We start from the raw sequence: 115,343 nt of genomic DNA, 5'->3' as shown, positions 1-115,343 counted from the left end.
GTGCACACCAACGAGGAGGGTATCCGGCAGGGCATCGGCCCGTTCAGCCACGGCTCCTCCGTGCATACCAACGTGATGAAGACCGAGGCGCTGAAGCAGGCGCTCGACAAATACGGCTTCGACGCGGCCTTCGGCGGCGCCCGCCGCGACGAGGAGAAGAGCCGCGCCAAGGAGCGCGTCTTCTCCTTCCGCAGCAAGGCTCATGCCTGGGACCCCAAGAACCAGCGCCCGGAACTGTGGAACCTCTATAACGGGCGCATCGCCAAGGGCGAGTCGATCCGCGCCTTCCCGCTGTCCAACTGGACCGAGCTCGACATCTGGCAGTACATCCTGCTGGAGAACATCCCGATCGTGCCGCTCTACTATGCCAAGCGGCGGCCGGTGGTGCGCCGCGACGGCATGCTGATCATGGTCGACGACGAGCGCATGCCGATCGGTCCGGGCGACCGGGTCGAGGAGCTGCTGGTGCGCTTCCGCACGCTCGGCTGCTACCCGCTGACCGGGGCCATCGAGTCCGACGCCGATACCCTGCCGGCGATCATCCGCGAGATGCTGATCGCCCGCACCTCCGAACGCTCCGGCCGCCTGATCGACCACGACGACAGCGCCTCGATGGAAAAGAAGAAGCGCGAGGGGTATTTCTGACCATGCTCAACCCGGATCCGACCACCTCCGACGAGGCCGTGCGCGAGTACATCCTGTCCCAGGTCAACAAGGACCAGCTCCGCTTCCTCACCTGCGGCAGCGTCGATGACGGCAAGTCCACCCTGATCGGGCGGCTGCTCTACGACACCAAGCTGATCTTCGAGGACCAGCTCGCCGCGCTGGAGCGCGACTCCACCCGCCACGGCACGGTCGGCGACGACATCGACCTGGCGCTGCTGGTCGACGGGCTGGAGGCCGAGCGCGAGCAGGGCATTACCATCGACGTCGCCTATCGCTTCTTCGCCACCGACCGGCGCAAGTTCATCGTCGCCGACACGCCCGGCCACGAGCAATACACCCGCAACATGGCGACCGGCGCCTCGACCGCCGATCTCGCCGTGCTGCTGGTCGATGCCCGCAACGGCTTGATGACCCAGACGCGGCGGCACGCCTTCATCGCCTCGCTGCTCGGCATCCACCACGTGGTGCTGGCGATCAACAAGATCGACCTCGTCGGCTATTCGCAGGAGCGGTTCCGCGAGATCGAGGCCGAGTTCCGCGCCTTCGCGCAAGGCTTCGACTTCGAGACGCTGGTGGCGATCCCCCTGTCGGCCCGCTATGGCGACAATGTCACCGCCCCGGGCGACAACATGCCCTGGTATCAGGGGCCGACGCTGCTGGAGCATCTGGAGACGGTCGAGGTCGGCCGCGACGACGCTGCCCGTCCGTTCCGCTTCCCCGTCCAGTGGGTGAACCGCCCGAACCTCGACTTCCGCGGCTTTTCCGGCACCATTGCCGGCGGCCGTGTCAGCGTCGGCGACGAGGTGGTGGTGGCCGCCTCGGGCCGCACCTCGACGGTGAAGACCATCCTGTCGCAGGTGGGCGAGGCGCAAAGCGCAGCCTCCGGCGAGGCGGTGACGCTGGTGCTCGCCGATGAGATCGACGCCTCGCGCGGCGATGTGATCGCTTCCGCCGCCGCCCGTCCGGACGTTGCCGACCAGTTCGCCGCGCATCTGATCTGGATGTCGGAGGACGCGCTGCTGCCGGGCCGCTCCTATCTGCTGAAGATCGGCACGCGGACGGTCACCGCCTCGGTGACCGAGATCAAGCACAAGATCAACGTCAACACCTTCGAGCGGGTCGCGGCCAAGACGCTGGAGCTGAACGAGATCGCCTTCGCCAATCTGGCGCTGACGGTGCCGGTCGCCTTCGACCCCTACGAAGCGAGCCGCACCACCGGCTCGTTCATCCTGATCGACCGGCTGACCAATGCGACGGTCGGTGCCGGCATGGTCTGGTTCGCCCTGCGCCGGGCGACCAACATCCACTGGCAGGCGCTGGAAGTGGACCAGGCGGCGCGCGCGCAGAGCCTCGGCCAGATCCCGGCGGCGCTGTGGTTCACGGGTCTGTCCGGATCCGGCAAGTCGACGGTCGCCTCGCTTCTGGAAAAGAAGCTGCATGTGCGCGGCCGCCACACCTACACGCTGGACGGCGACAATGTGCGCCACGGGCTCAACCGCGACCTCGGCTTCACCGATGCCGACCGGGTGGAGAACATCCGGCGCGTCGGCGAGGTGGCGCGGCTGTTCGTCGATGCCGGCCTCTTGACGCTGGTCTCGTTCATCTCGCCGTTCCGCAGCGAGCGCGCCATGGCGCGCGAACTGTTCCCGGACGGGCGCTTCATCGAGGTCTTCATCGACACGCCCATCGAGGAGTGCCGCCGGCGCGACCCGAAGGGCCTCTATCGCAAGGCGGATGCGGGCGAGCTGCGCAACTTCACGGGCGTCGACAGCCCCTACGAGGCGCCGGAAAACCCGGAACTCCACATCCGCACCCTCGGCCGCGATCCGGAGGAGATCGTCGACGAGATCATCGCCTATCTGGAGGCGAATGACCTGATCTGAACACCGGCCCCGGCTCCCTGATTGCAGGGAGCCGGGACCGATGGCAGCGGGAAAGGCAACCTTGTGACGCGCGTCATAATGTTGCTGCGACGGCTGGCCATGATGCGCTGCAACAATCGGAAGCGACGGGACTCAGGGCATGGCCGAAGAAACTGTTCTGGTGACGGGTGGGGGCGGCTATATCGGCTCCCATTGCTGCAAGGCTCTGCGCCGCGCCGGCTATCAACCGGTGGCCTTCGACAATTTCGCCACCGGCTGGCGCGAGGCCGTGCGCTTCGGGCCGGTGGAGGAGGGGGATCTCGCCGACCGGGCGCGGCTCGACGAGGTCTTCGCCCGCTGGCAGCCGGTCGCCGTCATGCATTTCGCCGCCCTGTCGCAGGTCGGCGAGTCGATCCAGCATCCCGAGCGCTACTGGCGCGGCAATGTCGGCGCCACGCTGACCCTGGTGGAGGCGGCGATTGCCGCCGGCTGCCTCGACTTCGTCTTCTCTTCGACCTGCGCCACCTATGGCGAGCAGGACGGGGTGGTGCTGGACGAGGACACGGTGCAGGCGCCGATCAACGCCTATGGCGCCTCCAAGCGGGCGATCGAGGACATGCTGCGCGACTTCTCCGTCTCGGCCGGCCTGCGCCACACGATCTTCCGCTATTTCAACGTGGCCGGCGCCGATCCGGACGGCGAGATCGGCGAGTGCCACGTGCCGGAAACCCACCTCATCCCGCTGGTGCTCGACGCGATCAGCGGCCGGCGCGACGCCATCACCATCTTCGGCACCGACTACCAGACGCCGGACGGCACCTGCATCCGCGACTATGTGCATGTCTGCGATCTTGTCGATGCGCATCTTTCGGGGCTCAATTGGCTGCGCGAGGGGAAGCCCAACCGCGTCTTCTGCCTGGGGACCGGGCGCGGGTTCTCCGTGCGTGAGGTGATCGAGGCGGCCGCCCGCGTCACCGGCCAGGCGGTGCCGGTGAAGGAAGGCCCGCGCCGCGCCGGGGACGCGACGCAACTGGTCTGCGGCTCCACCCGCGCGCGCACGGAACTGGGCTGGGATCCGCAGCGCTCCGCCCTCGACGAGATGATTGCGGATGCCTGGCGTTGGCACCAGCGCGGCGCCTATTCGAAGTGATTGATCGGCAGAACTTTCAGATCGGGACAGAGATGTTGAACACTGGGACGAACAGGCCTGCGAAGAAGAAGCTGCTGGCAAACCTCGCCTTCTGGCGCGGGCCGCGCCCGGACTTCCATGTCGACAAGGCCGGTCCCGTGCTCGTGGCCGGCTGGGCCTGGTGGCCGCATCGGCCGGGCGAGCGGATCACCATCGAAATCCTCAACGGCACGCAGGTGCTGGCAACGGTGGAAGCCAGCCAGTTCCGCGACGACCTCATGAAGGCCGGCAAGGGCGACGGCGCCCACGGCTTCACGGTCACCCTGCCGGAGCCGGGCGCGACCGGGCGGCTCGGCCTGCGCTGCAAGGGCGCGCGCCGCCCGTTCTGGCAGGCGCCGCGCGTTGCCACCGGCAAGGTCGAATTCCACATCGACAGCAAGACGCCGGGCCGCATCACCGGTTGGGCCTGGCTGCCCAAGCGCCCCGGCGAGCGGGCGCATATCGAGGCGGTGGCCGACGGACGGGTGGTCGCCAGCACCACGGCAAATGCCTATCGCGAGGACCTGAAGCTCGCCGGCAAGGGCGATGGCGCCCATGCCTTCGCCCTGGTGCTGCCGGAGGAGGTGGCGAAGACGCCGCCGGCGCGGCTCAGCCTGCGCCTCGCCGGGGCCCGCGTGCCTTTCCACATCTTCCCGCAGGCAGCGGCCGCCGCCGCGCTCGACTTCCACGTCGATGCGGTCGATGACGAGGGGGTCGTCGGCTGGATCTGGGCGCCCTCGACGCCGGAAAAGCGGCTGCCGCTGGAACTGGTCGAGGACGGCGTCGTGCTGGCCGAAACCGTCGCCGACATCTACCGCCAGGACCTTGCCGATGCCGGCAAGGCGGGCGGCTCCTGCAGTTTCCGTTTCGCCATACCGGCCGTGCTGCGCGACGGGCGCCCGCACGCCATCGAACTGCGCTGCAAGGGGCGGCCCAAGCCGTTCCACGTGGTCGAGAGCCGCAGCTTCGCCAAGATCCGCTGCGACCTGACGCTGCTGACGCCGCTTGCCGTCGACGGTGCGGCCTGGCTGCCGCAGAATTCCGGCGCGGCGGTGGAGATCGAGATTTCGCTGGACGGCAAGATCGTCCACCAGGGTACGACGGACGCGCTGCACGCCTTCTCCTGGCGCGCGCAGCCGGGCGATATCGCCGCGCTGGCGAAGACGGCGGGCAAGGACGGCCTGGTCCAGGTGCGGGTCGCCGTTCTCGCCAACGGCCAGCAGGTGAGTTCGGCGCGCGTGCCGCTCACGGTCGCGGCGGACGGTGCGCTGGCGCTGGTGGTGCAGGAGATCTCCGACCGCAGGATCGCGGGGCAGGGGCTGTTGCTGACGGCAACGAGCGGCGCTTGCGGCCTGTGGGTCGGCGGGCGGCAGGTGGCGGATCTGCCCGCCGCGCCCGATTTCGCCTTCGACATCGCCGTGCCGGCGCTGCACCTGGAGGACGGCACCCATGCCGTTCGCATCGATGTGGCCGGCGCGGATGGCGCGGCACCGGTCAAGGCATTTGCCAGGGAGCTTGCGTTCCAGCGCTTCGATCTTGCCCTCGACATCGCCGACGACCGCATCGCCGGCGTGGTCACCGACCGCTGGCAGGCCAACCGCGAGACGGCGGTCGAGATCCTGATCGACGACAAGCCGGTGGCGATCGAGATCGCTCGCGGCCTGCCGGACGACGAGGCCGGCATCGGCCGCCTCTCCGTCGGGATTTCGGCGCGCTGGCGCGACGGGCTGCCGCACCGGGTCGAGGCGCGCATCGTCGGCGACGCGCGTCGCTGGCCCGAGCGGCCGATCCTGTTCCAGGCGGGCGAGCCGAAGACCAACGCGCTGGCGCGGGTCGAGCAGGTCGATGGCGCCGTCTGCGGCTGGGTGCTGCTGCCCTGGGACGGCGAGGCCGTCGCCGACGTGTCGCTGATCGTCGACGGCAAGGTGGTGGAAACGCGCGCGGCCGGCGATCCGCATCCGCAGCTTGCCGCCGAGAGCTTCCTCACCGACGCGCATGGCTTCCGCTTCGAGCGCCGTCTGGCGCCCGGCTCCGCCATCCAGGTGCGTGCGTCCTACCAGGGCCGGGTGCTGCTGGAGCAGGCGCTCGCGCTGACGGGCGGCGCCTTCCGGCTGGAAGATGCCGGCCACAGCCGCACCGGCGCCTGCTTCGTGCTGCCCGACCCTCTCGCCAATGCGCAGTCGCGCGAGGAGGCGCGCGCCGTGCTGCTGGCAGCCGTCGCCGCCGCTCGCGCCGGGATTGCCCCGCTCACCATCGTGTCCTGCGGCCACCGCGCCTCGCTGCGCGGGACGAGCGGCGATCTAGAGCCGCTGGTGGTGGATCTGGTCGGCCGGGAGAATGCCGGCCTGCTGGCCTCGGCCGCCTTCGTGCCGCTGCCGCCGGCGGTGCTGCCCTCGACGGCTGGCGGCGCGCAGGAGCGGGCCTATGCGCTGGACCTGTGGGCGCGGGCCAATGCCTTCTCGCTGATCGCCGGCACCAGCCGGTCTGGCATCCTCGCCTATTGCGCCACCTCGCGCCGTCAGGGCCTGCTGCCGGCGACGACGCAGGTGGTGGTGCTGGCCGACACCTTCGCGGTGCAGGATCTGCTCGACCGCGACCAGTTGCTGGACCGGCCCGACCTGCTGATGGAAGAGGCGCTGGAAAAGGCCGCGCTCGCCGCCTGCACCCGCGTCCTTGCTCCCTCGGCCGAGGTGCTGGAGACCTGCGCCGCCCTGGAGCCGTCGATCGCCGAGCGCGCGCGCGTCGTCCCAGTGGAGATCGGCTCCGCGGCAGGCGTCAGCGGCGCCCCGCGGGAGACGGGCGAGCGCTGCTGGCTGGTCTTCGCCGCGCCCTTGCGCACGCGCACCGGGCTCGTGCAGATGTGCGACGCGCTGGACCGCCTGATGCGGCGGCCCGGCATCGACCCGGAAAGGCTCGGCATCGTCTTTGCCGGCACCGAGGACTGGCTGCGCGGCCGGCGCGCCGGCGCCTATCTGCGCGACCGCGCCCGCAAGTGGCGCTTCGACCTGCGCGTCCATCTCGACCTGACGCTCGACAGTTTCGCCGGCCTTCTCGGCGCCTATGCCGAAAACGGCCTCTCGATACGCCTTCCGGCGGTCGAGGGCACCGTCTGGGAGGCGATGGCGGTCTCCGCCGGGCTCGCCGCCGCCGACCTGTCGTCCGTGCGCGCCGGCAATGCCACCGACCTTGCCGACGCGCTGGAAGCCGCACTCGACGGCAGCCGGCCCGTGCTGGCGGCCGGCACCGTCGGCGGTGACATGGGCGCCGCGCTGGCGGCGGAGATCGGAGCTGCCGCAGCACATCAGACGCCCGCCGTGCGCTCAACGTCGCGGCCGCGCGTCAGCGTCTGCATCAGCCATTTCAACCGCACCAGCCTGTTGCGGCAGACGCTCGCCTCGGTGCTGGCCTGCGGCTATCCGGAGCTGGAGATCGTCGTCGTCGACGATGGCAGCGCGGTGCCGGGCATCGCCGACGAACTGGCGGAGATCGAGGCCGAGCTTGCCGCCGTCAACGGCAGGATCGTGCGCCAGCCGAACAGCTATCTGGGCGCGGCCCGCAACACGGCGGTGCGCAATTCGACCGGCGAGCTGATCGTCTTCATGGACGACGACAATCTCGCCCATCCGGGCATGATCGACGCCTTTGTCGACGCGCATCTGGCGACCGGCGCGGACATCGTCACCTCGCGCTTTGCCATGTTCGACGGCACCGACGCCATCGAGCCGGGGCACGACATCCCGCGCGAGATCGGCGTGCCGCTGGTCCCCGACCTTGCCGTCGGCGTGCTGTCCAACTGCTTCGGCGATGCCAACATGCTGATCACCCGGTCCGCCTTCGAGACGATCGGCGGGTTCACCGAGGACTTCGGCCGCGGCCACGAGGACTGGGAACTGTTCGCAAGGGCCAGCACGCTCGGCCTGCGGCACGAGCTGCTGAACCGGGCGCACTTCTGGTACCGGGTCGCGGCGCAGAGCATGCTGCGCGGCCGCGAGAGCGCCCAGGTCGACTTCCAGCGCAACATCCGCGCCTATTCGCACGATCTGCCGCACGGCATCCACCGCATGCTGATGCTGGCGCAGGGCCTGACCCAGCGCTGGGACAAGCCGGCGGTCGCGCCGCACCTGCCGGCCCGCAAGGGGCTCGCCGTTGCCGGACGGGTGGCCTATGGCCGCGTCGCCGTGATCATGCGCACCAAGGACCGGCCGCTCCTGCTGCGGCGCGCGCTCGACAGCGTGCTGGCGCAGACCTATACCGACTGGGCGCTGGTGGTGGTCAACGACGGCGGCGATCCCGAGCCGGTGCGCAAGCTGGTGGAGGCACGCCGCGCCGCCTTCCAGGGACGGGTGCTGGTGATCAACAACCCGGTCTCGACCGGCATGGAGAACGCGTCCAACGCCGGCGTCACCAATTCGGCGAGCGAGTTCCTCGTCGTGCATGACGACGACGACGCCTGGGACCCGACCTTCCTGGAACGCTGCATCGCCCATCTCGACACGTCGTCGCCGGATGTCGGCGGCGTCGTCACCCATGCGACCGTGGTGATCGAGGATATCGAGGGCGAGAACGTCATCGAGCGCAAGCGCTTTCTGTTCAAGGACATGGAGGCGCTGGAACTGACGCGGCTGTCGGTGGAGAACCAGTTCCCGCCAATCTCCTTCCTGTTCCGCCGGGTGGTGATGGAGACGGTCGGCCTGTTCGACGGCGAGTTGCCGGTGCTCGGCGACTGGGACTTCCACCTGCGCGCCGCCGAACGGTTCCGCATCGACGTGCTGCGCGAGCCTCTCGCCTTCTACCACCACCGCTCCGCCGGCACGACCAGCCAGTACGGCAACACGGTCGTGGCGCAGAAGGACGTGCACCGGATCCAGCGGGCGCTCTACATCAACCGGCACATGCGCGAGGGACTGGCGAGTGGCCGGGGCGGCGCGGACAGCCAGATGCTCTACATGGGCGAATTGCACCGGGAGGTGACGGACGAGCTCCGGCAGATGCGCCAGCACATGCACTGGCTGGAGAAGCTGCTGATCGACCGGGGCGACCACATGAAGCATATCGAGAAGCTGATCACCCGCAAGCGCTGATCCGGCACCCGCGAAGGCAACGCCCATGACCCTGAACTATCTCGATCTGGACGCGGGGAGCCTGCCCGTCGCCGCAACATCCGGCGACGCGGGCGACGCTCTGCAGCAGGTCCTGCGCCGGCTCGCGCCTTTCGACGTGATTTCCTTCGATGTCTTCGAGACCCTGCTGCGGCGCGAGGGGGTGTTCCGGCCGATCGACCTGTTCCTGACCATCGGCGAGCGGGCGGGGCCGCTGCTCGGCCTTTCGGCCGCGGACTTCGCGCGCCTGCGGATGCGCAGCGAGCGCGAGGCCCGCTGCGCGCTGGAACAGCGTCGGGGCCGGGAGGTGACGCTCGCGGAGATGTACGCGCGCATGGACGCGCTGCTGCCGACGCTCGGGCGGCCGCGCGTGGCGCAGGCGGCGCTGGAGGCGGCGCAGCGGATCGAGCAGGAGGTCGAACTGGAGCACCTGCGCCCCGTCCCGGGCGTCGAGCCGATCTACCATTGGGCGGTCAAGGCGGGAAAGCGCGTCGTCCTCGTCTCGGATTTCTACTCCGCCGCCGAATTCATCAACGCGGCGCTTTCGCGCAACGGCTATGAGGGGCACGAGCGGCTGTTCGTCTCCTGCGATATCGACCACACCAAGCATCACGGCGATCTCTACGCCCATGTCTGCAAGGAGATGGGCGTGGCGCCGCGGCAGATCGCCCATGTCGGCGACAATCCGTGGTCGGACGGCTCGCGGGCGCTGCAGGCGGGCATCGCGCATTTGCGGGTCGCCAATCCGGCAGGCCGGCTTGTCGGACGCTGGCGGATCGACTGGCGCAATCCGAGCCCGCAGCCCTCGAGCGCGGTGTTCGCCAGCGTTGCGGACGACCTCTTCGGCTCCGGCATTGCGCCGCGCGAGCCGGAGCACATGCCGGTGCTGGAGCGGGTCGGCCGCGAATGCCTCGGCCCGCTGCTGTTCGGCATGGCCGGCTGGCTGCACCGGGAGGCGCAGGCGAACGAGACGCCGGCGCTGCATTTCTGCTCGCGCGACGGGCTGGTGATGAAACAGGCCTTCGACCTGTTCCGCCGGCGCTTCGGCGGGCAGACGCAGAGCCGCTACCTGATGGTGTCGCGCCAGGCGATCTACCGCGCCCGCGCGGTGAGCGAGCCGGCCGCCGCCGCCGCGCTGTTCGCCCAGAACTGGGCCCGCCTGACCCCGGCCGACGCGCTGGCGCGCTGGGGGCTCGACCCGCACGCCTTCTCGGCTGAGATCCGGGCTGCGGGCTTCTCGTCGCCGCAGGACGTGGTGGCGATCGGCGACAAGGCCGGGGCAGGGCGGTTCGCCAAGCTGTTCGAGGCGTGCCGCGAAGCGCTGCAGGCCGCCAACGAGGCGCATGCGGATCTCTTCGCCGACTATCTGGCGCAGGAAGGCGTGACGGGCGCCGAGGCGGCGACGCTGGTCGATATCGGCTGGCACGGCTCGCTGCAGAAGGGGCTTGGCGAGGTGCTGCGCGCACGCGGCTGGCATGGCCGGCTGTCGGGACGCTATCTCGGTCTTTTCCTGGACAGGGCGACGCTCGCCGGGTTCGACGCGGCCGGTTATCTCTTTTCGCTCGACGGGACCTTGCGGGCGCAGGCCCTGCGCAAGAGCCCGAGCCTCGTCGAACTGCTGCACACTGCGGGGCACGGCTCGACGGCCGGCTATCGCCGCACGGCGGATGGCATCACCGCGGTGTGCGAAGAGCGCCCCGACGAGGAGCGCCAGCATGCGGAAGCCATCGGCCCGATCCAGCGGGCCGCGCTCGCCTTTGTCGAGGAGATGCTCGCCAATCCCCGCCTCGGCCCGCAGCCGCTCGATCCGGCCGATGCCTTCCGCGGCCTCGACCGGCTGCTCAGCCGGCCGTCCCGCGACGAGATCGAGGTGATCGGCCGGCTGCGGATCGCGGCGAATTATGGCGCCACCGCGACCAGCACTGCCTTGACGGATCGCTCCCCGGAAGGCTATCGACTGTGGAATGTGGGGTGAGTTGAGCTTTTTGCCGCAAGAAGAACCAGGGAAAGAGAATGGCTGTCGTTCTGAATAACCATAATATCGTTTATTTCCCGGTTCCCAAGACAGCGTGTACCTCCCTGAAGATGCTCATGTTCGAGTTGAACAATGGGCGCAAGTTCGAGATGTATGAAGAGGACGGCGTTCTCAAGCATATCCATAACGCTGCTTACGGAACGCCTTCGTTCATCGATGTGGACAGAGCCCCCTTTGCCGGCATGACACGTCTTGCGGTCATTCGCGATCCGATCGCCCGGCTGCTCTCGGCCTACAGCAATCGCGTGGCGTTCCATCGGGAGCTTTCGGAAGATCATATCGATGCCGATCTGGCATCGCGCCTGGGCGTCCATCCCAATCCGTCACCTGATCATTTCTTCAACAATATCGGCAAGTTCCGTATTCTTTCCGGCTCCATCAAGCATCACACGGATCCGGTATCCGCGTTTCTTGGTCCGGACCTTGCCTATTACCACCGCGTGTTTCGTATCGAGGACATCGGAGGCTTGGTCGAGCTTTTGTCCAATGCGGTCGGTCACCCCCTAGAGCTCGGCCGCGAGCAGGTGGGAGGCGACAAGATCAAGTTTGAGGATCTTGGCCATCGCGCGCAAAGAAATCTTGTTGAGTATTGTTACGGAGATTACGCGTTGATGAGAGGCTACTATTATATGCAGGCACGGTTATAAATAATAGTTGCCTTGAATTGTTTCAAAGGGGCCTCTCTCCACGAGAATGGTTCTGGTGGTTTCCATGGTTACGATACCAGATTCAGATCTTGCTGTGAGAGCGGCTGCAAATCACGGAATCGAACGGTTAGGAGTTTCTGAACGCGATATCGCTATATCCATAAGGATGGAAAGCGAAGTGGGTGACCTGGAGCTTGTTGCTTGAAACCGTCTCGCAAACTGCTTTGTGCACGCCATATGGAATCGCTTCGAGAGCGCTCCAGACAACAAAATCATTGCACAGGATGTATCCGCCTTTCTTGACCTTTCTCAAGGAGGCGGCCAGGTCCTTCTTGACCATCTCGTATCCGTGCCCGGCATCGATATAGGCAAAGTCGAAATATTCGTCCTCGAACTCTTCCAGGAGATCCCAGGAAGAGCCTTCGCGAGTGACGACCGTGCCGGCCTCCAATTCCTGCTCGACATGCTCCTTGCGGAACGGGGTGTAGTCGATATCAAGCAGGTAGAGTTTTCGCGGCTTCGCCAGATCCATCAAGGTTCTGGCAAAGCGACCGGTCTGCGTTCCAACCTCGACGCCGATCCCCCCCTTGGGAAGATCCGCAATGATGTCTTCTCTGCGCGGAAGCACCTTGCAGCCTGCGAGAAGCTCCCGGGGGATTGCCGGTGACGCACCGCTGATCAGGAACTCGGGAGGGGAGCCGGTCTCACGACGATAGGTTCGAAGACTGTCCTGAAAAGTCTTGAGTGCAGCGTAGACGTTCGTGCGGAGCTGTTCTTCACTCACAGGCAGGTCCTTTCCAGGCGTATTCAGGCGTTGAAGCATCGATGGCAGGGGGGCTCGCCAGCGTGCAAACTGCTGTCGACACGTGTAGAGGATCGAGGCTCAACTGTCACCATTTCGGGCGAATTATCCTCGACATAGGCAGCGGCTGTTATCCTGACGCAGGTGCAGGACAAAGGAGCCGCTGGATGGCCGACGCTTCCCTCAATCTGTCTCTTCCTCTGCTGCAGGCTTCGCAGGCGCAGAAGCACATTACGCAGAACGAGGCGCTGCTGATCCTCGACGGCCTCGTCCAACTGGCGGTGCTGTCGAGGTCGCAGGACACGCCGCCAACCGATCCCGGCGACGGCGCGCGATACGTGATCGCCGGTGCCGGCCAGGGAGACTGGGCGGGCCAGGGCGGCAAGCTGGCCCGGCGGCACGCAGGCGCCTGGGCGTTCCACACGCCCCGCGCCGGCTGGCTCGCCTGGGTGGTGGACGAGGAGCGCCTGCTCCTGCATGACGGGGAGGGGTGGGGCGATCTTCCCGCCGCATTCGGCATGCTCGGTGTCAATGCCACGGCGGACGCGACCAACCGGCTGGCGGTGCGCGGTCCGGCAAGCCTGTTCGACGGGGGATCAGGCGATCATTCCCTCAAGGTGAGCAAGGCGGCGACGGGCAACGCCGCCGGCGTGATGTTCCAGTCCGGCTATTCGGGACGGGCGGAACTGGGGCTTCTCGGCTCGGACGATCTGCAGTTGAAAGTGTCCGCCGATGGCGCGGAATGGGTTCAGTCCGTCACGGTCGATCGCGCCAATGGTCATGTCGGCATCGGCAAAGCGCCGGGCCCCGTGCGGCTGGAGGTGTCCGGAAGTGTTCGTCTGACGTCTTCCTTCGCCCCGTTCCTCCAATTGATCAATAGCGGGACCAGCGGAACCCAGGCGTGGATCGGCATCCCGGACTGGAACCGCTCGGCCTTCTATATCTACGGGGCGCAGTCGGACATCATGTCGATGTACGACACGCCGACGCGCTCGCACCGGCTTTTCGCCGGCGGCAGCGAGCGGATCCGGATCGCCAGCGGCGGCGAGGTCGGCGTTGGAATCGCGAATCCGACAGCGCGGCTGCACGTGGCGGGGCCGGTGCGCACGGCGAGCTATCTCAAGGCCGCGCTGCCGTCCGCCGCGAGTGTCGGGGCCGGCACGCTCACCTATGTCTCGGATGCGGCCGGAGGGGCGCAATTCGCCTATTCCGACGGGTCGCAATGGCTGAAGCTGCGCGACGGCAATCCGGTTTGAGATGTGGAAACTGCCCATTGCCCGCTCGGGAACTGGTAGTCGCTTGCCCGCTGGTCTAGGTATGGTTGCCGACAACCCGACGAGCAGGAGCCTCACAATGACCATGCAAGGTCAGCCCCCCGACTTGGGTGCGCTCGCGGACAGATACGGTTCGGACAAGGGCTATCGCAACCGCGACGCGCACGGCTATACCGCCGTATATGACCTGCTGCTTGCCCATCGCAGGGCCGAGCCGCTCAATTTCCTTGAGATCGGACTGCTGGTCGGTGGGCCGGAGGCGACGGGCGGCAGTGCCCGTCGCGAGACCGTCGATGCACCGTCGGTCAGGATGTGGTTGGACTATCTGCCGAATGCACAGGTCTTCGGCTTCGACATCTCCGATTTCTCGGCCGTTTCGCTTGAGCGTTTCACGTTCGTGCAGGGGGATATGGGAGACCCTGTGGACCTTGCGCGACTGCGGGGTGCGTGTCCGGAGGGCTTCGATGTCGTGGTGGACGACGGATCGCATGCCTCGTGGCATCAGCAGACGGCGTTCATCGAGCTGTTTCCGGCGCTCGTTCCAGGCGGCACCTACGTGATCGAGGATCTCCACTGGCAGCCGGAGCAGATCGAAAACCTGCGGCAGGTACCCAAAACGGCAGAGCTTTTCTCCCGCTATCTTTTGGATGGCAGGTTCGCGGAAACAGGAGACATTCCCGAAGAGCGCTATCTGGAGGCGGCCTCGCAGATTGCCGGCGTGACGTTCGTCAACGAGGCGGGCCTGTCCACCGGCCCCGCCAAGATGGTGATCATCCGCAAGAAGGCCGCAGAGGAACTGCTGCCTTCGCGCAGCTATCATCGCTCAAGAGTTCTCCAGCGTCTTGGCAACGCGGAAGAGGCAATGCGATGGGCACACATTGCCGAGGCGGAAGACCCGTCGCATTTCGATGCGGCGCATGAACATGCAAGGGCCAGGTTTTCAGTGGAAGGATCAAGTCCAGCGGTTGTGGATCTGGCGCGCGGGCTCGTCGCGCGGTTTCCCGACCGGGATCGAGGAATGGTACTCGCGGCCTGGATCTTCTCCCGTCGTCCGGAGCACCTTGCGGAAGCTGTCGCCCTTCAGCGCAGGGCGGTCGAACGTGCCCCCGGCGTTGCGGGCTACCGGGTGACGCTGGCGCATCTGCTGCGGCGCTCGGGAGAGCACGATATGGCCCGCTCGGTTCTGGAAGAGACCGTGCAGTTGTTTGCCGACAATGACCTTGCGCGCCAACGGCTTGCGGAACTCTCGCAAGGGAGCACCTCGTGATCCTTCGTCCGACCCTGTTTCGCAAGGCGGCGCTGGCGACCGCCTTCGACCATTTCACGGGGCGGCCGAAGACCGCCTATCCGACGCGCTATCACTATGTGGAGATCTGCGCAGCCGAACTGGCGGCGGCCGGGCTGCGGCTCGGGCGCATCGGCCAGCACGGCTTGACGCTGACCGACGGGGAGGGCCGGAGCCTTGCCGTGGTCGTGCGCTATGTGACGGCGCGCGACCTGCGGCTGCTGGCGGCGTTTCGCGCCAAGGGCGGGCGGATCGCCTATCTCCTCGACGACGATCTGTGGGCGATGGCCAGCGACACGCGCCTCGATCCCCGCTATCGGGGGCGGATGGCGCGGTTCCTCGCGACCCTCTTCCCCAGGCTGCGCGATCTCGTCGACGTGGCGGTCGCGCCCAACCGCCGGCTGCTCGAGCGGCTGGCGCCGGTACCGGGCGCCTTCCTGCATCCGGCCGACCTTGCGCCGACCGGCGATCTCTCGCATTTCGACAGGGAGGACGGCGAGACCCGCGTCCTGTTCCTCGGCACGGCGACCCATGCGGAGGACTTCGCGGCCGTGGCGCCGGGCCTTGCCGAAGCGCTTGGCGCCGAGCCGGGCCTGCGCCTCGAGACCTTCCTGGGAGGCAAGGGCGAGGCGCTTCTGCCGGCCTCGCGGCAGGTCGCGCATAGGGCACCGATGGTGCTGGAGGACTTCCAGGCCTGGCTGACCGAGGCGCGCCATCACGTGGCGCTCGCCCCTTACGCGATCAATCCGGTCAATGACGGTCGCTCGATCATCAAGCTGCACCAGCATGCGGTGGCGGGCGCCGCCGGCATCTATACGCCGACGGCGGTGTTCGGCCCGGTGATCGAGGAGGGTCGCAACGGCCTCTTTGCCGCGCATGAGCCTGCGGCGTTCCGCGATGCGGTGCTGACGCTCGTCCGCGACAGGGCGAAGGCGCGGGCGATCGCGGAAGGCGGCATCGCGCTGAGCCGCCGGCTCGGCGACCGGACGGCGGTCGCCGGGTTCTGGGCGCGCCTTGTCGCCGGAGAGACCGGCGACGCGTGAGCCTTACGAGACGAGCCGCCGGTAGATCGCCGGCAGGGCGCCGGGCAACCGCTCCGGATCGGCGATGATCGCGTAGGAGCCCTTGCCGAACAGGTAGGGAAAATAGTCGCGCGCCGCCTCGTCGACGGTGACGCCGAAGACGGTCAATCCCTCCCGCCGCGCCTCGCGGATCGCCTCGCGCGTGTCCTCGATCCCGTAGCGCCCCTCGTAATAGTCGATGTCGTTCGGCTTGCCGTCGGTCAGCAGCAGCAGCAGGCGGTGGCGCTGCGGCCGCTCGACGAGCTGCCGGGCGACATGGCGGATCGCCGCGCCCATGCGGGTGTACTGGCCGGGCCGCAAGGCCGCGATGCGGCGCTCGACGGTGGACCCGAGCGGTTCGTCGAAGGTCTTCACCGTGTCGACCCGCACGCTCTGCCGCCGGCGCGAGGTGAATGTGTAGACCGCGTGCTCGTCGCCGCAGGCGGTCAGCCCGTGGGTGAGGGCGAGCAGCGCCGCCTTTTCGACATCGAGGACGCGGTGGCCGCCGATCCACGCGTCGGTCGACAGCGAGACGTCCATCAGCACGGCGACGGAGAGATCCCGCTCCACGGCACGGCCGCAGGTGAAGACGTTCTCGGAGCCCGCGCTGCCGGCCCGCCGGTCGGCCTCCGCCCGCACCAGGGCGGAAAGGTCGAGCTCGTCGCCGTCCGGCTGGCCGTGCAGCACGAGGCGCCGCGGCCGCAGGGCCTCGAACTGGCGGCGGACGGCGCGGATCCGCCGCCGCAAGCCGTCGTCGGGGAGCCAGACCTCGCCGGTCTCGGGCGCGCGCGCGGCGATGACGCGGCAGTGGTCCGGCCGGTGGGCTCGCCGCTTCCAGTCCCATTCCGGATAGGTGAGCCCTTCGGCAAGGCTTCCGTCCTCGGCCTCGGACGGAGCAAGGTCGAGATCCATCTTGAGGCGGACGCCGGCCTTCTGCCGATTGCTGCCGATGGTCAGTTCGGTGATGTCGTCGGCCGCTTGCCGGGCGCCGTCCTCGTCGTCGTCGTCGACCCGGCGGTTGACGTTGACCATCTCTGCCAGCGAGAAGATCGTCTCGAAGCGGTGGAAGTAGAGCGGATCGCCGCGGTCGCTCATGTCGGTGTCGCGCCGCTCGGCCTGGCGGCGGCGGGCATCGACGGCAATTGAGGTGCCGGAGGGCTCGTCGGCATCGTCGGGGCGGGGCGTGCCGGTCTCCTCGCGGATCTCGCCGAACAGCGGCACCGGCAGATAGGTGCGGTAGCCGCGCGGGGCCTTGACGCCGGCAAGATCCGCATCCGGGTTCTCGATGAGAGCGAGGAGATCTTCTCCGGCATCGCCGCGCTGTCCGGCGAGCAGGGCCCGGATCGCCTGTTCGACGCGCATCTCGGCCGCAGGGAGAGCACGCTGCGGGCGAACCGCAAGGGCCGCCGCGCGCAACCGGTGGAACAGCGGGCGCAGGCCGGGCCACGCCTGCAGGGTGGCGCGGGTGGTGGCGATGGACTGACGCAGCCGCAGCAGGTCGTCGACCAGCGGATCGCCGCTTCGTGCCGCCCCCGCTCCGGCATGGGCGAACCAGCAGACCAGCCACTCGTACAGCGCGACATTGTCGGAGCGGTCGGGAAAGCTGTCGATGACGGCCGGTAGCCGCAGCGTCGAGCTGTCGAGGATCGCAACATCCATCCGCTCGGCGCCGAGCCCGACGCGCCGCAGCAGCGACAGCCGATGAGGGGAAACCGCAGGCGCGCTCTCGACAAGGCGCAGCGCGCCGTTGCCGCCCATCGCCCGGAACAGCACGCCGAGCCGGCCGCGCAGGCCGGCAAGCGTCACCGCCGCATCCGGATGATGGGGCAGGGTGGTGAGGCCGCCGACCAGCCTGTGCCAGTGCGACCCGACGAATTCCTCCGGCTCGAACAGCGACATGATGCTACCCCAGCGCCAGGTCTGCGACGCGGGCGAGCGCCGCCTGCACGTCCGGGTCGTCGCTCAGCGGCTGCAGCAGCGCCGCCTCGATCGCCAGCGCCGGCTTCATCCCGGCATGGATCAGGGTCGCCGCATAGACCAGAAGCCGGGTCGAGGCGCCCTCGTCGAGATCCTGTCCCTTGAGGTCGCGCAGCGCGTTGGCGATGCGCACCAGCGGCACGCAGCGCTCCGCCGCAAGCCCGCTTTCGCTGGCGACGATGGCCGCTTCCGTCTGCGGGTCCGGATAGCCGAATTCCATCGCCACAAAGCGCTGGCGCGTGGAGGGCTTCAGCGATTTCAGCACGTTCTGGTAGCCGGGATTGTAGGAGACGACGAGCATGAATTCGGGCGGCGCGACGATCGTCTCGCCGGTGCGCTCTAGGGTCAGCGTGCGCCGGTCGTCGGTGACCGGATGCAGCACGACGGTCACGTCCTTGCGGGCCTCAACCACCTCGTCGAGATAGAGGATTGCGCCCTCGCGCATCGCCCTCGTCAACGGCCCGTCGGCCCACACCGTCTCGCCGCCCTTCAGCAGATGGCGCCCGGTCAGGTCGGCGGCGGTGAGGTCGTCATGGCAGGCGACGGTGTAGAGCGGGCGGCCGAGGCGCGCCGCCATATGGGCGACGAAGCGGGTCTTGCCGCAGCCGGTCGGCCCCTTCAGCAGCACCGGCAGCCGGTTGCGCCAGGCCTGTTCGAACAGCAGGCACTCGTCGCCGGTGGCCGCATAGAAGGGCAGGTCGGGGGCCGGGCTGCGGACGGCGGCGGGATGGGTCGCGGGGGTCATCGAAGGTCACTCCTTGAAACGCCCGGCGAGGGCGCATCTGCAAAAGGGCGGAGAAGGGGAAGGGCCGGGCGCCGAGGGTGCGGCGCCCGGCCTTGTTGTCACTCGGCAGCCTGCAGTGCGGCAGCGCGGTCCTGGCGAGCGACCCTGCGCCGTTCGCGGACGGGGCCGAACACCGCCCACAGGAACATCAGCGCGGCGATGACGACGAGGACGCCGGAGCCGAGACGCACCCAGTAGAACGGAGCGATCTCGTCCTGCACCTCCATGTAGGACATGCCCATCACGCGCTGCAGATGGATCTGCACGGCCCCGGCAAAGGTCAGGGCGAAGGTCATCACCGTCATGGCGCCGCTCATCAGCCAGAAGGAGACGATGTTCAGCGTCTGGTGATAGGGCGCCTTGCCGCGCAGATAGGGCATGGCATAGGAGATCAGCGCCAGGTTCAGCATCACATAGGCGCCGTAGAAGGCGAGATGCCCGTGGGCGGCGGTGAGCTGCGTGCCATGCGTGTAGTAGTTCACGAAAGACAGGGTGTGGAGGAAGCCCCACACGCCGGCCCCGAAGAAGGCGCCGACCGTGCAGCCGAGCGACCACAGCACCGCGGCCCGGTTCGGATGATCCTTGCGGCCGCGGAACACCATGGTGAAGGCGAAGACCACCATCGCGAAGAACGGCGCGACCTCGAGGGCGGAGAAGATCGATCCGACCCACTGCCAGTAGCCGGGCGCGCCGATCCAGTAATAGTGGTGGCCGGTGCCGAGCAGGCCCGAGAACAGGGCAAGGCCGACGATCGAGTAGAGCCACTTCTCGATGACTTCCCGGTCGACGCCGGTCAGCTTGATCAGCAGGAAGGCAAGGACCGCGGCCATCACCAGTTCCCACACGCCCTCCACCCACAGATGGACGATGTACCACCAGTAGACCTTGTCGAGCGACAGGTTGTCCGGCGCGTAGAAGGCGAAGAGCCAGAACACGGCGATGCCCCACAGGCCGAGCAGAAGCACGCTGGTGACGGCGGTGCGCCGGCCCTTCAGCACGGTCATCGACACGTTGTAGAGGAAGATCAGCGCCACCACGACGATGGCGATCTTGATCCACAGCGGCTGCTCCAGGAACTCGCGCCCGCCATGGATGCCTTGCGTGTAGCCGATGACGGCGGCGAGCGCGCCGACCATCAGCAGCACGAGCTGCAGATAGGCGAGGAACGGGCTCTCGATCTCGCGCTCCGCCTCTTCCGGGATCAGGTAGTAGGCGCAGCCGAAGAAGCCCATCAGCAGCCAGACGATGAGCGCGTTGGTGTGGATCATGCGGATGATGTTGAACGGCATCAGTTCCGCGAGGGTATTCGGCAGGACGTAGACCGTACCGGCAAGGCCGCCGGCAAGGATCTGCACGCCGAACAGGACCATGGCACAGACGAAGTACCAGTAGGCCACTCTTTGGGAAGCGTATTTCATCGGGGTGTGCTCCTCAGCCCGCGTCGTTGGGCGGCCAGCCCTGCGTATCGATCCGGCTCGTCCACTCGAGGAAGTCGACGAGGTCGTTCAGTTCTTGTTCGGTCAGGTGAAACTGGGGCATCTGGCGGCGGCCCTCGATGCCGGTCGGCTGCGCCTCCATCCAGGCGATCAGGCCCTCCCTTGCGCCTCCCGCATCGTCGCGGCCGCCGTAGCGGACCCAGACATTGCCGACCTCGGGCGCGAAATAGGCGCCTTCCCCGAGGATCGAGTGACAGTTGATGCAGGAGTGCTTCTCCCAGACGTGCTTGCCGCGGATCACTGACGCGGTCATCGAGGCTTCGTCCGTGGAGGTGGTGACGATGTACCAATGACTGTGCGCGGTCAGGGCGACGAAGACGACGAAGAAGAAGATCGAACCACCGTAGAAGATGTTCCTGGCGGCCGACTTGGTGAAACGCTCGACCGGCGGTCGATGCGGCTCGCTTGGTCCGGACATGTATGCTCTCCAGTTTGCTGACGGATGCCGACAGTGGAGAAGAGCTAGGACCAAGCCCGCCGGCGGACGTTGCTCCAGCGCAAACTCTGCAGAAGCCACCGCGGCGCGAGTTTGCGGCGGCTCAAACTTCGCGCCGCGGGCGGCTGATAGGGTCGCGCCAACAGGAGGCGCGAGCATGCATGACGACGTTGCGGGCGAGACGCCCGACGAGGGATGGGGGCCGCTCGACGGACTGCCCGGCAATCCGATGATGTGGATCCTGATCCTCGGGGAACTCGCCGTCTTCGGCGCCCTGCTGGTCGGGTTCTCGGTGGCGCGGATGCTGAACCCGGTGGAGTTCGCCGCGGGACAGGCCGTGCTGGACGTGCGGCTCGGCGGGCTCAACACCTTGGTGCTGATCGCCAGCGGCTGGTGCGCGGCACTGGCCGTGCAGCGGCGCAGGAGCAACGGCTCGGGCCGCCCGCAACTCGTCGCGGCAATGGCGCTCGGGGCGGCGTTTCTCGTGGTGAAGGGGATCGAATACGCCGCCAAGCTCAAGGCCGGCCACGGCCCGGACAGCGGCACCTTCTTCGAACTCTACTATCTCGTCACCGGCTTCCATGCGCTGCATGTGGTCGCCGGTATCGTGCTGCTGGCCGTGGTCGCCTGGCGCAACAGCCTGGAGAACCTGGAGACCGGCACCGCCTTCTGGCACATGGTCGACCTGGTGTGGATCCTGGTCTTCCCCGTCGTCTACCTGATCGGGTGATCCTGATGGCCCGCCTGCATCTTGCCGCCGTTGCCCTGGCGCTGCTCGCCGTCGTCTCGCTCGAGGTTTCGGGCGGACCAGCGCCCCTACTCGTCTGGGCGATCCTCACCCTGACCATCGCCAAGGCGTGGATCGTGCTGACCGAGTTTCTCGGCCTGCGCGAGGCGCCGGCCGGTTGGCGCTACGGCCTCATCGCTCTCGTTGCCGCGCTGGGCGGCACCATCGGTGCCGTGTTCACGACGGCCCATCTCATCGGCTGATCGCCCTTTCCCGCACCCGTCCTTGACGGCATTCTCCTCAAGCAAGGTCCCATGACAGGCAGGTCACACCAAATGGCACGCATCGGCATTCTCACCGTTTCGGACCGCGCCAGCGCCGGCATCTATGAAGATCGCAGCGGGCCGGCGGCGCTCGACTGGCTGCGGCAGCACCTTGTCGGCGACTGGGAGTTCGTCACCCGCATCGTTCCCGACGGCGCCGACAGCGTCGCCGGTGCGATGCGTCACCTGTGCGATGTGGAGGGCTGCGACCTGCTGCTGGTCACCGGCGGCACCGGACCGGCGCCGCGCGACGAGACGCCCGAGGCTCTGGCGCAGGTCGCGACGCGCTTTCTGCCCGGCTTCGGCGAGGCGATGCGGCGGGCGAACCTTGCCGAGGTGCCGACGGCGATCCTGTCGCGCCAGGAGGCGGCGGTGCGGGGGGCAAGCCTCATCATCACCCTGCCGGGCAAGCCGGCGAGCATCGCTACGTCGCTCAATGCGGTCTTCGCCGCCGTGCCCTATTGCCTCGATCTGATCGGTGCGGCGCGCATCGACACCGATCCGGCCCGCCTCAAGGCGTTCCGGCCGGCTGCGTCCTGACCTCGCCCCTCGCGCCCGACCAGGCGACGCCGGTCGGCCCGTCGAGAAAGCCGTCGCAAAAGGCGCCGCCCGGCGCATGCGGCAGCGCCTTGGCGCAGAACTCCTCCGCATCGATCCGGCCCGACGTCAGATCCGCGAACAGGTCGATGACCTCGAAGAAGCCGGTGGTCTGCGGCGACAGGCGCAGACTGGCGACGCCTGCCTGGCGCAGGGACGGCAGGTGGTGGGCCATGTTGGCGCATTGGCCGGACAGGGTCTGCAAGCCGTTGATCGCCAGGAACTGCTGATCGTCGAGCGTGTCGACGGCCAGCCCGTCCGGGTCCTCGGCGCAGACGAACTGGCACTGGTCCTTGGCCCGGTCGTGATAGCGGGCATGGTAGCAGCGTCCGGAGATGGCGAGCGGCAGGCGCCCCCAGCCCCAGACCTCGACGGGCATGTCGGTGGCGGCGCAGATCCGCTGCACCGAGGCGGCCGAGAGTTCCGGCGGCAGGCAGACGCCGACCGCGCCGCGCCGCTGGAGCACCGCCAGCGTGCCCTCATTGTAAACATTCACCAAGGGGCCGACCGAGAAGCGGGCGCCCTCCGGCAGATAGGCCAGCATGGTGAGGTCGTTGACCTCGACTTCCAGCTCCATCGCGGCGAGTTCGGCCGCCATGCGCCGCTCCCGCTTCAGCGGCGTGATGAGGGCGAGGCTGGTCAACGCCACGTCCTTGCCGCCGGCGAGCAACTGCGCCACCGCGTCCGGCAGCCGCGTCTGGTAGAAGGGCAGCCGCTTCGAGCAGACAAGCTCGCCGAGGACCACGCGGGAGATGCCGGGCGTTTCCGCGAGACGCTCGTAGAACGCGCTCCACAGGCCCGCGTCCCAGAAGCCCTGGATCGGGCCGACGGTCAGTTGCATGCCTTCATCTCCAGATCTTGTTGTAGGCCCCGGCCGTCGCCGCCTGTCCCTCGGTCAGCCGGGCCAGCGCTCCGACGGGCACCTCGCGGCCCTCGGCGAGCGCCTCGACCGCCTGGCGGAAGTTGCGCACCACCTGCGCGACATAGGCGCGCGAGCGCTGGCGGCCCTCGATCTTCAAGGCGGTGACGCCGGCGCGGGACAGGGCGGGCAGGAGCTGCGAGGCGTCCAGGCTCGCCGGATCCTCGAACACATAGCCGGTGCGCGCGCCGACCTTGAAGCAGCCCTTGCACAGGGTGGGATAGGGAGCGGGCGCCTGCGCCGGGGTGCGGTGGATGGTGTAGCCGCCAAGGCGCGCGGCCAGATCCCCGCCCTCCTCCACATAGGACACGTGGCTTGCCGGCGAGCAGACGCCGTTCATGTTCGGCGACTTGCCGGAGATGTAGGAGGACAGCGAGCACCGCCCCTCCGCCATGACGCAGAGCCCGCCGAACACGAAGACCTCGGTCTCCACGTCGATGTCGCGATTGATGGTGGCGATCTCCTCGACGCTGAGCACCCGCGGCAGCACCACGCGCTTCACGTCGAAGGCGCTGGCATAGAAGTTGATGACATCCGGATTGGCGGCCGCCGCCTGCACCGAGAGATGCCGGCGCAGCGAAGGATGGCGCTCGGCCGCATGGGCGATCAGCCCGAGATCGGCGAGGATCGCCGCATCGGCGCCGAGCGTTGCCGCATCGCTCACCGCCCGGTGCCACAGCTCCATCTCGCCGGCGCGCGGGAAGGTGTTGATGGCGATCAGCACCTTGGCGCCGCGCGCATGGGCATAGGCGATGCCCTCGGCCATTTCGCGGCGCGAGAAATTGAGGCCGGGAAAGTTGCGGGCATTGGTGTCGTCGGCGAAGCCGCAATAGATGGCGTGGGCGCCGGCATCGACAGCCGCGCGCAGCGAGGCCGGTGTCCCGGCCGGGCAGACGAGCTCCATCATCGCACCGCTCCCGACCGCGTCAGCGGCACGCCGGTGGTCCGCTCGACTCCCTCGATCAGCCGCCGGGCCAGCCCGGACAGCGGGCCGGCGAACGTCGCCAGTTCCTGGCCGAGATCGAGTTCCGCGTCGTCGATGGCGTTGCGCAGCGCCAGCACGGCCGAGGTGTCGCCCTCCACCGTGAGATCGCGCGAGAAGAACAGGGCGTCGCCGTCCCAGACCCCGTGAACGAGGCCGATCAGCACCGCAAGCGAGCCGGAGATCCGGGCATCGCCGGCCGGCGGGTCGCGGTGCAGGCTGACCGCGGGCAGATCGCGCGTCAGGTCGAGCAGGAAGGAGACGGGCACATCGCTGGCGGTGAGCACGAACCGCGACCGGCGATAGGACCCGAGGCGCTCGAGAACCCCCGGATTGCGGGCGAGGATCTTGCGGGCGAGCCGCGTCAGCAGCATGTCGCCGGGAGGATAGGGGGCCAGCCGGACGCCGAGCGCAAGCAGCGCAGGCATGCGCGGGATCGCGCGATGTTCCGGCAAAGGGGCGAGGGCTTCGGGCATGTGGCGCTCCCGGCAGGCGTGGCGGACTGCCCGCACCATAGAAGCGCGACCTGGCGCCGTTGTTGATCCGTATCAACTTCGCGGTCGATCGGCTTTGCTATGGCTCACCGGTTGCAACAGGAGCCGCCATGCGCCGTCTGCCAGCCTTTCCGGACCTTCGCAGCTTCCTTCGCTGGTGCGACGCGGCCGGCGAGTTGCACACCCTCGGCCATCCGGTGTCGCTCGTCGAGGAGGTCACCGCGATCCATCGCAAGGTGCTGCTGGCGGGTGGCCCGGTCCTGCGATTCGACCGGCCGGTCTCGGCGGACGGCTCGGTGTCCGCCATCCCGCTCGTCGCCAATCTCTTCGGCACCCGGCGCCGCGTCGCGGCCGGCCTTGGCATCGAGCCGGCCGATATCGCCGAGCTTGGAGAGTTTCTCGCGGCTCTGCGTGCGCCGGTGCCCCCGCAAGGCATCAGTGATGCGCTGTCGCGCTGGCCGCAGATGGCGGCAGCGCTGCGCGCCCGTGTCAGGGTGGTGGGCGAGGGCGTCTCGCAGGAAGAGCGGATGAGCGAGCCCGACCTTTCGCGCCTGCCGGTGCAGACCTGCTGGCCGGGAGATGCAGGTCCGTTGATGACATGGCCGGTGGTGCTGACCCGCGACGCGGGGTCGCAGGCGAGTGACAGCGGGCGCTACAATGCCGGCATCTACCGGACGCAGGTGCTGGCAAAGGACCGCCTGATCCTGCGCTGGCTGCCGCACCGGGGCGGCGCTGCCCATCATCGAAGCTGGCAGCGCCAGGGCGAGCCGATGCCCGTCGCCATCGCCCTTGGCGCCGATCCGGCAACGCTGCTGGCGGCCGCCCTGCCGCTGCCGGAAACCGTGTCGGAGATTGCCTTTTCCGGCGTCCTGCGCGGGGCGCGCACCTCGCTCGCGCCGGCCGTCTCCGTGCCGATGCTGGTTCCCTCGAGCGCCGAGATCGTGGTGGAGGGTTGGGTGCATCCGGGCGAGACGGCGCCGGAGGGCCCGTTCGGCGATCACACCGGCTATTACAACTCGGTCGAGCCCTTCCCGGTGATGCGGGTGAGCGCGATCACCCATCGCCGCGATCCGCTCTACCTCTCCACCTGGACCGGCCGGCCGCCGGACGAGCCCTCGATCATCGGCGAGGTGTTCAACGATCTCGCGCTTCCCGTCATCCGCCAGCAGATCCCGGAAGTGGTGGACCTGTGGCTGCCGCCCGCCGCCTGCTCCTATCGGATCGCGGTGATCGCGATCGACAAGCGCTATCCCGGTCAGGCGCGCCGGGTGATGCTCGCCCTGTGGGGCCTGCTGCCGCAGTTCAGCTATACCAAGATGATCGTGGTGGTCGACGCCGACATCGACCCGCGCAACTGGGACGACATCGCCTGGGCGCTGGCGACCCGCTACGACCCGGCGCGCGACACGATGCAACTCGACCGCACGCCGATGGACTATCTCGACTTCGCCTCGCCGCTGGAAGGGCTTGCCGGCAAGATCGGCCTCGACGCGACGGTGAAGATCGGGTCCGAGACGGCCCGCGCCTTCGGCGAGGTGATGCGCCTGTCGCCGGAGGCGGAGAGCGCGGCCGAGCGCATCCTGAAGGCGGAGGGGCTGGCATGACCCGCGTGGTCCTCGGCGTCTCCGGCGCGTCCGGGGCAATGCTGGCGCTCGCCTGCGCCCGCGATCTCGCCCGGCGGGGCGCGTCGATCGATCTCGTGGTCAGCGCCGGGGGAGAGCGGACGTTTGCGTTGGAGGACGGTCTTGCCGCGCGGGCGGAGCTGTCCGCCCTGGCCGCGCGCGAGCATGCCATTGGCGATGTCGGGGCGCAGATCGCCTCCGGCTCCTGTCCGGTTGCCGGCATGGTCGTCGCGCCGTGTTCGATGCGCTCGCTCAGCGCCATCGCCCATGGTCTCGACGACAACCTGCTGACGCGCGCCGCCTCCGTCCAGCTCAAGGAGCGCCGGCCCTTGGTGCTGCTGGCGCGGGAGGCACCGCTGTCGCTCGTGCACCTGCGCAACATGGTGCTGGCGACCGAGGCCGGCGCCATCATCCTGCCGCCGGTGCCGGCCTTCTATCTGCAGCCCGACTCGCTGGCCGACGCGGTGGCCGAGATCGCCGCGCGGGCCGTCGACCTGCTGCGGCTGGGACCGGCTGAGGCGCGGCCCTGGCAACCGGCCGGTCCGGACATGTGAGCTGCGGGCGGCGTCTCGGCTGTTTCGCAGCCTTGGGGTTTCGGGTTAACCTCCTGTCAGTCCGGGATTTGGCAAAAGAGGGGAACCTCCTCCGCACGGTGCGGCAGACCCTGGCGACGAAAGACCTCGCGTGATCATTCCCTGCATCCTGTCCGGTGGCTCCGGTTCTCGGCTCTGGCCGCTGTCGCGCTCCGCCCGTCCCAAGCAGTTCCTTCCGATCTTCGATGGCGAGAGCCTGTTCCAGAAGACGCTGAAGCGCTTCGCCGGCCCTGCCTTCGCCGCCCCCATCGTCATCGCCAATTCCGAGCACCGCTTCCTTGTCGGCGAGCAGATGGCCGAGGCCCGCGCCCCCGCCGATGAGGCTGCCATCGTGCTGGAGCCGGTCGGCCGCAATACGGCGGCCCCCGCCGCCATCGCCGCGCTGTTGGCGCAGGCGCGCGACCCGGACGCGCTGGTGCTACTGGCGCCCTCCGACCATCTGCTGCGCGATACGGACGCCTTCGCCGCCGCCGTCGAGCGCGCGCTTCCGGCCGCAAGGGCCGGGCGCATCGTCACCTTCGGCATCAAGCCGTCCGAGCCCAACACCGGCTATGGCTATATCCGCCTGGCGGAGGCGGGCGAGGGGCCGTGTGCCGTCGAGGCCTTTGTCGAGAAGCCGGATCTGGAGCGCGCCCGAGCGTTTCTGGAAGCCGGCACCTATGTGTGGAATGCCGGCATCTTCCTGTTCTCCGCCCGCGCCATGCTGGAGGAGTTTGCGCGCCACGCGCCCGAGGTCCTTGACCGGGTGCGCGAGGCGCTGGGCGCGGCGACCCGCGACCTCGACTTCCTGCGCCTCGATGCGGGGCTGTTCTCCAAGGTGCCGAACATCTCCATCGACTATGCGATCATGGAGAAGTCGGAGCGGATTTCCTGTGTGCCGATGGAACCGGGCTGGAGCGATCTGGGTTCCTGGTCTGCGGTATGGGAAGCTTTCGAGAAATCCGATGACGGCAACAGCGTTCTGGGCGAGGCGCGTTTCGTGAAGGCACGGGACAATCTCGTCGTCAGCGACGGCGCGCTGGTCTCGGTGATCGGTCTCGACCACGTCATGGTGGTTGCGACCAAGGACGCCGTCCTCGTCGCCGACAAGGCCCATGCCCAGGACGTCAAGACCGTGGTCGAAGGGTTGCAGGCGGAAGGGCGCCGCGAGACGCGCGAGCATCGCCGCCTGTACCGGCCCTGGGGCTGGCGTGAGGAGATCGCCGTCGGCGGCCGCTTCCAGGTGCAGGAAATCGAGATCAAGCCGGGCGAGAGCATGTCCCGGCAAAGCCATGTCAACCGGGCCGAGCACTGGGTGGTGGTCTCCGGCACGCTCGCGGTCGAGATCGACGGCGAGACACGGTTGATGACCGAGAACCAGTCGGCTTACGTTCCGGTCGGCGCCCGCCATCGCCTCGCCAATCCGGGCCGGGTGCCGGCGCGTGTCATAGAAATCCAGTCGGGCGCCTATATAGGCGACGACGACATTATCCGTTACGACGAGGCGGGAGCGCCCCTTTCGCCGGAGTAGGTCCGGGTTCGCCGTCCAGTCCCGCCTATGCCGCCCCGCATCAGATCCTGAGGAAGACACATGTTGCCAGTGCCCGTCGCCGAACTGAAGCCGAACACCTATGCCTACGAGTCCCGGCCTATGGTGAAGGCCACCGGTTTCCGCGAATACGATGCCCGCTGGCTTTTCGAGAAGGAAATCAACCTCATGGGGATGCAGGCCCTCGGCATGGGCATTGCGACCCTAATGCACGAGCGCGGCGTGCGCCCCGACATCGTCGTCGGCCATGATTTCCGCGGCTATTCCGCCTCGATCAAGATGGCGCTGGTCACCGGCCTGATGGCCGGCGGCGTGCGCGTCCACGACATCGGCCTTGCCCTGTCGCCGATGGCCTATTTCGCGCAGTTCGCCCTCGACGTGCCGGCGGTCGCCATGGTCACCGCCTCGCACAACGACAATGGCTGGACCGGCGTCAAGATGGGCATCGAGCGCCCGATGACCTTCGGCCCGGACGAGATGGGGCGACTGAAGGAGATCGTCCTGACCGCGAGTTTCCGCGAAGGCTCCGGCAGCTACCGCTTCGTCGAGAACTTCCCCGAGCAGTATATCGCAGACCTGACCCACCGGCCGCGCCTCTCCCGTCCCATCAAGGTCGTCGCCGCCTGCGGCAACGGCACGGCCGGCGCCTTCGCGCCGCGTGTCCTTGAGGCGCTGGGCGCCGACGTCATCCCGCTCGACTGCGAACTCGACCACACCTTCCCGCGCTACAACCCCAATCCGGAGGACATGAAGATGCTTCATGCGCTCCGCGACAAGGTGCTGGAGAGCGGCGCCGAGGTGGGGCTCGGCTTCGACGGCGACGGCGACCGCTGCGGCGTCGTCGACAACGAGGGCGAGGAGATCTTTGCCGACAAGGTCGGCGTGATGCTCGCGCGCGATCTGTCGGCGCTGCATCCCGGCTGCCGCTTCGTCGTCGACGTCAAGTCGACGGGCCTCTTCGCCACCGATCCGGTGCTGCAGCAGAACGGCGCGGTGACCGATTACTGGAAGACCGGCCATTCCTATATCAAGCGCCGCGTCAACCAGTTGGACGCGCTGGTCGGCTTCGAGAAGTCCGGCCATTATTTCTTCAACGCGCCGATCGGCCGTGGCTACGACGACGGTCTCGTCTCGGCCATCGCCATCCTCGACATGCTGGATCGCAACCCGGACCGGTCGATGGCGGATCTGCGCCGCGCGCTGCCGCGCACCTGGGGCTCGCCGACCATGTCGCCGCACTGCGCCGACGAGATCAAATACGAGGTCGTCGAGCGGGTGGTGGCGCGCTTCACGGCGATGAAGGAGCGCGGCGAGACGATTGCCGGCCACGGCATTGCCGATCTCGTCACCGTCAACGGCATTCGCGTCGTCGCCGAGGACGGCACCTGGGGCCTTGTGCGCGCCTCGTCCAACAAGCCGGAACTCGTCGTCGTGGTGGAAAGCCCGGTCTCCGAGGAGCGGCTGCACGCCATGTTCAAGGCGGTCGACGCGGTGTTGCGGGAGAATCCGGAAGTCGGCGACTACAACCAGACGCTCTGACGCGGCGTCGGCGGTCTTTTGGAAGGAGGAGGCGGTGGTGCGCGCGACACGGTCCGAGGATCCTGCCTCCGAACTGATGGTGGTTCGCGAGCGGCTGAAGAACTGGCTCGTGCGCGACGCCCTGCCGCTCTGGGCGAGAGCCGGCTACGACGAGGCGAGTGGGCGCTTCGCCGAAAGCCTGACGCTGGAGACGGCGCAGCCCTCGTCTGCACCGGCGCGTCCGCGCGTCCCGCCCCGGCAGATCTATTCCTTTATCGAGGGGGCGCGGCTCGGCTGGCCGGGGCCGGCGGCGGATATCGCGCGCCGGGGGCTCGCCGCGTTCCACGAGGATTTCCTCCAGGCCGATGGCAGCCTGCGGCCGAGGACAGCGGACGGGTCGCGCCCCTTCGACCTTTATGACCAGGCCTTTGCCCTGTTCGCCTATGCCAGCATCGCCGGGGCCGTTGCCGGCCTGCGCGAGCAGGTCGTCGCGGATGCCCGGCGGCTGCGCGATCTGCTGGTCGAGACGCTCGGCCACCCGGACGGAGGGTTCGAGGAAGACGTTCCCCGCCGCCTGCCGCTGCGGGCCAACCCGAACATGCACCTGTTCGAGGCGGCGCTCGCCTGGGCGCATCTGTCGGGCAGCCCGCGCTGGGGCGAGATGGCCCGCTCTATCGCCGACCTTGCCCTGCACCGCTTCATCGATCCCGACCTCGGCGTGCTGCGCGAGTATTTCGACGGCGACTGGTCGCCGGCTGCGGGCGAGGCCGGACACAAGGTCGATCCGGGGCACCTCTTCGAATGGTGCTGGCTGCTGACCACATGGGGCCGCCGCGCCGGCCGGGAGGATGCGCTCGCGGCTGCCGCGCGGCTGTATGCCGCCGGGACCAGGCACGGCATCTGTCCCGATCGCGGCGTCGTCATGCTGGAGATCGGCGACGACCTCACCCCGCGCGAGCCGGTCGCGCGGCTGTGGTCGCAGACGGAATGGCTGAAGGCGTCGCTGGTGATGATGGAAGAGGCGCGCGAGGCCGGCGACGCTGCGCGTGAGCGCGAGGCCGCTGCCGCCGCCGTCGCCGCCGCTGCTGCCGTCGAGCGCTATCTCGATGTCCAGCCGCGCGGTCTCTGGCGCGACCGCCTTGCCGCGGACGGGCGTTTCATCGAGGAACCGGCACCGGCGAGTTCCCTCTACCATCTCGTCTGCGCCATCGCCGAGCTCAACCGGGTCTGCGGCTGAGCGGCCGTCGGCGCGATATCACGGAAGTTTCACGAAGCTGGTGGAGAGTGCCGCAAGGAGAAGCCGGAGCAGGGTGCTTGCGGGAGTAAGCGATGCAGGTGGCGGGTTGGACATCGACCTCGGCAGACTTGCCGGTTTCCGGATCTTGCTGTTCTGTCGGACAATAGGAGCGCGGCCGCCCTCGAGCGGCCGGGGCCAACGAAGAAGCAGGTGTTCCGGTGTGCGGACCAGGTGTTGAGGAAATCGTCGTTGCGTGTGCCGCCGATGAGGATGTCTGGCGCCGGCAGGCGTGTGACGGCCTGGCGGAACGGTTGCGGGAGATGACGGGGGCCGGGGTCCGGGTCTCGGACCAGGCGGCCGGCGCTGGGGGGCTGCGTGTGGCCGTGGAATGGGTGCGATCCGCCGACACGTTCGTGATGGCGCGGCTGTCCTGGCGGAAGGATGGGGAGGCGGTCGCCACCACCGGGCCGGTGATCGAATTCTCCGTCAATGACAGGCAGGTCCGGCTCTCCGACGCGGGGCCTTTCGGGCGGGTGTTGGCGGACAGCTTCCTTAAAGATTGATATTGAGCGAGTATCCGATTCGTATGGATTTGGAGCCCCGGTAAGGGCCGAGAGGGTGAAAGAACATGTGCGATCTCTGTGCGATGACCTATCGGGATCCTGAAGTTCCCGTTGTTGCCGGCTATAGCTGCGACGAGACATTCTCTCCCGGCGCCGACTTCGCGGTGATCACGGAAGGGGCCGACGCCGTCGCCAACACCTCCACCTCCTACACGATCAATGTCGGCGACAGTTTCAACGGAACCATTGCCTTCAACGGCGACCTCGACTGGGTGCGTGTCGCGCTGGAGGCGGGGCAGACCTACAACATCGCTCTCAATGCGGCGAGCGGCAGCTCTCTCGATGCCTATCTGCGCGTCCACAATTCGGCCGGTACCCAGGTCGCCTTCAATGACGATGGCGGCGTGGGAACGAACTCCGCACTCTCCTTCACCGCGTCGGCGAGCGGGTACTACTATCTGAGCGCCGGCGCGTGGAACAATTCTTCGACGGGCGCCTATACGATGTCGATCGCGGCGGCTCCGCCGATGCCGGTCTTCACCAACGACCAGATCGCCGCGCAACTGACGGATGGCTACTGGAACTCGACGGGACGCTCGCAGCGGTCCTTCGACGTGTCGGCCGGCGGCACGCTGACCGTCAACATCACCGGGCTTACGACCGAAGGGCAGTTTCTTGCGACCCAGGCCCTGGCCGCCTGGACCAACGTGACCGGCATCAACTTCAGCTTCATCACCGGTTCGGCGCACATCACCTTCGACGACAACGACAGCGGCGCCTACAATACTTCGACAACCAGCGGCAGTCGCATTCTCTCGTCCTTCGTGAACGTCTCGACAGCATGGCTGGCGAACTCCGGCACGACGATCGACAGCTATTCCTTCCAGACCTACATCCACGAGATCGGTCATGCGCTGGGGCTCGGTCATGCCGGCAACTACAACAGCAATGCCACCTACGGCATCGACAATCACTACAGGAACGATTCCTGGCAGGCGACGGTCATGTCGTATTTCGACCAGCTTGAGAATACGTATATCGACGCAAGCCGGGCCTATATCATCACGCCGATGATTGCGGACATCATCGCGATCCAGAATCTCTACGGAACGCCAGCCAATATCCGCACCGGCAATACGACTTATGGCAATGCGTCCACCGCCGGTGGCTACATCGATAACTTCGTCAGTTTCGGTAACAACGTCGCCATGACCATCTATGACAATGGCGGCATCGACACGATCAACTTCAGCGGAGAGAGCGCCAACCAGCTCATCGATCTTCGCCCCGAGCATTATTCGAATGTCGCCGGCCTGATCGGCAATCTCTCCATCGCTCGCGGCACCATCATCGAGAACGCGGTCGGCGGATCCGGCAATGACACGCTGATCGGCAACAGCGCCAACAATGTTCTGAATGGCGGTGCGGGCGCGGACACGATGATCGGCGGCGCGGGCAACGATACGTATTACGTGGACAATGTCGGCGACACGATCACTGAACTCGCGGGCGAGGGCGTCGACACGGTGATCAGCTCGATCTCGTTCGAGCTTTGGCGTCACAGCCAGCATCTTGAGAACCTGACGCTGACGGGGACAGCGAACCTGTTTGCGACCGGCAACATGCAGGCGAACGTCATCCGGGGCAATTCCGGCAACAACTGGATCGACGGGGCGCAGGGCGCCGACACGATGATCGGCGGGGCGGGCAATGACACCTATATCGTCGACAATGTCGGCGACACGATCATTGAACTCGCGGGCGAGGGCATCGACACGGTGATCAGCTCGATCTCGTTCGAGCTTTGGCGTCATAGCCAGCATCTGGAGAACCTGACGCTGACGGGGACAGCGAACCTGTCGGGCATCGGCAACATTCAGAACAATGTGATCCGGGGCAACTCCGGCAACAACTGGATCGACGGAGCGCAGGGCGCCGACACGATGATCGGCGGTGCGGGCAATGACACCTATGTGGTGGACAATGTCGGCGACACGATCATTGAGCTTGCGGGCGAGGGCATCGACACGGTGATCAGCTCGATCTCGTTCGAGCTTTGGCGCCACAGCCACCACCTTGAGAACCTGACGCTGACGGGGACAGCGAACCTGTCGGGCATCGGCAACATTCAGAACAATGTGATCCGGGGCAATTCCGGCAACAACTGGATCGATGGGGCACAGGGCGCCGACACGATGATCGGCGGTGCGGGCAATGACACCTATGTGGTGGACAATGTCGGCGACACGATCATTGAGCTTGCGGGCGAGGGCATCGACACGGTGATCAGCTCGGTCTCGTTCGAGCTTTGGCGCCACAGCCACCACCTCGAGAACCTGACGCTGACGGGGACAGCGAACCTGTCGGGCATCGGCAACATGCAGGCGAACGTGATCCGTGGCAATTCCGGCAATAACTGGCTTGACGGTGCCCAGGGCAACGACATTCTGACCGGCGGTGCCGGTGCCGACACCTTCGTCTTCCTGTCGGCCGGGGATATCGACACGATCACCGATTTCGAGGCGGGGATTGACACGATCCGGATCGGCCTCGGGGTGACGAATTTTTCGCAAGTGACGGTGACGGATGTGGGGGCGGACACGCACCTGACCTTCGGTTCCAACACGATCATCCTGCAGAATTTCGATCACGCGCTCGTCTCGGCCAGCGACTTCAGCTTCGTGTGACCGAGGGGTAGGGCGAGCGCCCGGCGGAGGAGAACTCTCGTCGCCGGGGCTTGCCGCGCTGCGGCGCCTGTGCCACACGAAACGGCATGCGGACCCTCCTCCGCATGCCGTTTCTCTTTCATCGAACCGACCGAGATCCGATCATGGCCGCGGACACCGCCCCTTCCGACGCCCTTGCCAGCCTGTGCGCCCGCCTTGCCGACCGCTCCGCCGTCATCGGCGTCATCGGCCTCGGCTATGTCGGCCTGCCGCTCGCCTTGCGCTTTTCGCAGATCGGCCACCCCATCGTCGGCTTCGACGTCGATCCGGCCAAGATCGCAAGGCTCAACGCGGATCGCGGCTTTCCCCGCTATGTCGGCAACCGGCGCGAGGAGGTGCGGTTCGCCGGCCCCTTCGAGGCGACGACGGACTTCGCGCGCGCGGCCGAGTGCGACGCGCTGATCATCTGCGTGCCGACGCCGCTCGGCCGCTTCCACGATCCGGACATCGGCTATATCCTCGATGCCGCCCGCGCCATCCGCCCGCATCTGCGGCCCGGCCAGGTCGTCGCGCTGGAATCGACCACTTACCCCGGCACCACCGAGGACGACATGCTGCCGGCCATGGCGCGCGAGGATCTGGTGGTGGGCAAGGACGTCTTCGTCGTCTACTCGCCTGAGCGCGAGGACCCCGGCAATGCCCGCTATGGCATCCGCGAAATCCCCAAGGTGGTGAGCGGCGTCACCCCCGCCTGCCTGGCCGCGGCCGAGGCGCTCTATGGCTCGGCCGTCGACCAGTTGGTGCCGGTCTCCTCGACCCGCGTTGCCGAGATGACCAAGCTGCTGGAGAACATCCACCGGGCGGTCAATATCGGCCTCGTCAACGAGATGAAGACGCTCGCCGACCGCATGGGCATCGACATCTTCGAGGTCATCCGCGCCGCCGCCACCAAGCCCTTCGGCTTCACCGCCTTCTATCCCGGCCCCGGCGTCGGCGGCCACTGCATCCCGGTCGATCCGTTCTATCTGACCTGGAAGGCGCGCGAATACGGCCTGCACACCCGCTTCATCGAGCTTGCCGGCGAGATCAACCGCTACATGCCGGACTTCATCGTCGAGAAGCTGATGGACGCGCTGAACGGCCACCGCAAGGCGCTCAACGGCGCCAGGGTGCTGGTGCTCGGCGCCGCCTTCAAGAAGAACATCGACGACATCCGCGAGTCGCCGAGCCTGATGGTGATGGAGCGGATCGTCGCGCGGGGAGGGGAGCTCACCTATGCCGACCCCTTCGTGCCGCAGCTCTCGCTGGAAAGCGGCCATGCCTTCGCGTCCGTCGAGGTGGATGCCGAGACCATCGCGCGCCAGGATGCCGTCGTCATCGCCACCGATCACGACGCCTTCGACTACGCGATGATCCTCGACAGGGCGAAGCTGGTGGTCGACACGCGCGGCCGCTATCCGGCAAGCGAGCCGAAAGTGACGCGCGCCTGAGGCACTGCCAGACGCCGGCATGCCCGCCATGCCGGCCGTGACGATTGTATTTTCCCCGCCGGTCGGCTAACCCACGCAACGACATGTTGCGGGCGGCTCCGCGGTTCCCCGCCCGGCGACCAAATCAGAACGGGACATCTGTGATGTACGAAGCCATCGATCCGAATCCCAATTTTCCCAAGCTCGAGGAAGACATCCTCAAGTTCTGGCAGGAAAACCGGATTTTCGAGATTTCGGTGGAGAGCCGCCGCAACCAGGACGGGGCGGGCGAATACATCTTCTATGACGGCCCTCCCTTCGCCAACGGCTTGCCGCATTACGGGCACCTGGCCACCGGCTTCGTCAAGGACCTGATCCCGCGCTACCGCACCATGCGCGGCGACTGCGTCGAGCGGCGGTTCGGCTGGGACTGCCACGGCCTGCCGGCGGAGCTGACCTCGGAGAAGGAACTCGGCATCTCGGGCCGCAACGAGATCCTCGACTACGGCATCGGCAAGTTCAACGAGCACTGCTCGGTCTCGGTCATGCGCTTCACCAACGAGTGGCGCTACTATGTCGAGCGGCAGGGGCGCTGGGTCGATTTCGAGAACGATTACAAGACCATGAACCTCTCCTTCATGGAGAGCGTGATCTGGGGCTTCAAGCAGCTCTGGGACAAGGGGCTGGTCTATCGCGGCTACCGCGTCGTGCCCTATTCCTGGGCCGTGCAGACGCCGCTGTCGAACTTCGAGACGCGCCTCGACAACTCCTATCGCGAGCGCCAGGACCCGGCGCTGACCGTCGGCTTCCTGCTCAAGGGCGAGCGCTTCGCCGCCGTGCCGACGCGCCTGCTCGCCTGGACGACGACGCCCTGGACCCTGCCGTCGAACCTGGCGCTGGCCGTGTCGCCGGATCTCGCCTATGCGATCCTGGAAAAGGACGGCGTGCGGGTGATCCTCGCCGAGGCGGCGCTGGAGCGCTACGAGCGTGAGTTCGGCGAGTGGCAGACGGTCGGTACGCTCAAGGGCGCGGAGCTGGCCGGCACCGCCTACGAGCCGCTTTTCCCCTATTTCAAGGGCACGGAGAACGCCTTCGCCGTGCTTGCCGCCGCTTTCGTCGAGGCCGGCGACGGCACGGGCTGCGTGCATATCGCGCCGGGCTTCGGCGAGGACGACTTCGAGCTCGCCCGCGACCGCGGCATCCCGCTGGTCGTGCCTGTCGACGAGGCCGGCAACTTCACCGCCGAGGTCGCCGACTATGCCGGCCAGAACGTCATCGAGGCGAACAAGGACATCATCCGCGACCTCAAGGCGCGCGGCGATACCGTCTATCGCCACGAGACCTATCTGCACGACTATCCCCACTGCTGGCGCACTGACACGCCGCTGATCTACAAGGCGATCGACGCCTGGTATGTCGCCGTCTCGCAGTTCAAGGACCGGATGGTCGAGCTCAACCAGCAGATCGACTGGATCCCCGCGCATGTGCGTGACGGCCAGTTCGGCAAGTGGCTGGAGAATGCCCGCGACTGGAACATCTCGCGCAACCGCTTCTGGGGCTGCCCGATCCCGGTCTGGGTGAGCGACGACCCGAACCATCCGCGCATGGACGTCTACGGCTCTCTGGAGGAGCTGGAGCGCGACTTCGGCGTCAAGGTGGACAACCTGCACCGGCCGATGATCGACGAGCTGGTCCGCCCGAACCCGGACGATCCGACCGGCAAGGCGATGATGCGCCGCGTGCCGGAAGTGCTCGACGTGTGGTTCGATTCCGGCTCGATGCCCTTCGCCCAGCAGCACTATCCGTTTGAGAACAAGGAGCATTTCGAGCGGAACTTCCCGGCCGACTTCATCGTCGAATATGTCGCCCAGACCCGCGGCTGGTTCTACACGCTGATGGTCCTGTCGACGGCGATCTTCGACCGTGCGCCGTTCCGCAATGCGGTCTGCCACGGCGTGGTGCTGGACGAGAACAAGCAGAAGCTCTCCAAGCGGCTGCAGAACTATCCGGATCCGGTCGGCGTCTTCAACACCTATGGCGCCGACGCGCTGCGCTGGTACATGCTGTCCTCGCCGCTGCTGGTCGGCGGCGACCTGGCGGTCGCCAAGGACGGGCGCGGCATCGCCCAGGCGCTGCGCCAGGCGATCATCCCGATCTGGAGCGCCTATTACTTCTTCACGCTCTACGCCAATGCCGACCAGTACCAGGCACAGGTCCGTTTCGACCAGAAGGGCCTCTTGGACCGCTATATCCTCGCCAAGACCCGCGAGCTGATCGAGCAGATCGAGGGCTCGCTCGACGCCTATGATATCCCCGCCGCCTATTCGCATGTGCCGGGCTATATCGACGCGCTCAACAACTGGTACATCCGCCGTTCGCGGTCGCGCTTCTGGGGCGAGGATCTCAACGACGACAAGCGCGACGCGCTCGACACGCTCTACACGGTGCTGACGCACCTGATGCGCGTGCTGGCGCCGATGATGCCCTTCGTCACCGAGCGCATCTACAAGGGCCTGACGGGCGAATTGTCCGTGCATCTGGCCGACTGGCCGGAGGCGGCCAGGATGCCGAGCGATCCGGACCTCGTGCGGCGGATGGACCTTATCCGCGACGTCTGCAACTCGGTGATGTCGCTGCGCGAGGCCAAGCGCCTGCGCGCCCGCCTGCCGCTGAAGACGCTGACCGTCGCCCATGCGGACATCGAGGATCTGCGCCCCTATTCGCAGCTCATCGCCGACGAGGTCAACGTCAAGGAGCTGGTGCTGGAGGCCGACCCGCTGTCGGTCGGCGAGCACAGCCTGGTGGTCAAGCCGCAGATCGGCAAGCGCCTCGGCCAGAAGATGAAGGAGGTGATGACCGCCTCCAAGACCGGCAACTGGACGCTGCGGCCCGACGGCATCGTCGAACTGGCCGGCGTCGAACTGCCGCCCGAAGACTACACCATGCGGGTCATGGCGCCGGAAGGGTCGGACACCGGCCTCTTCGATGCCAGCCGCGGCGTGGTGGTGATGGACACGCGGATCTATCCGGAGCTGGAGCGCGAGGGTTATGCCCGCGACGTGGTCCGCCTTATCCAGCAGACCCGCAAGGACGGTGGCCTGCAGGTGACCGACCGCATCCGCCTCAACCTGGTGCTGCCGGAGGCGCTGGTCCAGGCGGTGGAGGAGCACCGCGCCCGCATCGCCCAGGACACGCTGGCGCTGGAGCTGACCATCGGCGGCGCGCTGGACGGCGCCTTCCGCGCCGAGCATGAGGTCGGCGGCAGCGAGATCGCCATCGAGATCGTCAAGGCGGACGCCTGATCGCGGGGACGCCGGGACTGCAAATGAAGAAGGGGCGGAGCGACCGGAACGTCGCTCCGCCCCTTTCGTTTGTCGTTGCCGGGGCGGTGCGAACGCGCGGCGGGACTGCCTGGGTCGAGGCGAGCAGGCTCCGGCGGCGGGGGCTTGGCGCAGTCCGGCGGCGGACCGCAAAACGGGGATAGGCGTCACCGGCGGCGGGGGATAAGCGGCGAAACGAGATTGAGAGCGGTGTCTCGAAATTTTGCGCCGGCGCTCGGAATTTTCGATTTATATCATTGAAATGGTTAGGTTATTTTAGCCGGATTGCTCGCGCAAATTTCGAGACGGATTTTGCAAAAATCGCTCTCGAAATCGGCTGAAATTGAGACGGTGGACCAAATTGGCCGGATGGCGCGACATGTCGGGCGATCGGCCTGGCCGGCGATGGACCTGCCCGGCGATGGACCTGCCCGGCGTCTTCCCGGGCAAGCGAAGCGCGACCCGGGACCGGAGAGCCGAGGGCCTATGGGGTGCGCGCCCGGCCGTTCCCACGAACGTTCGTGGCTCTCCGGTCCCGGATCGTCGGCCTTCGGCCTCGTCCGGGAAGACGCGGGGAGAGGCATGTGCGACAAATATCCGTTGAGGGTGCCAATGGATCCCGGCTCTGCGCTGCGCGCGGCCGGGATGACCGCCGAGGAGGAGGCAGCGCCGTGGCTCCTCGGTCCGGCCGGGATTGACGTCCGAGGAGGAGGCGGTGCCTCACATCCTCTCGGCCGTCACCCCGGGCAAGCGGAGCGCGACCCGGTGCCCATTGGCTGCCAGAGCGGCGGCGTTGGTACGCCGCGCTTCCCATCAAGGACACTTCGCAGGATCGCACGACCAACGACGCCTCATGCCGGCCGAGGGTGCCTCTGGATCCCGGCTCTCCGGCTTCGCCTGCGGCCGGGATGACCTCGGAGAGGGAGGCAGTGCCTCGCATCCCCTCGGCCGTCACCCCGGGCAAGGCGCAGCCGCGACCCGGGGCCTATTGGCTGCCAGAGCGGCGGTGAGGACGCATCGCCGCCTGTTTTGTCCTTCCGGCCGTTGCCACGATCGCCGTGGCTCTCCGGTCCCGGGTCTCGCGATGCTCGCCCGGGAAGACGCAAGAGGAGAGGACGGAGCACCTCATGCCGGCCGAGGGTGCCTCTGGATCCCGGCGCTCCGGCTTCGCCTGCGGCCGCGATGACCTCGGAGAGGGAGGCAGTGCCTCGCATCCCCTCGGCCGTCACACCGGGCAAGGCGAAGCCGCGACCCGGTGCCCATTGGCTGCCAGAGCGGCGGCGAGGACGCATCGCCGCCTGTTTTGTCCTTCCGGCCGTTGCCACGATCGCCGTGGCTCTCCGGTCCCGGGTCTCGCGATGCTCGCCCGGGAAGACGCAAGAGGAGAGGCCGGCGCAAAGCAGCCGGCCTCTGGAGGCCCCCCCTTACAGCCGGACCGGCTGGCCGCTTTGTGCGGAGAGCGTTGCCGCATCGGCGAGCCGCTGTGCCATCAGCCCGTCATGCCCGCTCGGCGAGGGGGCGGTGGTGCCGCGCGCGCAGTCGATGAAGGCGGAAAGCTGCAGCCGGTAGGCCTGGGCGTAGCGCTCCAGGAAGAAGTTCTGCACCGGGTCGGCGGTGAAGCCCGACGCGGTCGCCAGTTCCACGGTGGTCTCGTGCTGATTGCCGGCGCGCAGCAGGCCGAGCGAGCCGTGCACCTCCACCCGCTGGTCGTAGCCATAGGTGGCGCGGCGCGAGTTGGAGATCTGGCAGATCCTGCCGCGCGCGGTCTTCAGCAGCACCGCGGCGGTGTCGACATCGCCGGCCTTGCCGATCTCAGGGTCGACGAGGGCGGAGCCGACCGCGTGGACCTCCACCGGCTCGTCACCAAGCAGGAAGCGCGCCATGTCGAAGTCGTGGATCATCATGTCGCGGAACAGGCCGCCCGAGCGCTCGATATAGGAGACCGGCGGCGGGGAGGGGTCGCGCGAGAGGATCGTCACCAGCTCGACCTCGCCGATCCGCCCTTCCGCGATGCGGGCGCGCAGCGAGGCGAAATTCGGGTCGAAGCGGCGGTTGAAGCCGATGAACAGCGGCACGCCGGCCGCCTCCACCACCGCAAGCACGCCTTCGATGCGCTGCGCCGACATGTCCACCGGCTTTTCGCAGAAGATCGCCTTGCCGGCCTTTGCTGCGCGCTCGATGAAATCCGCGTGCGTGTCGGTCGGCGAGGCGATCAGCACCGCGTTCGAGCCTTTGCCCTCCAGCGCCTCGTCCAGCGAGATCACCGGCGCGCCGAGGCGCGTTGCAAGGGTCGCGGCGGCGACCTCCATCGCATCGCAGATGCCGGCGAGCCGGACGTCGTTGGTCTGCGCCGCGCGCGCGGCCAGATTGGCGGCATGGATCTGGCCGATCCGCCCCGCGCCGATGACTGCTACTGACAGCAAGGCTCCCCTCCTTTCAGGGAATATTTATTCCATATTGACGCGATCATAGAATTTGCGTTTCATTGATGCAAGATCGCGCAGGCCGGTGGCGGGTGAGATCCGGGCGTTACGCACCGGTTTTTGCCGTCCCGCAGGTGCGACGCTGTCGCAGGGAGGCGATGCGATGACCAGTCCCGACCGTTCGCTTGGCGTCGGTCTCATCGGCACCGGCTATATGGGCAAGTGCCACGCGCTGGCCTGGAATGCGGTGCGCGCCGTCTTCGGCGATGTCGCCCGCCCGAGGCTGGAAATGCTGGCCGAGGTCAGCGAGGATCTCGCCCGCCAGCGCGCCTCGGCCTTCGGCTTTGCCCGCGCAACGTCCGACTGGCGGGCGCTGGTGAGCGATCCGGCCGTCGATGTGGTGTCGATCACGACGCCGAATGCCTTTCATCCGGAAATGGCGATCGCCGCGCTGCAGGCCGGCAAGCATGTGTGGTGCGAAAAGCCGATGGCGCCCGCGCTTGCCGATGCGCAAGCGATGCTGGCGGCGGCGCGCGGCAGCGGGCGCATCGCCGTGCTCGGCTACAACTACATCCAGAACCCGGCCTTTCGCGAGATCGCCCGGATGATCGGCGACGGCGCCATCGGTGAGCCCATCCAGTTGCGCGCCGAGATGGACGAGGACTTCATGGCCGACCCGGAGCAGGCTTTCTTCTGGAAGAGCGAGGCGAGTTCCGGCTACGGCGCGCTCGACGATTTCGCCGTGCATCCGCTGTCGCTGGCCTACCGGCTGTTCGGCAAGGCCGAGCGGGTGTTCTGCGACATGGCGAAACCCTATGCCACGCGGCCGCTGGCCGAGGGCGGCCGCCGCGCGGTGGAAACCCACGACATGGCCAACGTCCTGCTGCGCTTTTCCGGCGGCTTGCAGGCGAGCCTCTTGGTCAACCGCTCGGCCTGGGGCCGCAAGGGCCGCATCGCGCTGCAGGTCTTCGGCTCGCAAGGCTCGATCCTCTACGACCAGGAGCGGATGAACGAGATCGAGCTCTATCGCGCGACCGGCGATCCCGCCCGGCAGGGCTTCACCCGCATTCTCGCCGGCCCCGCGCATCCGCCCTATGGCAGCTTCGTGCCGGCGCCGGGCCACGGCCTCGGCTTCAACGATCTCAAGGTGATCGAATGCCGCGAGCTGATCCGCCTGATCCGGGGCGAGCCGGCGAGCCTCGTCACCTTCGAGGAGGGCATCGAGATCGAGCGCACGGTCCATGCCGCGGCCCGGTCCTTCGCAAGCGGCGGCTGGGAGGAGGTTGGCTGATCAGTTGGCCTGCGCGCGGATCTCGCGGGCCTCGGACAGCGCTTCGGCGAGCACCGCATCGACCTGCGGCCCGCCCATCTGGCTGACATTGAAGCGCATGAAGGCAGGTAGCGTCTGCGCCGCGCTGAAGGCGTTGCCCGGCGCCAGCACAATGCCCTGCTTCAGCGCCGCGCGGGCGACATCGGCCGCGTCCAGCTCTTCCGGCAGCCGGCACCACAGGTAGAAGCCGCCGCGCGGCTCCAGCCACGGCGTGATGCCGAGCGCGCCGAGCCGCAGGGCTGCCTGCCGCCGCGCCTTGGCGAGGCGTCCGCGCAGGGCGGCGACATGCTTGCGATAGCCGCCATCGGCAAGGACGACGCGCAGCAGCTCGGCCGCCATCGGGCTCGGCCCGCCGAAATTCGTCGCCACCTGCAGATCGATCAGCGCCGAGATCCAGTCGGGCCGGGCGGCGATATAGCCGCAGCGGGCCGAGGCCGACAGGGTCTTGGAAAAGCTGCCGATGCGGATCACCCGCTCCAGCCCGTCGAGCGCGGCAAGGCGGGGGGAGGGCTCCGGCTCGAAGGCGGCGAAGATGTCGTCCTCGATGATGGTGAGGTCGTGCTGGGCGGCCAGCACCAGCAGGCGGTGTGCCACGGGCGCGGAGATGGTCGCGCCGGTCGGGTTGTGCAGGGCGGAGTTGGTCAGGTAGAGGCGGGGCCTGGCGCTCGCGAGCACCTGCGCGAACTGCTCCGTGTCCGGTCCCTGCGGCGTATAGGGAACACTGATGATCCGCACCTGATGCGCCCGCAGCAGGGCCTGGAAGTTGAAATAGCAGGGATCGTCGACCAGCACCGTGTCGCCGGGCCGCAGCAGCAGCCGGCAGATCAGGTCCATGGCTTGGGTCCCCGAACCGGCCAAGAGGATGCGGTCGGGCGGCACCTCCAGCCCCTGTTCGGCAAGATCGCGGGCGATCAGCCGGCGCAGCTCGCCCTGACCCTGCGCGCTGCCATAGTCGGCGAGCGTTGCCGCCTCCACCCGCGACAAGGCGCGCAAGGCCCGCCGCAGCGCGTCCGTCGGCATCCAGTCGGCCGGCATCCAGCCGCAGCCGGGCTTGGGCGCGGCGGGATCGGCATCCAGCGCCTGCCGCGAGATCCAGAACGGATCGATGGCGCGGTCGAGCTTTGCTCCCGCCGTGGCGACCTGCAAGGGCGGCGGCGTGCCCAGCACGAAGAAGCCGGAGCCACGCCTGGCTGTGATCAGCCCGTCGGCCGCCAGCCGGTCATAGGCCTCGACGACGGTCGACGGCGAGACCTGCAGGGAGGCGGCGAGCCCGCGGATCGACGGCAGCCGCTCGCCCGGCGCCAGCGCCCGCGTCTCGATCCGCCGGCGGATCGTTGCCATCACGGTTTGCGTGCGTGTGCCGCGGCTCATCCTGTCGCCCATCTGTATGGTTTGTTGAACTGGTACAGTTTCGAGTGATTGTACTGGTCTGTACCTGTCTCCGCCAGCGCTTCCGCGCCACAGCTTGCGGGTGATGGACAGGAGCAACGGCATGCACTCACCTCTCGCCGCCTGGGGCAATGGCCTTCTCGGCGTTCTGATCTTCAGCGGCTCGCTGCCGGCGACCCGTGTCGCGGTCGGCGGCTTCAGCCCGTTGTTTCTCACTTCGGCGCGCGCGGTGCTGGCGGCGCTGCTGGCGGCTGCGATCCTGCTCGTCCTGCGCCAGAAGCGCCCGGCGGCGGGCGACGTGCTGCCGCTGGTGCTGGTGGCGCTCGGCGTCGTCGTCGGCTTTCCGCTGCTGACCGCGATGGCGCTGGAGCATGTCACTGCGGCCCATTCCATCGTCTTCATCGGGTTGCTGCCGCTGGCGACGGCGATCTTCGGCGTGTTGCGCGGCGGCGAGCGCCCGCGCCCGCTGTTCTGGGCCTTTTCCGGCGCCGGCGCGCTGGCCGTCGCCCTTTTCGCGTTGCAAGGCAATGGCGAGGTCTCGCTGGTCGGCGATCTCTTGATGCTCGCCGCGATCCTCGTCTGCGGCTTCGGCTATGCGGAAGGCGCAAGGCTGGCGCGCCGTCTCGGCGGCTGGCAGGTGATCTGCTGGGCGCTGGTCTTCTCGCTGCCGCCGATGGCCGCGCTGGGGCTCGCCGTCCAGCCGCAGACGCTGGCCGGCATCGCCATGCCCGCCTGGGCCGGCCTTGCCTATGTCTCGGTCTTCTCGATGCTGGTCGGCTTCTTCTTCTGGTATCGCGGGCTGGCGCTCGGCGGCATTGCCGGTGTCGGCCAGTTGCAACTGTTGCAGCCGTTCTTCGGCCTGCTGCTGGCCGGCCTGCTGCTCGGCGAGCCGGTCGCCCCGTCGATGATCGCCGTCACCGTCTTCGTCGTGGCCTGTGTCGTCGGCGCCCGTCGCCACGCCTGAGGCGGGCTCAGGAGAAGATGCCGCGCTCGCTCGCCACCGCTTCGGAGATGAAATCGGCGACCACCCGCACCCGGCCGAGGTCCCGCACGCTTTCATGCAGCACCAGCCAGTAGCTGCGGGCAATGGTGCGCTCGGGCAGCACCCGCACCAGCTCGGGATCGGTGCGGGCGATGAAGGCATGCAGGATGCCGATGCCGGCACCAGAGCGCACCGCCTCGGTCTGGCCGAGCGCGGAGGCGATCTCGAAACGCGGCTGGAAGGCGCGGTCGATCTCCTCGGCATAGGCGAGGGCGCCGGAATAGACGAGATCCTCCACATAGCCGACCAGCGCATGCGACTTGAGCTCCGCGGCGGTCTGCGGCGTGCCGGCGCGGGCGAGATAGTCGCGCGAGGCATAAAGCCCGAGCGTGTAGTCGACCAGCTTGCGGGCCACCAGCCGGCCATGGTCCGGCCGCTCGACGGTGATGGCGATGTCCGCCTCGCGCCGCGACAGCGAGACCGCGCGGGGAACGGGAACGAGCTGCAGCGTCAGCGAAGGATGGCGCTCGGTCAGGGTGCCGAGGCGGGGGGCGAGGAAGGCGACACCGAAGCCGTCCGGCGCGCCGATCCGCACCGTGCCGGAGACGGCGACATCCGCATCGCCGATCTCGGCGCGGGCCTCCAGCATCTCCGCCTCGATCCGCTCGGCGGTGGCGAGGAACCGCTCGCCCGCCGTCGTCAGCGCCGAACCGGTGGTGCGCCGGTCGACCAGCTTGACGCCGAGATCCTCCTCCAGCGCGCCGAGGCGGCGGGCGACGGTCGCATGATTGACGCCGAGCGCCCTTGCGGCGGCGAGCAACTGGCCGCTGCGCGCCACGGCGAGGAAAATGCGTGTATCGTCCCAGTTCATGCGCGCTCTCCGGCAGGCTGCGGGGGGCAAAGCCCGGATCAGCGCTAGCATGACTATAAAATTCGCACAACGGATGCGGCTTTCCGCCTATTGTGCGCAACAAAAAACGAAGGCATGACAGGGGCAGCCTCGAACGTGGCATCTGGCCGCGAAAAGGTGCGCGCTCCACTGTGCGGGCTGCGTCAAAAGGGAGAAACGACCCATGAAGACAATCGGACATTTCATCGGCGGCAAGCATGTCGAGGGCACCTCGGGCCGCTTCGCCGACGTCTACAATCCGGCCACCGGCGAGGTTCAGGCCAAGGTGGCGCTCGCCTCGCAGGCCGAACTGCGCGCCGCGGTCGAGAATGCCGCCGCCGCCCAGCCGGCCTGGGCCGCCCAGAACCCGCAGAAGCGCGCCCGCGTGCTGATGAAGTTCGTCGACCTGCTGCACCGCGACATGGACAAGCTCGCCGAGGCGCTGTCGCGCGAGCACGGCAAGACCATTCCGGACGCCAAGGGCGACGTCATCCGCGGTCTCGAGGTCGCCGAGTTCTGCATCGGCGCCCCGCACCTGCTGAAGGGCGAGTTCACGGAAGGCGCCGGCCCGGGCATCGACATGTATTCCATGCGCCAGCCGCTCGGCGTCGTCGCCGGCATCACGCCGTTCAACTTCCCGGCGATGATCCCGATGTGGAAGTTCTGCCCGGCGATCGCCGCCGGCAACGCCTTCATCCTGAAGCCGTCGGAGCGCGATCCGTCCGTGCCGATCATGCTGGCCGAACTGATGATCGAGGCGGGCCTGCCGGCCGGCATCCTCAACGTCGTCAACGGCGACAAGGAAGCGGTCGACGGCGTGCTCGACGATCCGGACATCATGGCGGTCGGCTTCGTCGGCTCCACCTCCATCGCCGCCTATGTCTATTCGCGTGCCACCGCCAACGGCAAGCGCGCGCAGTGCTTCGGCGGCGCCAAGAACCACATGATCATCATGCCGGATGCCGACATGGACCAGGCGGCCGACGCTCTGATCGGCGCCGGCTATGGTGCTGCCGGCGAGCGCTGCATGGCGATCTCGGTGGCCGTCCCGGTCGGCGAGGAAGCCGCCAACGCGCTGATGCAGCGCCTGATCCCGCGCGTCGAGGCGCTGAAGATCGGGCCTTACACCGCCGGCAACGACGTCGATTTCGGCCCGCTCGTCACCGCCCAGGCGCTGGCCCGCGTCAAGGGTCTGGTCGACCAGGGCGTGAAGGAAGGCGCGACGCTCGCCGTCGACGGCCGCAACTTCACCATGCAGGGCTACGAGAACGGCTTCTTCATGGGCGGCTGCCTGTTCGATCACGTCACCAGGGACATGGCGATCTACAAGGAAGAGATCTTCGGCCCGGTGCTCTCCGTCGTGCGCGCCAAGGACTATGACGAGGCGCTCGAACTGCCGATGAGCCACGAATACGGCAACGGCACGGCGATCTTCACCCGCGACGGCGACACGGCCCGCGACTTCGCCAGCCGCATCAACATCGGCATGGTCGGCATCAACGTGCCGATCCCGGTGCCGCTCGCCTACCACACGTTCGGCGGCTGGAAGAAGTCCGGCTTCGGCGATCTCAACCAGCACGGCCCGGATGCGTTCCGCTTCTACACGCGGACCAAGACGGTGACCTCGCGCTGGCCGTCGGGCCTGAAGGACGGCGCCGAGTTCGTCATTCCGACGATGAAGTGAGCCCCGGTCGGGCGCAGCCCGAGCCATCGCCCCAGTGGGGCGATGGCAGGGGCGAACGCGGTCGAGTGTAAGCAGGCGCCAGCCTGCGTCGAGACCGCCAACCCCGGTCGGGCGAACGCGGTCGAGGGTAAGCAGGCGTCAGCCTGCGCCAGGACCGCAACCCGGTCGGGCGCTGCTCCTCTTCAAGAATGAAAAACCCGCTCCGGCCTGACCGGGGCGGGTTTTTCGTGCGTCCGAAAGGGCGGCTCAGCCGGCCCTGCACTCCGTCACCAGCAGCATCTGCAGCGGGGATGCGATGTCGAAGTCGAGCCCGTAATAGACCTCGCCCTCGAAATCGTGGCGCACGAGGCCTTGTGCCGGACGCATCGTCGTCTCGCTCAAGAACAGGGTGTCGTCGTCCGGCTTCAGGTTGAGCACGAGACTCGAGGCCGTGTTCGCATCGACCTCATAGATCACGCGCGTTTCCGTGTTGCGCTTCTTGCCCGCTGAGATGGCGACGAAACGGGTGGGCGTGTCGCAGGGATTCGAGACCAGCACCTGATGCGATGGCCGGGGCGGCTGCGCCTGTGCCGGAAACAGGCGGACCGAGCCGGGCAGCAGCGTGCCGTTCCGCGCCGAGGCGATCACCGCCTCGTCGCCGCGCGACAGGGCGAGCGCCACGATGCTCTCCGTCTTGTAGCGTCCCTCGCGCGAATAGAAGCCGGCGAAATAGGACGTGCCGTCCGCATGGCGGGCCATGAAGGGACCGTCCACCAGCGGCCGTGCATCCGGACAGTTCGGGTCGACGGTCAGCGGCATGCCGTTCTGGGAGACCTCCGGCGTCGCCCGCTCGTGCAGCCAGTAGCGGCAGGCGACCGTCTCGGCATTGCCGGGCAGCGGCTGTGTCGCCGAATAGGAGCGCAGGTCCAGAAGCGGCGGCGCGCTCGCCGAGGTCATCGACCAGTGTCCCGACCGGCCGAGCGCCTTGGGCGCGGCTTCGGCCAGTTCCACCAGCGCGAGCGAGACCGGCGAACCGCCCTCCACCTCGCCGTGCCAGACATGCACGGCCGTCACGCCGGTCTGCCAGAAATGGAAGTAGGATCGGCTGTCGATGCTGCCTTCCGCGTAGGGACGCGCCGAACGGAAGGTGATCGCGCTGTCCCCTTCGGTGACGTCGCTGGTGGAGCGGACATCGAGGCACAGCCGCGTGGTGATCGCGTGGCGGTCGGAAACGAGGATCGCGGGGCATTGGACGAAGCTGCCATGCCGCTGGACCGCCAGCAGGCCCTGTCCCGGGATCCGTCCGGTGGCGGCGCGCCCCGTCGCCCGGCCGTCGAGGCTTCTCGCCAGCATCACGTCCCGCGACAGCGGACCTGTCTGCACCGGCGGGGCATCGGCTGCCCGGGGCAGGGTTTCCGCCGGTTGCGGCACCGCAGACGATGCGGGGGGCGATGCGGGAGACGCCGATAACGTCGGCGGTGCGGCGGTCCGCGGCGGCTCCTCGGCACCGGGCAGAACGGCGAAGACGGCGACGGCAACGACGAGGGCGGCGGCTGCGATCATGGCGATCCTTCCGGCATTGGTGGAGGTTGACCCCGAGGGCGGCGCTTGTGGGCCGGTGGCGGAGGGCGCGTCTTCGGCGAGGGGCCTTGCCGGCGGCGCCGCGGCTTCGGCCTCTGCGGGGCTGTCGCCGGCTGGCGCTGCGGACGGGGCGTCGGCCGCCGGCAGGGTTTCGGCAATGGAGACGAGCGGCCGCGGGCTGGCGAGCACATCGCCCGGCCCGGCGGCGATCAGCACCACGCGGCCGGGCACCGGCGAGCGCATGGCCAGCGTCTTGCCGTCCGAGGTGCGCAGCGTCATCAGCACGGTATCGGGCGCCACCTGTGCGCCCGGGGCGACCCGCACCTCGCCGACCGTGATCGGGAACAGCGCCGGATCGCGCGGGCTGAACACCTGCTTCAGACTGTCCGTCATGCTGCCCTGTTCCCGTCCATGCTTCAGCCTCGGTCCTGTCGCGATCCCGGTGCCTTTCCCCCGTCGTCCCCGCAGTCGCCCTGCCGCAACCGGCGGGGCGATCAAGCTCGCCATTGCGATGAAGATGCCGGAGACGGGAAGGCTAGAGCTCTTTCGGGTGCGAGGACCTGCCGAGGGTGCTGTCGAGACTGTAGCGAAGTTCATGCCCCCTTCAAGATCAGATCGCTGATTTAAATAGCGGTTTTCAGTCCGCCCGGGGATGGAGCCTGCAGCTCGGCCTGGGGGAAGGTCAATATCGGCTCCGCCGGTCAGGTTCGGGATACTGTAAAAAATGACGATATTTGACGTTTCCCTTTACGCAAGATGGACATCGCAGCTAGGCTGCGCCGGTCGGGGGCTCGGGAGTCGGTTGAATGTCGAAGCGTGAAGTTGTGTTTCTGTCGGGCGTGCGCACGGCGATCGGGTCGTTCGGCGGAGCGTTGAAATCCATGCCGCCGACGGAGCTCGGGGCCAAGGTCGCGGCGGAAGCGCTGCGCCGCTCCGGCATCGCGCCGCAGGAGATCGGCCATGTCGTCTTCGGCCATGTCATCAACACCGAGCCGCGCGACATGTATCTGGCGCGCGTTGCGGCAGTGGATGCCGGCATCCCGGTCGAGACCCCGGCGCTGACGCTGAACCGGCTCTGCGGCTCGGGCGCGCAGGCCATCGTCTCGGCGGCGCAGTCGATCCTGCTCGGCGATGCCGACTATGCGCTGGCGGGCGGTGCCGAATCCATGAGCCGTGCCCCGTATTCCAGCCCCGGCGCCCGCTTCGGCGTCAAGATGGGCGAGGCCGTGATGTACGACATGATGCTCGGCGCCCTCAACGATCCCTTCGGCGGCGGCCATATGGGCATCACGGCGGAGAACGTCGCCGCCCGCCACAATATCAGCCGCGAGGCGCAGGACTCGCTCGCCGTGGAGAGCCAGCACCGGGCGGCGCTTGCCATCCGCGACGGGCGCTTCAAGGAGCAGATCCTGCCGCTCGAGATCCAGGCCGGCCGCAACACGGTGACCTTCGACACCGACGAGCATGTGCGCGCCGACACCTCGCACGCGACGCTGAGCGGCCTGCGCCCGGTGTTCCGCAAGGACGGCTCGGTGACCGCCGGCAATTCCTCGGGCATCAATGACGGCGCGGCGGCCGTGGTGCTCGCCGAGCGCGGCCTTGCCGAGGCGCGCGGGCTGAAGCCGATGGCGCGGCTGGTCGGCTATGCCCATGCCGGCGTCGCGCCGGACGTGATGGGCATCGGGCCGATCCCGGCCGTGCAGAAGCTGTTCGAGAAGACCGGCCTGACGGCGGCCGACTTCGACGTGATCGAATCCAACGAGGCCTTCGCGGCCCAGGCCTGCGCGGTGATGCGCGAGCTCGGCTTCCCCTCCGACCGGGTCAATCCGAATGGCGGGGCGATCGCGCTCGGCCATCCGGTCGGCGCCACGGGGTGCCTCATCACCGTCAAGGCGCTCTACGAACTGGAGCGCACCGGCGGCCGCTACGGCCTCGTCACCATGTGCATCGGCGGCGGCCAGGGCATCGCGCTCGCCGTCGAGAACCTCAATCCCCTGTGATACGCACCCTCTCGTGCCGGCGGCCGAGCCCTTTCCATTCCCGGCCGCCGTCCCATGTGACCGGGTGACCCCCTGTCGACGATAGAGGCTGGCGGACATGCGCCTTGCTTTCCTGCGGCTTGCCGCCGCCCTGCTGCTGCTCCCGTCCGCCGCCGTGGCGCAGGCGGGGGAGCCTCCCGCCTTCAGCCTCACTGACGGCGCGGACCACCCGCTTGCCGGGCGCATCTGGTCGGTCGCCAGGGCCGCCTTCGTCGAGCCGGCCGAGGTGGAAACGGCGGTGGCCGGCGCCCGCTTCGTGCTGCTGGGCGAAATTCACGACAATCCCGATCATCACGCGCTGCAGGCGCATCTGCTGGCTGCGGCGAGCGAGGCAGGGCGCAGGCCCGCCGTGGTGCTGGAGATGCTGGCCCGTGACCGCCAGGGCGATGTCGATGCCTATCTCGGCGGCGGGCAGGCGACGGCGGAGGGCTTCGGCGCGGCGCTCGGCTGGGCTCAGTCGGGCTGGCCGGATTATGCGATCTACCGGCCGGTGATCGAGGTCGCCGTCGAGCGGGATCTGCCGATTGTTGCCGGCGACACGCCGCGCGAGGAACGCCGCAAGGTCGCCGCCGAAGGGGCGGAGGTGCTGGGCGCGGAGCGGATCGCCGCGCTGCGCCTTGCCGAGCCGCTGGGCGAGGCGGCCGATGCGGTGCTGCTCGACACCCTGTTCGACGGGCATTGCGCGCTGATGCCGCGCGAGGCGCTGACCCCGCTCGTCGCCGTGCAGCGGCTGCGCGATGCGACGCTGGCCGACGCGATGATTTCGGGAGGGATCTCGGGGGCTGGGGAGGTGGCGGTGCTGATCGCCGGCTCCGGCCATGTCCGCAAGGACCTCGGCGTCCCGCGCTATCTGGAGTGGCGGGAGCCGGATGCAGCGAGCGTTGCGGTCGGCTTCGTCGAGGTGGTGGAGGACAGGACGGAGCCCGCCCTTTATGCCGGCGGCTCGGCGGAGGCTCCGCCGCCTTACGACTATCTCTGGTTCACGCCGCGCCAGCAGCGCGGCGACCCTTGCGAGAGCCTGCGGGCGCGCTTCGGCAAGAGCGAATAGGCATGCCCGCGCGGGCCGCCGTCAGCCGGTGGAGCCGTGGCTTGCCGCTGCAATGCAGGGCGTCTCCTCGTCCCCCTCGCGGGCGTCTCGAGCTGCGTCGGCACGCCACTCCTGTGCCTGCTCGTCCTCCGCGTCGTCGTCGCTCTCGCCCGTCGTCGTCTCGCCCGTCGTGGTCTGGCCCGTCGTGGCCTTGCCCTTGACAGGCGGGGCCTTGGCCTGTGCCTGGCCCGCCGGCCCGGGTGCACTCGAGCCCGCCTCTCGGGGCGCCTCTTCGGACATCCGGGAGGGCTCGGCGTCGGGGGAGGCGGCCGCCGTCGATGCGGTGGCCGCGGCCGCCTCTGTCTGTGCCGCGTCCTCCGTCCTGTCATAGGCTTGTCGGCGCCGCGCCATCACCTTGGCACGGGCACGGCGGCGTTTGACCCGGTTGGCAAGCCGGCGGCCGACCCTCGAAAAGTCCTCGCGGGAGAAGAAGAAGGGCAGGGTGGGCTCGACCGGGTCGATATGCTCGACGGCAAGGCCGACGGCAGTGATGACGTGGTCGCTGTCGATGGCGCGCACGACGAGGTCGATATCGCCATAGGCGACGCGGTCGGCCGGCTCGACATCGTCACCAAGCTCGCGCTTCATGAAGGCGCGCAGGGTCATCTCCGCGTCCGCCTTGTGCACATGGAAGCCGTAGAGCGCGCCCAGTTCCGCCAGTTGCGTGTCGGGATCGAGGTCGAAGTCGCCGAACAGCGCCGGATCGTTCTCCTCCTGCGTCACGGCGGCGAACAGCGTGTCGAGCACCGGCACCTGGCGCGGACTGGCGAGGATATAGAGCCGGTCGCCGGGCTGCGGCTTGCCGGCCTTCTGCAGGCGGATGCTGCGCCCCTCGCGCAGGATCAGCACCGGCCTTGCCCAGCGGGGGATGCGCTCGCCCCGCGCCACCGGGCTGGCGGGATGCACGGTATAGCCGACCAGTTCGTGGTCCTGCCCGCCGGGCAATTCCAGCTCGATCCGGTCGACCGGCCCCATCCGCGGCGGCACGGTCAGCTTCAGCCAGCGCGCCATCGGGCGGATCGTCCAGCCCTGCAGCACCAAGGAGGTCAGCACGATCAGGAAGGTGACGTTGAAGATCTCCTGCGCATTCGGCAGGCCGGCGATCAGCGGCAGGATGGCGAGCAGGATCGACACCGCGCCGCGCAGGCCCACCCAGGAGACGAAGGCGATCTCGCCGCGGGAAAAGCCGAAGGGCATCAGGCACAGCCAGACCGCGAAGGGCCGGGCAAGGAAGATCAGCACGGCGGCAAGGCCGAAGCCCTCCAGCGCCACCTCGCCGAACTGCGAGGGCGAGGCCAAAAGGCCGAGCGTGACGAACATGCCGATCTGGCTGAGCCAGGTGGTGCCGCCCTGGAACTTCTTCAGCGAGGGCTGCTGACGCATGCGGACATTGCCGCACAGGATGCCGGCGACATAGACCGCCAGGAAGCCGCTGCCGCCGGCCAGCGTGGTCACCGCCATCAGGACCAGCGCCAGTGCCAGCACCAGGATCGGGTAGAGCGCGGCCTCCAGCTTGAGGCGGTTGACGATCTGCACGATGGCATAGCCGCCGGAAAGGCCCAGCAGCAGGCCGAGGCCCATCTGGCGGACGAACTCCAGGATCAGTTCGGCACCGGCCGCCGCATCCGCTTCCATCGAGCCGGCGGTGATCATGCCGATCAGGGTCACCGTGAGGAAGATCGCCATCGGGTCGTTCGAGCCGGATTCGACTTCCAGCGTCGCGGAGATCATCTCGCGCAGGTTCACCCCGCCGACCCGCAGCAGGAAGAACACCGCCGCCGCGTCGGTCGAGCCGACGATGGCGCCGAGCAGCAGGCCGTCCGTCCAGGCCCATCCGAACAGGTAATGCGCCGCCGCGCCGACGACGCCGGCCGTCAGGGCGACGCCGATCGTCGCCAGCGCCACCGCGGGAGCCGCCGCCAGGCGGAAGGTCGCCAGCCGGGTGCGGAACCCGCTGTCGAACAGGATGAAGGTGAGGGCGATGGAGCCGATGAAATAGGCGGCCCGTGTGTCGGAGAAGGCGATGCCGCCCGGCCCGTCCTCGCCGGCGGCAAGGCCCACCAGCAGGAAGACCAGCAGCAACGGCGCGCCGATCCGAAAGCTCACCAAGGACGTGAACACCGAAAGGGCGACGAGCCCGGCGGCGATCAGGATCAGCAGGGTGAGCGTTTCGAACATGGACTTGGCATTCTCCGGGCGCGGCTTTGGCTCCGCGCCATGGCTTGATCGCGATGACCTCTTGACTACCGGCAAATCGCGCCGGAACCGGGGCGGTTTTCAGATATTCTATTGATATGAGTTAAAAAAATGGCGGTGCCAGGCACCGCCAGAAACAGTTTTTCAAGAAAAGCGCGGCAGCTCACGCGGCGGCGAGGCGTTCCCGCGTCGCGATCGGGCGCAAGGCACCGCCGTCCTGGCCATAGGCGCGGCCGAAGCGGTTGGCGAGGAAAGCGGCGAGCGGGATCGCCTCCTGCTTGACGAAGCCGCGTCCCGGCAGCGTGCCGTCGCGCAGCATGTCCAGCGTCGCGCAGATGCCCGAGGCGGTGGTGATCTGGATGGCGCTCCAGATCTCGCCGGCCACTTCCTGCGCGGTGACCCGGTAGACCGCCGACATCTGCTCGCGCTGGTCGCCGCGCCGGCCGGAGGCAGTGATGAACACCAGCACCACGTCCTGGCGGGTGATCGGCACGGCGGTTTCCAGCACGTCGCGCATCAGGTCGCGCCGGTCCTTCAGGCCGAGATCGGTGAGCAGCAGCCGCATGATGTCGCGGTGGCCGGGATAGCGCACGGTCAGGTAGCGCAGGTTGCGCACGCGACCTTCCAGCGTCTCGGCCAGCGAGCCGAGGCCGCCCGACGTGTTGAACGCCTCGTAGTCGACGCCGTCGAGCGAGAAGGTCTCGTAGCCCTCCAGCGGCTGCAGCAGCGCCCGTTCGCCGTCCAGCACCGCCTCGCAAGGGTTGCAGTATTCGTTGATCAAGCCGTCGGTCGACCAGGTGAGATTGTATTTCAGCGCATTGGTCGGGTAGCGCGGCAGGGCGCCGACCCGCAAGGTGAGGTTCTCCAGCGCGTCGAAGCGGCCGGCAAGGTCATGCGCGGCGATGGAGACGAAGCCCGGCGCCAGGCCGCATTGCGGCGCGAAGGCCGTGTGCGCGCCCTCGGCCAGCGCCTTGACGGTCTTGGTCGAGGCGACATCCTCGGTGAGGTCGAGATAATGCGCGCCGGCGCGCTTGGCGGCGCGGGCGATGGTCTGGGTCAGAAAGAACGGGGCGGCCGACAGCACGGCGCGGTGGCCGGCAAGCGCCTCTACCAGCGCGTCCTCGTCGGCGACGTCGACCTCGACGGTGGCGACATCCGGCCGCCGGGCGGCAGCGAGCGCGGCGGCGTCCCGGTCGGCAATGGTCACACGGTAGTCGCCCGTTGCGGCGAGCAGGGCGGCGATGGTGCGGCCAATCTTTCCCGCACCGACGATGAGCACCGGCCAGACAGTCATGAAGGCAATCTCCTCTGGGTGTTGTCGCTCCAGGATAGGAGAGCCTTTGTCCGGATGTGAGAACGCATCGCGTCGGAAGCCGAGCCGTTTCCGGCGATATGCCGGCTCTTCCGTCTAAGTGTCGGGAAGCCCTCCTTTCGGCCTCGCCCTTGCTGGCGTGAGGAGTCGCCCGCGCTTGACCTTCCACCTGCTGGAAGGTGCATGATGACGTCCAAACGTTGACTGGCGGGCCGGCTGCGCGCTCGCCCGCTCGATCGGAGGCGCGTCATGAACATCGGAGAGGCCGCGGCCCTTGCCAGCCTGCCGCCCAAGACGATCCGCTATTACGAAGAGATCGACCTGATCCACCCGGCGCGGGCCGGCAACGGCTATCGCGACTATTCGGAGACCGACATCCACCGCCTGCAGTTCCTGCAGCGCGCGCGCAGTCTCGGCTTCACCATCGAGGAGTGCCGCATGTTGCTGTCGCTCTACGAGGACGAGCACCGCGCCAGCGCCGATGTCCGCGCCGTGGCGATGGAAAAGATCGGCGAGGTGGACCGCAAGATCGCCGAACTGCGCTCGATGAAGGCGACGCTGACCCGGCTGGTCGACTCCTGCCATGGCGATGCGCGGCCCGACTGCCCGATCCTGGAGGATCTCGCCGGCGGCACTGCTGTCTGCGGTGGGCATCGATGACCCCGCGAACGGGCCTCGTCCTGATCGGCGCTGCCGGGCTGGCGCTTGCGACGGTCGTGATCCTGCGGCCACAGGATGTGCCGGATCGGGGAGAGGCGTCCGCCATGGTGGAGGTCACCGTGCCGGAACTCGCGGGCCTTGCCACTGAGGGCGCGCGCGCCTATGACGCCTTCTGCGCGAGCTGTCACGGCGAGAACGCCGCCGGCCGCGAGGGCATCGGGCCGCCGCTGGTCCATGTCATCTACGAGACCGGACACCACGCCGACGGCGCGTTCGTGCTGGCGGCAACGCGGGGCGTGCGCCAGCATCACTGGACCTTCGGCGACATGCCGCCCGTGCCCGAGGCGAGCCTGCAGGACGTCGCCGCGATCATCGCCTATGTGCGGACGTTGCAGCGGGCCAACGGCATCTTCTGAAGGGCTATAGGGTCAGACGCCGAGATAGGCCTCGCGCACCCGCTCGTCGGCCAGCAGCGCGGAGCCCTTGCCTTCGATGGCGATCTCGCCGGTCTCGATGACATAGCCGCGCGTGGCGATGGAGAGCGCGGCAAAGGCGTTCTGCTCCACCAGGAACACGGTGACGCCGTCCTCGCGGTTCAGCCGCTGGATGATCTCGAACACCTGGTCGACCAGCACCGGCGCCAGGCCCATCGACGGCTCGTCGAGCAGCAGCAGCGTCGGCCGGCTCATCAGGGCGCGGCCGATCGCCAGCATCTGCTGCTGGCCGCCGGACAGGCCGCCGGCCGGGTTCCTCCGCCGCTCCTTCAGCACCGGGAAGAGGCTGTAGATCCGCTCCAGGTCCGAGGCGATCTCCGCGTCCTTGCGCAGATAGGCGCCGAGGCGGAGATTGTCCTCGATGGCGAGTGGGGCGAAGATCTGCCGGCCCTCCGGCACCTGGGCGATGCCGGCCGCGACCCGCGCATGCGGACTGGCGCGGGAGATGTCGCGCCCCTGGAAGGAGAGGCTGCCGCCGGTCATCGGCTGCACGCCGGACAGGGTGCGCAAGAGGGTGGTCTTGCCGGCGCCGTTGCCGCCGACCAGCGCGACGATCTCGCCGGCGGCGACGCTCAGGGAAACGCCGTGCAGCGCCTCGATCCGCCCATAGGCGGAGCGCAGCGCCTCGACGCGCAGAAGCGGCTCAGTCGAGTGCAAGGTTGGCCTCCCGCGTGCCGTGGGTTCCAAGATAGGCCTCGATCACCTTCGGATTGGAGCGGATCTCGGCCGCCGATCCCTCCGCCAGCATCCGGCCCTGGTCGAGCACCAGGATCCGGTCGGAGATGCGCATGACCAGCTTCATGTCGTGCTCGACCAGCACCACGGCGACGCCGTCGTCGGCGATCTTGCGGATCAGCTTCTCGATCTCCTCGGTCTCGACCGGGTTGCAGCCGGCCGCCGGCTCGTCGAGCAGCAGCACCTTCGGTTCGGCGGCGAGCGCCCGGGCGATCTCCAGGCGCTTCAACGCGCCATAGGGAAGGTTCGCGGCCGGCATGTCCGCCAGCGCGGCAAGGCCGACGCGCTCCAGCAGGGCATCGGCGACCGCCGCGCTCTCCCGGTTCTGGCGGCCGGTCGAGGGCAGGGCGAACAGATGGGCGAGAAGGCCGCGCTGTTCGCGCAGATGCCGGCCGACCATCACATTCTCCCGCGCGGTCATGCGGAAGAACACCTGCAGGTTCTGGAAGGTGCGCGACAACCCGCGCTCCGCCAGCCGGTTCGGCTCCAGCGCGGTGACCGGCTCGCCGGCCAGCCGCACGCTGCCGGACTTCGGCCGATAGATGCCGGAGACCAGGTTGAACAGCGTGGTCTTACCGGCGCCGTTCGGGCCGATGATCGAGAACACCTCGCCGGGGCGCGCCGAGAAGCTGACATTGTCGACGGCGCGCACGCCGCCGAAGGCGATGCCGATCTCGCTGACCTCGAGGAGGGGCGTCGTCGCTGTCACTTCTTCCACCTCCCCTTGAAGAGCGCCGCAAGGCTCGGCACGATGCCGGCGCGCAGCACGATCATGATCACCATCATGATCAGGCCGAGGATCATGTGCTCGTAGTCGTGGAAGCCGGTCAGCACCTGCGGCAGCACGACGAGGATCGCAGCGCCGGCCAGCGAGCCGAGGACCGAGCCCATGCCGCCGAGCACGACCATGGTCACCAGTTCGATGGAATGCAGGAAGTTGGCCTTGTCCGGCGTCACGAAGCCGTTGAGCAGCGCCAGCGTCGAGCCGGCGACCGAGGCATAGACCGCCGAGATGACGAAGACGGTGAGCTTGGCGCGGGCGACATCGATGCCGGCAACGCGCGCGGCGACCTCGGAATCGTGCAGGGCCCTGAGCGCCCGGCCGGTCGGGCTGGCGACGAGGTTGCAGGCGATCCAGGCGCCGATGACCAGGAGGCCGCCGGTGATCCAGTACCAGGTGTCGGCGCCGCGCACCCGCCAGCCGAACAGCGTCAGCCGCTCCACCGGCATGCCGTCCGGTCCGCCGGTCAGCCAGGCCTCGTTGGAAATCGTCATGGCGATGAGGATGCCGAAGCCGAGGGTGGCGACGGCGAGATAGTGGCCCTTGAGCCGCAGGATCGGCCGGCCGACCAGGAAGGCGAGGGCGGCGGTGGCAAAAGCGCCGAGGAGCGCCGCGACCAGCGGATGCAAGCCGAATTGCGCCGGCAGCACGGCCACCGCATAGGCGCCGATGCCGAAGAAACCGGCATGACCGAGGCTCACCTGGCCGGCATAGCCCATCAGCAGGTTGAGGCCGATGACGGCGAGCGCCGAGATCCAGACCAGCGCGGCGACGCGGTAATAGAAGTTGGAGGGCATGGCGAAGGAGAGCGCGACGACCAGCAGCGCGATCACGAGCGGCACGGCGAGCCGGTGGGAAAGGAGCCTGCCCATGGTCACACGCGCTCCACGCTGGCCTTGCCGAACAGGCCGCCCGGCAAGGCGAAGAGCACGATCAGGATGACGATGAAGGCGATCGCGTCCTTGTAGGTGGAGGAGATATAGCCCGCGCCGAGGGCTTCCAGCAGGCCGACGGCGAGCCCGCCGACCACCGCGCCGAGCGGATTGCCCATGCCGCCGAGCATCGCCGCGGCAAAGCCCTTGAGCGCCAGCAGCATGCCGACATCGTAGCTGGTCAGGGTGATCGGGGTGACGAGGATGCCGGCGACGGCGCCGATCGCCGCCGACATGACGAAGGAGAGGCCCATCACGAAGGAGGTGTTGATGCCGACGAGGCGGGCGGCGAGCCGATTCGCCGCCGTCGCCAGCACGGCCTTGCCGATCAGCGTGCGGTTGAAGAAGGCCCACAGCACGGCGACGATCACCGCCGCGCCGCCGAGCACCCAGAAGCTCTGGGGCAGGATCGCGGCGCCGCCGAAGCGGATCGGCGTGTTGCCGGAAAAGGCGGGAAGCGAATGGAACTGCTTGTCGAACACCACCTGGGCAAGGCCCCGCAGGAAAATCGACGCGCCGATGGTGATGATGATCAAGGTCACCGGCGAGGCGCCGCGCGCCGGCTCGATCGCCAGCCGGTGCAGCAGCAGGCCGACGACCATAGCGACGAGCACGGCACCGAGCGCGGCCAGCGGCAGCGGCACGCCGGCGGCGGTGGCGAAGACCGTCGTCATGCCGCCGATCATGACGAATTCGCCTTGCGCGAAATTCACCACGTCGGAGGCGTTGTAGATGATGGTGAAACCGAGCGCGACCAGCGCGTAGACCGCGCCGACCGTCAGTCCGGAAACACAGAATTGCAGCAACTCGGGCATGGGTCCGCCGTCAGCTTGCCCGCGCCGTCGCGGCGGCCGGGCCGGGGGCCTACAATGTCGGGTGCAGTGGGCAGCCGCCGCGCGCGCCGGAGCTCGCCGGGCGCGCGGCGGGAGAGTCGCTTGCGCGTTACTCGACCAGCGTCCAGTCGCCGCCGCGGATTTCCAGCATCCGGAAGGCGGTGAGGTCGAGGCCCATATGGTCGTCCGGCGACATGTTGACGACACCGGCGGTGCCCATGAAGCCCGAGGTCTTCTCGATCTCGTCGCGGATCGCCTTGGGGTCCTCGGAGCCGGCGCGCTGCATCGCCTCGACCAGGATCATCAGCCCGTCATAGGCATGGCCGCCGAAGGTCGACACCGGCTGGCCGGTCTTTTCCTCGTAGGTCGTCTTGTATTCGACGACGACGGCCTTCTGCGGGTCGTCATCCGGCAGCTTTTCGGCAACCAGAAGCGCCGAAGCCGGCAGGCGCACGCCCTCGGCGGCATCGCCGGCAAGGTCGATGAAGGACTTCGAGGCAACGCCGTGGCTCTGGTAGAGCGGCACGTCGATGCCGAGCTGCTTGTAGTTGCGCGTGACGATCGCCGGCCCCTGGCCGAAGCCGGGATTGACGACCGCCTGCAGGCCGGCGGCGTTCTTGATGTTGGTGAGCTGCGGCGTCATGTCGGAATCGCTCGGACCATAGGTCTCGTCCGCGACGATCTCGATGCCGTAATTGCCCACCACCTCAAGACACTGCTCGCGCATCGACTTGTCGAAGCCGCCGGTGCCGGAGATCATGCCGATCCTGGCAATCCCCTGGGTCTGCATGTCGGCGAAAATCTTCTCGCAGGCCATGCGGTCGGTATGCGGGGTCTTGAAGGTGAACTCCTTCACCGGATCGATGATCACGACCGCGCCGGCCAGCGAGATGAAGGGGATGCCCGCTTCCTCGAAGACCGGGATCATCGCCATCGTCGTGCCGGTGGTCGAGCCGCCGACAACGGCGACGACCTGGTCGTCCTCGACCAGACGGGTGGCGAAGGTGCGCGCCTTGTTGGCATCCGCGCTGTCGTCATAGACGATCAGCTCGAGCTGCTTGCCGTTGACCCCGCCCTCGGCGTTGAGCTTCTCCACATACATCTGCAGCGTCCTCGCCTCGGGATCGCCGAGGAAGGATGCGGGGCCCGTGACCGACAGCGGCGCGCCGATCTTGATCGTGTCGGCCGCCGCAGGGGCGGCCCAGACCATGGCGACACCGGCCAGCAGGGCCGCGCCACGGATGCATTTTCCGAAAACTGCCATTCTTGTTTCCTCCCACAGGTCCAGTGCAGTCTGTTTCCGGTCTCCCGTTCGGAAAGCAGGGGTCGGGGGCGAGTGCGTCGCTCCCGGCCCGTCCGTTCCTACGCCGCGACCGGGCGGCGCATGGCTGCCACGCGGAAGCGGTTGGCGACGAAGGCGCTGTCGCACAGACAGGCATTGCCGGCCGGGTTCGCTCCGGTGACGTGATAGTCAGAGAAGGCGGCGGACTGGTTGACGAAGATGCCGCCGGTCAGGTTGACCGACAGCGCCACGCCGGCCTCGGCGAAGGCATCGGCCGCCTTGTCGATCACCGCCTCGTCCGTCGCATAGAGCGCTGCGGTGATCGCGCCGCGCGTCCTGGCGGAGCCCGCCGCACGGGCAATCGCCTCCTCCGCGCTGTCGGTCGCGATCACGAAGCTGATCGGCCCGAACCGCTCCTCCAGATAGGCCGCCTCGTCTTTCGCATCGACCGCCAGCACCAGCGGGGTCGCCGAGCGGGCGCCGTCCATGCCCTCGACCGGGGTGCTGTCGCGCAGCACCTTGCCGAGCTTGCGAGCCTCGGCGATGCGCTGCAGCGTCGCCTCGCTCTGCACCGCGCCGAGCACGCCGGCCGCGCGCTGGGGATCGCCCAGCAGCTTGTCGATGGCGGTGGCGATGGCGCCGGCGACCTCGTCGAAGCTCTTGTGACCCTCGTCGGTGTCGATGCCATTGCGCGGCACGAAGATGTTCTGCGGCGCGGTGCACATCTGCCCGGAATAGAGCGACAGCGAGAAGGCGATGTTGCCGGCCATGCCGCGCATCGACGGCGTGCCGGCGATGACGATGGAGTTGACGCCGGCTTCCTCGGTATAGACCAGCTTGCCCCTGGCGTTCTCGCGCAACCAGGCGCCGAAGGCCGGCGAGCCGGTGAAGTCGATGATCGCGACATCGGGATGGGTGACCAGTTCCTTGGTCAGCGGCTTGTCGGCGGTGTCGGCGGCAAGCTGCAGCACGTTCGCATCGAAGCCGGCCTCGGCAAGCACCTCGCGGCCGATCCTGACGGTCAGCGCCAGCGGCAGGATCGCGCCCGGATGCGGCTTGACGATCACCGGATTGCCGGTCGCAAGGCTGGCGAAGAGGCCCGGATAGCTGTTCCAGGTCGGGAAGGTGGCGCAGCCGATGACCAGCGCCGGACCGCGCGGCACGATGCGGAACTGCTTGTCCAGCACCAGCGGATCCTTCGGGCCTTGCGGCTTTTCCCAGCGCACGGCGCCGGGAATGCGGCTCATCTCGTCATAGGCATAGGCGATGGCCTCGAGCCCCCGGTCCTGCGCATGCGGGCCGCCGGCCTGGAACGCCATCATGAAGGCCTGGCCGGAGGTGTGCATCACCGCATTGGCGAAGAGGAAGCTCTGCCGGTTGATGCGTTGCAGGATTTCCAGGCAGACGCCGGCGCGCGCTTCCGCGCTCGCCTTGCCCCAGCCGTCCATCGCGGCCTTCGCCGCGGCAACGGCCATGTCCGGCGTGGTCTCGGGATAGGTGATGGCAAGATCGAGGCCGAAGGGGCTGACTTCGTGGCCGACACGCCCGCCCGTCGTCGGCTGGTCCAGCTCGAACGGCTTGCCGAGCAGGGCCTTGAAGGCGGCCTCGCCGTCGTCCTTCGCGCTCTCGCCATAGATCTTGCCGGAGGGAACCTCCGGATAGGCGGACCAGTAGCCACGGCTATGGATCGTCGCCACCGCCGTGTCGAGGGTCGCCTTGTGCGTGTCGAAGAATGCGGCCATGACCGTCTCCCTGCGTGACGCGCTGGCCGGGCGCACGCCGACAGGGGCCCGTCTCGCGGGCTCCGCTGGCGTTGTCCTCCCGGCGGGCGCGCCGCCTGTGTCTTGCCCGCCTCTCCGGTCGCGTCCAGACTTCGGCCTGATCGCGATGCCACGGGGGCGGGTCGGTTCGTTGGTCCGGACGTGATTGACAGCGCCCGATTGACGATCATAATAATTGACCGACCGGTTGGTCAGTCAAGTGAAAAATCACGAGGGCGACCGGTACGCGTCACGACGGGGGAGGGCACCTTGAGGGTGGAACCACGTCGCGGTGGCGGCACCGGCGCAACGGGAGGGCGCATGCAAACCGAGACTTCTGCGGCTCACGGCGGGGCGGAGCCCGCGCCCGTTCTGGTCGAGCGCGAGGGCGGCGTCCTCGTCGTCACCCTGAACCGGCCGGACAAGCTGAATTCCTTCAACGAGGCGATGCATGCCGCGCTGCGCGAGGCGATGGACGTTGCCGAGAGCGATGCCGACATCCGCTGCGTGCTGCTGACCGGCGCCGGGCGCGGCTTCTGCGCCGGCCAGGACCTCAGCGACCGCGTCACCGCGCCGGGCGATGCGCCGCCGGACCTCACCCGCACCATCGAGGCGAATTACAACCCCTTGCTGCGCCGGCTGAAGGCGCTGCCGAAGCCGGTCGTCTGCGCCGTCAACGGCGTTGCCGCCGGTGCCGGTGCCAATATCGCGCTGGCCTGCGACATCGTTCTGGCCGGCGAGAGCGCCAAGTTCATCCAGGCCTTCTCGAAGATCGGCCTCGTGCCCGATTCCGGCGGCACCTGGACGCTGCCGCGCCTGGTCGGCCTTGCCCGCGCCAAGGCGCTGGCGCTGCTCGCCACCCCGGTTTCCGCCCGCCAGGCGGAGGACTGGGGCATGATCTGGAAGGCCCTGCCGGATGGCGAACTGATGGGCGAGGCGCGCCGGCTTGCCGGAGAACTCGCCGCTGCGCCGACCTTCGGCCTCGGCCTCGTCAAGCAGGCGCTGGAAGCCTCCTTCGGCAATGATCTGGACACCCAGCTCGACCTGGAGCGCGACCTGCAGGGGCTGGCCGGACGCTCGCCGGACTACGCGGAAGGCGTTGCCGCCTTCATGGCCAAGCGTGCGCCTGTCTTCACCGGCCGCCCGCCAAAGGGCGCGGGCCCGGACGCGGATACGGACGGGGAGGCATGACCATGACCGACACGCAAGCCGCACGACCGGCGAGCAGCATGAGCCCGGAGGAGCTCGCGCGCGCCTGCGCCGATGCCATGTGGGCCGGCGACAAGGCGAGCCAGGGGCTTGGCATGGAGATCCTCGAGGTCGGGCCGGGCCGCGCGGTCATCGCCATGACGGTCACCGAGACGATGGTCAACGGCCACGGCATCTGCCACGGCGGCTACATCTTCACGCTGGCGGATTCGGCCTTCGCCTTTGCCTGCAACAGCCACAACCAGAACACCGTGGCGAGCCATTGCGCGGTCAGCTTCCTGCGGCCCGGACGGCTCGGCGAGCGGCTCGTCGCGGCGGCCGTCGAGCGCTGGCGCGAGGGGCGCTCGGGCATCACCGATGTCACCGTGACCAATGCGGCGGGCGAGGTGCTCGCCGAGTTTCGCGGCAATTCCCGCACCATCAAGGGCACCCATCTGCCGACCGGGTGACCGGCGGGGGCGACGGCTTTCAACAAGAGTATTGGCCGCGCGCGGCGGAGCCCCGCGACGGCACAGGACAATCCGGGGAGGATGACACGCATGTTCGATCTGGCGCCGAAGCCGGGCGATCTCGACCCTATCGAAACCGCGTCGCGCGACGAGATCGCGGCCCTGCAGCTCGACCGGCTCAGGTGGTCGCTGCGTCACGCCTATGAGAACGTTGCCCATTACCGCAAGAGCTTCGACGAGGCCGGTGTCCATCCGGACGACCTGAAGACGCTGGCGGACCTCGGCAGGTTCCCCTTCACCCACAAGCAGACCCTGCGCGACAACTATCCCTTCGGCATGTATGCCGTGCCGCGCGAGCAGGTGGCGCGTGTCCATGCCTCCTCCGGCACGACGGGCAAGCCCACCGTCGTCGGCTACACCCGCAACGACATCAAGACCTGGGCGACGGTGATGGCCCGCTCGCTGCGCGCCGCCGGCGCCCGGCCGGGCATGATCTGCCATGTCGCCTATGGCTACGGCCTGTTCACCGGCGGTCTCGGCGCCCATTACGGCGCCGAGGAACTGGGCATGACCGTCGTGCCGATCTCCGGCGGCATGACCGAGCGCCAGGTGTCCTTGATCGAGGACTTCCGCCCCGACGTCATCATGGTGACGCCGTCCTACATGCTGGCGATCCTCGACGAGTACCGCGCGCGCGGCATCGACCCGCGCGAAACCTCGCTCAAGGTCGGCGTCTTCGGTGCCGAGCCCTGGACCAATGCCATGCGCCAGGAGATCGAAACGGCGTTCGACATGCATGCGGTCGACATTTACGGCCTGTCGGAGGTGATGGGGCCGGGCGTTGCCAACGAATGCGTCGAGACCAAGGATGGCCTGCATATCTGGGAAGACCACTTCTATCCCGAGATCATCGACCCGGTGACCGGCGAGGTGCTCCCCGACGGCGAGATGGGCGAACTCGTCTTCACCTCGCTGACCAAGGAGGCGATGCCGGTCATCCGCTACCGCACCCGCGACCTGACGCGCCTGCTGCCGGGCACGGCCCGCTCGATGCGGCGGATGGAGAAGGTGACGGGGCGCTCGGACGACATGATGATCCTGCGCGGCGTCAACGTCTTCCCGACCCAGATCGAGGAGCAGTTGCTGCGGGTCGAGGGACTTGCCCCGCACTACCAGGTGGAATTGACACGCTCGGGCCGGATGGACGAAATGACCGTCCATGTCGAGGCGCTTCCCACCCATGCCGACGATGCGCAGCGCGCCGCCTCCGCGGCCGAGCTGAGAACGCATATCAAGAACGTCATCGGGATCAGCACCCGTATCGCCGTCTCCGATCCAGGCGTGCTGGAACGGTCCATGGGCAAGGCGAAGCGGGTGATCGACAACCGGCCGAAGGCCTGATAGGCCGGCGGCCGCAACAACAGGATCAGCGGTCGCGGGACCTTCCGCGACCGGACCACCGGGGGACTGGACGACATGGCACGCCCGCGCGCCGAGGACTATGACGACAAGCGCAAGGCGATCCTGAAGACCTCGGCGGAGCTCTTTGCCGAACACGGGTTCGACCGCGCCTCGATGAACCAGATCGCGCTCGGCTGCGGCGTTTCCAAGGCGCTGCTCTACCACTACTACGCCAACAAGGACGCACTGCTCTTCGACATCATCCGCGATCATCTCGACGAGCTGATCGCCGCGGTGGAGGAGGGCGGTTCGCCGGAGATGACCGGAGAGGAGCTGCTGCTCGGCTATGTCTCGGCGCTGCTCGACGCCTATCGCGACGCCAATGCCGAGCACAAGATCCAGATCAACGAGATGAAGCGGCTGCCGGCCGAGCAGCAGGAGGAGCTGAAGGCGCGCGAGCGCCGCCTGGTGCAGCTCTTCGCCGGCGCCCTGGCGCAGGCGGTGCCGCAGCTCTCCGAACCCGGCTCGGCGCTGCTGAAACCGGTGACCATGAGCCTCTTCGGCATGGTCAACTGGCATTATCTCTGGTTCCGCGAGGGCGGTGCCGTCAGCCGCTCCGACTATGCCCGCATCGCCACCCGCCTGATCCTCGACGGCGCGCGCAGCCTCGCCGGCTGAGAGCCGGCGCGGCGTCACGCTGTCCGGTCGGCCTCAGCCGCCGGTCGCGCGCTCGGCCGGCCAGTTGCGATCACCCTCCGGCAGCATGAAGACCTGGCCCGGATAGATCAGGTCTGGGTTGCGGATCTGGTCCTTGTTGGCCTGGTAGATCGTCGTGTAGCGGATGCCGGCGCCGTAGCGGCGCTGCGAGATGGTCCACAGATTGTCGCCGGTGCGGATGATGACGCTGGGGATCTGCCGGGTGCCGGCATCGCCGCTGGCGCCCGAGCCGGCGCCCGCCTCGCCCGACAGCGCCACCGGGCGCAGGATGACGGCCTCGTCGGCGGCCTTTTCGAAGGTCACCTCGGCACGGGCGGCCACCGCGCCGTCGCCGGACGTTACCTGGTCGGCGCGCACGGCCACCTCGCCCGGGTTGACCTCGCCTTCGGTTTCCAGCAGCCAGCGGCCCTGCGCGTCCGTCTTCGCCTCGCCGACCAACTGGTTGTCGAGATAGACGCGCACGGTGCTGTTGGGCTGGCCCGAACCGGCGACGAAGACCTTCGAACCTTCCGCTTCGACGGCCTCGACCGTGACGGTCGGCGCGGCATCGCTGCCGGTCGGCGCGGTCCCGGCCGGTGCCTCGGCCGTGGCGCCGGCGGCAGGCGCATCGGCGCCAGCCGGAGCCGTGGCAAGATCGGCCGTTGCCGGGGGCTCGGCGGTGGCAGGGGCTTCGGCGGTCTGCTCCGTGCCGGCTGCTTCCGTGCCGGCTGCTTCCGTCGTCGTCGCTCCGGTGTCGGAGGAGGCGTCCGCGAGCTGCGGCTGTGCCGGAGCATCGGTCCGGGGCTGCTCCTGCGCCGGGGCGTCCTGCCCCGCCGACGGCTGTTCGCGCTCCCCGCCGGTTGCGGCTTGCGGCGCGGCGGCATCACTGCCGGTGTCGGCCGGTGCCCCGCTTGCGCTGGCGGCGGCGACCTCCTGCGCGGCGGACGGAGCCTCGCCCGCCTGGTCCGACGTCGCCTGGTCCAAAGTCGCCTGTTCGGTCTGCGCCTGACCCGCGGCAGCACCGGCATCGGCGATCTGCTGCGGCTTCTGGAGGATCTGCGACGGCGCGCCGGGCTCGTTGAGCATGACCAGCACTTCGCCGGTCGACCGGTCCTGCGGTACGGAAACGGCCATCGACTGGCTCGATTCGTTGAGCACCTTGCCGTCGGCGTCGCGGGTCTCCAGCGTCACCGCATGGGCGCCGGGGGGCAGCGGCTCGTCGAGCACGATGGCGAATTCGCCGGCGGCATTGGCGATGCCCCTGCCGACCACCTGGCCGTTCGCCAGCAGCGCGACGATCGCCCCGGCCTCGGAGCGGCCGGCAACGACGGCCGAGCCGTCCGGTTCGACCCGCATCAGGTCGAACGAGGGAAGTGCGGCGATCCGCTCATCCGCCGTCTTGCCGCCGATATCGGTGGTGTCCTGGGGCGTTGCGGCCGCCTGCGGCCCTTCGGTCTTGGCGGGGGCTTCGGTTGCCGCGGTCTGTGTCGCCGCCTCACCGGTCGCCGGCGCCTCCGCCGTCTGTCTGGCGGTGCCGTCGTCCTTCTGCGACAGGTGGTAGCCGACCGCGCCGGCACCGACAAGGCCGAGCAAGACAAGCAACTGGATGATGAGTTTCTGCGACATGAAGACCCCGCGCTCCCCGCGATTCGCACCCTGCGGTTCCCGGTACGATATAATATGTGCCGCAGGCCCCGGAATTCCACCGCATGACTATACGCTAAAGCGCCAGCCGGCAAGCAAGCCGGCCCTCTGATCTGCACCGTTTCGCAGCGTTTTCGCGTCGGTCCCCTCCGGCCACGCGCCGGACGCTGCATGCTTGACCCGGAGGGACAGGGACGGCACATCTAAAGGCATGAAACAGGATCATACGACACCTTGCGGCGAGACCGAGGTCCGCCGCCTGTCCTCCGTTTGCGTCTATTGCGGCACCGGCGAGGGGACCGAACCCCATTATATGGCGGCGGCGCGGGAGCTTGGCCGCACGCTTGCCGCCGAAAGGCTGAACCTCGTCTATGGCGGCGGCTCGCTCGGGCTGATGGGGGCGGTCGCCCGCTCCGCGCTGGAGGCGGGCGGCCATGTCACCGGCGTCATCCCCGGCTTCCTGGAGGAGCGCGAGGTGATGATGCAGGCGGTCAGCGAGTTGATCGTCACGCGCGACATGCACGAGCGCAAGCGCACCATGTTCGAGCGCGCCGACGGGTTCGTGGCGCTGCCCGGCGGCATCGGCACGCTGGAAGAGGTGGTGGAGATGCTGACCTGGGGGCAGCTCGGCCAGCATTGCAAGCCGGTGGTGCTGGCGGATATCGGCGGCTTCTGGCGCCCCCTCATCGACATGCTGGCGCATATGCGGGCGGAGGGGTTCATCCGCGCCGGCTTCGAGGTCGACTACCGGGTGGCGAACAGCGTCGCCGAGATCCTCCCCGCCCTGCGCCGGCCGTCCGATCTGCGCAAGGACGACACCGAGGCCGGTGTCGCCGATCTCGAGAGGCTCTGACCGGAAGGGCCGGAGCCGGTGCCTGCAAGGGACTGGCTTTGCCCGATAGAGCTTTGCCCGATAAAAAGAGCCCGCGGGATGGGTCCCGCGGGCTCTTTTTCTGCCGGCTTTACTCGGCCGCTTGCGGCAGGCCGTCGGGCGGTGCCCTGCGCTCGTCCTTGCGCGGGCCGATCGCGGTCACCGTGGCCGAGCCCGGCGCACCGAAGACGGCGGAGGCCGGTGCCACGGGCGCTGCCGGCTGCTGCTGCGGCCCGTCCCGCTCCTCTTCTTCGAGGGCGCCGGAGGCCGTTGCGGCGTCCGTCTTTCCGCCCCGCCAGGAGGCGAACATCCGCATCCATACCGTCGGCATCGCCAGCATGGTCGGAATGACGATCAGCGTCAGGATGGTGGCGAAGCCGAGACCGAAGATCACCGCCGTCGAAAGCTGGACCCACCACACCGCCGTGATCGAGCCAAGCGCGACCACCCGGTTGAAGAAGTCGAGGTTCAACTGGGTCATCATCGGCACCAGGCCGGCGATGGTGGTGATGGTGGTCAGAAGCACCGGCCGGATACGCTGCGCCGAGGTCTTCAGCACGGCTTCCACCGGTTCGATCCCGTCCTCGCGGAAGCGGTTGTAGGTGTCGATCAGCACGATGGCGTTGTTCACCACGATGCCGGCCAGCGCCACCACGCCCGTTCCCGTCATGATGATCGAGAACTTCTGTCCCATCAGCGCCATGCCGAGCAACACGCCGAAGATCGACATGATCACCGTCGAGAGCGTCAGGAACGTCTGGTAGAAGCTGTTGAACTGCGTCACCAGGATGATGAACATCAGGAACAGCGAACCGACCATCGCCTTCATCAGGAACTCGCCGGACTCCTTCTGGTCCTCGTCGGCGCCGCGGAACCGGAAGAAGACGTTGTCCGGCCATTGCTGGGTGTCGAGCCAGGCCTGCAACTCCGCCACCTTGTCGTTGGCGGTCAGCGGCCGCGTGACGCCGTCCGCGGTGGTGATCGTGTCGGTCATCACCACATTGGCCTTCACGTCCATCGCATAGAGCCCGTCGCGGCGGGTGATCGTCGTCACCTTCTGCTGCGGCGCCCGGTCGATGAAGTTCGACAGCGGCACCTGGCCGAGCGGCGTCTGCAGGCGCAGGGAATCGAACCGGTCGAGCGTGCGCTCCGTCTCCGGCAGGCGGACGCGGATGTCCACCTCGTCTTCCGAATCGTCCGGCCGATACTTGCCGATCAACACGCCGTTGGTGACGAGCTGCACCATCGAGCCGACCGAGCCGATGCCGGCCTGGAACCGGCCCGCCTGCTCGCGGTCGATGGTGATCTGCCATTCGATGCCCGGCAGGGGGCGGCTGTCCTCGCGGTCCTGCAGGCTTTCCATCGTGTCGACATGGCTGCGCACCTTGGCCACCGCCGCCGTCAGGTCGTTGTAGCTGGTGGAGGTGATCTGCAGGCGGACGTCCTTGCCCGTCGGCGGGCCGCCCTCGATCTCGCGGGTTTCCACGAAGATGCCCGGCAGGCTCGCCGTGCGCTCGCGGATTTCGGCGGAGATCTGCTTCCAGTTCCGCCGGCAGCAATAGTCGGAGAACTCCAGGTTGATCTGGGCGATCACGTCGGCGGGCTTGTCCTGCACGCCCATCATGCCGCCGCCGCTGCTGCTGCCGGTGGTCACCGACATCACCGCGTTCTTGATGCCCTTGACGTCGATCACCTCGCGCTCGACGGCGAGCGCCAGGTTCAGAGCCTCGCGGGCGGAGAAGTTGCCGCGCGCCGAGACCAGCACGATGGCCGAGTTCGGCTCCTCCTCGACGAAGAACTCGACGCCCTGCGAGTTGGCCATGAAGTAGGTCAGAATGCCGCCGGACAGCAGCACCAGACCGACCAGCGTCACCACGTTGCCGATCGGCCGACCGGCGCAGAAGCCCAGCATCCGGACATAGAGGCCGGTGAAGCCACGGATCTTGCGCGGGTCGAACTTCTCGCCCGCCGACAGCAGCCGGGCCATGTGCTGCTCTTCCGCCGCGTTCCGCCGGGCCCGGCGGCGCGACAGCCGGATCAGCGGCGCCAGGCCGCGATAGGCGGCAAGTCCCGCCGCAAGGCCCGCGCCGGCGGCGACCGGCAGAACCAGCATCGAGGGCAGGGGCAGCAGGCCTGCCGTCGCCGGATGGGCGAGCAGCACGGCGACCACCGCCCCGACCAGCAAGGCCATCACCCATTCGGCATTGCGGCCGACCCAGGAGATGGCGCCGGACATGGCCGCGCCGGTGACGGGAAGGAAGACCAGCGCGGTCAGCAGCGAGGCGCTGAGCACGATGATCACCATGATCGGCAGGTAGCTCATGAACTCGCCGGCAACGCCGGGCCACAGCAGCATCGGCAGGAAGGCGGCCAACGTCGTCGCCGTCGAAGACACGATCGGCCAGAACATCAGCTTCGAGGCGCGGATATAGGCCTCCTGCGCCTCCATGCCCTCGGCGACCTTGCGGTCGGCATACTCGACCATGACGATGGCGCCGTCGACCAGCATGCCGACGGTCAGCACCAGGCCGAACATCACCATCGTGTTCACCGTCATGCCCACCGACTGCAGGATCAGGAAACCGACCATGAAGGAGGCGGGAATGGCGATGCCGACGAGCAGCGCCGACTTGATGCCGAGCGCCCAGATGATGACCACCATCACCAGGAAGATGGCGGTCAGGATCGAGGCCTCCAGCGAGCCGAGGATTTCGTAGATGTCCTCCGACTTGTCGAGGATGAAGTCGATCCGGATCGTCTCCGGCCAGTCCTTCGTGACCGAGGCCACGACCGCGCGCACCGCCGCGTTGTTCTCGATGATGTTGGTGCCCTTGCGCTTGACCACGTCGATGGAGATCGCCGGATGGCCGTTGACGCGGGTGAAGCTGGTCGGATCCTTGAAGGTGCGGCGGATCTCGGCGATGTCGCCGAGCGTCACGACGCCTTCGCCGCTCTGCTTGATCGGCAGGGTGTAGACGTCGGCCGCGGTCTCGACGAGGCCCGGAACCTTGACGTTGAAGCGGCCCTGGCCGTTGTCCAGGAAGCCGGCGGGCACCAGTTGGTTGTTGTTCGCCAGCGAGGTCAGCAGTTCCTGCTGGGTGACCTGGTAGGATTCCAGCTTCATGCTGTCGATGATGACTTCCAGCAGTTCCTCCCGATGGCCGGAAAGGTCCGCCTTCAGCACGGTCGGAATCGCCTCGATGTCGTTCTTCAGCCGCCGCGCGTGCCGGTACAGCGTGCGCTCCGGCACGTCGCCCGACAGGGTGACGAAGATCGTCGGCATCAAGGCGAAGTTGGTTTCGGTGATGGTCGGCTCGTCGGCTTCCGACGGCAGTTCCGCCTTGGCCTGATCGACCTTGTCCCGCACGTCGGCGAGCGCCTTGGTCTTGTCGAAGTCGATGTTGAACTCCAGCAGGACGCCGACATGGCCTTCGCCGGAGATCGTGGTGATCTCCTTCAGCCCGTCGAGGCCGCGCAGGGAGGTTTCCATCGGCCTGGCGATCAGACGCTCCGCGTCGCCGGGCGAAATGCCCTGCTGGGTGATCGACACGTAGAACACCGGGATGTCGATGTCCGGATCGGCCTCTTTCGGCACGCCGATATAGGCCATGATGCCGGCCGCGACCATCACCACCATCAGGGTGAGGACGGTCTTCGGCCGTCGCAGGACAGTCTCGAGCATCGAGATCATTGCGTGGCCTCCGCCGTGCTGGTCACCGGTTCGACCACCTGGCCGTCGGTTACGTAGTCCTGACCGGTCACGATCAGCCGCACCTGCTTGGGCAGGCCGCCGACCCACAGGCCGTCGATGTCGCCGCCGAGCACGATCACCGGGTGGAAGACCACGCGGTTGGCCTCGTCGACGGCGCGGATGCCGAGCGTGCCGGCGTCATTCAGCGTCAGGACGCCGGAGCTGAGCTGGTGGGCGCGTTCCTCGCGCAGCGGCACCCTGGCTGTCGCGGTGATGCCGTCGCGGATCGCGCCATCCTTGTTGTCGATGACGATCTCGACACGGAAGGTGCGGGTGGACGAGTCGGCGGCCGGCGCGATGTAGCGGATCCTGCCGGTGGCTGTGCCGCCCGCGACGAGTTCCACCTCTGCCTCCTGGCCGATCTCGAGCTTGCCCACGTCGCGCTCCGACACCTGGCCGATCGCCAGGATCGGGTCGGCGTCGATGATCGTGGCGCAGATGCCGCCGATGGCGAGGACCGTGCCGACACTGACCATCGGGCTCTCGACAATGCCGGAAATCGGCGCCTTGATGATCGTGCGGGCCAGCTCGAGCTCCTGCTCCTCCAGCTTGGCGCTGGCGGCGTCCATCGCCGCGCGCAGCGCGGCAACGCGGGTCTGGGCGGTGAAGCCCTTCTCCTTGAGCTGGGTCGCGGCGGTATGGTCGAGCTCCGCCTGGGCAAGCAGCGCCTTGGCTTCCAGCACCTTGGCCTCGCGCGCGCCCTTGTCGAGCACGCAAAGCACGTCGTCCTTGGCGATCGGCTGCCCTTCCTGGACCCGCCGTTCGGACACCCGGCCGCTGGTCTCGGCGCGAACCTCGACCTTGGCATCGGCCTCGGTGCGGCCGCGGATCACCAGGACCGAACGGCGCGGTTCGGCGACGATGTCGCGCACGGCGACGCGGAACGGCTTTGCCGCCGCTTCCTCCGCGCGCTGCGAGGGAGGCGGCGTTGCATTCGGCGAATCGGCGAGGCCGCCCGCGACAAAGGTGCCCGTCCACATCCAGCCCGCGACGCCGGCGATGATGCCGACCGCGAGAACGTAGGAGAAGCGGATCTTCATTCGGTGATCTCCGGGGAGGTTTCGGTCACTCGGCCGCCTGGGGGAGGGCAGGGCGGCCGCGTGCGATGTCTTCAAGTCGGTGTCGGTTCGCTTCCAGGAAGCGGATGTCCTCGGTCATGCAACTGCGCCCGTATTCCAGGATGAAGCGGGCTGCCGGACGGTGGTCGCAGGGCTCGCCGGCAATGGCTTCGAGCTTGGCCAGATCCCCACGCATATGCTCCAGCCGCGCGTCGATGGCCTTGCGGATGACGTCCGGCCCCACCATTTCGGCGCACATGGCGACCAGCAGGAACGGCGAGCGGTAGATGTCCGGCGCCGGCAGCTGGCTGAGGTCGCGGATGAACTCGGCGCGGCCGGCCTCGGTGATCGAATAGACCTTGCGCGAGGGCTTGCCGCTCTGGGCCTCCTCGCGCACCGTGACGAGCCCTTCGGCCTCCAGCCGCGCCAGCGCGGGATAGATCGAGCCGAAACTGGCGTCGACGAAGTAGCTGTACTTGCCTTCGGTCGAGAGCTTGCGGATCTCATAGCCGGTGGCGTCTCCGAAATTCAGGATTGCAAGGCACAGTGTTCTGACGCTCATACTCAGGTCCCTTCCACCCTCGCCGGGAATGGCGGCCCGTCGCCCTGCCGAAAAGCGGGCGATCTTGTTGTCCGGCCGTCGCGGGTCGCGGTCCTTGCGGTGCGATCCGTCCTTCCGTTCTCATGGCCTGTCCGTCCCGACCGTGCTTGCGTTTTTCGCCCGATGGGGGCGCCTGCTGGCTGCGGACAGTGCCGGTTCGGTATATTCTTGATTATGGATATATCGGATCGATATACTTCCGCCTTATATAGGCTTCGGACCCTGCGGCACAAGCGGCCAGTGAGGGATTTTTCGTAGCCTGCAGCTTTTTCCGATGACCTTGAAAGGCGGGACACAGCCCTGCCTGCGGCAGTCGACCGCGTGGACATTCCGGGCGTCTGCGCCATCTTCGGGGAACGGTGGCCTGCAAAGGGGCCGGAGCGATGGCCCGACAGCCTTTACGCCGCGAACGAGAGTGCGGATCCATGACCGACATGCAAGACGTGCAACCTTCCCGGCGGCCCGGCGGCGTCTCCCGCCTGCTGGCGCAGCCCTTCTTCCGGCTCCTGGCCATCAACTGGCTGATCGGCGCCTTTGCCGCCGCCATCGTGCTCGGTGGGCTGTTGTGGCTCGACACGGGCGGGCTGCGCAGCCTGATCCTGGCCTCCGACCAGCCCTGGCTGCCGATCCTGGTGCTGCTGGCGGGCCTGATGATCACCCTGTGCTCGGCCGCCATGGGCGCGGCGATCATGGCGCTGCCCTCCGAGCCGGGCGACGACAGCGGCCGCCGCATGCGCCTCGACGTCAAGGGTGCGCTCGATCCGGCCCTCGCTCCGGTGCCCGTGCCCGTATCCGTGCCGGCCCGCCCCCGCTCCTGACGCGAAAGCCTTGCATCGGCGCGTGCTTTTGGGTTTCCTCCGGCCTAGAGCAGCCCGCTTCGGGCCTGGTCCCCTCGTGCAACGGACGGTCCCAATGAGCGACACCTATCCGCGCGATCTCGTCGGCTACGGACGCGAGACGCCCAATCCGCAGTGGCCGAACGACGCCAACGTCGCCGTCCAGTTCGTCATCAACTACGAGGAGGGCGGCGAGAACTGCCTCCTCCACGGCGACAGCTATTCCGAGGCCTTCCTGTCGGAGATCGTCGGCGCCGCGCCCTGGCACCGCCAGCGGCACATGAACATGGAGTCCATCTACGAATACGGCTCGCGCGCCGGCTTCTGGCGCCTGTGGCGGATGTTCACCGAGCGCTCCATGCCCGTCACCGTCTATGGCGTCGCCACCGCCCTGCAGCGCAATCCGGACGCGGTCGCCGCCATGAACGAGGCGGGGTGGGAAATCGCCTCGCACGGGCTGAAGTGGATCGACTACAAGGATTTCTCGCGCGAAGATGAGAAGCGCCACATGGCCGAGGCGATCCGCATCCACGAGGAGGTCACCGGCTCGCGTCCGCTCGGCTGGTACACCGGCCGCTCGTCGGAATTCACCCGCGACCTCGTGATGGAGGAGGGCGGCTTCCTCTATGATTCCGACAGCTATGCCGACGATCTGCCCTATTGGGTGGAAGGCCCGTCCGGCCCGCATCTCGTCATTCCCTACACGCTCGATGCCAACGACATGCGTTTCGCCACCGCGCAGGGGTTCAACTCGGGCGACCAGTTCTTCACCTATCTGAAGGACACGTTCGACACGCTCTATGCGGAAGGCGAGGCCGGCGCGCCGAAGATGATGAATATCGGCCTGCATTGCCGCCTGGTCGGCCGTCCGGGGCGCGCTGCCGCGCTCGCCCGCTTCCTCGATTATGTCGCCTCGCACGAGAAGGTCTGGGTCACCCGGCGCATCGACATCGCCTGGCACTGGCATGCCCACCACGCCGCCGGCTGAGGCCGGCAACGCGCCGGCGGAGGTCGAGGCGCTCGCCGGCGCGCTGCTGGACCGGCTGCACGAGACCCAGCCGCTGCGCGTCTGGTCGCTGATCGTCACGATCTTCGGCGATGTCGTCGCCCCGCGCGGCGGCGAGGTCTGGGCCGGCACGCTGTCGGACCTGCTCGGGCTGATGCGCATCGATGCGGCGGCGGTGCGCGCCGCGCTCTCGCGGCTTGCCCGCGACGGCTGGGTCGAGCGCGAGCGCCGGGGCCGGCTCAGCTTCTATGCCCTGTCGGCGGCCGGGCGCGCGACCTTCACCCCGGCCTCGCAGCGCATCTACCGGCTTGCGCCGGAAGGAGGCGAGGCGCGGGCGGCGGAGCTGCGGCTCGTCGTGCTGCCCGAAACGGAGGGCCGCAACGGTCTGCGCGAGGCGGCCCGCAAGGCCGGCTACGGCTTGCTGGCGCCCGGCATCCTGCTCGGCACCCCGGCCAGCCCGCCGCTCGACGGGCCCGAGTTTCCGCAAGGGGCGGCGGAGGGCGCGGTGACGCTGGCGGCCTCCGTGCTGGCCGGCTCCGATGCCGATCTCGTCGCCCGCGCCTTCGATCTTGCCCCGCTGGCCGGCCGCTACCAGTCCTTCTGCCGGCGCTATGCGCCGCTGGCCGAGGCGCTGGAGAGTGGGCAGGGCGGTGCAGGGCACGCGCGCCTGTCGCCCGAGACGGCGATGGTCTGCCGCATCCTGCTCGTCCACGACTATCGCCGGCTGAGCCTGCGCGATCCGATGCTGCCGCCCGCGCTGCTGCCCGCCGACTGGCCGGGTCTTGCCGCCAACCGGCTGGCGGCCCGGCTCTACGGCGCGTTGCGCAAGCCGGCCGAGGCCTGGATCGCCGCCCATGCCCGCGGCCCGGACGGCCCCCTGCCGCCGCCGGAGGCCTCGGAACTTCGCCGCTTCTCTGCCGGCTGAGGCGGGGAGTTCCGCAAAATCAGCCACTTGCGAGAACGGATTTGGCATATGTTAATGTGTGACGAAAAATACTTGAAATATAAAAATATCGTCACGTATAATGCGAGCAGATAAGGCGCGCGGCTGGCGCGTCCCGCATGGCAACCGAGGAGGGGTTGATCGCATGTACACCCAGGCCCTGAACGCCCGTGATGCGTCCGACGAGCGCAGCGAGGACGCCGCGCTGCTCGCCGCCTTCCAGGCCCGCGTCGACGCGGAAGAGAAGATCGAGCCCAACGACTGGATGCCGGAGGCCTATCGCAAGACCCTGGTGCGCCAGATCTCCCAGCATGCCCATTCCGAGATCGTCGGCATGCTGCCCGAGGGCAACTGGATCACCCGCGCCCCGACCCTGAAGCGCAAGGCGGCACTGCTCGCCAAGGTGCAGGACGAGGGCGGCCACGGCCTCTATCTCTATTCCGCCGCCGAGACGCTGGGCGTGTCCCGCGAGGAACTGACCGAGCAGCTTCTGTCAAGCAAGGCGAAATACTCCTCCATCTTCAACTATCCGACCCTGACCTGGGCCGATATCGGTGCCATCGGCTGGCTGGTCGACGGCGCGGCGATCATGAACCAGATCCCGCTCTGCCGCTGCTCCTTCGGCCCCTATTCGCGCGCCATGATCCGCGTGTGCAAGGAAGAGAGCTTCCACCAGCGCCAGGGCTACGAGCTGCTGCTGGAGATGTGCCGCTCGTCGGAAGAGCAGAAGGAGATGGTGCAGGACGCGCTGAACCGCTGGTGGTGGCCGTCGCTGATGATGTTCGGCCCCTCCGACACAGACTCCAAGCATTCCGCCCAGTCGATGGCCTGGAAGATCAAGCGCTTCACCAATGACGAGCTGCGCCAGAAGTTCGTCGATGCGACCGTGCCGCAGGCGCATTATCTCGGCCTGACGCTCCCCGACCCGGACCTGAAGTTCAACGAGGACACCGGCCACTGGGAATATGGCGAGATCGACTGGGAGGAGTTTGCCCGCGTCGTCGCCGGCAACGGCCCGTGCAACCGCGAGCGTTTGGCTGCCCGCCGCAAGGCCTTCGACGAGGGCGCCTGGGTGCGCGAGGCGGCCCTTGCCTACGCCGAAAAGCGCCGCAACCGCCGCGAGGCGGCCCGCATCGCCGCCGAGTGAGCGACACCCCGGCGCGGGCACGCGCCGGGCAAAAAAGCACAACGACGTTCCGCAGGACCATGAGGCTTCGCGCCGGCCACCCGTCCGCGAGCCCGAGGGAGAGAACCATGACCGAGAAGAACACGCCGCTCTGGGAAGTCTTCATCCGTTCGCGCACCGGCATGGCGCATCGCCATTGCGGCTCGGTGCATGCGGCCGACGAGGAGATGGCGCTGCAGGCCGCGCGCGACGTCTACACCCGCCGCGGCGAAGGCGTCTCCATCTGGGTGGTGCCGTCCTCGGCGATCGTCGCGTCCGACCCGTCCGAGAAGGACGTGATGTTCGAGCCGACCGCCTCGAAGATCTACCGGCATCCGACCTTCTACGAGATCCCCGAAGAAGTCGGCAACATGTGAGCGGGAACGGCACCATGACCACGACCGACCGGACCGCCGATCTCTTCGCCTATACCCTGCGTCTTGCCGACGATGCGGCCATTCTCGGCCAGCGCCTCGGCGAGTGGTGCGGCCATGCGCCGACGCTGGAGGAGGATATCGGCCTCGCCAATATCGCGCTCGACCATATCGGCCAGGCGCGCGCGCTCTACACTTATGCCGGCGAGGTGGAAGGCGAGGGCCGCGACGAGGACCAGCTCTGCTTCCTGCGTCCCGAGCGCCAGTTCAACAACTGCCTGCTGGTCGAGCAGCCGAACGGCGACTTCGCTGAGACCATCCTGCGCCAGTTCTTCTTCTCCGCCTTCATGCTGCCGCTGTGGCGCGAGCTGAAGGCCTCGAAGGACGAAACCCTCGCCGCCATCGCCGCCAAGGCGGAGAAGGAAGCGGCCTATCACCTGCGCCATTCCGCCGAGTGGACCATTCGCCTTGGCGACGGCACCACCGAAAGCCATGAGCGCGCCCAGGCGGCCGTCGACCATCTGTGGCCCTATACGGGCGAGCTGTTCGAGGTCGACGGTGTGGTCGAGCGGCTGGCCGCCGCCGGCATCGCGGTCGATCCGGCGAGCCTGCGCGATGAGTGGCACGCCACCTTGCGCGAGGTGCTGGACGAGGCGACGCTGCGCCTGCCGCCCGACGGCTGGTTCCAGACCGGCGGCCGCTCGGGCCGTCATTCGGAGAGCTTCGGCCATCTCCTGTCCGAAATGCAGTACATGCAGCGGGCCTGGCCGGGCCTGAGGTGGTGACGGCGATGGGCTCGCGCCTGCACGATATCGCGGGGGAGAGCGCCCGCCGGCGTGCCTTCGAGGTCGCCGCGCAGGTGCCGGACCCGGAAGTCCCGGTGCTGACCATCGGTGATCTCGGCGTGCTGCGCGACGTGCGCATCGCCTCCGACGGCACAGTCGAGGTCGACATCACGCCGACCTATACCGGCTGCCCGGCGATGGCCGTCTTCACCATGGACATCGAGACCGCGCTGTTGGCGGAAGGCTTCGGCAAGGTGCGGGTCAACACCGTGCTGTCGCCGGCCTGGACCACCGACTGGCTGAGCGAGGACGCGCGCGAGAAGCTGCGCGCCTACGGCATCGCTCCGCCGGCCGGCAAGGCCTCGCGCCGCGCCCTGTTCGGCGACGACGAGGTCGCCTGTCCGCGCTGCGGCTCGCACGACACCGAGAAGGTGTCGGAGTTCGGCTCCACCGCCTGCAAGGCGCTGTGGCGCTGCCGCTCCTGCGCCGAGCCGTTCGACTATTTCAAGTGCCACTGATTCAAGTGCCACTGAGCTGGCGTCTTGTCCGGCAGGCCACGGATGCCGCCGGAAGCTTTTGAGGGAGAACCGCATGTCGCCGAGATTTCATGCGCTGAAGGTCCGCGAAGTGAGGCGCGAGACGCCTGAGGCTGTGTCGATTTCCTTCGACGTGCCGGAAACCCTGCGCGAGGCCTATCGCTTCGCCGCAGGCCAGTATCTCACCCTGCGCGCGGTGATCGGCGGCGAAGAGGTGCGCCGGTCCTATTCGATCTGCGCCGGCGAGGATGACGGGGAACTGCGCGTCGCGGTGAAGAAGATCGACGGCGGCGTCTTTTCCGCCTTCGCCAACGAGAACGTGGCGGCCGGCGACGAGATCGACGTGATGACCCCGTCGGGCCGCTTCGTCCTGCCGGCGCATCAGGGCGGCCCGCGCCAGCTCGTCGCGGTCGCCGCCGGCTCCGGCATCACGCCGGTTCTGGCGATGATCCGCACCGTGCTGACCCGCGAGCCCGAGAGCGAGTTCTTCCTGTTCTACGGCAACCGCAGCGCCCAGACGATCATCTTCAAGGAAGAGATCGAGGACCTGAAGGACGTCTTCCCGACCCGCTTCGGCGTGTTCCATGTGCTGTCGCGCGAGACCCAGGATGTGGAGATCCTTTCCGGCCGGCTGGACTCGGAAAAGCTGGAGCGCCTGTTCACCCATGTGCTGCCGGTGGCGGAGGCGGACGGCGTTTTCCTCTGCGGTCCCGGCGAGATGATCGAGACCGCGAGCGCCGTGCTCGCCCGTCTCGGCGTGGCGGGCGAGCGCATCCACCGCGAGTTCTTCACGCCGGCCGATGGCTCGGCGCCGCATGCGGCCAAGCCCGCGAACAGGACCGCCGAGACCGCCCATGCGGCGCGCGCGGAACTGATCATCGACGGGGCCCGCGTCACGGTTCCGGTTGCCGCCGGCGAGACCATCGTCGATGCCGCTATGCGCGCGGGCGTCGAGGTTCCCTATTCCTGCAAGGGCGGCATGTGCTGCACCTGCCGCGCCAAGGTCGAGGCCGGCGAGGTCGACATGGCGGTCAACTATTCGCTCGAGCCCTGGGAGATCGAGGCCGGCTTCGTCCTCACCTGCCAGTCGCGCCCGGTCTCCGACACGGTGGTGCTCGACTACGACGCGATGTAGGCTCCAGGGAGCGGGGCAGGGCGCGCGGTGCGCCGCCCCCGTTTCCCCCAAGAGAGCCTTCCCATGCATCAGCGTTTCGTGCTCGTCACCGGCTGTTCCGGCGGCGGCAAGTCCACATTGATCGAAGAGCTTGCCCGCCGCGGCCACCGCACGGTGGAAGAACCCGGCCGGCGTATCGTCCGCGAGGAACTGGCGGGAGAGGGCAGCGCACTGCCCTGGATCGACCTTGCGGCCTTTGCCCGGCGGGCGATCCGCATGGCCGTCGCCGACTGGCGCGGTGCGCATGGCCGGCGAGGTGATGAGGGCTGGATCTTCTTCGACCGCGGCGTGATCGATGCCGCCTCGGCCTTCCAGGTCGCGACGGCGCGCAAGGTGCTTGCACCGCTCGCCCGCCGCTACCGCTATCGCCCGCTGGTGTTTCTGGCGCCGCCCTGGCCGGAGATCCACGCGGGCGATGCCGAGCGCCGGCACGGGTTTGACGCCGCGACCGAAGAATACGAGCGCCTGGCGAACGAATTGCCCGCGCTCGGCTACGAGACCCGGCTGCTGCCGAAAGCCCCGGTCGCCGAGCGCGCCGCCTTCGTGCTCGCCGCGCTGGAGCGCGGCTGAGCGGCTTTCTCAGATCTCCATCACCACGCGGCCGTCGATCTTGCCGGCGCGCATCGTGTCGAAGATCGCGTTGACGTTCTCCAGCCGATCCGTGGAGTAATGCGCGGCGACCTTGCCTTCGGCGGCGAAGGCCAGCGCTTCGGAGAGATCGTTGCGGGTGCCGACGATGGAGCCCCGGATCGTCTTGCGCGTCAGCACGGTGTCGAAGATCGGCAGCGGGAAGTCGCCGGGCGGCAGGCCGACGAGGCTCATCGTGCCGCCGCGCCCGAGCATGGCGAAGCCCTGGCTGAACGACTTCGGCGACACCGCCGTCACCAGCACGCCTTCCGCGCCGCCGCCTTTCTGCACTTCGGCGACCGCATCCTCGGTCAGCGCGTTGAACGCCATGTCGGCGCCGAGGGCGCGGGCCAGCGCCAGCTTCTCCTCGGAAATGTCGACGGCGATGACATGCATTCCCATCGCCTTGGCATATTGCACGGCCATGTGGCCGAGCCCGCCGATACCGACGATGACGACGGTCTGGCCGGGCTTCGCCTCGGTCTCCTTCAGCCCCTTGTAGACCGTGACGCCGGCGCACAGCACCGGAGCGGCCGGCGCGAAGGCGAGCCCGTCCGGCAGGTGGCCGACATAGTTCGGATCGGCGAGCACATAGTCGGCGAAGCCGCCATTGACGCTGTAGCCGGTGTTCTGCTGGTCGCAGCACAGGGTTTCCCAGCCGCCGACGCAATGTCGGCAATGGCCGCAGGCGGTGTGCAGCCACGGCACGCCGACCCGGTCGCCTTCCTTGACGCTGGTGACGCCGGCCCCGACGGCGGCGACCGTGCCGACGCCCTCATGGCCCGGGATGAAGGGCGGCTGCGGCTTGACCGGCCAGTCGCCCTCGGCCGCGTGCAGGTCGGTGTGGCAGACGCCGCTGGCGGCGATCTTCACCAGGATCTTACCGGGCGCCACTTCCGGTTTGGTCACCTCGCAAATGTCGAGCGGCGCGCCGAAGGCGCGCACCACAGCGGCTTTCATCGTCTTTCCCATTGGACTCCCCGTTGCCGTGTTCCTTCCCAGCCGGGCGACATTGTGGAACAGCAAGGCAGGACCCGCGTTGCGCGAGATCAAGCTCCAACGTCGACGCAGTTGCGATGCCGTTAACGAGGCGGGAACCACGTCGGTTAGCCGAAGATTCAAGTCTTCCTGCCAGTGTCGCCGCATGCAGAATACGGGAAATCCATCAATGGCGCACTGGCTGGACACGGGGAAACGCAACCTCAAGGTTGCGGTCTATCTCCTTTGCGTGACCGTCGTCATCGCCTTCGCGCTGTCCAACACCCATACGCTCGGCAGCGCCGGACGCATTGCCGACGACGTGCGCGCCGGGGACGAGCGCCATCTGGTGCGCAACGAGATCGACCGCCAGGTCGAGATCTTGGTGTTCGATCAGGCACGCATCTCCCACTGGGATGAGGCGGTGCGCGCGCTGATCGCGCATATCGACTGGGACTTCGTCCGCGACGAGATCATCGAGTGGCACTGGGAGGATTTCGGCATCCAGACCACGGTCATCGTCGGGCCGGACGGCAATCCTCGCCTGCTGATCTTCGAGGAAGACGTCCGCGCCGAGGCGGAGGCGGTGAAGTATGTGGAACTGGCCGCCGACCTGGTCGCGCTCGCGCGGGACGCCTACAAGACGCACCGGCAGCCGGCCGGCGGCGGCTTCAGGGTGGCTTACAATCCGGTGCGGTCCCACCAGCCGCTCTTCGTGTCGGATATCCGTCCCGTCGACGGCCAACTCACCATGATCGTCGCCCAGGCCATCGTGCCCGACGACGACGCGCTGCTGCCTGACGGCCACGCCAACATTCTGCTGACCTTCAAGCCGCTGTCCGCTCCGATCCTTTCGGAGATCGGCCGCAAGCTCGGCCTGCAGGATTTCGCCATTCTCCCGGCAGCCGACGTGCCGGCCGATGCCGACTGGATCCGGGTCGGGCGCAGCAGGGGCGCCGATGCAATCGCCGTGACCTGGATGCGGACCTATCCCTCATCGGTGATCTGGCGTCAGGCGCTGCCGCTTCTCGCCGGGGGGCTGCTGCTGGTCGCCATCGCCCTCGGCTTCGTCGCCCTGCGGTTCGGCAGCAGCCTTCTGCGGCTGCAGCAGAGCGAGGAGCGCAACCGCTTTCTCGCCCATCACGATGCCCTGACCGGCCTGCCCAACCGGGCGCAGTTCGAACGCGAGATCGAACAGGTGCTGCAGCACAGCGAGCAGCAACGCTGCGCGGTCCTGTGCATCGACCTCGACCGCTTCAAGGAGGTCAACGACACCTGGGGCCATCCGGTCGGCGATCTGGTGATCCGGACCGTCGCCAGTCGCATCCTGGCGGCAGTCGGGGATCGCGGCATGGCCGCGCGGGTCGGCGGCGACGAGTTCATCGTGCTGCTGCGCGAGGGCCTCGACCCTGGATCGGTGCTGGCGCTGTGCGAGCGCATCGTTGCCGGCATCTGTTCGGAAATCGTCTTCGAGGGCGGCAGCGCCACTGTCGGCGCCAGCATCGGCGTTGCCTGGTGGCCGGACGATGCGCTGACCTCCAGAACGGTCATCCGCAGTGCCGACGAGGCGCTGTACCGGTCGAAGCGGGAAGGGCGCGGCCGGACATGGTTTGCCACCGGTCCGGCGGAGCCAGCCTCGCCAGAGCCCTCCGGCATCGGCCCGCCGCGCCCGGCCGCATAGCCGGCGCGGCGCAGGCGCCCGGGCGAACCCCTTGTCGGATTGCCTCTTTTGCTGCACGGTCCCGCATTGGGGATGTGGACGTGGCCCGGCGGAGGGGCCGGCCTTCCTTGCGCGGGTCCGGTGGGCCTGTCAGTCACCGGTCAAGGACGAGCGGACATAGGAGCGGACATGGGGCGGCGTATTCTGCGGATCATCGGCATCGGCATCATCGTTGCCTCCATCGGGATCTGGTGGCTTCTCGATCGCTTCGGCTGCGAGATGAACACCAGCGGCTGCAGCAGGGTTCTTCCGCGCTTCACCCTGGAGACGGTCGAGTATCTGTTTCTGCCGGTCGCCCTGGGCGTGTTTCTGATCTATCTCGGCCGCCGCCAGCGCGGCTGACGCGCCGACCCTTCTCGCCTGCCGTTCGCGTCGGGCTGGAAATCTCGCCCTACGGCGCCGGCTCGATCAGGTGGCATTCGGCCAGCCCGGTCGGGGTCTCGGTACAGACATGGGTGTCTGCAGGCGGCGGCGAGGCGCAGGCGGCGAGCAGCAGCGACACTGCGAAGACAAGAACAGGCATCTCACATCTCCGCCCGCTCTGCCGTCCTCTCTGCCCCTCTCTTTGGCCGCCTCGCTGCGGCAGCGTTGCCCGGTGGGCTGCTTCGCAATCTTTGGCCGAGTGCTTCATAGCGGCAGGGACAGTTGCCAGGAGAGGCCAAACCGGTCCGTCAGCCAGCCGAAACGGTCGCTGAAGCCATAATTGTCCGGCGGCATCAAGACCGTGCCGCCGTCAGCAAGCTGGGCGAAGGCCCCGTCCAGTGCGTCGACGCTATCCATCTCGACGAACAGCGACATGGACGGCGTGAAGTCGAAGTCGTGCGGGATCGGGCTGTCGATCACGATGAGGCGCTGGCCGGCAAACGATACCTTTGCCATGCGCACCGTTCCGGCCGCAGCGGTGTTCTCGTCGTTGAGTTCCAGCATTTCGATGGTGAAATCCGGAAACACCGCCTCATAGGTTCGGAGTGCCGCGCGAGCATGGCCTTGAAACATCAGGTGGGTGAGTGCTCTGGTCATCTGCGGGGCCCTGTCGCTGTCGGGGGTCTTTGGGTTTCGCCCGGCTACAATGCAGGTCGCGGCGATCACTCGCAAGGGTGGTGCGGGGATCCGCACGCCCTGCTCTTGCGGTGATTAGGAGATCTTATCTCCGCAAGTTTCGCGGCGAATAATTGCGCCTGCGGCGAATGCGCGGTATATTCGCCGCAAAGGATGCGGTAAATGGCGACCTATATCCATCAGCTCGGCGACTGGCCAACGTTTCGCTTCGACCATGCTTCGGTCTCCGGCCCGCTGGCGGCGGTCCGTCACCGGCAGGGCCGGCTCACCGGGCGCATGGACGCGCTCGGCTTCGCACTGCGCGCCGAGGCGGTTCTGGAGACCCTGACGGCCGATGTCGTCAAGTCGAGCGAGATCGAGGGCGAGATCCTGGAGCGCAGTCAGGTCCGCTCCTCCATCGCCCGCCGGCTCGGCATGGATATCGGCGGCCTGCCGCCGGTCGACCGCACTGTCGAGGGCGTCGTCGAGATGACGCTGGACGCGGTCGGCGCGTTCGAGGCGCCGCTGACCAGCGAGCGCCTGTTTGCCTGGCATGCGGCATTGTTCCCGACGGGCCGCAGCGGCATGCTGCGCATCGCCGTCGGCCGCTGGCGCGACGAGGCGGCCGGGCCGATGCAGGTCGTCTCGGGCCCCTTCGGCCGCGAGAAGGTCCATTTCGAGGCGCCGCCCGCTGCCCGTGTCGCGGCCGAGATGGAGGCCTTCCTCGACTGGTTCGAGAGCCCGGACCCGCTCGATCCCGTCCTGCGGGCCGCGCTCGCGCATCTGTGGTTCGTCACCATCCATCCCTTCGAGGACGGCAACGGCCGCATCGCGCGCGCCATCGGCGACATGGCGCTCGCCCGCTCCGAAGGCAGCGGCCAGCGCTTCTACAGCCTCTCCTCGCAGATCCGCCAGGACCGCAAGGGCTATTACGAGATCCTCGAGCGCACCCAGAAGGGCGACCTCGACATCACGCCCTGGCTGCTGTGGTTTCTCGCCTGTCTCGACCGCGCGCTCGATGAGTCCGCCGGCATTCTCGAGGACGTGCTGCGCAAGGCGGCGTTCTGGCAGGCGCTGGCCGGCGAGCCTCTCAGTGAACGCCAGCGCAAGGTGCTGAACCGGCTGCTCGACGGCTTCGACGGCAAGCTCACCTCGTCGAAATGGGCGAGGCTGACGAAGACCTCGCCCGATACGGCGCTGCGCGACATCACCGACCTCGTCGCCCGCGGCATCCTTGCGCGCGATCCCGGCGGCGGCCGCTCGACCAGCTATTCGCTGGTCCCGCCGGATGCCTTGCCGGAGCGCCGCTGAGATCGGGCCCGTGCGGCGATTGCCGTTTTGCCTCAACCGCCTATGATCGCGCGACGCCGTTTGCACGCTCACTTGAGGAGACCTTTGATGAAACTCGTCCGCTATGGACCCGCCGGTGCTGAGCGCCCCGGCCTTGTCGATGCGCAAGGCCGCATCCGCGACCTGTCCGCCCATGTCGAGGATATCGCCGGCGCGACCCTTTCCGACGAGGGGCTGGCCCGCATCGCCGCGCTCGATCCGGCCGCGCTGCCGCTGGTCGAGGAGGGGGCTCGCATCGGTCCCTGCGTCGGCGGGGTCGGCAAGTTCGTCTGCATCGGCCTCAACTATTCCGACCATGCGGCCGAATCCGGCCTCGACGTACCGCCCGAGCCCATCGTCTTCATGAAGGCGACCTCGGCGATCTGCGGCCCCGACGACGGGATCGAACTGCCGCGCGGTTCGGTCGCCACCGACTGGGAGGTGGAGCTTGCCGTCGTCATCGGCCGCCATGCCAAATACGTGTCGGAGGCCGAGGCGCTCTCCCATGTCGCGGGTTACTGCGTCGCCAACGACGTGTCCGAGCGCGATTTCCAGATCAAGCGCGCCGGCCAGTGGACCAAGGGCAAGTCGGCCGACACGTTCGGCCCGCTGGGGCCCTGGCTCGTCACCCGCGACGAGGTGGCCGACCCGCAGGCGCTGTCGCTGTGGCTCGATCTCAACGGCACGCGCATGCAGACCGGCTCCACCGCCACCATGATCTTCAGCGTTGCCAAGGTGATTTCCTATCTGTCGCAGATGATGAGCCTGCATCCGGGCGACGTCATCTCCACCGGCACGCCGCCGGGCGTCGGCATGGGCATCAAGCCGTCGCCGGTCTATCTGAAAGCCGGCGACCGGCTGGCGCTCGGCATCGATGGCCTCGGCACCCAGACTCAGCTCGTGCGCGCCGCCGACTGAAGCGGGGAGGGGTGGCCCCTGGACCAAAGCCGCCGAAACGCAAAACGCCGAAACGCAAAACGCCGGCGCGGGAGGCTCCCGCGCCGGCGTTCGTTTTTCAAGCGTGGTTCGGCGTTGCCGCGTTACGCGGGCTGGAACGAGCGGACACGGCCGCGCTCGCCGCTGTGGTCGCGCGGCTTGGCGCCCTGCGGGCGGGCGTTGCGCTGCTGCTGGCCGCCACGGAAGCCGTCGCTGCGGCCCTCATGCTGGCCATGGCCGGCCGGCTTGTCCTTGCGGGCACCGCCATTGCCGTTGCCATTGCCGCGGAAGCCACGGGCCTCGCCGCGACCGTCCTCACGGCCGCCGCCTTCGCCGCGCGGGCGGAAGGGCTGGCGCTGCTGCTGCTGCTGACCACGGCCGCCGCCGCCGCGCGACTGCTTGCGCGGTGCCGGGCCGTCGTCCTCGCGCTCGACCAGCACCTTGCCGATCAGCTTCTCGATGTCGCGCAGGAACGGACGCTCCTCGCGGTCGCAGAACGAGACGGCGATGCCGCTCTTGCCGGCGCGCGCGGTGCGGCCGATCCGGTGCACATAGGCCTCCGGCACGTTCGGCAGCTCGTAGTTGACGACATGCGACACGCCGTCGACATCGATGCCGCGCGCGGCGATGTCGGTCGCCACCAGCACCGGCGTGCGGCCGGAGCGGAAGTTGTCGAGCGCCTTCTGGCGCTGGCTCTGGCTCTTGTTGCCATGGATCGCCGCGGCCTGGATGCCGGCCTGCTCCAACTGCTTGGTGACCTTGTCAGCGCCATGCTTGGTGCGGGTGAAGACGATGGCGCGGTCCATCTCGTCGTCGCGCAGCACGTCGACCAGCGCCTGGCGCTTGGCGTCGCGCTCGATCAGGAGAACCTTCTGCTCGATGCGTTCGATCGGCTTGGAGGCCGGAGCCACCGCGATCTCCTGCGGGTTGTTCAGGAAGTCCTCGGCCAGCGCGCGGATCGGCTTCGGCATGGTCGCCGACAGCAGCACCGTCTGGCGGTCGCGCGGCAGGCTCGCCAGGATCTGGCGGATCGCCGGCAGGAAGCCGAGGTCGAGCATGTGGTCGGCCTCGTCCAGCACCACGGTCGTGGTCTTGTCGAGACGGATGGCGCCGCCCTGCATGTGGTCGATCAGGCGGCCCGGCGTTGCGACGAGAATGTCGACGCCGCGCGCCATGTTGCGCACCTGCGGGAAGGGACGGACGCCGCCGACGACGACGGTGGCCGAATGGCGCACCTTCTGCCCATAGGCGCGGATGCTGTCGGCGATCTGGGCGGCGAGCTCGCGCGTCGGCGCGAGAATCAGCGCGCCGCAGGTCTTCGGCTCGGGTCGGCTGGCCTGCTCGACGATGCGGTGGAGCAGCGGCAGCACGAAGGATGCGGTCTTGCCGGTGCCGGTCTGGGCGAGGCCCAGCACGTCGGCGCCCGACAGAATTGCGGGAATGCCCTGCGCCTGGATCGGCGTCGGGGAGGTATAGCCCTCGGCCACAAGGGCCTTGAGGATCGGCTCGGCGAGGCCGAGGTCGTTGAACGTGGTCAAGCGGACTCCTTGCTCGCGCCGGCACGCCATCATGGGCGCGCGGTCGCGGTCCGTGTCAGTCGGGAAGGGAGCTTGCGCAGATGAGCTGCCTTGAGGGGCGCCGGCATCGGAAACGGGCCTTGTCGCCCGCCGCTCGGATAGCAGCGCTTGGTGTCGGCAACGATCGGGAGGAAGGTTGCGTCGGGGCGCCGGTCACGAAAGGCTCGTGTCTCCACGCGGACGCCGTTGCCACGCATAGACCACGTTTGATGTTGCGATGCAACGAAAATCGCCGTCGGGACCGTGTCCAGAAAGGATCGATACGATTTGGAACAAAAATTCCATATGAAGACGCTGCACGCCTGTGCAAGCGGGCGAGTGCCCTCGGTCGCCTGGGTCTTTGCCAGCGGAAAACCGGTGTGCCGGCCAGATCCTCCCGTTCGCCACCGCCGCCGCCCGAGACGATCCGCCAGTGCAGCCACGCCGCCGGCGGGGGCGCGCCAGTGTGATCGGCGGATCTCCTTAGGATGTTGGGAACAAACTGGAAAACCTCAAGGAGCGATGTCCGCCCGCGCCGTCCTTGCCTGCGGCGTCCGCGCTTTGCCACCTATCCGCCGCGTGGCATTCGCTCGACAAAGCGGTTGCGAACGGCAAAAATGGAATTTATGTTCCGTTTTGACTCTGCCGGCGTCGGACGACGGGACCTGTGCGGAGACGATCGGCCGGATCGGTCAGGCGGGGAGAGGTTGCCATGAGTTCGCAGCAGGGCCGGGACGCGCGGCCGCTCGATGTCATCACCATCGGCCGCGCCTCGGTCGACCTCTACGGCGCCCAGGTCGGCGGCCGGCTGGAGGACATGCGCGGATTCGCCAAGTATATCGGCGGCTCGCCCACCAACATGGCGGCGGGCACCGCCCGGCTCGGCCTGCGCTCCGCGCTGATCACCCGCGTCGGCGACGAGCACATGGGCCGCTTCATCCGCGAGGAACTGGTGCGCGAGGGCGTCGACGTGCGCGGCGTCAAGACCGATCCCGAGCGGCTGACTGCGCTCGTGCTCCTCGGCATTCGCGACCGCGAGCAGTTTCCGCTGATCTTCTACCGCGAGAACTGCGCCGACATGGCACTGGAGGAAGGCGACATCGACCCGGCCTTCATCGCTGAGGCCGGCTGCGTCACCGTCACCGGCACCCATCTGTCGAACCCGCGCACCGAGGCGGCGGTGCTGAAGGCCCTGCGCCTTGCCCGCCAGAACGGCGCCCGCACCGCGCTCGACATCGACTACCGGCCCAATCTCTGGGGCCTTGCCGGGCACGGTGCCGGCGAAAGCCGCTTCATCGAATCGCGCGCCGTCACCGCCAAGCTGCAGTCGCATCTTCCTCTCTTCGACCTGATCGTCGGCACGGAGGAGGAGTTTCACATCGCCGGCGGCAGCACCGACACGCTGGCGGCCCTCCGTGCCGTGCGGGCGATCTCGGCTGCAACGCTGGTGTGCAAGCGCGGGCCGATGGGCGCCGTCGCCTTCGAGGGCGATATTGCAGACGATCTCGACAAGGGCGTCTCCGGCCCCGGCTTTCCCATCGAGGTGTTCAACGTGCTGGGCGCCGGCGACGGCTTCATGTCCGGCCTGTTGCGCGGTTGGCTGCGCGACGAGGGCTGGGAGCGGGCGCTCACCTATGCCAATGCCTGCGGCGCGCTCGCCGTCTCGCGGCACGGCTGCACGCCGTCCTATCCGAGCTGGGAGGAGCTGTGTTTCTTCCTGCAGCGCGGCGTGCGCGTGCCGGCGCTGCGCAAGGACGCGGAGCTGGAGCAGATCCACTGGTCGACCACCCGCAAGGGCGACTGGCCGCAAATGCGCGTCTTCGCCTTCGACCATCGCAAGCAGCTTGAGGATCTCGCCGCCGAGCTCGGCGCCGACGCCTCCCGCATTCCCGCCTTCAAGACGCTCTGCCTTGCCGCCGCCCGCCGGGTGCAGGCCGGCCGGCCCGGCTACGGCATCCTGAGCGACGGCCGGCTCGGCGAGGCGGCGCTGTTCGCCGCCGCCGGCACCGGCCTTTGGATCGGCCGTCCGGTGGAACTGCCCGGCTCGCGGCCGCTGGAACTGGAGATCGGCCCGGATTACGGCACCGGCCTTGCCGAATGGCCGGCCGACCATGTGGTCAAGGTCCTGTGCTTCTGCCATCCGGATGACGACGAGGCGATGCGCGCGGGTCAGGAAGCGACAGTGCTGCGGCTGGCGCGGGCGGCCCGCGCCAACGGTCTTGAATTCCTGCTGGAGGTGATCCCGTCGAAGGTCGGGCCGGTCGGCGACGACACCACCGCCGCCCTCATTCGCCGCTTCTACGAGATCGGCGTCTATCCCGACTGGTGGAAGCTGGAGCCGTCCGTCTCCGCCGCCGCCTGGGCCGCCACCTGCGCGGCGATTTCCGAGAATGATCCGTATGTTCGCGGCATCGTCGTGCTCGGTCTCGACGCGCCGCTGGAGGAGCTGGAGGCGAGCTTCGCCGAGGCCGCCCGCTTTCCGCTGGTCAAGGGCTTTGCCGTCGGACGCACCATCTTCTTCGAGGCGGCGCGGGGTTGGCTGAGCGGCACGCTTGACGACGAGGGCGCGATCGCGCTGATGGCATCGAAATACCAGATCCTTTGCGCGGCCTGGGACCGGGCGAGGGCGGCAGACGGGAGAGCGGCATGACCACCACCATCCGGCTGACGGCGGCGCAGGCCACCGTGCGCTATCTCTGCCGGCAGATGAACGAGGACGGGGTGCCCTTCATCGCCGGCGTCTGGGCGATCTTCGGCCACGGCAATGTCGCCGGCCTCGGCGAGGCGCTCTACGGCGTGCGCGACGAGCTGCCGACCTGGCGCGGCCACAACGAGCAGGGCATGGCCCATGCGGCCATCGCCTATGCCAAGCAACTCGGCCGCCGCCGGACGATGGCCGTGACCTCCTCCATCGGCCCCGGCGCCACCAACATGCTGACCGCCGCGGCGATGGCCCATGTCAACCGGCTGCCGGTGCTGTTCCTGCCCGGCGACGTCTTCGCGGGGCGTGCGCCCGACCCGGTGCTGCAGCAATTGGAGGACTTCGGCGACGGCACCTTGAGCGTCAACGACTGCTTCCGCCCCGTTTCGCGCTATTTCGACCGCATCACCCGGCCCGAGCAGCTCTTGACCGCGCTGCCGCGCGCCTTCCGCACGATGACCGACCCGGCCGAGTGCGGCCCGGTCACGCTGGCCTTCTGCCAGGACGTGCAGACCGAGGCGTTCGACTGGCCGGAAAGCTTCTTTGCGCCGAAGGTCTGGCGGATGCGCCGGCCGCAGCCGGACCCGGCCGAGCTGAAGGACGTGGTGGGCCTGCTCGCCTCAGCCGAGCGGCCGGTCATTGTCGCCGGCGGCGGCGTCCATTATTCCTTTGCGCATCAGGCACTTCTGAGGTTTGCCGAGACGCATGGCATCCCGGTCGTCGAGACCCAGGCCGGCAAGTCGGCGCTCGCCTGGGACCATCCGCTCAATCTCGGCTCGGTCGGCGTCACCGGCTCCTCGGCGGCGAATGCGGTCGCTCGCGAGGCCGATGTGGTCATCGGCGTCGGCACGCGCTTCCAGGACTTCACGACCGGCTCCTGGTCGCTGTTCGCCCGGCCGGGCCGCAAGCTCGTCAGCCTCAATGTCACGCCCTACGATGCGGCCAAGCACGGCGCCGTGCCGCTGTGCGCCGATGCGCGCGACGGGCTGGAGGCCCTCAGCCGGGCGCTTGGCGACAGGCGTTTCGCGGCCCCGCCGGCCGACCTCAAGCGTGAGTGGATCGCGGCTGTGGATGCCGCGACAGCCCCGCCGCCCGACGGCAACGCGCTGCCGAGCGATGCCCAGGTGATCGGCGCCGTCCAGCGCAATGTCGCTGAAAACGCTGTGGTTTTCTGCGCGTCCGGCGGCCTGCCGGGCGAGCTGCACAAGCTCTGGAAGGCCTCCTGGCCGATGGGCTATCACATGGAATACGGCTTCTCCTGCATGGGTTACGAGATCGCCGGCGGGCTCGGCGCCAAGATGGCGCAGCCCGAGCGCGAGGTCGTCGTCATGGTCGGCGACGGCTCCTATATGATGATGAATTCCGAGCTCGCGACCTCGGTGATGCTGGGCCAGAAGCTCATTGTCGTGCTGCTCGACAATCGCGGGTTCGGCTGCATCAACCGCCTGCAACGGGCGACGGGCGGCGAGAGCTTCAACAACCTGCTCGACACCGCCCGCCATGTGGTGCCGAGCGACATCGACTTCGCCGCCCACGCCGCATCGATGGGCGCCATCGCCGAGAAGGTCGACGACATCGCCGGGCTCGAGGCCGCGCTTGTGCGGGCGCGGGCGTCGGAGCGCAGCCATGTCATCGTCATCGACACCGATCCGCTGGCGACGACCGAGGCCGGCGGCCACTGGTGGGACGTTGCGGTGCCGGAGGTCTCGCCTAGGGATGCGGTCCGCTCGGCTCGCGCGTCTTATGAAAATGCCCTGAAGAAACAGAACCTTGTCGACTAGTCTTCACCTCTCTTCGACCCTTTGAAGGCGCAACAGATGATCCTCTACGGCACCAATCCGATTGCCTGGTCCAACGACGACGACCAGAGCCTCGGCGCCCATATTTCGCTTGAAACCTGCCTGTCGCAGGCCGCCGAGATCGGCTTCGACGGCATCGAGAACGGCCACAAGTTTCCTACCGACCCGGCGGAACTGGCCGCAACGCTGGCGCCGCACGGGCTGAAATTCGTCTCGGCCTGGTACTCGCTGCAACTGCTGACCCGCTCGGCCGAGGCCGAGATCGAGGCGATCGGCGCGCATCTGGCGCGGCTGAAGGCGATGGGCTCGCCGGTGCTGATCGCCTGCGAGACCTCCAACGCTATCCACGGCAACGATACCGTCGCGGTCAACGACCGGCCCCGTCTCGACCGGGAGCGATTCGCTGCCTTTTGCGCCGATCTGGAGCAGGTCGCGGCCCATTGCGGGGCCGCAGGCGTGCCCCTCGTCTACCATCACCACATGGGCACCATCGTTGAAAGTGAAGAGGAAATCGACGCGCTGATGGCGCAGACCGGCCCGGCGACGCGGCTGCTGCTCGACACCGGCCACGCCTATTTCGGCGGCGGCGATCCGGCGCGGCTCGCTGAAAAGCATATGGGCCGCGTTTCACATATCCACGCCAAGAACGTGCGCCCGGATGTGATGGGCGAGGTTCGCGGGGAGGGGCTGAGCTTCCTCGAAGGCGTGCGGCGGGGCGTCTTCACCGTGCCGGGCGACCCCGAAGGCGGGGTCGATTTCGCGCCGGTGCTGAAGACCGCGGCGAAGCACGAGTATTCGGGCTGGCTGGTCATCGAGGCGGAGCAGGACCCGGAGGTTCGCGATCCCGTCACCTACCAGTCGATGGGCCTGAAGGCGCTCAAAGCAATGGCCCGCGAGACTGGTCTCGACCGGGGATAACAGGGGCTAAAGAGCCCCGACACAGACAACCAGGGAGAGCGATGCCATGGCCGATCTGCTCGTGAAACCAAAGGCTAAGCACGGCAAGGTGCACGACATCACGCCGCAAAGCGCCGGCTGGTCCTATGTCGGGTTCACGCTCTACCGGCTGGCGCCGGGCGAGAGCGCGGGCGAGGCGACGGGCGACCGCGAGGCGATCCTGGTGCTGGTCGAGGGGCGGGCCGAACTCAGCGCCGGCGGGGTCTCCTTCGGCGAGCGGGGCGAGCGATTGAGCGTCTTCGAGCGCAAGCCGCCGCACTGCCTCTACGTGCCGAACGGCTCGACCTGGGAGGCGAGGGCGACGACCGAGCTGACGCTGGCCGTGTGCACCGCGCCGGGCAGCGGTGGGCACGCGGCCGGGATGATCGAAAACATCGGTTTCGAGACGCGCGGCAAGGGCACCAATACCCGCTATATCCACCCCATCGCGATGGAGGACAAGGATGTCGCCGACAGCCTGCTGGTGACGGAGGTTTTCACGCCGCAGGGCCATTGGTCGTCCTATCCGCCGCACCGGCATGACGAGGACAACTATCCCGACATGACCTATCTGGAAGAGACCTATTACCACCGTCTCGACCCGGCGACGGGCTTCGGCATCCAGCGCGTCTTTACCGAGGACGGCAACCTCGACGAGACGATGGCGGTGTCGGACGGCGACGTGGTGCTGGTGCCGAAAGGGCACCATCCCTGCGGCGCGCCCTATGGCTACCAGATGTACTATCTGAACGTGATGGCCGGCCCCTTGCGCAAGTGGCGCTTCAAGAACCATCCCGACCACGACTGGATCGCGCAGCGCGACGCCAGAGCTTAGGTGTAAGATACTGGTTTCTAAATAGAAAAACGCCCGAACGAGGTTCTGCTCGTCCGGGCGTTTTCCGTGGTGCCGTTTTTGAGAAATTTCGAGACGGATTTTGCAAAATTCCGTCTCAAACGGCCCGGATTTCGAGACGGGCCTCTCAATATCGAGAAAACCCGTGGTCACGCCGGCTCACGCGGCGATTTTCGCACCTCGCCGGGGCAGGTGGGGCAGGCGGGGCGAGGTTGTCCCCGCCGCCCGGACTGGTTTATCCACCGAGGACGAGCGCGGCACCGGCAAGAGCCGTCAGGCCGCCGAGCACCCGCGTCAGGGTCTGGCCGCGCGAGGAGGCGAGCTTGCCGAGGCCATAGCCGAGCGCGATGCCGGCGGCATGCAGCAGGGCGGTGGCGAGGGCGAAGCCGGCGCCATAGGCGAACTCAGTTGCCGCGCCGATCTCGCCGCCATGGGCATGGCCGTGGAACAGGGCGAAGGCGGCGACGACGGCGGCCGAGCCGGCAACCGGCAGCCGCACGGCGAGCGCCACCAGCAGGCCGAGCGCGACGACCGAGGCGAGGATCGCCGGTTCGACGAAGGGAAGGGCGATGCCGGCCAGCGCCAGGGCGAAGCCGAGCAGCATGGTGCCGACGAAGGCGGCCGGCACGATATAGACGGCGCGGCCGCCGATCTGCCAGGCCCACAGGCCGACGGCGACCATCGCCAGGATGTGGTCGGCGCCGAACAGCGGATGGCTGAAGCCGGCGGCGAAGGACCCGTGCTCGCCCGGATGGAGATGGGCAAGGGCGGGCGTCGCGGTGAGCGCCAGGGCGGCGGAGGTCGCGGCAAAGGCGGCGGCGCGCCGGGCAAAAGTGAACCTCGTCATGCAGTCGATCCTTTTCTCAAGTCGATCCGGCGCCCCGGAATGGGTCGCGCCATTGCTTCAGGTCCTGTCAGTCGTTCAGTCAGGCAGGCTTTTTAGGCAGGTTTTCAGTCAGGCAGATTGGCAGTTTGGCAGTTTGGCAGGTCGCCGGCCGCAAGATGCGGCCGGCGACGCGCGCCGTCAGGCGGCGGCGTGGTAGAGGCGCTGCTGGAAGACGAGGCCGGTGCGGGCCTTGTCGAGCAGCTTGGCGCCGGCGAGCACGGCAAGGTCGACCAGCGGCTCGATGATGATCACCGTCAGATAGGCGAGGCCGAAGCTGCCGACATCGGCAAGGTTCTCGGCGCTGAAGCCGCCGCCATAGAACGCCCAGAACGCCACCCAGGCGACGATGCCGCCCTGGTAGCTGGTGGAAAGGGCCAGCGCCTGCTTGTAGCTGACATCCTTGTAGGCGGTTCTGGCCGGGATGATGCGGCGCGCCAGGAGGCTCATGGCGAACAGCGGCACGATCAGCGTCGTCAGGTTCATGCCGTATTGCGGCAGGTCGTCGGGCGCGAAGAACAGGCCCTGGGTGAGCAGGCCGAGCGCCAGGCCGATGCCGGCGGGCCCGGCGCCGAGCATCAGGTAGAGCGTCGAGCCGAGAATGATATGGACCTCGGAGACGCCGACCGGCTTGGTCGGCAGCACCTCGAAGAAGCAGAAGACCAGCGCGGTGGCGATCACCGAGCGGACGAGGAGGGCGGCCAGGCCGCCGTCGCGGCGGATCGTGTCGAGCGACATCTTGCCGATCAGGCCGACGGAGGCGGCGGCGGTCGCCACGCTGAGAAGGATCTTGGCGCCGTCGACGACGCCGGGTTCGATATGCATGCAAGCCTCCTTGGCGCACCCACCGTGCGCGAAGCCAGGGACAGGATGGCGCGAGGGGCCCCCCGACGCGCCGTGATCGATGGCAGGTCTCCTGGCTCGCGGTTCCTCGCGCCTGTCCGCCTTCCCGGCGCAGGGCCAGTGGCATTCGGACAGCGCTCGCCGCTCACAGTTGCGGGGGCAGCCACGGTCTTGGCCCCTGTTGGGTACGCCGCACCGTGTTCCCTTTTCACCCGCGTCCGGCTTTGCCACGCGGGAACCATCGGTTGCGATGCTAGAGGGCGGGGCGTTGGCGTGACAAGATCAATTTTCGTCCGATCCTGTTCTGCTCGCGCCATCCCCGGACGCGGCGAAGCCGGAGATCCGGGGACCATTGGTGCCCGCAGCGGGTGTTTGTGGCGCAGACCCCTCCTCGCGTCTTCCCGGACGGCGCGCGAGCGCCGAGCCGGGATCGGGGAGCCCCGGCGGTTGCGGCGTCCTTCGGGAGCGTTGCCGCGAGGCCCTCGGCTCTCCGATCCCGCATCTGCGCTGCGCTGCGTGCGGGATGACGCCGGAGGGGGCTGCGTGTGGGATGACGAAAAGAGGGGCCTGCGCGCGAATGACGCTGGAGAGAGGCAGAAGCGCGGGACAGGAGTGGCCGATCGGCAGGCATGAGATGGAAGGCGCTCATCCCACTCTCGGCTGTCATACCTGCGAAGGCAGGCATCCAGTATCCGCCGGAGCTGGTGGTGGCGTGACGGCGGCAACCCCAGCCTCGCCGAGCCTCGCTCGCGGCAACGCCGAGGCTTGAGCCGAACCGTTCGTGGTTACCGGATCCCGGTCTTCGGCTGCGCCGAAACCGGGACGTCACTCTGTGTGTGGACGCGCGCGGGCGTGTTCTCACTGCTGCTCTGGCAGCCAATGGGCACCGGGTCGCGGCTTCGCCTTGCCCGGTGTGACGGCCTGTGGATGGGGCGGGGGCCGCGCCCATCCCAAGCGCCCGCGCGCAGCAGCGGAGGAGCGCGAGGCCGTGCCCCCTCTCAGGATGTCGTCCCGGACGAGGCCGAAGGCCGAAGATCCGGGATCCATTGGCACCCTCGGCAGGTGTGAAGCAGGATGCCTCTCCTTGCGTCTTCCCGGACGGCGCGCCAGCGCCGAGCCGGGACCGGGGAGCCGAGCCTCACGGCTCCTCGGTCTGCAAACCCTTGAAGATCGCCACGCACATCAAGAGCAGGACGAGCGTGAAGGGCAGGCCGGTGGAGATGACCATGGCCTGCAAGGCGCCGAGGCCGCCGCCGATCAGCAGCACGATGGCCACCAGCCCCTCGAAGGTGCACCAGAACACCCGCTGCGGCACCGGCGCGTCGACCTTGCCGCCGGCGGTGATCGTGTCGATCACCAGCGAGCCCGAATCGGACGAGGTGACGAAGAAGACGATGACCAGCACGATGCCGATGGTCGAGGTGATGGAGGCGAGCGGCAGGCCCTCGAGCATCGCGAAGAGCGACAGTTCCGGGCTGTAGCTGTCGATGACGTTGGCCTTGACCGCGCTGGTCGCCGGGTCGGAGAGGACCTGGTCGATGGCAACGCCGCCGAACACCGCCATCCACAGCACGCAGACCAGCGAGGGAATCAGCAGCACGCAGGTGATGAACTCGCGCACCGTGCGGCCGCGGCTGACCCGGGCGATGAACATGCCGACAAAGGGCGACCAGGAGATCCACCAGGCCCAGTAGAAGGCCGTCCAGCCCTGGCGGTAGTCGTCGTCGGTGCGGCCGATCGGGTTCGACAGGCCACCGAGATCGGCGCCATAGGCGAGGAGGCCTGTGACGAAGTCGCTGAGGATCGCGAGCGTCGGGCCGGCCAGCAGCACGAACAGCAGCAGCGCGGCGGCGATCACCATGTTGATCTCCGACAGGACCTTGACGCCGCCATCGAGCCCGCGCAGCACCGAGACCAGCGCGATGCCGGTAATGGCGATGATCAGGATCACCTGCACGGTGATCGTGTTGGGAATGCCGTAGACGTGTTCGAGGCCCGCATTGGCCTGCTGGGCGCCGAGGCCGAGCGAGGTGGCAAGGCCGAACAGCGTCGCGAACACGGCCAACGTGTCGATGACATGGCCGGTCCAGCCCCACACCCGCTCGCCGAAGATCGGATAGAAGGCCGAGCGGATCGACAGCGGCAGACCCTTGTTGAAGCTGAACAGCGCCAGCGCCAGCGCCACCACGGCGTAGATCGCCCAGGGGTGCAGGCCCCAGTGATAGATGGTCGCCGCAAGGCCCATCTCCTTGGCCGCCTCGACGTTCTCCGGGATGATCGAGCCGTCGGCCGCAAACGGCGAGGGGACGCCGAGCGGCGACGAGATGGCCATGTGATAGACCGGCTCGAGCACGCCGAAGAACATCAGGCCGATGCCCATGCCGGCGGCGAACAGCATCGCGAACCAGCCGGCATAGCTGTAGTCGGGGGTGGCTTCCTTGCCGCCGAGCCGGACCCGGCCCCAGGGGCTGACGATCAGGAACAGGCAGAACAGCACGAAGACATTGGCCGCGCTCAGGAAGAACCAGTCGAAGGTGCTGGTCAGCGCCGGCCGCAGCCAGCCGAAGAACGAGGCCGCCTGCTCGGGCGCGGCAAGCGCATAGACGACGAAAGCGACGACGGACAGGCCGGAAATCACGAAGACCGGATTGTGGATGTCGAAGCCGAAGGGCCCAAGCTGGCCTTCCAGATTGTCCTGGCCGATCTCGAAATCGGTGTCGATGATGTCGGATGCGCCTTCCGGTTCGGGGATGCCGGTGGCGCCTGTCTGGTCGGTCATGGTGTGTTCCTGTCGTTGCGGCACGGCCGATCCGCGACGGAAGCCGCTTGCCGGACATGCCTGACGTCTTGCGGGCCTTGCGACCCGTTCGGATTGTATTTGCGAGCGACCACACCAAAGGGTGTCCGGTGCGACCTGATCCGGCTTGCCGGCGACATCGCCCGCAAGTCTGGGCCCACAGGTCTGGGCCCACAGGTCTGGCTCGCACCCGCAAGAGGCCCTTGCGTCCGGCAAGGAACCACGGATCCGGCCGCGGCCGGCATGCGGGGTTGCAAAGCAGCCGCCCGGACGATCCGGGCGAACGGCGGGAGCTGGAAGTGCCCGATCTGCGCGGGCCCTGATCTTGCTCCAAAAGCGGGACCGGGCCTGCTCGCGCATCCCCGGTCGGCAAGGGCAATGTGGCATATTTGCGGCGATGCCGCAAATTATCATGAATTTCAATGTGTTGTGATGGATTTGGAGATTCGCCGCGGCTGCCGCAGGCGCGCCGCAGGCCGGCCCGCAATGGCACCGGCTCTTGACTTGGCCGCCCCGGCATCGTCAGGAAGAACGGACAGGAGGCCGCAACAAGCGGCTATGACACGGGATGCCGCACCGCGTGCAGACGATCGACACGACTTCTTCGCGATTTGGCGACCCGCTGGCCGGGCGCGACATCGCCCTCGTCATCTTCGACTGCGACGGCGTGCTGGTCGACAGCGAGCCGATCAGCGAACGCGTGCTGCTGGCCGCGCTCAAGGAGGCCGGCGTTGCCGTCGACCACGCCTATTTCAAGGCGCATTTCCTCGGCCGCAGCTTTCCGCGCGTTGCCCAGAGCATCCGCGACGACTTCCGTGTGGCCCTGCCGGAGAGCTTCGAAAGCGACTATCGCGAGCGGCTGCTTGTCGCCTTCGAGGCGGAGCTGAAGCCGGTCGCCGGCGTGTTCGAGGTGCTGGACCGGCTGGCGGTCGGTGCCTGCGTCGCCACCAGCAGCAGCCCGCCGCGGGCGCGCCGCTCGCTGCACCTGACCGGGCTCGACCGCTATTTCGGCGAGGCCGTCTTCACCGCCTCGCAGGTGGCGCGCGGCAAGCCGGCGCCGGATCTCTTCCTCCATGCGGCGGCCGAGTGCGGCGTCGCGCCGGAGCGCTGCCTCGTCATCGAGGACAGCCTGCCGGGGCTGGAGGCGGCGCGGGCGGCACAGATGGCGGTGTGGCACTTCATCGGCGGCAGCCATCTGGACGCGGGCGATGCCGCGCCCGGCGAGCCGCCGCTGCCGGTGTTCGACCGGTGGAGCGCGTTTTTCGAGATGGCGCCGGCGCTCGGGCGGGCAACGGCGCCGCAGCCGGCCGGGCAGGGGAGCTGAGGCGAATGGCGGGCAAGGGCGATGCGGATGTCAGCCGCCTCGACGAGGCGGCGCGGGCCGGCTGGCTCTACTATGTCGCCGGCAACACCCAGGACGAGATCGCCCGCAAGCTCGGCGTCTCGCGCCAGTCGGCGCAGCGCCTCGTGTCGCTGGCGGTGAGCGAGCGGCTGATCAAGGTGCGGCTCGACCACCCGATCGCCCGCTGCATGGAACTGGCCGCCAATCTCGCCGACCGCTTCGCCTTGCGCATCTGCGAGGTGGTGCCGAGCGATCCGGCGACGCCCGCCTCCATCGTCGGCATCGCCCAGGCGGCGGCGGCCGAGATGGAGCGGCACCTGAAGTCGAGCGCGCCGAAGATCATCGCCTTCGGCACCGGACGGGCGCTGCGCGCCTCGGTCGACCAACTGCCGACCATGGACTGCCCGCAGCACAAAGTGGTCTCGCTGCTCGGCAACATGATGTCGGACGGGTCGGCCTCGGCCTATAACGTCATCATCCGCATGGCCGACCGGGTCAACGCCCGCCACTATCCGATGCCGCTGCCGGTGTTCGCGCGGTCGAGGGCCGAGCGGGCGCTGCTGCACAACCAGGAGCCGGTGCACAACATCCTGGAACTGGTCAAGGACGCGGACGTGACCTTCGTCGGCGTCGGCAACATGGGCGAGAGCGCGCCGCTCTTCGTCGACGGCTTCATCAGCCGCGACGAGATGGCGGCGCTGACGGCGGCCGGGGCCGTCGGCGAGATCACCAGTTGGGTCTACGACCGGAACGGCGCGCTGATCGAGGGCCTGACCAACGATCTCGTCGCCAGCGCCCCGCTCGGCAAGGCGCGCGACAAGCCGGTGATCGGCATCGCCGCCGGCGAGGCCAAGGTCGAGGCGATCCTCGGCGCGCTGCGCGGCGAATTGCTGAACGGGCTGATCACCAACGAACTGACCGCCGAGCGCCTGCTGGCGCGCTGAGCGCGGCGCAAGATCCGTCGCTCCCTGACAGATCCGGAGCGCGCGCGGCCGCGGTTGCAGCGCGCAAAGGGCTTCGCGCGCGCCGTCTGCCCGTGCGGAAGCGCGATACAAATCCTTGAAACCAAAATATTTTTTGCGGCGCAGCAACGAAAGTTGGCGCGGGAAGCACCGCGCCTGCTTGACGGCTCCTGCCCATTTTGTGAGTATTTGCCCGCAATCATAGCAAATGCCCATGAGGCATCTGGGAGGAGTTCATGACCACATTCATCCGCGCCCTGCTGGGCGCGACGGCCATTTCGCTCGCCGTCTCGCCGGCGCTGGCCGAGAAGCTGACCATCGCCACGGTCAACAATGGCGACATGATCCGGATGCAGCGGCTGACGGACGATTTCGCCGCCAAGCATCCGGGCATCGAGCTGGAATGGGTGGTGCTGGAGGAGAACGTGCTGCGCCAGCGCGTCACCACCGACATCGCCACCAAGGGCGGCCAGTACGACGTGATGACCATCGGCACCTATGAGGCGCCGATCTGGGCCAAGCAGGGCTGGCTGGTCGCGCTCGACGATCTCGGCGCCGATTACGATGTCGACGACCTGCTGCCGGCGATCCGCGGCGGCCTGACCGTCGACGGCAAGCTCTATGCCGCGCCGTTCTACGGCGAGAGCTCGATGGTGATGTATCGCCAGGACCTGATGGAGAAGGCCGGGCTGACCATGCCGGACGCTCCGACCTGGGACTTCATCAAGCAGGCCGCCGCGGCGATGACCGACAAGGGCAACGAGGTCTATGGCATCTGTCTGCGCGGCAAGGCCGGCTGGGGCGAGAACATGGCCTTCCTCAGCGCCATGGCCAATTCCTACGGTGCGCGCTGGTTCGACATGGACTGGAAGCCGCAATTCGACAGCGAGGCCTGGAAGGCGACGCTCGCCGACTATCTCTACCTGATGAACAATTACGGGCCTCCGGGCGCCTCCAGCAACGGCTTCAACGAGAACCTGGCGCTGTTCCAGACCGGCAAGTGCGGCATGTGGATCGACGCCACGGTGGCCGCGTCCTTCGTGACCAATCCGAACGACAGCCAGGTCGCCGAGCAGGTCGGCTTCGCGCTCGCCCCCGACAACGGGCTCGGCAAGCGCGGCAACTGGCTGTGGGCCTGGAACCTCGCGATTCCCGCCGGCTCCCAGAAGACCGAGGCGGCCAAGACCTTCATCGGCTGGGCGACCTCGAAGGACTATCTGGAACTGGTCGCCTCCAAGGAAGGCTGGGCCAACGTGCCGCCGGGCACCCGCACCTCGCTCTACGAGAACGAGAAGTACCTGGAGGCCGCGCCCTTCGCCAAGATGACGCTGGACAGCATCAACGCCGCCGATCCGCAGAAGCCGACGGTCGACGAGGTGCCGTATGTCGGCGTGCAGTTTGTGGCGATCCCCGAGTTCCAGGGCATCGGCACGGCCGTCGGCCAGCAGTTCTCCGCCGCCCTTGCCGGATCGGTCTCGGCCGAACAGGCGCTGCAGAACGCGCAGCAGGCGACCGAGCGCACCATGCGCCGCGCCGGCTACATCAAGTAAGCCTGCGCCAAGGACGAGGACCGGCGCGCGCATGCGGGCCGGTCCGCCCTTCCCGACAACAGACCACCTGACCCGGGGCTGAACCGATGGCTACCGCCCATTCGCGTGCCGCCGCCCGCGTGATGATCTCGCCGGCCGTGATCCTGCTGCTCGGCTGGATGATCGTCCCGCTGTCGATGACGGTCTACTTCTCCTTCCTCAGCTACAACCTCTTGATGCCGGGGATGGAGGAGTTCATCGGCTTCGGCAATTACGAGTTCTTCCTGTCCGATCCCGCCTTCACCGAGGCGCTGGTCAACACCTTGCTGCTGGTCGGCGGGGTGCTGGTCATCACCATCGTCGGCGGCGTCGGCCTTGCCCTGCTGCTCGACCAGCCGATGTGGGGGCAGGGGATCGTCCGGGTGCTGGTGATCGCGCCGTTCTTCGTCATGCCGACCGTCTCCGCCTTGGTGTGGAAGAACATGTTCATGAACCCGGTCAACGGGCTCTTCGCGCATCTGGCCAAGGCGCTGGGGCTGCCGCCCTTCGACTTCCTCGCCCATGCCCCGCTCGCCTCGATCATCCTGATCGTCGCCTGGCAGTGGCTGCCCTTCGCGACCCTGATCCTGCTGACCGCGCTGCAATCGCTCGACAAGGAGCAGCTTGAGGCGGCGGAAATGGACGGGGCGAGCGCGCTCGACCGCTTCCGCTTCATCGTGCTGCCGCACATGTCGCGGGCGATCACCGTGGTGATCCTGATCCAGACCATCTTCCTGCTGTCGGTCTTCGCCGAGATCCTGGTGACCACCAATGGCGGGCCGGGCTACGCCTCGACCAACATCACCTACCTCGTCTACGCCCAGTCGCTGCTGCAGTTCGACGTGGGCGGCGGCTCCGCCGGCGGCATCGTCGCCGTGATCCTCGCCAACATCGTCGCGATCTTCCTGATGCGGATGATCGGCAAGAACCTGGAGGCCTGACCATGGCGCGTCGAGCCACCGGCACCCGCAAGATCCTCGTCACGCTCGCTGCCTGGAGCGTCGGGCTCGCGATCTTCTTCCCGATCCTCTGGACGATCCTGACCAGCTTCAAGACGGAGGCCGAGGCCATCGCCTCGCCGCCCTCGCTCATTGCCTTCCGCTGGACGCTGGAAAACTATGTCGAGGTCAACGCGCGCTCCGACTACTTCCTGCATTTCATGAATTCGGTGGTGATCTCGCTGGGCTCGACGCTGCTCGGCCTCTTGATCGCCATTCCGGCCGCCTGGTCGATGGCCTTCGTGCCGGCCAAGCGGACCAAGGACATCCTGATGTGGATGCTCTCCACCAAGATGCTGCCGCCGGTCGGCGTCTTGGTGCCGATCTACCTGATCTTCCGCGACTTCGGCCTGCTCGACACCCGCATCGGCCTGATCGTGGTGCTGACCCTGATCAACCTGCCGATCATCGTCTGGATGCTGTTCACCTATTTCAAGGAGATCCCCGGCGAGATCCTGGAGGCGGCGCGCATGGACGGGGCCTCGCTCTGGGACGAGGTGGTGCATGTGCTGACGCCGATGGCGGTGCCGGGCATCGCCTCGACGCTGCTGCTCAACATCATCCTGGCGTGGAACGAGGCCTTCTGGACGCTGAACCTGACGGCGGCAAAGGCAGCGCCGCTGACCGCCTTCATCGCCAGCTATTCGAGCCCGGAAGGGCTGTTCTACGCCAAGCTTTCCGCCGCCTCGACGCTCGCCATCGCGCCGATCCTGATCCTCGGCTGGTTCAGCCAGAAGCAGTTGGTGCGCGGCCTCACCTTCGGCGCAGTCAAGTAAGGACCCGAACGATGGGCAGGATTACCCTTTCCAAGGTGACCAAGAGCTTCGGCGACGTGGCGGTGATCCCGCCGCTGGACCTGGAGATCGAGGACGGCGAATTCGTCGTCTTTGTCGGCCCCTCCGGCTGCGGCAAGTCGACCCTCTTGCGGCTGATCGCCGGGCTGGAAGACGTCACGTCCGGCGAGATCGTCATCGACGGCAAGCCGGCGACCGACCTGCCGCCGGCGCGGCGACGGCTCGCCATGGTGTTCCAGTCCTACGCGCTCTATCCGCATATGAGCGTGCGCAAGAACATCGCCTTCCCGCTGAAGATGGCGAAGATGGACCCGGCCGAGCAGGAACGGCGGGTGCTGGCGGCGGCGAAGACGCTGAACCTCACCGACTATCTCGACCGGCGGCCGGGGCAGTTGTCCGGCGGCCAGCGCCAGCGCGTCGCCATCGGCCGCGCCATCGTCCGCGAGCCGGAGGCCTTTCTGTTCGACGAGCCGCTGTCCAATCTCGATGCGGCCTTGCGCGTCAACATGCGGCTGGAAATCTCCGAACTGCACCAGTCGCTGAAGACGACGATGATCTATGTCACCCACGACCAGGTCGAGGCGATGACCATGGCCGACAAGATCGTGGTGCTGCGGGCCGGCCATATCGAGCAGGTCGGCTCGCCGCTGGAGCTCTACCGCAACCCGGCCAATCTCTTCGTCGCCTGTTTCATCGGCTCGCCGAAGATGAACGTGATCACAGGCGAGGAGGCGAGCCGCCTCGGCGCCCATACCATCGGCATCCGCCCCGAGCACCTCGCCATCACCGAGAGCGGCGGGCTGTGGCGCGGCCGGGTCGGCGTCGCCGAGCATCTGGGCTCCGACACGTTCCTGCATGTGCATGTCGAGGGGCAGGACCCGCTGACGGTGCGGGTGGCCGGCGAGGCGGCCTGGCGCCACGGCGACGAGGTGGCGCTTGCGCCGCTTCCCGAACACCTGCACCGCTTCGACGCCAACGGGCTGGCGCTGCGATGAGACGGCTGGAAGGACGCAGCGCCCTGATCACCGGCGCGGCGCGCGGCATCGGCCGCGCCTTTGGCGAAGCCTATGCCCGCGAGGGCGCCAGGGTCGCCATCGCCGACATCAACCTCGATGGCGCGCGGCAGGCGGCCGAGGCCATCGGCAACGGCGCGATGGCCGTGCATCTCGACGTCGCCGACCAGGCCTCCATCGAGCGCGCGGTGGCGGAAGTCGACGCGGCGCTCGGCGGCATCGACATTCTCGTCAACAACGCCGCGCTGTTCGATCTCGCGCCGATCGTCGAGATCACCCGCGCGAGTTTCGACAGGCTGGTCTCGGTCAATGTGGCGGGCTGCCTGTTCACCATGCAGGCGGTGGCGCGAGCGATGATCGCGCGCGGGCGCGGCGGCAAGATCATCAACATGGCGAGCCAGGCCGGGCGGCGCGGCGAGCCGCTGGTCGCCGTCTACTGCGCCACCAAGGCGGCGGTGATCAGCCTGACCCAGTCGGCGGGGCTCGACCTGATCCGCCACCGCATCAACGTCAATGCCATCGCGCCGGGCGTCGTCGACGGCGAGCACTGGGACGGGGTGGACGCGCTTTTCGCCAGATACGAGGGCCGGGCGCCCGGCGAGAAGAAGCGCCTCGTCGGCGCGGCCGTGCCTTACGGGCGGATGGGAACGGCGGAGGACCTGACCGGCATGGCGATCTTCCTCGCCGGGCCGGAGAGCGACTACGTCGTGGCGCAGACCTACAACGTCGACGGCGGCAACTGGATGAGCTGAGCCGGCTAACGGATGACGAGACCGATGAGCGAACACGCAGCGCCGCGCGCCCTCCCGCGCGCCGGCACCAGAGAGCATGACCCTGAGGCCCCAGTGATTAAAGCGACCACCAGCCTGTCCCTATCGACCCTGTCCGAGATTGCCGGGGCGGATGTGCCGGCCTATGCCCGCGAAGACCTTTCGGCCGGCATCGTGCACTTGGGCGTCGGCAATTTCCACCGGGCGCATCAGATCGTCTATCTCGACCGCCTGTTCAACCGCGGCCTCGACCGCGACTGGGCGGTGATCGGCGCCGGCGTCAAGCCGCATGACGCGGCGATGCGCGCGCGGCTGCAGCGCCAGGACTGGCTCTCCACCGTGGTCGAGCTCGATCCCGGCGGGCTGACGGCGCGCGTCACCGGCGCGATGATCGACTTCGCGGAGGTCGACCCGGCCGCCATCGTCGCGGTGCTGGAGCGGCCCGAAATCCGCATCGTCTCGCTGACGATCACGGAAGGCGGCTATTATGTCGACGCCACCACTGGCGGCTTCGATGCGACCCATCCGGAGATGGCCGCCGATGCGGCAAGCCCGGACGCGCCGGCGACGGTGTTCGGCATCCTGCTGAAGGCGCTGCGCCGCCGCCGCGCCGCCGGCACCGCGCCCTTTACCGTGATGTCCTGCGACAACCTGCCGGAAAACGGCCATGTCGCCCGCACCACCGTGCTCGGCCTTGCCCGGATGAGCGATCCCGACCTCGCTGACTGGGTGGCGGAGACCGTCGCCTTCCCGAGCAGCATGGTCGACTGCATCACCCCGGCGACCTCGGAGCGCGAGATGGCCCTGCTGCGCGAGCGCTTCGGCATCGAGGATGAAGCTCCCGTCGCCTGCGAGCCGTTCCGCCAATGGGTGATGGAGGATCGCTTTTCCGCCGGCCGGCCGCGGCTGGAGGAGGTGGGCGTCGAGTTCGTCGAGGATGTCGCGCCCTACGAGCTGATGAAGCTCAGGATCCTCAATGGCGGCCATGCGGCGATTGCCTATCCGTCGGCGCTGCTCGGCTACCAGTTCGTCCATGACGCGATGGCCGATCCGCTGATCGCCGGCTTCCTGAGAAAGCTCGCTCATGCGGAGATCATCCCGACGGTGCCGCCGATCGCGGGCGTCGACTTCGCCGCCTATTTCGAGCTGATCGCCGCGCGCTTCTCCAACCCTGAGGTCGGCGACACGATCCCGCGCCTGTGCCTCGACGGATCGAACCGGCAGCCGAAATTCATCCTGCCGACGGTGCGCGACCGGCTGGAGGCGAAGGCCGATCTGTCGGGCCTCGCCCTGGAAGTGGCGCTGTGGTGCCGCACTTGCGCCGGCACGGCGGAGGACGGCAGTCCCATCGAGATCGCCGACGAGCGCGCCGCCGAGCTGACCCGGCGGGCGCTGGAAGCGCGCGGTACGCCGCAGGCCTTCCTCGATTTCACGCCGGTCTTCGGCGATCTCGGCCGCGAGCGGCCCTTTGCCGATGCCTTCGCGCGCGACCTCGGCGCGCTGTGGGCGGAGGGCGTGCGCCCGGTGCTCTCCCGCTACATCGACAGCGGTGTGGCGGGAGGCTGAGCGCGCGATATCCGCCCGAACACGGCGGCGCGGCGGAGCACCTCCCTCCGCCGCGCCGTCGGTGTCTTGCTGGGGAGCTTTTCCGGGCATTTCCCGTGGTGCGACAGGTGGGGCTCTCGACCCCGCCGCCGGTTCGTGCTTGTCTCTGCGCCTCGAATAAACCGGCAAGGGAGGGGTGCCTTGGGCATTCAGGACGTTTCGGGGCTGACGGCCCTGCTTTTCGATCTCGACGGCACGCTGGTCGACAGCGTTCCCGACATCGCGGCGGCGACCAACCTGCTGCTGGACAGCGAGGGCCACGCGGCGCTGGAGGTCGACGAGGTGCGCCGGATGATCGGCCACGGCATCCCCAAGCTGGTGGAACGGGCGCTGGCCGCGCGCGGCCGGACGCTGGACGCTGAGGCGCTGGCGGTGCTGGTGGCGCGGATGATGGACTTCTACGGCGACAACCTGACGGGGCGCACGTCGCTGCTGCCCGGCGCGATGGAGGTGCTGGCAGAGGGCGCGGCGTCCGGGCTCGGCCTTGCCGTCGTCACCAACAAGCCGGAGGGCTTTTCCCGCACGATCCTGGCGCATTTCGGCCTCGACGCCGTGGTGCCGGTGGTGGTCGGCGGCGACACCTGCGCGGCGCGCAAGCCGGAGCCGGACATGCTGCTGCATGCGGCGGCCCAGCTCGGTGCGGTGCCGGCGACGACGGTGATGGTGGGCGACAGCGGCGCCGATGTCGCCAGCGCGCGGGCCGCCGGCATGAAGGTGGTGCTGGTGCGCGGCGGCTACACGGCGGTGCCGGTGGAGGAGCTGGGCGCCGACCTCGTCATCGACAGGCTCGACCACCTGTTCGGCGCGCTGAAGCACCTTGCCGAAACGGCCGACGCCCGGGCGTGAGGCCCGGGCGCCGAGGTCGTCTTTCATTCCGTGCCGGCTGGCGGTGATCCGCCAGCCTTTTTTTACCGCCAGCGGCTCCGCCCCTGCCGCAGCCGCGTCTGGCGCACATAGGTGGCCGAGACCCAGCCGCTGTCCTCGCCGTTCATCAGCTCGATCCGGCACCAGGTCTGGCCGCCGACGGCGCGGCAACCCCGGTCGATCAGCACGTCGCCATTGGCGACGCGGCCGAGCACCGGGAACTGGGTGCCGGGACCGCCGCGCACATTGAGCAGCCCGTTGGCGCTGAGGCCGGTCACCTCGAAATAGCTCTGGCGCTCCGGCCGGCCCGGCCGGCCGATGTCGGGACCGCCGATATCGGGACGCGTCGGGCGGTCGGCGATCGGCGGCGCCGGCCGCACGCTCGCCTCGCGCAGGAAGCTGCCGACGACCCAGCCGGTGTCCCCGCCGCCCCGCCGCTCGATGCGGCACCAGCGCTCGCCCGCCAGCCGGCCGCAGCCGAGATTGCGCAGCACATCGCCATCCGACAGGCGCGCGACGATCGGGTGGCCGGTGCCCGGACCGCTGCGCACGTTGAGATAGTCGCGCCCGCCGATGCCCGTCACCTGCCAGAAATCCGGGCCGCCGTCTTCCATGACGATGGTCGGGCTGGTCGGGCTGGTCGGTCGGCCGGGACGGTCGTCGCCGGGACGGCCGGGGCGAAGGCTGGCCTCGCGCAGATAGGTGGCCGAGGCCCAGCCGCCGTCGCGCCCGTTTACCCGCTCGACCTGGCACCAGCGCTGGCCGCTGATCGCGTAGCAGCCGAGATTGCGCAGCACCTCGCCCTCGGCGACGCGCGCGACCACCGGATTGCCGGTGTTGGGGCCGCTGCGGATGTTGAGCGTGTCGCGGGCGCCGACGCCGGTGACCTGCCAGAACTCCGGCTCGCCCGGATTGCGGCCGGTTTCGCGGCCCGGATCGCGGCCCGGTTCCCGACCGGGCTCTCGTCCGGGCTGCTGCGGCTGCGGACGGGTCGCGCCCGGCCGGACGGAGGCGACGGTGAGCACGAAGCGCGCCCGCTCGTTGCGGGCGACGCCGTCGACGGCAAGCCGCACGCGGATGCGGTAGTCGCCGGACTGCTCGGCGCGGCCGTCGAACTTGGCGCCCTCGCGGGCGCCGTCGAAGACCTCGCGCCGGCCGCCCGGCTCGGCGATGCCCATGTGCAGCGCGCGGCTGGAGGAGGACAGGGCGATGCTGACCTCCTGCCCGGCCAGCACCGGCAGCAGGTATTCGATGAACTCCGCCCCGGTGACCATGCCGGAGACCTGGGTGCCGGGCTCGCCGCGCGGGATCTCGATCAGCTCCGTCCGCATCTCCATGGCGGCGGCCGCCGGAGCGGCAAGAGCGACCGCGACCGCAAGCGCAGCCGTGGCAAGGGAACGGAAAACCGGCATGCGTCAAATCTCCTGAACGAATCCGCCGGCGGGCGGCGTTGCCAGCAGTGATTGCGCCGCATTGTGTCGAGGTGTTGGCGCGGATTTCAAGTTTCACGGCGAAATGCCGGCGATAGCGGTTTTCGCGCATTGCCCGGCGGCGCCGGACCTCTATCATCGACACGTCGGAGAGGGAGCCGCGATGCCTGCCTTTGTGCTGATCCTGACCTATGTGGTGCTGGCGCTGGCGCCGCTGGCCCTGGCCGCCGCCAGCGGGCGGCCGCCGCGCCCGGTGATGGACGAGATCGCCAGCGCCATGGCGATGGTCGCCTTCGCCATCCTCCTGGTCGAATTCGTGCTGTCGGGCCGCTTCCGCAGCATTTCCGGGCGCGTCGGGCTCGACGTCACCATGCGCTTTCACCAGCTTTTCGCCCGCACCGCGCTGGCGCTGGCGCTGCTGCATCCCTTCCTCTACACGCTGCCCTTCGCCCGGCCGCTGCCCTTCGACCCCACCCGCCAGTTGACGCTGACCTTCGCCGCCGAAGGGCTGGTGACCGGGGTGCTGGCCTTCGTGCTGCTGCCCGCCTTCGTCCTGCTGTCGATCGCCCGCGACCGCATCGGCTGGCGCTACGAGACCTGGCGGCTCGCCCATGGTCTCGGCGCGCTGGTCATCGCGCTGCTGGTGCTGATCCATGCCCGCCACGCCGGCCGCTACAGCGCCGACCCGCTGCTCTCCGGCCTGTGGGCGGTGCTGACCGCGATCGCGGCGCTGTCGCTGCTGCATGTCTATGTGGTGAAGCCGCTGCTGGCGCTGCGCCGGCCGTGGCGGGTGACGGGCCTGCGCAAGCTCGCCGAGCGCACCTGGGAGGTGGTGCTGAGCCCGAGCGGACATGACGGCATCGCCTATCGCGCCGGCCAGTTCGCCTGGATCCGCATCGGCGCGCCGGCCGTCTCGCTGCGCGAGAACCCGTTCTCCATCGCCTCGGCGCCGGGCGAGGGGCGGGATCTGCGCTTCGTCATCAAGGAACTCGGCGACTTCACCGCAACGCTCAGCGGCATCCCGCTCGGCACCACGGCCTATGTCGACGGGCCGCACGGCAACCTGGTGCTGGAGGGGCGCGGTGGCACGGGCATTGCCTGCATCGCCGGCGGCGTCGGCATCGCGCCGATGCTGGGGCTGCTGCGGCAGTTGGAACTCGACGCCGACCCGCGCCCGACGGTGCTGGTCTATGGCAACCGCCATGCCGGCCAAATCGCCTGCACGGAGGATCTCGCCCGCCTGCGCCGGCAGCATCGCACGCAGGTGGTGCAGGTGCTCTCCGAACCGCCGGACGACTGGCAGGGCGAGCGCGGCATGGTCGACGCGGCGCTGATCGCCCGCCTCTTCGCCGAGCCCCGCCACCGCGACTGGCTCTATGTGCTGTGCGGCCCTCCGGCGATGATGGAGACGGTGGAGGCGGCGCTGCTCGGCCTCGGTGTCGCACCTCGGCGGATCATCAGCGAAAGGTTCCAGCATGACTGAGCCGCGCGCCTCGATATCACGTCCGCGCACCGCCCGCCTGCGCCGGCTCGCCCTGTTCTGGGCGCTCAACGCGGTGCTCGCCGTCGGCATCCTCGCCTTCGCGCTGCGCTAGAGGCGAGCGCCCCGCGGCGGGGATGGCGCCGCCGCTCACCCCGCCCTTGCGCGCCGGTTTCTCGGGAGGGCGCGGGAGGGGGAGGGCGCGGGAGGGCATTCTTTGTATGGGGTTCGCGCGGGTGCGTCGCCGCCGCCGCTCTGGGAACGAATAGGCCCCGGCTCTGCGCTGCGCGCGGCCGGGGTGACGGCCTGTGGATGGGGCGAGGGCGGCGGGAGGACGGCGGCGGAAGGGGCGATGACGGCGGCATGACGGCGGTGGGTGGGGCGAGGCCGTGCTTGCCTCTCGGCTGTCGTCCCGGACGAGGCCGAAGGCCGAAGATCCGGGACCCATTGGCACCCTCAGTCGGCGTGGGGCGGGAGGCCTCTCCTTGCGTTTTCCCGGACGAGCATCGCGAGATCCGGGACCGGGGAGCCACGGCGGTTGCGGGTTCGTTCGGGAGCGCGCCCCATAGGCCCTCGGCTCTCCGATCCCGCATCTCCGCTTCGCTTCGTGCGGGATGACGCGGGGAGAGGGAGGAGCGCGGGATGACGCGGGGAAGGGCGGTGCGCGGGATGACGCCGGAGGGGGAGGAGCGCGGGATGACGCGGGGAGAGGGAGGAGCGCGGCGACGACACTCCGTGTGTTGGGTTCGCGCGGGCGCGTCGCCGCCGCCGCTCTGGGAGCCAATAGGCCCCGGCTCTGCGCTGCGCGCGGCCGGGGTGACGGCCTGTGGATGGGGCGATGGCGGCGGCATGACGGCGGCGGAAGGGGCGACGGCGGCGGCATGACGGCGGCCGGGTGACAGCCGAGGATGGGGCGACGGTGGTGCCTCTTCGATATCGCGGGCCGCCGCCTTGAAGATGTTTTGCGAATTATTTCACCTTGTCCTTGGGGATGAGCGGTATCCGATAGGATTCCAAGACAAGACTAAGACGAAACTAGATTTATACCTTTTGCGGCGAGCGCGATACCGTTGCCTAACAGATCCGGCGCGCTCCGGTAAAGGGGCGGCCGGAGGGCTTCGGGAGGGCTCCAACGTGATCGTCCGTACCTACAAGGCCGCCGGCGATGCGCCGGTTTTCCGCTATGCCGTGTCCCGCGAGGTGGTGGCGCGCACCGACCAGGTCGGCCATGCGGTCTACGACACGACGCTGGCCGCCGGCGCCGCCGACACGGTGGCGCGCGATGCCGCCGGCGAGTTTCCCGCACAGGCGCATTTCTGCCTCGCCGGCAGCGGCACGGTGACCGTCGGCGGCCGCAGCGAAAGGGTGTCGCCCGGCACGCTGGTCGCCGCGCGCGCCGAGGTCGAGGTGAGCTTCGTCGCCGAGACCGAGATGCGCATCTGTACCGTCTTCGGCGGCGAGGGGCCGCAGGAGGCGATCCGCGCGGAGGCCCTGGTGCGCCATG

93 protein-coding genes and 1 riboswitch (2 of these 94 cut by a window edge) are annotated in these 115,343 nt (G+C 68.3%); of the genes, 61 read left to right on the top strand and 32 right to left on the bottom strand.

Going from position 1 to position 115,343, the window contains the following annotated elements:
• The 6 genes from cysD to TSB10P1A_RS20410 form a co-directional block, all read left to right on the top strand.
• Nucleotides 1-645: the 3' portion of a sulfate adenylyltransferase subunit CysD gene (gene cysD / locus TSB10P1A_RS20435; protein ID WP_186389789.1), read on the top strand. 264 nt of this gene lie to the left of the window's left edge; the window shows 645 of its 909 coding nt (coding positions 265-909); its start codon lies beyond the left edge, outside the window; the stop codon is at nt 643-645.
• Between the two features lie 2 nt (nt 646-647).
• A complete protein-coding gene (gene cysN / locus TSB10P1A_RS20430) occupies nt 648-2,549 on the top strand; it encodes a sulfate adenylyltransferase subunit CysN (protein WP_186389788.1) in 1,902 nt (633 codons plus the stop codon).
• A 139-nt stretch (nt 2,550-2,688) separates the two neighbouring features.
• Complete coding sequence (gene galE / locus TSB10P1A_RS20425) at nt 2,689-3,678, top strand: UDP-glucose 4-epimerase GalE (RefSeq protein WP_186389787.1); 990 nt, start codon at nt 2,689-2,691, stop codon at nt 3,676-3,678.
• A gap of 32 nt (nt 3,679-3,710) precedes the next feature.
• Entirely contained in the window at nt 3,711-8,777 is a 5,067-nt protein-coding gene (locus TSB10P1A_RS20420) for a glycosyltransferase (RefSeq protein WP_186389786.1), read from the top strand.
• Between the two features lie 25 nt (nt 8,778-8,802).
• Complete coding sequence (locus tag TSB10P1A_RS20415; protein WP_186389785.1) at nt 8,803-10,770, top strand: HAD-IA family hydrolase; 1,968 nt, start codon at nt 8,803-8,805, stop codon at nt 10,768-10,770.
• Nucleotides 10,771-10,808: 38 nt separating this feature from the next.
• Nucleotides 10,809-11,477 (top strand): sulfotransferase family 2 domain-containing protein, encoded by a 669-nt coding sequence (locus TSB10P1A_RS20410; protein ID WP_186389784.1) that lies wholly within the window; start codon nt 10,809-10,811, stop codon nt 11,475-11,477.
• A gap of 127 nt (nt 11,478-11,604) precedes the next feature.
• Here the strand turns inward: TSB10P1A_RS20410 and TSB10P1A_RS20405 are convergent, their stop codons facing one another.
• Entirely contained in the window at nt 11,605-12,261 is a 657-nt protein-coding gene (locus TSB10P1A_RS20405) for a class I SAM-dependent methyltransferase (RefSeq protein WP_186389783.1), read from the bottom strand.
• 185 nt (nt 12,262-12,446) lie between these two features.
• On the opposite strand from TSB10P1A_RS20405, the gene TSB10P1A_RS20400 reads away from it, so the two are divergent.
• The 3 genes from TSB10P1A_RS20400 to TSB10P1A_RS20390 all read left to right on the top strand — a co-directional run bounded on the left by TSB10P1A_RS20400 (nt 12,447) and on the right by TSB10P1A_RS20390 (nt 15,881).
• Nucleotides 12,447-13,535 (top strand): DUF2793 domain-containing protein, encoded by a 1,089-nt coding sequence (locus TSB10P1A_RS20400; protein ID WP_186389782.1) that lies wholly within the window; start codon nt 12,447-12,449, stop codon nt 13,533-13,535.
• A gap of 97 nt (nt 13,536-13,632) precedes the next feature.
• Nucleotides 13,633-14,820 carry a hypothetical protein gene (locus tag TSB10P1A_RS20395; protein ID WP_186389781.1) on the top strand — a complete coding sequence of 396 codons (1,188 nt, stop codon included), beginning with the start codon at nt 13,633-13,635 and terminating at the stop codon, nt 14,818-14,820.
• Complete coding sequence (locus tag TSB10P1A_RS20390) at nt 14,817-15,881, top strand: hypothetical protein (protein ID WP_186389780.1); 1,065 nt, start codon at nt 14,817-14,819, stop codon at nt 15,879-15,881. Before TSB10P1A_RS20395 ends, TSB10P1A_RS20390 begins: the two co-directional genes overlap by 4 nt.
• Before the next feature lie 3 nt (nt 15,882-15,884).
• On the opposite strand, the gene TSB10P1A_RS20385 is transcribed toward TSB10P1A_RS20390, so the two are convergent.
• The 4 genes from TSB10P1A_RS20385 to TSB10P1A_RS20370 form a co-directional block, all read right to left on the bottom strand.
• A complete protein-coding gene (locus tag TSB10P1A_RS20385) occupies nt 15,885-17,798 on the bottom strand; it encodes a nitric oxide reductase activation protein NorD (RefSeq protein ID WP_186389779.1) in 1,914 nt (637 codons plus the stop codon).
• 4 nt (nt 17,799-17,802) lie between these two features.
• Entirely contained in the window at nt 17,803-18,621 is an 819-nt protein-coding gene (locus TSB10P1A_RS20380) for a CbbQ/NirQ/NorQ/GpvN family protein (protein WP_186389778.1), read from the bottom strand.
• Between the two features lie 98 nt (nt 18,622-18,719).
• Nucleotides 18,720-20,078, bottom strand: coding sequence for a cbb3-type cytochrome c oxidase subunit I (locus tag TSB10P1A_RS20375; protein ID WP_186389777.1), 1,359 nt, complete (start codon nt 20,076-20,078; stop codon nt 18,720-18,722).
• 13 nt (nt 20,079-20,091) lie between these two features.
• Entirely contained in the window at nt 20,092-20,574 is a 483-nt protein-coding gene (locus tag TSB10P1A_RS20370; protein ID WP_186389776.1) for a cytochrome c, read from the bottom strand.
• Nucleotides 20,575-20,749: 175 nt separating this feature from the next.
• Between TSB10P1A_RS20370 and TSB10P1A_RS20365 the strand changes: the two genes are divergently transcribed.
• From TSB10P1A_RS20365 to mog, 3 genes are all read left to right on the top strand, one after another.
• On the top strand, nt 20,750-21,322 hold the full coding sequence (locus TSB10P1A_RS20365) for a cytochrome c oxidase subunit 3 family protein (protein WP_186389775.1): 573 nt from the start codon (nt 20,750-20,752) through the stop codon (nt 21,320-21,322).
• Nucleotides 21,323-21,327: 5 nt separating this feature from the next.
• Nucleotides 21,328-21,582, top strand: coding sequence for a cytochrome C oxidase subunit IV family protein (locus tag TSB10P1A_RS20360; RefSeq protein ID WP_186389774.1), 255 nt, complete (start codon nt 21,328-21,330; stop codon nt 21,580-21,582).
• 72 nt (nt 21,583-21,654) lie between these two features.
• Nucleotides 21,655-22,182, top strand: coding sequence for a molybdopterin adenylyltransferase (gene mog / locus TSB10P1A_RS20355; protein ID WP_208987162.1), 528 nt, complete (start codon nt 21,655-21,657; stop codon nt 22,180-22,182).
• Here the strand turns inward: mog and TSB10P1A_RS20350 are convergent.
• Genes TSB10P1A_RS20350 through TSB10P1A_RS20340 form a run of 3 tightly spaced genes read right to left on the bottom strand, consistent with a single transcriptional unit; the run spans nt 22,154 to nt 24,616 of the window.
• The gene (locus TSB10P1A_RS20350; protein WP_186389772.1) at nt 22,154-23,080 is read right to left on the bottom strand and encodes a U32 family peptidase; all 927 of its coding nucleotides are present in this window, start codon (nt 23,078-23,080) and stop codon (nt 22,154-22,156) included. The genes mog and TSB10P1A_RS20350 overlap by 29 nt on opposite strands.
• Before the next feature lie 4 nt (nt 23,081-23,084).
• Nucleotides 23,085-24,062 carry a peptidase U32 family protein gene (locus TSB10P1A_RS20345; RefSeq protein WP_186390088.1) on the bottom strand — a complete coding sequence of 326 codons (978 nt, stop codon included), beginning with the start codon at nt 24,060-24,062 and terminating at the stop codon, nt 23,085-23,087.
• Complete coding sequence (locus tag TSB10P1A_RS20340) at nt 24,062-24,616, bottom strand: SCP2 domain-containing protein (protein ID WP_208985230.1); 555 nt, start codon at nt 24,614-24,616, stop codon at nt 24,062-24,064. The genes TSB10P1A_RS20345 and TSB10P1A_RS20340 overlap by 1 nt, the downstream gene beginning before the upstream one ends.
• Before the next feature lie 128 nt (nt 24,617-24,744).
• Here TSB10P1A_RS20340 and TSB10P1A_RS20335 point away from each other — a divergent pair, with 128 nt between their 5' ends.
• From TSB10P1A_RS20335 to ileS, 9 genes are all read left to right on the top strand, one after another.
• Nucleotides 24,745-26,238, top strand: coding sequence for a UbiD family decarboxylase (locus tag TSB10P1A_RS20335; protein ID WP_186389771.1), 1,494 nt, complete (start codon nt 24,745-24,747; stop codon nt 26,236-26,238).
• The gene (locus TSB10P1A_RS20330) at nt 26,235-26,810 is read left to right on the top strand and encodes a UbiX family flavin prenyltransferase (RefSeq protein ID WP_186389770.1); all 576 of its coding nucleotides are present in this window, start codon (nt 26,235-26,237) and stop codon (nt 26,808-26,810) included. The genes TSB10P1A_RS20335 and TSB10P1A_RS20330 overlap by 4 nt, the downstream gene beginning before the upstream one ends.
• A 130-nt stretch (nt 26,811-26,940) precedes the next feature.
• Nucleotides 26,941-28,359, top strand: coding sequence for a mannose-1-phosphate guanylyltransferase/mannose-6-phosphate isomerase (locus TSB10P1A_RS20325; RefSeq protein ID WP_186389769.1), 1,419 nt, complete (start codon nt 26,941-26,943; stop codon nt 28,357-28,359).
• 60 nt (nt 28,360-28,419) lie between these two features.
• Nucleotides 28,420-29,916: a phosphomannomutase/phosphoglucomutase gene (locus TSB10P1A_RS20320; RefSeq protein ID WP_186389768.1), complete on the top strand. Its 1,497-nt coding sequence runs from the start codon at nt 28,420-28,422 to the stop codon at nt 29,914-29,916.
• Nucleotides 29,917-29,953: 37 nt separating this feature from the next.
• Nucleotides 29,954-31,132 (top strand): AGE family epimerase/isomerase, encoded by a 1,179-nt coding sequence (locus TSB10P1A_RS20315; RefSeq protein WP_186389767.1) that lies wholly within the window; start codon nt 29,954-29,956, stop codon nt 31,130-31,132.
• A 218-nt stretch (nt 31,133-31,350) separates the two neighbouring features.
• Nucleotides 31,351-31,695, top strand: coding sequence for a hypothetical protein (locus TSB10P1A_RS20310; protein ID WP_186389766.1), 345 nt, complete (start codon nt 31,351-31,353; stop codon nt 31,693-31,695).
• Between the two features lie 65 nt (nt 31,696-31,760).
• The gene (locus tag TSB10P1A_RS20305) at nt 31,761-34,382 is read left to right on the top strand and encodes a M10 family metallopeptidase (protein ID WP_186389765.1); all 2,622 of its coding nucleotides are present in this window, start codon (nt 31,761-31,763) and stop codon (nt 34,380-34,382) included.
• 143 nt (nt 34,383-34,525) lie between these two features.
• The gene (locus tag TSB10P1A_RS20300; RefSeq protein ID WP_186389764.1) at nt 34,526-35,851 is read left to right on the top strand and encodes a nucleotide sugar dehydrogenase; all 1,326 of its coding nucleotides are present in this window, start codon (nt 34,526-34,528) and stop codon (nt 35,849-35,851) included.
• A 143-nt stretch (nt 35,852-35,994) separates the two neighbouring features.
• Entirely contained in the window at nt 35,995-39,132 is a 3,138-nt protein-coding gene (gene ileS / locus TSB10P1A_RS20295) for an isoleucine--tRNA ligase (protein WP_186389763.1), read from the top strand.
• Nucleotides 39,133-40,574: 1,442 nt separating this feature from the next.
• On the opposite strand, the gene iolG is transcribed toward ileS, so the two are convergent.
• Entirely contained in the window at nt 40,575-41,573 is a 999-nt protein-coding gene (gene iolG / locus TSB10P1A_RS20290) for an inositol 2-dehydrogenase (protein ID WP_186389762.1), read from the bottom strand.
• A 163-nt stretch (nt 41,574-41,736) separates the two neighbouring features.
• Here iolG and TSB10P1A_RS20285 point away from each other — a divergent pair, with 163 nt between their 5' ends.
• Nucleotides 41,737-42,864 (top strand): Gfo/Idh/MocA family protein, encoded by a 1,128-nt coding sequence (locus TSB10P1A_RS20285; RefSeq protein WP_186389761.1) that lies wholly within the window; start codon nt 41,737-41,739, stop codon nt 42,862-42,864.
• Here TSB10P1A_RS20285 and TSB10P1A_RS20280 read toward each other — a convergent pair whose 3' ends face one another.
• Nucleotides 42,865-44,274 carry a PLP-dependent aminotransferase family protein gene (locus tag TSB10P1A_RS20280; protein ID WP_186389760.1) on the bottom strand — a complete coding sequence of 470 codons (1,410 nt, stop codon included), beginning with the start codon at nt 44,272-44,274 and terminating at the stop codon, nt 42,865-42,867. It abuts the gene before it with no gap.
• A gap of 121 nt (nt 44,275-44,395) precedes the next feature.
• Between TSB10P1A_RS20280 and TSB10P1A_RS20275 the strand changes: the two genes are divergently transcribed.
• Nucleotides 44,396-45,256, top strand: a complete 861-nt coding sequence (locus TSB10P1A_RS20275; protein ID WP_186389759.1) for a DMT family transporter — start codon at nt 44,396-44,398, stop codon at nt 45,254-45,256.
• A 7-nt stretch (nt 45,257-45,263) separates the two neighbouring features.
• Here TSB10P1A_RS20275 and TSB10P1A_RS20270 read toward each other — a convergent pair whose 3' ends face one another.
• The gene (locus TSB10P1A_RS20270) at nt 45,264-46,145 is read right to left on the bottom strand and encodes a LysR family transcriptional regulator (protein WP_186389758.1); all 882 of its coding nucleotides are present in this window, start codon (nt 46,143-46,145) and stop codon (nt 45,264-45,266) included.
• A 202-nt stretch (nt 46,146-46,347) separates the two neighbouring features.
• On the opposite strand from TSB10P1A_RS20270, the gene TSB10P1A_RS20265 reads away from it, so the two are divergent.
• Nucleotides 46,348-47,847, top strand: a complete 1,500-nt coding sequence (locus TSB10P1A_RS20265) for a CoA-acylating methylmalonate-semialdehyde dehydrogenase (RefSeq protein ID WP_186389757.1) — start codon at nt 46,348-46,350, stop codon at nt 47,845-47,847.
• Between the two features lie 246 nt (nt 47,848-48,093).
• Here TSB10P1A_RS20265 and TSB10P1A_RS20260 read toward each other — a convergent pair whose 3' ends face one another.
• Nucleotides 48,094-49,800, bottom strand: a complete 1,707-nt coding sequence (locus TSB10P1A_RS20260) for a hypothetical protein (protein WP_186389756.1) — start codon at nt 49,798-49,800, stop codon at nt 48,094-48,096.
• A 413-nt stretch (nt 49,801-50,213) separates the two neighbouring features.
• Here TSB10P1A_RS20260 and TSB10P1A_RS20255 point away from each other — a divergent pair, with 413 nt between their 5' ends.
• Together TSB10P1A_RS20255 and TSB10P1A_RS20250 are read left to right on the top strand one after the other, a co-directional pair.
• Nucleotides 50,214-51,407 carry an acetyl-CoA C-acyltransferase family protein gene (locus tag TSB10P1A_RS20255; RefSeq protein ID WP_186389755.1) on the top strand — a complete coding sequence of 398 codons (1,194 nt, stop codon included), beginning with the start codon at nt 50,214-50,216 and terminating at the stop codon, nt 51,405-51,407.
• Between the two features lie 97 nt (nt 51,408-51,504).
• Entirely contained in the window at nt 51,505-52,494 is a 990-nt protein-coding gene (locus tag TSB10P1A_RS20250; protein ID WP_186389754.1) for a ChaN family lipoprotein, read from the top strand.
• Between the two features lie 21 nt (nt 52,495-52,515).
• Here the strand turns inward: TSB10P1A_RS20250 and TSB10P1A_RS20245 are convergent, their stop codons facing one another.
• Together TSB10P1A_RS20245 and TSB10P1A_RS20240 are read right to left on the bottom strand one after the other, a co-directional pair.
• Nucleotides 52,516-54,711 (bottom strand): potassium/proton antiporter, encoded by a 2,196-nt coding sequence (locus tag TSB10P1A_RS20245; RefSeq protein ID WP_186389753.1) that lies wholly within the window; start codon nt 54,709-54,711, stop codon nt 52,516-52,518.
• A gap of 181 nt (nt 54,712-54,892) precedes the next feature.
• A complete protein-coding gene (locus tag TSB10P1A_RS20240) occupies nt 54,893-56,023 on the bottom strand; it encodes a saccharopine dehydrogenase NADP-binding domain-containing protein (protein WP_186389752.1) in 1,131 nt (376 codons plus the stop codon).
• Nucleotides 56,024-56,290: 267 nt separating this feature from the next.
• Between TSB10P1A_RS20240 and cueR the strand changes: the two genes are divergently transcribed.
• A complete protein-coding gene (cueR, locus tag TSB10P1A_RS20235) occupies nt 56,291-56,701 on the top strand; it encodes a Cu(I)-responsive transcriptional regulator (protein WP_186389751.1) in 411 nt (136 codons plus the stop codon).
• Nucleotides 56,698-57,117, top strand: a complete 420-nt coding sequence (locus TSB10P1A_RS20230) for a cytochrome c (protein ID WP_186389750.1) — start codon at nt 56,698-56,700, stop codon at nt 57,115-57,117. The genes cueR and TSB10P1A_RS20230 overlap by 4 nt, the downstream gene beginning before the upstream one ends.
• A gap of 12 nt (nt 57,118-57,129) precedes the next feature.
• On the opposite strand, the gene TSB10P1A_RS20225 is transcribed toward TSB10P1A_RS20230, so the two are convergent.
• The 6 genes from TSB10P1A_RS20225 to paaN all read right to left on the bottom strand — a co-directional run bounded on the left by TSB10P1A_RS20225 (nt 57,130) and on the right by paaN (nt 63,500).
• Nucleotides 57,130-57,852, bottom strand: a complete 723-nt coding sequence (locus tag TSB10P1A_RS20225) for an ABC transporter ATP-binding protein (protein WP_186389749.1) — start codon at nt 57,850-57,852, stop codon at nt 57,130-57,132.
• Nucleotides 57,839-58,639 (bottom strand): ABC transporter ATP-binding protein, encoded by an 801-nt coding sequence (locus TSB10P1A_RS20220; protein ID WP_186389748.1) that lies wholly within the window; start codon nt 58,637-58,639, stop codon nt 57,839-57,841. The genes TSB10P1A_RS20225 and TSB10P1A_RS20220 overlap by 14 nt, the downstream gene beginning before the upstream one ends.
• Nucleotides 58,636-59,583: a branched-chain amino acid ABC transporter permease gene (locus TSB10P1A_RS20215; protein ID WP_186389747.1), complete on the bottom strand. Its 948-nt coding sequence runs from the start codon at nt 59,581-59,583 to the stop codon at nt 58,636-58,638. The genes TSB10P1A_RS20220 and TSB10P1A_RS20215 overlap by 4 nt, the downstream gene beginning before the upstream one ends.
• 2 nt (nt 59,584-59,585) lie before the next feature.
• Nucleotides 59,586-60,458: a branched-chain amino acid ABC transporter permease gene (locus tag TSB10P1A_RS20210; RefSeq protein WP_186389746.1), complete on the bottom strand. Its 873-nt coding sequence runs from the start codon at nt 60,456-60,458 to the stop codon at nt 59,586-59,588.
• A gap of 127 nt (nt 60,459-60,585) precedes the next feature.
• Entirely contained in the window at nt 60,586-61,686 is a 1,101-nt protein-coding gene (locus TSB10P1A_RS20205; protein WP_244293204.1) for an ABC transporter substrate-binding protein, read from the bottom strand.
• Nucleotides 61,687-61,838: 152 nt separating this feature from the next.
• Nucleotides 61,839-63,500, bottom strand: a complete 1,662-nt coding sequence (gene paaN / locus TSB10P1A_RS20200; RefSeq protein WP_186389744.1) for a phenylacetic acid degradation protein PaaN — start codon at nt 63,498-63,500, stop codon at nt 61,839-61,841.
• Between the two features lie 339 nt (nt 63,501-63,839).
• On the opposite strand from paaN, the gene paaG reads away from it, so the two are divergent.
• The 4 genes from paaG to TSB10P1A_RS20180 all read left to right on the top strand — a co-directional run bounded on the left by paaG (nt 63,840) and on the right by TSB10P1A_RS20180 (nt 67,255).
• Nucleotides 63,840-64,709 (top strand): 2-(1,2-epoxy-1,2-dihydrophenyl)acetyl-CoA isomerase PaaG, encoded by an 870-nt coding sequence (gene paaG, locus TSB10P1A_RS20195; RefSeq protein ID WP_186389743.1) that lies wholly within the window; start codon nt 63,840-63,842, stop codon nt 64,707-64,709.
• 2 nt (nt 64,710-64,711) lie between these two features.
• Nucleotides 64,712-65,176, top strand: coding sequence for a hydroxyphenylacetyl-CoA thioesterase PaaI (paaI, locus tag TSB10P1A_RS20190; protein WP_186389742.1), 465 nt, complete (start codon nt 64,712-64,714; stop codon nt 65,174-65,176).
• Between the two features lie 90 nt (nt 65,177-65,266).
• Nucleotides 65,267-66,577: a phenylacetate--CoA ligase PaaK gene (gene paaK, locus TSB10P1A_RS20185; protein WP_186390086.1), complete on the top strand. Its 1,311-nt coding sequence runs from the start codon at nt 65,267-65,269 to the stop codon at nt 66,575-66,577.
• Nucleotides 66,578-66,652: 75 nt separating this feature from the next.
• Entirely contained in the window at nt 66,653-67,255 is a 603-nt protein-coding gene (locus tag TSB10P1A_RS20180) for a TetR/AcrR family transcriptional regulator (RefSeq protein ID WP_186389741.1), read from the top strand.
• Between the two features lie 33 nt (nt 67,256-67,288).
• Here TSB10P1A_RS20180 and TSB10P1A_RS20175 read toward each other — a convergent pair whose 3' ends face one another.
• Complete coding sequence (locus tag TSB10P1A_RS20175) at nt 67,289-68,899, bottom strand: LysM peptidoglycan-binding domain-containing protein (RefSeq protein WP_186389740.1); 1,611 nt, start codon at nt 68,897-68,899, stop codon at nt 67,289-67,291.
• Nucleotides 68,900-69,128: 229 nt separating this feature from the next.
• Between TSB10P1A_RS20175 and TSB10P1A_RS20170 the strand changes: the two genes are divergently transcribed.
• Entirely contained in the window at nt 69,129-69,770 is a 642-nt protein-coding gene (locus tag TSB10P1A_RS20170) for a TIGR00730 family Rossman fold protein (protein ID WP_186389739.1), read from the top strand.
• Nucleotides 69,771-69,879: 109 nt separating this feature from the next.
• Here the strand turns inward: TSB10P1A_RS20170 and TSB10P1A_RS23830 are convergent, their stop codons facing one another.
• The 3 genes from TSB10P1A_RS23830 to TSB10P1A_RS20155 are packed head-to-tail and all read right to left on the bottom strand — an operon-like array spanning nt 69,880 to nt 75,159.
• Nucleotides 69,880-73,479 carry an efflux RND transporter permease subunit gene (locus TSB10P1A_RS23830; protein ID WP_186389738.1) on the bottom strand — a complete coding sequence of 1,200 codons (3,600 nt, stop codon included), beginning with the start codon at nt 73,477-73,479 and terminating at the stop codon, nt 69,880-69,882.
• A complete protein-coding gene (locus tag TSB10P1A_RS20160) occupies nt 73,476-74,579 on the bottom strand; it encodes an efflux RND transporter periplasmic adaptor subunit (RefSeq protein ID WP_186389737.1) in 1,104 nt (367 codons plus the stop codon). Before TSB10P1A_RS20160 ends, TSB10P1A_RS23830 begins: the two co-directional genes overlap by 4 nt.
• A gap of 25 nt (nt 74,580-74,604) precedes the next feature.
• A complete protein-coding gene (locus tag TSB10P1A_RS20155) occupies nt 74,605-75,159 on the bottom strand; it encodes a PadR family transcriptional regulator (RefSeq protein WP_186389736.1) in 555 nt (184 codons plus the stop codon).
• Between the two features lie 464 nt (nt 75,160-75,623).
• On the opposite strand from TSB10P1A_RS20155, the gene TSB10P1A_RS20150 reads away from it, so the two are divergent.
• The 9 genes from TSB10P1A_RS20150 (at nt 75,624) to TSB10P1A_RS20110 (ending at nt 82,587) form a co-directional block, all read left to right on the top strand.
• Nucleotides 75,624-76,016: a hypothetical protein gene (locus TSB10P1A_RS20150; RefSeq protein ID WP_186389735.1), complete on the top strand. Its 393-nt coding sequence runs from the start codon at nt 75,624-75,626 to the stop codon at nt 76,014-76,016.
• A 94-nt stretch (nt 76,017-76,110) separates the two neighbouring features.
• Nucleotides 76,111-77,022 (top strand): allantoinase PuuE, encoded by a 912-nt coding sequence (gene puuE, locus TSB10P1A_RS20145; RefSeq protein WP_186389734.1) that lies wholly within the window; start codon nt 76,111-76,113, stop codon nt 77,020-77,022.
• Nucleotides 77,000-77,965 carry a PaaX family transcriptional regulator C-terminal domain-containing protein gene (locus TSB10P1A_RS20140; RefSeq protein WP_186389733.1) on the top strand — a complete coding sequence of 322 codons (966 nt, stop codon included), beginning with the start codon at nt 77,000-77,002 and terminating at the stop codon, nt 77,963-77,965. Before puuE ends, TSB10P1A_RS20140 begins: the two co-directional genes overlap by 23 nt.
• Before the next feature lie 163 nt (nt 77,966-78,128).
• Nucleotides 78,129-79,130 carry a 1,2-phenylacetyl-CoA epoxidase subunit PaaA gene (paaA, locus tag TSB10P1A_RS20135; protein ID WP_186389732.1) on the top strand — a complete coding sequence of 334 codons (1,002 nt, stop codon included), beginning with the start codon at nt 78,129-78,131 and terminating at the stop codon, nt 79,128-79,130.
• Nucleotides 79,131-79,237: 107 nt separating this feature from the next.
• Nucleotides 79,238-79,525, top strand: coding sequence for a 1,2-phenylacetyl-CoA epoxidase subunit PaaB (gene paaB, locus TSB10P1A_RS20130; protein WP_186389731.1), 288 nt, complete (start codon nt 79,238-79,240; stop codon nt 79,523-79,525).
• Nucleotides 79,526-79,539: 14 nt separating this feature from the next.
• Entirely contained in the window at nt 79,540-80,307 is a 768-nt protein-coding gene (gene paaC / locus TSB10P1A_RS20125) for a 1,2-phenylacetyl-CoA epoxidase subunit PaaC (RefSeq protein ID WP_186389730.1), read from the top strand.
• A 5-nt stretch (nt 80,308-80,312) separates the two neighbouring features.
• Nucleotides 80,313-80,825 (top strand): 1,2-phenylacetyl-CoA epoxidase subunit PaaD, encoded by a 513-nt coding sequence (gene paaD / locus TSB10P1A_RS20120; protein ID WP_186389729.1) that lies wholly within the window; start codon nt 80,313-80,315, stop codon nt 80,823-80,825.
• Between the two features lie 73 nt (nt 80,826-80,898).
• Entirely contained in the window at nt 80,899-81,978 is a 1,080-nt protein-coding gene (gene paaE / locus TSB10P1A_RS20115) for a 1,2-phenylacetyl-CoA epoxidase subunit PaaE (protein ID WP_186389728.1), read from the top strand.
• Between the two features lie 63 nt (nt 81,979-82,041).
• The gene (locus tag TSB10P1A_RS20110; protein ID WP_186389727.1) at nt 82,042-82,587 is read left to right on the top strand and encodes an AAA family ATPase; all 546 of its coding nucleotides are present in this window, start codon (nt 82,042-82,044) and stop codon (nt 82,585-82,587) included.
• Between the two features lie 9 nt (nt 82,588-82,596).
• Here TSB10P1A_RS20110 and TSB10P1A_RS20105 read toward each other — a convergent pair whose 3' ends face one another.
• On the bottom strand, nt 82,597-83,616 hold the full coding sequence (locus TSB10P1A_RS20105; RefSeq protein WP_186389726.1) for a zinc-dependent alcohol dehydrogenase: 1,020 nt from the start codon (nt 83,614-83,616) through the stop codon (nt 82,597-82,599).
• 196 nt (nt 83,617-83,812) lie between these two features.
• Between TSB10P1A_RS20105 and TSB10P1A_RS20100 the strand changes: the two genes are divergently transcribed.
• Together TSB10P1A_RS20100 and TSB10P1A_RS20095 are read left to right on the top strand one after the other, a co-directional pair.
• The gene (locus TSB10P1A_RS20100) at nt 83,813-85,303 is read left to right on the top strand and encodes a diguanylate cyclase domain-containing protein (RefSeq protein WP_186389725.1); all 1,491 of its coding nucleotides are present in this window, start codon (nt 83,813-83,815) and stop codon (nt 85,301-85,303) included.
• A gap of 168 nt (nt 85,304-85,471) precedes the next feature.
• Entirely contained in the window at nt 85,472-85,684 is a 213-nt protein-coding gene (locus tag TSB10P1A_RS20095; RefSeq protein ID WP_186389724.1) for a hypothetical protein, read from the top strand.
• Nucleotides 85,685-85,733: 49 nt separating this feature from the next.
• On the opposite strand, the gene TSB10P1A_RS23910 is transcribed toward TSB10P1A_RS20095, so the two are convergent.
• Together TSB10P1A_RS23910 and TSB10P1A_RS20090 are read right to left on the bottom strand one after the other, a co-directional pair.
• A complete protein-coding gene (locus tag TSB10P1A_RS23910) occupies nt 85,734-85,865 on the bottom strand; it encodes a hypothetical protein (RefSeq protein ID WP_256376456.1) in 132 nt (43 codons plus the stop codon).
• Nucleotides 85,866-85,969: 104 nt separating this feature from the next.
• On the bottom strand, nt 85,970-86,362 hold the full coding sequence (locus TSB10P1A_RS20090) for a VOC family protein (RefSeq protein ID WP_186389723.1): 393 nt from the start codon (nt 86,360-86,362) through the stop codon (nt 85,970-85,972).
• Between the two features lie 201 nt (nt 86,363-86,563).
• Between TSB10P1A_RS20090 and TSB10P1A_RS20085 the strand changes: the two genes are divergently transcribed.
• Both TSB10P1A_RS20085 and TSB10P1A_RS20080 read left to right on the top strand, forming a co-directional pair.
• On the top strand, nt 86,564-87,691 hold the full coding sequence (locus TSB10P1A_RS20085; RefSeq protein ID WP_186389722.1) for a Fic family protein: 1,128 nt from the start codon (nt 86,564-86,566) through the stop codon (nt 87,689-87,691).
• A gap of 87 nt (nt 87,692-87,778) precedes the next feature.
• Entirely contained in the window at nt 87,779-88,627 is an 849-nt protein-coding gene (locus TSB10P1A_RS20080) for a fumarylacetoacetate hydrolase family protein (RefSeq protein WP_186389721.1), read from the top strand.
• Nucleotides 88,628-88,749: 122 nt separating this feature from the next.
• Here the strand turns inward: TSB10P1A_RS20080 and TSB10P1A_RS20075 are convergent, their stop codons facing one another.
• Complete coding sequence (locus TSB10P1A_RS20075) at nt 88,750-90,183, bottom strand: DEAD/DEAH box helicase (RefSeq protein WP_186389720.1); 1,434 nt, start codon at nt 90,181-90,183, stop codon at nt 88,750-88,752.
• Nucleotides 90,184-90,913: 730 nt separating this feature from the next.
• On the opposite strand from TSB10P1A_RS20075, the gene iolC reads away from it, so the two are divergent.
• Genes iolC through iolB form a run of 4 tightly spaced genes read left to right on the top strand, consistent with a single transcriptional unit; the run spans nt 90,914 to nt 96,472 of the window.
• A complete protein-coding gene (gene iolC, locus TSB10P1A_RS20070) occupies nt 90,914-92,851 on the top strand; it encodes a 5-dehydro-2-deoxygluconokinase (protein ID WP_186389719.1) in 1,938 nt (645 codons plus the stop codon).
• Nucleotides 92,848-94,683, top strand: a complete 1,836-nt coding sequence (iolD, locus tag TSB10P1A_RS20065) for a 3D-(3,5/4)-trihydroxycyclohexane-1,2-dione acylhydrolase (decyclizing) (protein WP_186389718.1) — start codon at nt 92,848-92,850, stop codon at nt 94,681-94,683. The genes iolC and iolD overlap by 4 nt, the downstream gene beginning before the upstream one ends.
• A gap of 36 nt (nt 94,684-94,719) precedes the next feature.
• Nucleotides 94,720-95,619, top strand: a complete 900-nt coding sequence (gene iolE / locus TSB10P1A_RS20060) for a myo-inosose-2 dehydratase (RefSeq protein WP_186389717.1) — start codon at nt 94,720-94,722, stop codon at nt 95,617-95,619.
• Between the two features lie 46 nt (nt 95,620-95,665).
• The gene (iolB, locus tag TSB10P1A_RS20055; protein WP_186389716.1) at nt 95,666-96,472 is read left to right on the top strand and encodes a 5-deoxy-glucuronate isomerase; all 807 of its coding nucleotides are present in this window, start codon (nt 95,666-95,668) and stop codon (nt 96,470-96,472) included.
• A 253-nt stretch (nt 96,473-96,725) separates the two neighbouring features.
• On the opposite strand, the gene TSB10P1A_RS20050 is transcribed toward iolB, so the two are convergent.
• From TSB10P1A_RS20050 to TSB10P1A_RS20040, 3 genes are all read right to left on the bottom strand, one after another.
• Nucleotides 96,726-97,337, bottom strand: a complete 612-nt coding sequence (locus TSB10P1A_RS20050) for a HupE/UreJ family protein (protein WP_186389715.1) — start codon at nt 97,335-97,337, stop codon at nt 96,726-96,728.
• A gap of 177 nt (nt 97,338-97,514) precedes the next feature.
• Complete coding sequence (locus TSB10P1A_RS20045; RefSeq protein WP_186389714.1) at nt 97,515-98,198, bottom strand: energy-coupling factor ABC transporter permease; 684 nt, start codon at nt 98,196-98,198, stop codon at nt 97,515-97,517.
• Nucleotides 98,199-98,261: 63 nt separating this feature from the next.
• Nucleotides 98,262-98,474, bottom strand: a riboswitch (cobalamin riboswitch).
• Nucleotides 98,475-99,354: 880 nt separating this feature from the next.
• Complete coding sequence (locus TSB10P1A_RS20040) at nt 99,355-100,995, bottom strand: BCCT family transporter (RefSeq protein WP_186389713.1); 1,641 nt, start codon at nt 100,993-100,995, stop codon at nt 99,355-99,357.
• Between the two features lie 598 nt (nt 100,996-101,593).
• Here TSB10P1A_RS20040 and TSB10P1A_RS20035 point away from each other — a divergent pair.
• From TSB10P1A_RS20035 to gph, 9 genes are all read left to right on the top strand, one after another.
• Complete coding sequence (locus tag TSB10P1A_RS20035) at nt 101,594-102,337, top strand: HAD family phosphatase (RefSeq protein ID WP_208987159.1); 744 nt, start codon at nt 101,594-101,596, stop codon at nt 102,335-102,337.
• A 5-nt stretch (nt 102,338-102,342) separates the two neighbouring features.
• Nucleotides 102,343-103,299: a sugar-binding transcriptional regulator gene (locus TSB10P1A_RS20030; RefSeq protein WP_186389711.1), complete on the top strand. Its 957-nt coding sequence runs from the start codon at nt 102,343-102,345 to the stop codon at nt 103,297-103,299.
• Between the two features lie 254 nt (nt 103,300-103,553).
• On the top strand, nt 103,554-104,867 hold the full coding sequence (locus tag TSB10P1A_RS20025; protein WP_186389710.1) for a sugar ABC transporter substrate-binding protein: 1,314 nt from the start codon (nt 103,554-103,556) through the stop codon (nt 104,865-104,867).
• An 86-nt stretch (nt 104,868-104,953) separates the two neighbouring features.
• Nucleotides 104,954-105,826, top strand: coding sequence for a carbohydrate ABC transporter permease (locus TSB10P1A_RS20020; protein ID WP_186389709.1), 873 nt, complete (start codon nt 104,954-104,956; stop codon nt 105,824-105,826).
• 2 nt (nt 105,827-105,828) lie between these two features.
• Complete coding sequence (locus TSB10P1A_RS20015) at nt 105,829-106,659, top strand: carbohydrate ABC transporter permease (protein WP_186389708.1); 831 nt, start codon at nt 105,829-105,831, stop codon at nt 106,657-106,659.
• A gap of 11 nt (nt 106,660-106,670) precedes the next feature.
• Entirely contained in the window at nt 106,671-107,672 is a 1,002-nt protein-coding gene (locus TSB10P1A_RS20010; protein WP_186389707.1) for an ABC transporter ATP-binding protein, read from the top strand.
• The gene (locus TSB10P1A_RS20005; RefSeq protein WP_186389706.1) at nt 107,669-108,442 is read left to right on the top strand and encodes an L-iditol 2-dehydrogenase; all 774 of its coding nucleotides are present in this window, start codon (nt 107,669-107,671) and stop codon (nt 108,440-108,442) included. Before TSB10P1A_RS20010 ends, TSB10P1A_RS20005 begins: the two co-directional genes overlap by 4 nt.
• 93 nt (nt 108,443-108,535) lie before the next feature.
• Nucleotides 108,536-110,026, top strand: coding sequence for a mannitol dehydrogenase family protein (locus tag TSB10P1A_RS20000; protein WP_244293195.1), 1,491 nt, complete (start codon nt 108,536-108,538; stop codon nt 110,024-110,026).
• 180 nt (nt 110,027-110,206) lie between these two features.
• Nucleotides 110,207-110,911: a phosphoglycolate phosphatase gene (gene gph / locus TSB10P1A_RS19995; RefSeq protein ID WP_186389704.1), complete on the top strand. Its 705-nt coding sequence runs from the start codon at nt 110,207-110,209 to the stop codon at nt 110,909-110,911.
• Between the two features lie 62 nt (nt 110,912-110,973).
• Here the strand turns inward: gph and TSB10P1A_RS19990 are convergent, their stop codons facing one another.
• The gene (locus TSB10P1A_RS19990) at nt 110,974-112,341 is read right to left on the bottom strand and encodes an SH3 domain-containing protein (RefSeq protein ID WP_186389703.1); all 1,368 of its coding nucleotides are present in this window, start codon (nt 112,339-112,341) and stop codon (nt 110,974-110,976) included.
• A gap of 181 nt (nt 112,342-112,522) precedes the next feature.
• On the opposite strand from TSB10P1A_RS19990, the gene TSB10P1A_RS19985 reads away from it, so the two are divergent.
• Nucleotides 112,523-113,842, top strand: a complete 1,320-nt coding sequence (locus tag TSB10P1A_RS19985) for a ferric reductase-like transmembrane domain-containing protein (protein WP_186389702.1) — start codon at nt 112,523-112,525, stop codon at nt 113,840-113,842.
• A 1,131-nt stretch (nt 113,843-114,973) separates the two neighbouring features.
• Nucleotides 114,974-115,343, top strand: the start of a protein-coding gene (locus TSB10P1A_RS19980) for an ectoine synthase (RefSeq protein ID WP_186389701.1). The gene runs 374 nt beyond the window's last position; the window shows 370 of its 744 coding nt (coding positions 1-370); the start codon lies at nt 114,974-114,976; the stop codon falls past the right edge of the window.

The organism is Stappia sp. TSB10P1A, assembly GCF_900185725.1.
In the GTDB taxonomy this organism is placed as follows: Bacteria; Pseudomonadota; Alphaproteobacteria; order Rhizobiales; family Stappiaceae; genus Stappia.
The sequence above is the reverse complement of the archived record's forward strand: the minus strand, read 5'-3'. Positions and strand labels throughout refer to the sequence as shown.

Bases quoted from the DNA above. Each gene is read 5' to 3' on its own strand.
- cysN (WP_186389788.1), top strand. From the start codon at position 648: ATGCTCAACCCGGATCCGACCACCTCCGACGAGGCCGTGCGCGAGTAC.
- galE (WP_186389787.1), top strand. From the start codon at position 2,689: ATGGCCGAAGAAACTGTTCTGGTGACGGGTGGGGGCGGCTATATCGGC.
- TSB10P1A_RS20420 (WP_186389786.1), top strand. From the start codon at position 3,711: ATGTTGAACACTGGGACGAACAGGCCTGCGAAGAAGAAGCTGCTGGCA.
- TSB10P1A_RS20415 (WP_186389785.1), top strand. From the start codon at position 8,803: ATGACCCTGAACTATCTCGATCTGGACGCGGGGAGCCTGCCCGTCGCC.
- TSB10P1A_RS20410 (WP_186389784.1), top strand. From the start codon at position 10,809: ATGGCTGTCGTTCTGAATAACCATAATATCGTTTATTTCCCGGTTCCC.
- TSB10P1A_RS20400 (WP_186389782.1), top strand. From the start codon at position 12,447: ATGGCCGACGCTTCCCTCAATCTGTCTCTTCCTCTGCTGCAGGCTTCG.
- TSB10P1A_RS20395 (WP_186389781.1), top strand. From the start codon at position 13,633: ATGACCATGCAAGGTCAGCCCCCCGACTTGGGTGCGCTCGCGGACAGA.
- TSB10P1A_RS20385 (WP_186389779.1), bottom strand. From the start codon at position 17,798: ATGTCGCTGTTCGAGCCGGAGGAATTCGTCGGGTCGCACTGGCACAGG.
- TSB10P1A_RS20380 (WP_186389778.1), bottom strand. From the start codon at position 18,621: ATGACCCCCGCGACCCATCCCGCCGCCGTCCGCAGCCCGGCCCCCGAC.
- TSB10P1A_RS20375 (WP_186389777.1), bottom strand. From the start codon at position 20,078: ATGAAATACGCTTCCCAAAGAGTGGCCTACTGGTACTTCGTCTGTGCC.
- TSB10P1A_RS20370 (WP_186389776.1), bottom strand. From the start codon at position 20,574: ATGTCCGGACCAAGCGAGCCGCATCGACCGCCGGTCGAGCGTTTCACC.
- TSB10P1A_RS20365 (WP_186389775.1), top strand. From the start codon at position 20,750: ATGCATGACGACGTTGCGGGCGAGACGCCCGACGAGGGATGGGGGCCG.
- TSB10P1A_RS20360 (WP_186389774.1), top strand. From the start codon at position 21,328: ATGGCCCGCCTGCATCTTGCCGCCGTTGCCCTGGCGCTGCTCGCCGTC.
- mog (WP_208987162.1), top strand. From the start codon at position 21,655: ATGGCACGCATCGGCATTCTCACCGTTTCGGACCGCGCCAGCGCCGGC.
- TSB10P1A_RS20350 (WP_186389772.1), bottom strand. From the start codon at position 23,080: ATGCAACTGACCGTCGGCCCGATCCAGGGCTTCTGGGACGCGGGCCTG.
- TSB10P1A_RS20345 (WP_186390088.1), bottom strand. From the start codon at position 24,062: ATGGAGCTCGTCTGCCCGGCCGGGACACCGGCCTCGCTGCGCGCGGCT.
- TSB10P1A_RS20340 (WP_208985230.1), bottom strand. From the start codon at position 24,616: ATGCCCGAAGCCCTCGCCCCTTTGCCGGAACATCGCGCGATCCCGCGC.
- TSB10P1A_RS20335 (WP_186389771.1), top strand. From the start codon at position 24,745: ATGCGCCGTCTGCCAGCCTTTCCGGACCTTCGCAGCTTCCTTCGCTGG.
- TSB10P1A_RS20330 (WP_186389770.1), top strand. From the start codon at position 26,235: ATGACCCGCGTGGTCCTCGGCGTCTCCGGCGCGTCCGGGGCAATGCTG.
- TSB10P1A_RS20320 (WP_186389768.1), top strand. From the start codon at position 28,420: ATGTTGCCAGTGCCCGTCGCCGAACTGAAGCCGAACACCTATGCCTAC.
- TSB10P1A_RS20305 (WP_186389765.1), top strand. From the start codon at position 31,761: ATGTGCGATCTCTGTGCGATGACCTATCGGGATCCTGAAGTTCCCGTT.
- TSB10P1A_RS20300 (WP_186389764.1), top strand. From the start codon at position 34,526: ATGGCCGCGGACACCGCCCCTTCCGACGCCCTTGCCAGCCTGTGCGCC.
- ileS (WP_186389763.1), top strand. From the start codon at position 35,995: ATGTACGAAGCCATCGATCCGAATCCCAATTTTCCCAAGCTCGAGGAA.
- TSB10P1A_RS20285 (WP_186389761.1), top strand. From the start codon at position 41,737: ATGACCAGTCCCGACCGTTCGCTTGGCGTCGGTCTCATCGGCACCGGC.
- TSB10P1A_RS20280 (WP_186389760.1), bottom strand. From the start codon at position 44,274: ATGAGCCGCGGCACACGCACGCAAACCGTGATGGCAACGATCCGCCGG.
- TSB10P1A_RS20275 (WP_186389759.1), top strand. From the start codon at position 44,396: ATGCACTCACCTCTCGCCGCCTGGGGCAATGGCCTTCTCGGCGTTCTG.
- TSB10P1A_RS20270 (WP_186389758.1), bottom strand. From the start codon at position 46,145: ATGAACTGGGACGATACACGCATTTTCCTCGCCGTGGCGCGCAGCGGC.
- TSB10P1A_RS20265 (WP_186389757.1), top strand. From the start codon at position 46,348: ATGAAGACAATCGGACATTTCATCGGCGGCAAGCATGTCGAGGGCACC.
- TSB10P1A_RS20260 (WP_186389756.1), bottom strand. From the start codon at position 49,800: ATGACGGACAGTCTGAAGCAGGTGTTCAGCCCGCGCGATCCGGCGCTG.
- TSB10P1A_RS20255 (WP_186389755.1), top strand. From the start codon at position 50,214: ATGTCGAAGCGTGAAGTTGTGTTTCTGTCGGGCGTGCGCACGGCGATC.
- TSB10P1A_RS20250 (WP_186389754.1), top strand. From the start codon at position 51,505: ATGCGCCTTGCTTTCCTGCGGCTTGCCGCCGCCCTGCTGCTGCTCCCG.
- TSB10P1A_RS20245 (WP_186389753.1), bottom strand. From the start codon at position 54,711: ATGTTCGAAACGCTCACCCTGCTGATCCTGATCGCCGCCGGGCTCGTC.
- TSB10P1A_RS20240 (WP_186389752.1), bottom strand. From the start codon at position 56,023: ATGACTGTCTGGCCGGTGCTCATCGTCGGTGCGGGAAAGATTGGCCGC.
- cueR (WP_186389751.1), top strand. From the start codon at position 56,291: ATGAACATCGGAGAGGCCGCGGCCCTTGCCAGCCTGCCGCCCAAGACG.
- TSB10P1A_RS20230 (WP_186389750.1), top strand. From the start codon at position 56,698: ATGACCCCGCGAACGGGCCTCGTCCTGATCGGCGCTGCCGGGCTGGCG.
- TSB10P1A_RS20215 (WP_186389747.1), bottom strand. From the start codon at position 59,583: ATGGGCAGGCTCCTTTCCCACCGGCTCGCCGTGCCGCTCGTGATCGCG.
- TSB10P1A_RS20210 (WP_186389746.1), bottom strand. From the start codon at position 60,458: ATGCCCGAGTTGCTGCAATTCTGTGTTTCCGGACTGACGGTCGGCGCG.
- TSB10P1A_RS20205 (WP_244293204.1), bottom strand. From the start codon at position 61,686: ATGGTCTGGGCCGCCCCTGCGGCGGCCGACACGATCAAGATCGGCGCG.
- paaN (WP_186389744.1), bottom strand. From the start codon at position 63,500: ATGGCCGCATTCTTCGACACGCACAAGGCGACCCTCGACACGGCGGTG.
- paaG (WP_186389743.1), top strand. From the start codon at position 63,840: ATGCAAACCGAGACTTCTGCGGCTCACGGCGGGGCGGAGCCCGCGCCC.
- paaI (WP_186389742.1), top strand. From the start codon at position 64,712: ATGACCGACACGCAAGCCGCACGACCGGCGAGCAGCATGAGCCCGGAG.
- paaK (WP_186390086.1), top strand. From the start codon at position 65,267: ATGTTCGATCTGGCGCCGAAGCCGGGCGATCTCGACCCTATCGAAACC.
- TSB10P1A_RS20180 (WP_186389741.1), top strand. From the start codon at position 66,653: ATGGCACGCCCGCGCGCCGAGGACTATGACGACAAGCGCAAGGCGATC.
- TSB10P1A_RS20175 (WP_186389740.1), bottom strand. From the start codon at position 68,899: ATGTCGCAGAAACTCATCATCCAGTTGCTTGTCTTGCTCGGCCTTGTC.
- TSB10P1A_RS20170 (WP_186389739.1), top strand. From the start codon at position 69,129: ATGAAACAGGATCATACGACACCTTGCGGCGAGACCGAGGTCCGCCGC.
- TSB10P1A_RS23830 (WP_186389738.1), bottom strand. From the start codon at position 73,479: ATGATCTCGATGCTCGAGACTGTCCTGCGACGGCCGAAGACCGTCCTC.
- TSB10P1A_RS20160 (WP_186389737.1), bottom strand. From the start codon at position 74,579: ATGAAGATCCGCTTCTCCTACGTTCTCGCGGTCGGCATCATCGCCGGC.
- TSB10P1A_RS20155 (WP_186389736.1), bottom strand. From the start codon at position 75,159: ATGAGCGTCAGAACACTGTGCCTTGCAATCCTGAATTTCGGAGACGCC.
- TSB10P1A_RS20150 (WP_186389735.1), top strand. From the start codon at position 75,624: ATGACCGACATGCAAGACGTGCAACCTTCCCGGCGGCCCGGCGGCGTC.
- puuE (WP_186389734.1), top strand. From the start codon at position 76,111: ATGAGCGACACCTATCCGCGCGATCTCGTCGGCTACGGACGCGAGACG.
- TSB10P1A_RS20140 (WP_186389733.1), top strand. From the start codon at position 77,000: ATGCCCACCACGCCGCCGGCTGAGGCCGGCAACGCGCCGGCGGAGGTC.
- paaA (WP_186389732.1), top strand. From the start codon at position 78,129: ATGTACACCCAGGCCCTGAACGCCCGTGATGCGTCCGACGAGCGCAGC.
- paaB (WP_186389731.1), top strand. From the start codon at position 79,238: ATGACCGAGAAGAACACGCCGCTCTGGGAAGTCTTCATCCGTTCGCGC.
- paaC (WP_186389730.1), top strand. From the start codon at position 79,540: ATGACCACGACCGACCGGACCGCCGATCTCTTCGCCTATACCCTGCGT.
- paaD (WP_186389729.1), top strand. From the start codon at position 80,313: ATGGGCTCGCGCCTGCACGATATCGCGGGGGAGAGCGCCCGCCGGCGT.
- paaE (WP_186389728.1), top strand. From the start codon at position 80,899: ATGTCGCCGAGATTTCATGCGCTGAAGGTCCGCGAAGTGAGGCGCGAG.
- TSB10P1A_RS20110 (WP_186389727.1), top strand. From the start codon at position 82,042: ATGCATCAGCGTTTCGTGCTCGTCACCGGCTGTTCCGGCGGCGGCAAG.
- TSB10P1A_RS20105 (WP_186389726.1), bottom strand. From the start codon at position 83,616: ATGGGAAAGACGATGAAAGCCGCTGTGGTGCGCGCCTTCGGCGCGCCG.
- TSB10P1A_RS20100 (WP_186389725.1), top strand. From the start codon at position 83,813: ATGGCGCACTGGCTGGACACGGGGAAACGCAACCTCAAGGTTGCGGTC.
- TSB10P1A_RS20095 (WP_186389724.1), top strand. From the start codon at position 85,472: ATGGGGCGGCGTATTCTGCGGATCATCGGCATCGGCATCATCGTTGCC.
- TSB10P1A_RS23910 (WP_256376456.1), bottom strand. From the start codon at position 85,865: ATGCCTGTTCTTGTCTTCGCAGTGTCGCTGCTGCTCGCCGCCTGCGCC.
- TSB10P1A_RS20090 (WP_186389723.1), bottom strand. From the start codon at position 86,362: ATGACCAGAGCACTCACCCACCTGATGTTTCAAGGCCATGCTCGCGCG.
- TSB10P1A_RS20085 (WP_186389722.1), top strand. From the start codon at position 86,564: ATGGCGACCTATATCCATCAGCTCGGCGACTGGCCAACGTTTCGCTTC.
- TSB10P1A_RS20080 (WP_186389721.1), top strand. From the start codon at position 87,779: ATGAAACTCGTCCGCTATGGACCCGCCGGTGCTGAGCGCCCCGGCCTT.
- iolC (WP_186389719.1), top strand. From the start codon at position 90,914: ATGAGTTCGCAGCAGGGCCGGGACGCGCGGCCGCTCGATGTCATCACC.
- iolD (WP_186389718.1), top strand. From the start codon at position 92,848: ATGACCACCACCATCCGGCTGACGGCGGCGCAGGCCACCGTGCGCTAT.
- iolE (WP_186389717.1), top strand. From the start codon at position 94,720: ATGATCCTCTACGGCACCAATCCGATTGCCTGGTCCAACGACGACGAC.
- iolB (WP_186389716.1), top strand. From the start codon at position 95,666: ATGGCCGATCTGCTCGTGAAACCAAAGGCTAAGCACGGCAAGGTGCAC.
- TSB10P1A_RS20050 (WP_186389715.1), bottom strand. From the start codon at position 97,337: ATGACGAGGTTCACTTTTGCCCGGCGCGCCGCCGCCTTTGCCGCGACC.
- TSB10P1A_RS20045 (WP_186389714.1), bottom strand. From the start codon at position 98,198: ATGCATATCGAACCCGGCGTCGTCGACGGCGCCAAGATCCTTCTCAGC.
- TSB10P1A_RS20040 (WP_186389713.1), bottom strand. From the start codon at position 100,995: ATGACCGACCAGACAGGCGCCACCGGCATCCCCGAACCGGAAGGCGCA.
- TSB10P1A_RS20030 (WP_186389711.1), top strand. From the start codon at position 102,343: ATGGCGGGCAAGGGCGATGCGGATGTCAGCCGCCTCGACGAGGCGGCG.
- TSB10P1A_RS20025 (WP_186389710.1), top strand. From the start codon at position 103,554: ATGACCACATTCATCCGCGCCCTGCTGGGCGCGACGGCCATTTCGCTC.
- TSB10P1A_RS20020 (WP_186389709.1), top strand. From the start codon at position 104,954: ATGGCTACCGCCCATTCGCGTGCCGCCGCCCGCGTGATGATCTCGCCG.
- TSB10P1A_RS20015 (WP_186389708.1), top strand. From the start codon at position 105,829: ATGGCGCGTCGAGCCACCGGCACCCGCAAGATCCTCGTCACGCTCGCT.
- TSB10P1A_RS20010 (WP_186389707.1), top strand. From the start codon at position 106,671: ATGGGCAGGATTACCCTTTCCAAGGTGACCAAGAGCTTCGGCGACGTG.
- TSB10P1A_RS20005 (WP_186389706.1), top strand. From the start codon at position 107,669: ATGAGACGGCTGGAAGGACGCAGCGCCCTGATCACCGGCGCGGCGCGC.
- TSB10P1A_RS19990 (WP_186389703.1), bottom strand. From the start codon at position 112,341: ATGCCGGTTTTCCGTTCCCTTGCCACGGCTGCGCTTGCGGTCGCGGTC.
- TSB10P1A_RS19985 (WP_186389702.1), top strand. From the start codon at position 112,523: ATGCCTGCCTTTGTGCTGATCCTGACCTATGTGGTGCTGGCGCTGGCG.